Origin of the sequence: Carboxylicivirga taeanensis (assembly GCF_051851475.1) — a bacterium.
Classification (GTDB): domain Bacteria; phylum Bacteroidota; class Bacteroidia; order Bacteroidales; family Marinilabiliaceae; genus Carboxylicivirga; species Carboxylicivirga taeanensis.
This window is the reverse complement of the sequence record NZ_JBPUSJ010000008.1, coordinates 57,672-173,014: the sequence shown is the minus strand read 5'-3', so window position 1 is coordinate 173,014 and position 115,343 is coordinate 57,672. Positions and strand designations below refer to the sequence as shown.

Genomic DNA, 115,343 nt, shown 5'->3' with positions numbered 1-115,343 from the left:
GGGGTGTTACCCGGATGGTGTTGGTGGGCAGGCTGTACTGTTCGTTATCATAGCTGGCCTTCACATAAAAATTGTAGGATGTGCCATTATCCAGCCCGCTAATGATTATTGTTGTGTCTTGGGTCTGAGCGACGGGCACTTTATCTTTATAAATAATGTAGTTGTTGGGAGATGATGCGGCTGGCTCCCAAAAGAGTTGAGCGGCGGCATCATCAATTCGATAACTTAAGTTTTTAGGAGGATAAATAGTCGCATTGCTCATGCATTGATTGATAATCAGGCTGTAGGTTTGCTCGCTGCCTTCGGTGATTGATGTCGCATGTACTCTGATCAGATATTCACCCGGTGGAGGCGTGGGAATTTGTACCTGCTCCACATTATCTTTTACATTGACTCCTTTACCAGCTGCCAACGAGGGGCTGGTAGGGTTTAATACCCAGGGCAGATAGCTTGTGCCATTGCTAAGGTTTTCGATACTTAGGTCGATATCATTGATCAGATTACTTACTGATAATTGTGTGTGGTCCTGAATAGTTCCGGGAGGATCTGTCCAGCAAAGCGTCACTTTTAATTCATCCTGATTATCAGAAATGTTTATGAGAAATGACTGTGTTTCATTAGGTTGAATCGTGCTTTCTTTGATTAAGGCACCTCCTGATGCATAGTTGTTTTGCAGGCAAGTGGCAGCTGCATAGGCATTTATCAATCCCCAGCCAAACTGATAATCGGGTCCGGGTGAGGGTCCACATTCATTTGCTGTGTTGATAAGTAGGCCTTTTATGGTAGAGGCTAAAAGGGCTATGCCAGGGCTAAGTTGTTGTTGCAGTTGTAATAGCAAAGTAATGGTACCTGTTGCTGAAGCAGCAGCCATTGAAGTGCCAGAGTAGGCAGCGTAGGCTGCTGCATCATCGCTGACAGATGATAGTACTGTTTCCCCGTTGGCCACCAGATCTGGCTTTATTCGCCCGTCGTTGCAGGGTCCCCAGGCCGAGTAGGGAGCTAGCTGAACCTCATCCGGATGGGTATAACCATTGGGCAAATCGAGAACAGAACCTATTGCCAGGTTATTTTTGGATACTGCTTTTGGTCCCAGACAATCATAGCCTTCGGGAGCTCCATCGATGTTGTGGATGGTGTTGCATTCCTGCCAACCATCGTTCCAGTCAAAGTGAGTGATAGGCTGTTGCTCAGGCCCCTCATTGCGATCATTACCAGCTGACTTGACCATGAGGTAATAGGGAGCCAGGTAGGCAATGTAATCGATGTCCCAGGAGCTGGAGTCATACAAGCCGAAAGACTCATCTAAAACTTCATTGAGGCTGGCATTGCCATACCAATACCAATTTTCGGATTCTGAATTGAATTTCCAGCCACAAACAGTGCCATATGAGTGGTTAGATAGCGCCAGTCCTTCAGAGGCTGCCAGTGCCATTTCTGCCATATCGTTGCTAAAATCATAGGCCAATAGGGAAGCTTTACCGGCCATGCCGGTGCTCAATGGGTTAATGCCTGCCGCCCCAATTGTACCGGCAATATGGGTGGAGTGATCCAGCAGAAATGGGGGGGTGTCACGTTGCCATATTCTGCCCTGGCCAGCAAATTCCTGGTGTAAATCGTAAAGTTTTCCGCCGTCCCATATGCCAAGTTCTATGCCCAAGCCATCTAGTTGAAATGGGGAAGAGCTTGCGGTCCAAAGTAAATCGGTAGAAATTGTTTGAGCCGCATTAAGATTATGGGTCATCTGAAAGACAGGCCGGCCATCCACAATGCGCTCAAGCGACTGAATGCCACCACGGCCACTCTTTATATGGCGCTTAATTTTGTGGTATTTTAAGAAGTTATCGATTAACTGCTCCTGCTCCTGATAGGCGGCTTGCTTAACACGTGCGTACTCCCTCAACTTGCGAATTGAATCATCAGGGCTAAACTTTTGATTTTTCTGAGCATTCAGCGCAGTTATGAAAAACAAGAGGATGACTATGTTAGTGATGTATTTCATTATTAATGAAGAAGATAAAATGAATGGCCAATTGTATAAAACGATTGACCATTCGCTGATTAGTTAGGCGACCATTTGGTATTACCGAACCCAAACAATATTGCTGTCGTCATGTACATACTCTAATATTTGATTACAGTCGTCGGCAAACTGGGCAAAACCACCAATGTTATCAGTTTTAAACCAGTTGTGTTCGGAATGATAAGTAAAGCTAGGCTGTTGGCCATAACCAAAATCAGCTATTGATGTTTCGAATAAGTCGTATACACTAATTTCTTCAATTGGTTCGGTAGCGTAAAGACCGTTCCATACAAGGAATCCAAGTTTAACTTCTTTCCATCTGTTTCGGTCGTAACCATTGTAAAATGAAAAATTGAAATAGAGCTTTCCATTATCATCGGTGAGCTGGTTCAGACCAAGCAGGTTTTTAAAGCTATGTACGTACTGAATCTTATCAACACATACCGTTCCCGTTTTGTCGTTGGCAGCGGCAAAGCAGCCCGCGGCAACATGTGGCCATGGTTCCTGCCAGTTGTAAAAGAATTCATAGAGGTGCTCATAGCCAAGTTCGAGGCAGATGTCGCAAATGCCCTCGTACCCTTCGTTTTCAATTAAGCTTTGGTATAAAGCAATATTTTCGCGGGGTGAATCAACTGTTTTTTCGCTTAAGTCGGGCCTAATTCCAAAAAGGCGACCGCAAAAGTCCAGTTGCAAAGTGGTCACATCTACTTCTGATAAGCCGTTTAAAGCTTCTCTGATGGCCTGATCCAATACTCTTTGTGGAGCTCTGAAGATGCTTGTTCTGCCAAATTCTACTTCCAATGGCCCGGCGCCCTCGTAGGGTTTCCTCTCATTGCCATCCATAATGAAATTTAGTTCTACTTCGCCTTCTTCATTTACCGAGCAAACATACTGCACGCCTTCATCTGTACCATCATCGGTGAGTGGTACACCGTTAACAAATGCCAATGGTTGCACAAAACCATCAGAATTGTAAATAGGCAAACCGTTGGCATCTCGCAATATGTACAACAGATCACCGTAGACAGTTCCTTTATCGGTACTGCCTTTGTTGCCGCGTTTTCCGTATTCCGGACCAACATCTGTCGGACGGTCAGAGTCGGGGTTGTCTATCCGTCCGCCCCACCTTTCGCAACCAATGCAAAAGAGAGACATCATTAAAAGTCCTAAACCTACCTTCGTAACTGTTTTCATAGCATAAAATTTAAGTTTGCTAATATTGATTGTACTTACTGGTAATTACAGTTTTTAGGCGAACCAATGAGAAACGTTAGGAAATGTAAAGTTATTGGGAGTAGTGGCCGTTTTCAATACACAGAATTATGAAACTATCTGGCAATTATGAGAATAGTTGTATTCGAAAGTAGAATTTAATCTACCTAATTTGTGGAGATGCACTTTCTATTGGAGCAGCCTACGCAAAATTGTTCGTCAGGCGTTTGCAACAGGCCTTCCCGGCATGCGTAGCGTAACAGACCAATATAGTTTTTGGAGCCAAACTTGGACATGATGTTTTTACGGTGGGTGCGGACTGTTGCTTCACTTATATTAAGCTGTCTGGCAATGCAGGAGGTAGTTTTCAGGCATACTAAGCCCAAGAGTACTTCTTTTTCACGGGTGGTTAACCGCCGTTCATCGGTGTTGTTGTATAGACGTTTAGAAAGGCTTTCGGCAATTGGGGCACAGAAGTATTTATTGCCTTGTGATACATTATGAATGGCTTCAAATAAATTGGCTTGCCCGCATGTTTTTAAAACAAAGCCATCAAGCCCTTTCACAAGCAATAGTTCGATAAACTCGTTATCCAGGTGATAACCAATGACTATTACGGGAAAACCAGACTCTTTTAACTGGATGACCTGGTTAACCAGCTCAGCATTAGGGTAAGTGGCTTCCAATATAATAAGGTCGATGTGTTTACGGTTGAGGCCTGACAGTTTTGAAAAGTGGATTTTATGACTGATGTGAAGAGCCGATTCCGATCGAATTAGGGCGAGAAGAGAGTCCGCCCAAAGTAGGTGCTTGTATATAATACTGATATTAGTAGCCATGTCTGATTAAAGATACATTCAATATTTTTAAATATCCACAGCTGTATTGTCCTTCCGAATAGCTCTGATGGGAGGAACAGACTTAATAATTGTTCGGGCTGGATGCCACTAATTGAAGATTTGCCCGAAGTTTAGTAAAGTATAGGTCACCTGTTTGCTGGCGATTCGCGAGGGAAGTGGCTTGTAGAAGGCAAAAAAAGAGGAAGGTTCCAACGAACCTTCCTACCGTCCAAAAATGGTTCCCGATTAAAAATCGTCTTCCATTCCTCCACCATTATCACCTCCATTGCGACCTCTTTTCTGCACAAAATTGTTAAGGCGATAGCTTAAAGTGAAGGAAATCATTGGTGCTTTTCTTGTCTGTTTCTGGTAATTGTAAAAATCAACTCCTTCGGTTATTGATATACGCTGAGCAGTGGCTAAAACATCGCGGGCCTGCACAACGGCTGATAATTTACGGTCAAAAAAGTCCATGCGCACCGCGGCATTCATGTAATAGCTTTCTTTTGTTTCTCCCTGAGCTGTTACCGATGGGCTGTCGTAATTACCATCAATTTGTAGCTTTAGGTTCTTTTTAATTACAAAAGAGTTGTTCATACGCGAGCTCCAGTTAAATGATGAGCGGTCTTCTACACCGTCATAATTGCTCTCAATACGGTAATCGTAAAGGTTCCCCATCAGATTCATTTCCCACCACTTGGCAATGGGCAGGTTAAGCATGGCTTCAACGCCTAATGAATAATCGGTGCCAATGTTATCGTAGGTACGCAAAAACACTTCAGTACTGCCTTCGTAAGGCATCACAATGCCTTGAATTTTGTCATGCGTAATGCGGTAATAGGCTTCCAGCGACAGCTGTGTTTTATTCCACTGTTTCAGGTATCCCACATCAATCGCATCAATGTATTCGGGTGATAAAGCCGGGTTACCACTTCGTACGTTGTACTGATCAACCCATGTGATAAAGGGCTCCAGGTACCAGCCCCGCGGGCGGTCAATGCGTCGTGAGTAGCTGGCCATAATCTGATTATCGGCCGGAAGCTGATAGGACAGGTGCAGTGTTGGGAATAAGTCCCAGCGATCGATGGTATAGGTTTCATTAACACCACTGGAGCTTATAGAGCGATCGGTATATTCACCGCGCAGTCCCAGCTGATAACCGAAGTCATTAAGGTTACCTTTATAAACAGAGTACAAGGCATAAATATTGCGGTCTAAAGTTGTGGTGTTTCTATTTTGTACGTCTTCTACAAATTCGCCTTGAGCAATATCCCAGTTAAACAGTTCTGTTTCATCATCACCAACGCCAGAGCGTCCCTGAAACCCTGCTTCAAATTTATTGTTTTCGCCAATTGGTTTGGTGTAATCCAGCCGCAGCTCCCACCGGTTGCTAGGGCCTGTTTCTGTTGTTCGTGTTCCGTCAGTTATCTGCCCTTCCTGCAAACGGAAGTTTTCTGAGTATTCATCACCATCATAGCCGCGATAATTGATCTGGGCAGCCAGTTCATGTCCTTTTTGGGCAAATTTATGAGTGTAGTTGGTTGTTAAGGAAAAATAGTTACCGCTTCGTTTTGATTCGTTAATGCTGTAATATTCAGCAATTGAATTGGCCGGTTGACGGGTTTCGGTGTAGTCTAACTGTGAGTCGCCACCCATATTAAATTTGCCCACGCGGGCACTGAACCCCAGAAAGTCCCGCTCACTGATATCCCAGTCGAGACCACCACGAACGCCCCCGCCATAAAAGGCGCGTTCATTCTCACCTTCGGCCTCTATGATTGTTTGTGAATCGCCTTGGTCGGTTTCACGACGGGTATAAGTGTTGCCCGGGAACGGGCGATCGTTATAATCGGCTCCTATATTAAAGTTCACCTTGTTTTTACGCCAGTTGAGTAAAAAATCACCACCATACATTCCATAGGTACCTGCTTTGGCGTTAATGAGGCCTTGCACCCCTTGTGTTCGGTTCTTTTTGGTGATGATGTTGATGATTCCACCTGTTCCGTCGGGCTCATATTTGGCTGATGGGTTGGTGATGATTTCGATGTTTTCGATGGTTGAGGCCGGTGTTTGACGCAACACGTCACTTGGTTCCAAAACGGTGGGCTTCCCATCAATCAAAACAGTAAAACCAGTACTTCCGCGCAGGGACACATTTCCTTCGATATCTACCCGCACAGACGGCACATTTTCCAGAACTTCAACAGCTGATAGAGAGGCTGAAGTCATCTGCTTACCAACTGATACTACTTTCTTATCTATATGAAATTCGACGGATTGCCGTTCGGCCACCACTTCTATTTCGTCGAGCGACTCGCTGGTTGAGCCAAGCGTGATGGTGCCAAGGTCTATCATATCACGACCTCCGTCAACCACAATATCGTCGTAGCGCTTATTTTCAAAGCCTAGAAATGACACCACGATGTAAAACTCGCCTTTTTGCAGGCCTTTGATCTTGAAGTTTCCTTCCTGATCGCTTACAGTACCTGTTACAACACTATTGTCGGATGATTTATAAATCGCCACCGTGGCATATTCCACCGGAACTTTTGATTTTCCATCATAGACCTTTCCTTTAACAATTCCTTCTTTCTCGGGCGAATTGGCCAACAACGAAAGGGAAACAAATAATCCAAATAAGAGGGTTAAAATCTTCACGTTTACTGTAATGTTAGTTTTTATAAAGTTTACTTATGTCAGACGCCATTTAGCTTCTATTCCTGCGCACAAGAGAAACAATAATCTTTCGAAAAAGATTAAATGTGTTTGCTAATGAGACTTAATTTGCAGGTGATGAGTTGCTTAAATCCTATTGAAAAAGTATGAACTTTTTTCTATTGTCGCGGCGCAAAGTGCAGCCGTAACAAAGGATTTACAAGCGTGCTTATTGTATCGTCTAAAGTAATTATCTTCACCTCCAAATTGAGAATATTTAACATGTTATTAACAGCACACGAGTTAGAACGCTATAGGCGCCACATCATTTTACCTGAGCTGGGCCATGAAGGACAGCTAAAACTCAAACAGGCTTCGGTGCTTATTATTGGAACAGGCGGATTGGGCTCTCCGGTGGCGATGTATTTGGCTGCGTCGGGGGTAGGGCATATTGGTCTGGTTGATTTTGATGTGGTGGATTTGTCTAATTTACAAAGGCAAATTATTCATCGTACCAGTTTTGTGGGGCAACAAAAAACATGGTCGGCCAGTGAGGCTCTTCGAGAAATTAATCCTCACGTTCGATTATCCGTTTTTGATCACCCGCTCAACAGAAACAATGCCCTGGAGATTATTCAGCAGTTCGACATTATTTGCGATGGCACCGATAATTTTGCAACTCGATATCTGATTAATGACGCTTGTGTTCTGGCTGGTAAGTTCAATGTTTTTGGGTCTATCCGTCAGTTCGAAGGGCAGGTAAGTGTCTTTGGTAGCCCAGATGGACCATGTTACCGCTGTTTGTTCCCCGAGCCCCCCGAGCCTGGTACTGTACCATCATGTGCCGAGGCTGGCGTTTTGGGCGTTCTTCCCGGTGTTATTGGTACGCTTCAGGCCACCGAAGTGATCAAACAAATTACGGGTATTGGAGCCCCTTTGGTAGGACGCTTGCTCAAGTATGATGCCCTGGCAATGCATTTTGGTGAAGTAAAGTTCAGGAAAGATCCCGACTGTGCCTGTTGTGGAGATAGCCCCAGTATAACAGAGTTGGTGGATTATGAAGCGTTTTGTGGTGCTCAGCAACAATGGGGGCATGCTGAGGAAGTAAGTGCTGCTGAATTATTGCAACTAATAAGTGATTCAACCAATCAATTGACTCTCATTGATGTGCGTGCGCCTTTTGAGCTGTTGGAAGGCGAAATTGAAGGAGCCATTAATATTCCGATGGATGATATCCCTGACCGGATGAATGATATTCCAAAAGAAGGGCCGGTGGTGGTGTTTTGTCATTTGGGTATGCGCAGCCGTCATGTTATTAATTTTCTGAAGAAGGAGGGGTTCAGTAACCTGATAAACCTGACGGGAGGCATTGCTGCGTGGCAAGCACTTACTGATAACCCATAAACATGGAAAGACTCAATGCGAAGAAGAATTTGATGGAAATTTCTTTTTGAATCTCTCCATGTATTATTAGGTTATGTATTTGGCTATGTCTTGAATAACGAAAATAATATTTGAAGAGTTGTTTATCGTAAAATCAATGTTAAATCAATCTGAAGTTTACATCTGTTTCTCTGCGATTTGCAAGTTCATAACATTACCTGCCAAGCAGGAGAGTGAAAATAGAGTGGCTTTTGTGGCCTATTTTGTAATGCTTAACATCGAAGCAGGAAAGTTGGTCGCACTCCCATTATAGCAGTAATTGCGGCTTTCTTTCGAATTTTTAATTGGCACTTTCCAGGTTGTGAAAGGCGAAAAATGTTGTTTGATTTTTTTGGATGTTGAAGGTAAACGGGACTTTATTGGTCAGGCGACCACTTGTACTTAGTTCAACCTGCTGCATCCCTTCGTCAAGGGGCACTCTGCAGTATGAAATGCTATAGGGCAGGGACTGCCAGTTACGTGTATCTGCCTTTTCCGTCATGGCATTAACGATGCTGACCAGGGCGCCCAGGTTCTCGTTCTCACTGCGCGCTAGCTCTTCAGTGGCTTTTTTTGTGGCTAAGCGGGCTATGCCAGATGCTATTTCTCTCACCATTCGATCTTTAAGGCATTGGAAAGCAATTGCATTCACATCTTCACCCAGCTCAAGCGGATACTCTTGTCCATTGGCATTAATGGTGGCTGCGGTGAAAACCGGTTTGCGTTCGCGGTATTTAGGAAATGCGACTCTTAAAAAAGACAGGTTCTTAAAGGCATTCTGCTGATCTCGCGATCGATTACCGATATAAATAGGGAAATTGAGGTTATATTCCTCATTGACCAGCGTTATCCAGCCATCGTTATAGCCCGTATTGGTAAAGTTGATACTCCACTCATCTTTTACCGGGCCAAAACCATTTAACCAGAAAAATACCAGATGGCCCTTTTCCGGGTCTTCTGGTACATATTCGTAACCAAATTTGTTCTCGTAAAAATCCAGTTCAGTGCCAAAGCCCAGTTGATAAGCTGAGCGCATCAGGTCATTCTTTAATTGCTCCGGCACCGCCATGCCAAACAGCTGCTTGTAATCCTCTTCATATATTTCAAGGGCATTACGGTACGCAATAAAGGCATCATTGGTGTTGCCTGCTGCTTCATAAATAAGGCCCATGAGGCAATGCGCAAAAGCATCGCGAGCATACTTATTTTTATTTTTCTTGTACTTGTCGTTTATCTGTTGAAGAACAATGTTTACACGGCGGCACTCAATAAGTGCTCCTTCGTAGTTCTTGAGGTAAATAAAGTTCAGTGCTTTGTAAAAATGTACCAATACGGCCTCAAAATCTTCGGGGCGGTAGGGTTTAATCATGGGGTTGGTAATGAGTGCCAGTGCTTCATTACCAAACGATTTGCTATAATCTTCGGCATAATAGTCGGCCTGATTAAAATAATCGATACTCTTTTGATAATGACCCGTCATAAAGCTTACAACACCCCGGTTACAGTAATACAGGTAGCGGTTTTTCCCTTCGGCAGCCTTTGAGTCTTTGGCCAGCTCTTTATCTGCCGCTTCAAATTGGCCTGAAGTGATAAGTGATTGTAGCTTTATGCTTTGTTCGAAGTAAGTTGCGCATCCTGCCAGGAGGATAATGAGGAGTAGGGGAGCAAAGCGTGTAAATTTCATCATTAGATAGGGCTGTTGGAAAAGAGATTAGATTAATGCCTGACACAAACTGTCGGGCATTAATCGTGTATACTAAGTTCTAATTGTTGATATACTTTTTAATTTCTTTATCACCAATCCATACAATTTCATTGGTTTCCAGGTTAGATAACTCCATATTTACCTTATAAAAGTTAACCCGCTCTTTTTTATAGGTATCAACAATCGAATTAATGTCTCCGTTAAGCATAAAGTCTGCTCCTAACTCTTTTCCCCAGGCTTTTGCCGTTTCCATGCTGGCAAATTCTTGTTGGGCGGCACGTTCGCGACGCAGTTCTTCCCGCTTATCGCCCGCCTGAACCAGGCGAACACGGCCACTGTTGATGAAGGCGCGCTCAACATCTTTCACAAACGTTTCGGAATTGATATGCTCGTGCGACTTATTGTAAATCAAGCCTACCACAACCACCGGCTTTTTGCCATTATTGTCGCTTTGGTGATTGCTTATCCAGGCACCACCTAATACCTGGTTAACCATTTCTTCGGCTACCAGACGTGAGTCAGTATCATTCCAACGACCACTTAGGTCAATTGTTTCTTTGGTATCAACGCGCTCCACTGTATGGGCACAGCTGCTGAGTATGCTGAGAACTAATCCGAATGCCAGTACGAATAAAAAATTTCGTTTCATAAGTAATAAGTTTAGATTTATGGATATTGAATAGTATTTCCAAAGTTGGGTAATCAAAAAGCATTCCAAAACTCAGACTGGAAGGCTCTAAATTGTGCTTTTAAAATAGTATAGGTTGTATCGGTGAGAGGAACCAATGGTAAACGTAGCTGGTTGTCAATGATCTCGCGCATTTCCAACACGGCTTTAATGCCTGCTGGGTTTCCTTCAGTAAAAACGCTGTGCATAATGTCTGATAAGCCATAATGCAGGCGGCGTGCTTTAATGTAGTCATTGTTTTGTGCAGCCTGCACCATTTGGCTGAATGCCTTCGGATAACCGTTGGCAATGACTGAAATTACCCCATTACCACCCAGGCTTAGGATGGGCAAGGTGGTGGCATCATCACCAGACAGGACCAGAAAACCCTCTGGTTTATGCTTGATGATATCCATTACCTGCATAAGGTCGCCCGATGCTTCTTTAACGGCGATGATACTCTCAAACTCATTAGCCAGCCTGATACATGTATCTGCCTCAAGGTTGCTGCCTGTGCGGGAGGGAACGTTGTATAGGATAATGGGCAGAGGCGATATTTTTGCGATGGTTTTGTAATGTTGGTACAGCCCTTCTTGCGTAGGTTTGTTATAGAAAGGGGTGACCGATAAAATGGCATCTATGCCATCGAAATCTGTTTTGTGAATGATATCAGCCAGCTGACTGGTGTTATTACCTCCCAACCCCATAACAATAGGCACCCGTCTGTTGTTGGCTTTTTTAATTGTTTTAATCACCTCAGCCCTTTCTTTATCGCTAAGAGTTGGGGTTTCGGCTGTTGTACCAAGAGCCACCAAAAAGTTGACGCCGCCATCTATAACAAAATCGACTAAACTGCCTAATGCCTGATGGTCAATCTGATTTTGTTGGTTAAATGGCGTTACGAGCGCTACTCCGGTACCGCTGAGTTGCTGTGGAGATATCATACAGGCTGGTTTAGTTGTTGTTTAATAAATTCAGATAGAAGGTAATTTGTTTCTTCAGTTCAGCTACATCTGCATTGGCGTTTAGTTCAATCATTAAGTCGTATAGCTCGTTATCGAGCCCGGCCTTACCAACTTTAAATTCGGCTTTCGATAGTTGTCCCAGGTAATCAATTGCAAAAGGCTGTTCAGTAACAAGTACAATTAACAAGTTAAAGGGTTTATCAACAAAAGCCTGAATGGCTTCTTTTTTAATGTTATAAAAGAAGCTGAAGTCTTTTCGGCAGGCGAAACTATAGGTGCTGTCGCCGATATAGTTGTCGTCTCTTTTCGCTTTATTAATGAATCCGAGGGCTTCAGGTTTAATGTCATTATCTTTTAACTCCCGAATTAGCTCCTTAACAATGAGGAAATTACTTTCCTGTGTTGCATCGTAAAGAATGCCTGCAGTCTGCGCTGTTTTCAGGTTGTGCACCTTTTTGTTGCGCGGTGATTTTTTTAACTGTTTTTCCAGCTTATACAGGGCTGCTTTTTCTCGTATCGTGTCAATAAAATTGCTCATTTGTCGGGTTGTTTCTAATGAATTTATTTTTGGTTACAGGTTGATCATTTGTTTAAACTCATCTTCAGAGATGATGGAGACATTCAGCTTCTCGGCTTTTGCCAACTTACTTGGCCCTATTTTATCGCCGGCTACCAGGTAGTTGGTTTTTGATGAAACGCCGCTTAGGTTTTTACCACCGTTTTTTTCGATGAGTGCTTTCAGTTCATCGCGCGAGAAGCTGCTGAAGCTGCCGCTAACAACAAAAGACAAGCCCTCAAGTGCTGTTGAGTGCTGGGCCTGTTCTTCATCTGAAAGTTCTAACTGAAGACCTATGTGCTTTAGTTGTTTAATCAGTTCCCGGTTTTCTTCATTGGCAAAATAGGCCATAACACTTTGAGCAATGCGTTCCCCAATCTCATCCACTTCGGTGAGTTGCTCCATGTCGGCATTCATTAAATTTTCAATGGTTTTAAAAGCCGATGCCAGTTTTTTCGCCACCGTTTCGCCTACATAGCGAATGCCTAAAGCAAAAAGAACCCGTGCAAAGTTAACTTGTTTAGAGGCTTCCAAGCCGGCTACAATGTTATTCGCCGATTTATCGCCCATGCGCTGCAAACCGGTTAGCTGCTGAGGTGTTAGGGCGTATAAGTCAGCGATGTTCTTTATGTATTCATGTCTGTAAAGCAAATCAATGGTTTCGTTGCCAATGCCATCAATATTCATTGCTTTTCGCGAAATAAAGTGCTCGATGCGTCCTTTAACCTGTGGCGGACATGTTGCGGCATTCGGGCAATAGTGAGCCGCCTCGCCATCGATGCGGATAAGCGGGGTGCTGCACTCCGGACAGTCAGCAATAAACTGCACTTTTAAAGCACCCGGCTGTCGGGCAGTTTCATCTACACCTACAATTTTTGGAATAATTTCCCCACCTTTTTCCACATACACCATATCATTTTCGTGCAGGTCTAGGGTATTGATGATATCCGCATTGTGAAGCGACGCGCGCTGAACCGTAGTACCCGCTAAAAATACAGGGTTCAGATTGGCCACTGGAGTTACGGCACCGGTTCGTCCCACCTGAAAAGTTACTGCTTTAAGTTGCGTGTAGCCTTGCTCGGCTTTAAACTTATATGAAATTGCCCATCGCGGCGATTTCGCCGTGAAACCTAGTCGGCGTTGCTGTTCGAGGCTGTTCACCTTCAGTACAATGCCATCAATGTCGTAAGGCAGGTTTTTACGCTCAGTATCCCAGTAGTTGATAAATTCAAACACTTCATCAATGGTTTTACACACTTTCATGTGTGGCGGTATTTTAAAGCCCCATTGGCTTGCTTTTTTCAGGTTTTCTGCGTGTAGGTTACTTGGGAGTTGATCGCCCAGCATGTAATACAGGAAACAATCGAGCGGGCGTTTGGCGACCAGTGAACTGTTTTGCATTTTTAAGGAACCGGCAGCCGCGTTACGCGGGTTCGCAAATGGTGCTTCGCCGGCTTCGTTTCGTGCTTGGTTAAGTGTTTCAAAACCTTTATGAGGTAAAAATATTTCGCCTCGTATTTCAAAGCTGGAGGGGTAATCTCCATTGAGTATCAAAGGGATGCTCCTGATGGTTTTAACGTTGGCCGTTACATCATCGCCCTGCACACCATCTCCGCGCGTAACAGCTCTTATCAGTTGTCCGTTTTCATAACTAAGGCCAATGGCTGTCCCATCGTACTTAAGCTCACAAACAATTTCAAATGGCTCATCTATCAATTGTTTGCTTATCCGGTTGTAAAAATCAGCAATCTCTCCTTCGTTGTAGGTGTTGCCAAGAGATAGCATGGGGTAGCGATGCTTTACCTGCTCAAACTCTTTATTGATATCGCTTCCTACCCGCTGACTGGGACTATTGGGATCAGCAAATTCAGGATGTTGTTGCTCCAGTTCAATCAGCTGCTGCATGAGCTGGTCAAATTCGTAGTCGGATATTTGGGGTTCATTCAGTACGTAATACTGATGATTATGGTGGTTAAGTAATGCTCTTAATTCTTGTATCTCTTTCCCGATATGCGGCATTCTTCTCTTTTTTACGTAAGGTTAACAAACAAAAATACAATAATATTTTATTCAGGATGCCTGTATCAGAGGTGATAATTACAGGTATTTGCAAAGAATAATTTTCCTGTGTGGCTAATGCCCTGATGTAGATGCCAAAAAATACTTCTGCACTCAGCTAAGAGCGCCTGACCGTTGTTAGGGAGTTGGTGTAACGGTGCCGGAGCTATTGGTAAATGTAAAATAGCTGTAAATGTGCTCGAACTTGCTTTATGCTTAGGTGGATAATTCTATCTTTGCGGCGCAAAAATAATGGTTTATGATTTCGGTAGATGGTTTAACGGTAGAGTTTGGAGCTACCACACTTTTTAAAAATATTTCTTTTGTCATTAATGAAAAAGACCGTATTGCCCTGATGGGTAAAAACGGAGCTGGAAAGTCCACTTTGCTAAAAATACTGGCAGGCGAGCGTGAAGCCAATAGAGGGCACGTGTCGGTTCCAAAAGATAAGGTAGTGGCATACTTGCCACAGCATTTGATGACCGAGGATAATCGCACTGTATTTGAAGAGGCCTCGCAAGCATTTGCACATATCTTTGCCATGGAGCAAGAGATAGCAGCCATTAATAAGGAGCTTGAAACCCGCACTGATTATGAGTCGGACAGCTATTATGAGCTCATCGAGAAAGTATCTACCTTGAGCGAAAAGTTTTATTCGATTGAAGAAATAAACTTTGATGCCGAAGTGGAAAAAGTGCTGCTCGGATTAGGTTTTCTTCGTGAGGAACTCCACCGGTCAACCAGTGAGTTCAGTGGCGGCTGGCGCATGCGCATAGAGCTGGCAAAAATACTGCTGCAAAAACCCGACCTGATTTTGTTGGATGAGCCCACCAACCATTTGGATATTGAATCGATCCAGTGGCTGGAAGAATTTCTGATTAATTGTGGCAAGGCAGTAATTGTAATTTCCCACGACCGCGCTTTTGTTGATAATATCACCACGCGCACCATTGAAGTGACTATGGGGCGTATCTACGATTATAAAGTAAACTATTCAAAGTATCTGGTGCTGCGTCAGGAGCGTCGCGAGCAGCAGTTGAAAGCTTTCGAAGAACAGCAAAAAATGATTGCTGAAAATGAAGCTTTTATTGAGCGCTTCAAAGGCACCTACTCGAAAACATTGCAGGTGCAAAGCCGGGTGAAAATGCTGGAAAAGCTGGACCGCGTGGAGGTCGATGAGGAAGATCGCTCGTCCTTGCGTTTAAAGTTTCCACCAGCGCCGCGCTCAGGTTCTTATCCGCTTATTGCCACTGAGGTGACCAAGCATTATGATGAGCATTTGGTGTTTAAAGATGCCTCCTTAACGCTGGAAAGGGGCGAGAAAATTGCATTTGTTGGCAGAAACGGGGAAGGTAAGTCTACCCTGGTAAAAGCCATTATGGGCGAAATAAACTATGATGGGCAGTTACAGTTGGGGCACAATACTCAAATTGGGTATTTTGCACAAAACCAGGCGTCTATGCTGGATGATGAGCTAACCGTTTTTCAAACCATCGATGACATAGCGGTTGGTGATATTCGCACTAAAATTAAAGACATGCTGGGGGCGTTTATGTTTGGTGGTGAGGATATTGATAAAAAAGTGAGGGTGTTATCGGGCGGTGAGCGAACAAGGCTGGCAATGATAAAACTATTGCTCGAGCCGGTTAACTTGCTGATACTCGATGAGCCGACCAACCATTTGGATATGAAAACTAAGGATGTGCTGAAGGATGCTTTGAAAGCCTTTGATGGCACCCTTATTTTGGTCTCTCACGACCGTGATTTTCTGGATGGTTTAGTGGACAAAGTTTATGAATTCGGCAATAAGCGCGTCAAAGAGCATTTAGGTGGTATCAAAAGCTTCCTGGAGATGAAGAAGATGTCACACCTTAACGAGCTGGAGATAAAGAACTAACCAGACAATTGATTGCCTTTAATTCGACGAATGAAAGCGCCTTGTAAGTTATTCGACCAGGTAATCGTGTCATATTAAAGAACCAAATATAATCCGGTGCTATCCAATAGTGTCGGATTTTTTGTGATTTCATAAACAGAAGCAGCGGGTAGCTTGTTAAAAGAAAGTAAGTGCCTGTTATTTCGTGATAAATATTGATCCATTATGAAACAAATTGACCGAACAAAGCCTGTGCTGGTGACCGGAGCAACTGGATATGTAGCCGGCTGGCTGGTAAAAAAGTTACTCGAAGAAGGACTGACTGTTCATGCAGCTGTCAGGGAGCCCGAGAATAAAGAAAAGCTTAAGTTTCTGGATGAAATAGCTCAGCAGACTGATGGAACAATCAAATACTTTCAAAGTGACTTGCTGAAGCATGGTTCATATGCTGCGGCTATGGAAGGGTGTGAGTTGGTGTTTCATACTGCATCACCTTTTATTTTAGGTGTAAACGATCCTCAGCGGGAACTGATTGATCCGGCACTCATTGGGACACGTAATGTTTTGGAGCAGGCTTGTCAAACAGTGTCGGTTAAACGGGTGGTGTTAACCAGTAGTGTTGCAGCTATCTATGGCGATAATGTAGACTTAAAGCTGACGCCGGACGGGATGTTTACTGAGGAATTATGGAATTCCACCTCATCGTTAGAGCATGGCGCATATATGTATTCTAAAACATTGGCCGAAAAGGAAGCCTGGAAGATCAGTCTGGACCAATCGCAATGGGACTTGGTGGTGATCAATCCTTCATTGGTAATGGGGCCGGCTATTAATCCTCATGGGGTAACTTCCGAAAGCTTTTCAATAATAAAACAACTGGCAGATGGAACACTGAAAGCAGGTGTGCCTGATATGGGTTGGGGCGTTGTTGATGTGCGCGATGTGGCCGAGGCGCATTACCAGGCAGGTTTTGTGCCCCATGCCAATGGACGCTATTTGGTATCGGGCCACAATACTTCGTTTTTGGGAATGGCCCAAGTTCTTTTGCCAAATTATGGAGAGAAATACCCTATTCCCCGGAAAATTATGCCCAAATGGCTGCTATGGCTTTTAGGGCCCATACTTAATAAAGCCCTTACACGTAAATTTATTGCGCGCAATGTGGGTTACCCCTGGAAAGGCGATAATTCAAAGAGTAAGCGCGAGCTGGGAGTCAATTACCGGCCACTGAATGCAACTATTAATGAGATGTTTCAGCAGTTGGTTGATGAGGGTATTATATAAAATTAAAAAGCCTTTGACGCTAGCTGATGACTAGCGTCAAAGGCTTAAATAGGTATTATTTTCTTTGTTCAAGGCCTAATTCCTTGCTTGATATTTCCCGCATTTCCACCTTGCGTACCTTCCCGGTGACGGTGGTTGGAAATTGAGATACAAACTTCCAGTATTTCGGAATTTTATAGGTGGCTATTTGCCCCTTGCAGTAGTTATGCAAGGCCTCTTCGGTAATTTCAGCTCCTTCTTTTACAATGACCCATGCCATTACTTCTTCCCCATATCTGGCAGAAGGTACACCAATCACCTGAACGTCCTTAATGGCATCGTGCTTGTGCAGGTATTCTTCAATTTCAAAGGGTGAGATGTTTTCACCACCCCTGATTATTAAGTCTTTAATGCGGCCAACGATTCTGACATACCCGTCATCATCCATTTCTGCCAGATCGCCCGTATGCATCCAGCGCCCAGCGTCGATTACCGATGCGGTAGCCTCCGGGTTGTTCCAATAACCCAGCATCACAGAATAGCCGCGGGTACAAAATTCGCCTTGCTGGCCGCGTGGAACTATTTGTCCGGTTTCAGGGTCAATAATTTTGATCTCGAGATGAGGGTGTACTTTTCCGACTGTGGCACAGCGTCTGTATTCGTTATCATCCACAAAAGTTTGGGTGCTAACAGGTGATGTTTCTGTCATGCCGTAACAAATACCCACTTCGCGCATATTCATTTTTTCACGCACAGCTCTCATGGTCGACTCGGGGCATGAGGCGCCTGCCATGATCCCGGTTCGCAAGCTTGAATAATCATACTTATCAAAATTAGGGTCGTTCAACTCAGCAATAAACATCAGTGGGACGCCATAAAGAGACGTGCATTTTTCCTGCTCAACAGTTTGAAGAACTGTTTCCGGCACAAAGGCTTCACCGGTTAATACCATGCAAGCTCCATGTGTAATGCAGGCCAGGTTAGCTAATACCATGCCAAAACAGTGGTATAACGGCACAGGTATACACACCCGATCGTCGGGGGTGTATTGCAGACGTCGGCCAATAAAATAGCCGTTGTTTAATATGTTGTGATGAGATAAGGTCGCTCCTTTTGGAAACCCTGTTGTACCCGAAGTGTACTGAATATTGATTGGGTCGTCAAACTGAAGGGTCTCTTCCTGTTTGATTAATTCTTCATGGCTGATGGTTTGGCCGGCATCCACCAACTTACTCCAGTCGTGTTCCATTACAATAATGTGCTTAAGGCGGATGCATGCCGCTCTCACATCATCAAGTATGGACATATAGTTAGTTTGTCGGAACCCTTTGGACATGATGAGTAAACTAACTTCCGATTGCTTGAGCGCATATTTTAATTCTGCCGCCTTGTAGGCCGGGTTTATATTAACCAGGATGGCACCAACACGTGCTGTGGCAAACTGTACCAGTACCCATTCGAAGCGATTTGGCGACCAAATACCCACTCTGTCGCCTTTCTTCACACCGTAAGCCAGTAGTCCTTTGGCAACATCTTCTACTTGCTGCCAAAACTCCTTGTAGGTGGCTCTATAATTTTGGTACGGAACCACTAAGGCTTCGTTGTCCGGATATTTTTCTGCAGTTAGTTTTAATTGTTCACTAATGGTCATACCCAACAGGGCTACCTCAGATATTCCATTATCATACGATAATACTTTGTTCACAATGTATGGTTTTATAGTTAATTTTAATTTGTAATGATTTGATGTACTTGAGGTTTTGAATAGACACCAAACAAACTTCAAAAGTATAAATTATCAACTAAAATTTGGGTATTGAAAACGATCTAATTTTAGAGACTCTGGCTTAAATAGCCTATAATTAATTGGAATTGAGGAGAATAATCAGTGGCGGGATGTAGCGTAAACGTGCAGAAATAGGCAATGAGAAGGTCGCTTCAGTGCTGTCAAATTGAAACCAAAAGAGGCTGACTCTAATCAAATATTAAGTCAGCCTCCATGTAAATGTTTTGTGGTTTTTAATGGCCAAATACGTTGTTCAGCTTAAGGCCAGCATAAACAGTACGAGGATTTGTTGGGCCATAAATATAAGCAGGATCCCGATCTTTACCCGAGTCAAAATCATCCTGGTACGCATTAAAGATGTTTTTAACACCCGCAAAGGCTGTTAGTGGTAGGCCAGCCACTTTCAGGTCATACTCAGCTTTCAGACCTAAATCAAAAAAGGTTGGCGTAGTGCGGATGCTGCCTCTGATGATATCTGCTCCTTCGCCTTCCTCAATAATGCTCTCATCAGGCTTGAATTCACTGCCATAGTAAGCAATCTTCATTTTGCCTGTATAAGTGGCCGAGGCAAGCAGACACCAACGAGGGGTTACATCGAAGTCAACAGATAGAAAACCATAGTCGTTTGGTGTTCTTAAAAAATCCTTCTCACCCAACTCTTGGGCATCACCAAAGTAGCTTTGTTGTATGGTATAGCCTGCTTTCAGGAAAATGTGCTTGCCTGGTGAAGCATTGGCTTCAAAATTTACGCCTTTGACAGTAGCACCGTTGTCGGCATTGGTGCGGATGTAGGTCGTAACTCCGGTCGTTTCATCATATTCCGGGTTCTGGGCAAATGCATCGTTGAGGTGTGTATAAAACCCTTCGGTTAGCAGGCCGATATTCCATCTGCCAAATTTCCTGTTAAAATCGATGGATGTCATATAGCTATGGCTGGTTTCCTGCTTTAATCCTGGCGCATTGGCATGAACTACTTTTCGTGAGCCTGAGGTTTCGATGTGCAGGTCCTCATCAAAAACCTGTGGGGCCCGGTAGCCTTGCGAATAGCTCACACGCCATTGCAGCGAGGGTATTAGGTCCCATAAAATGTTCAGACGCGGACTGAATACGTTGCCGGAGTTATTCCCTTCCTTATGATCCAGATCGGTGATTTCATAGCGATCAAAACGGGCACCAAGCGACGCTTTTACCGGGCCAAAGCGATGATCGTATTGTGCGAAAATACCGTACACGTTTTTGTTCTGATCGGTGATAGTGGTATTGGGCACATGTCCGTTCGAGCCTACTACATGGCCATCCTCATCAATAATCAGGTCGAGATAACCCAATTTCTGATCGAACATATCGTCATGAACGAGCTCAAAACCTGTTACCAGACTGTTTTTTCCGAAATCAGCTTTGAACTGTGTGCCCACGTTAAAGGTTAGGCCGTCTGTTTGACCATAATCAGCCAGACTTTGATTGGCTCCGTAATACGAAGCTCTATCTACATTCTGTGCCGACCCGTACACCGAAAGGAGGCTTCCTGTGCCGATAAAGCGTTCGTAAGTCAGTGCCGTTGTAGTAATTTTGTGATCCACCGACTCTGATACATCTGCTTCGTGGTGCGGCTTATCAAAGGCATTTCCGCCCCTTCGTTCCTCATTCACTCTAATAAAATCGAGGGTTATTTTATTGCGGTAATCAATGCGGTGATACAGGCGACCACCAAAGGTCAGGTTCTCAATTTTTGAGGACTCGGAGTAGCCATCGCCATTGGCATCAAAAGGGTCCTTATCGCGGTAGAACCCGAATAAGGCAAAGCCGGTTTTCTTATTATCGCTAACAATGGTGGTATTCATATTCAGAGAATAGTCGCCGGCTACATCACCACCAGAGCCAGCTCCAATGGAATTAAATTGTGTAGAGATGTCGTAGGAGTTATTCATTGGGTCGCGGGTAATCAGGTTAATGGTGCCAGCCACTGCATTGCTTCCGTATAGAGCAGAACCGCCACCTCTTACAACCTCAATACGTTCTATCATGCTCGATGGAATTAATTCGAGCCCGTAAACGCCGGCCAGATTGCTGAATATGGCCCGGTTATTAATTAATACCTGCGAATGGGCCCCGTCCATACCATTCATCCGCACCTGTGTGAACCCACAGTTTTGGCAGTTGTTTTCCAGGCGTAATCCGGGAATGTAATTCAACCCTTCGGCAATGGAGACGGACTGGGTGTTTTCCAGTAAGCGAGGCGTCAGCGTATTGACAATTACTGAGGCTGTTGTTCGCTTTTGCTCGTTTCGGTCGGCTGTTACTACTACCTGTTCTAAGCCTAATACATCTGTTTCTAAGGCAAAGTTTAAAACAGCCGGATGGCCCTTTGTAAAGTGATATGTTTGTTCTGCAGATTTGTACCCGATGGCCTGCGCTTTAACGGTAAATGTGCCTTCGGGGATATAGCTTAGTTCAAACACTCCATTTATGTCAGAGGCCGCACCCAATGTAGTGTTGCTAACGGTGATAGTGGCAAAGGGAAGCGGTTCGCCTTCGGCTATTACTTTTCCTGTTAAGCGGCACAGGGATTCGGGTGGTGGTGTTTGAGCTGTAATTAATGATGCGATATAAGTTAAGACTACACATGCTAGAGCAATTCTTTTATTCATCTTGTTAGTGTTTTAACCAATTGGTTGACTGTGAGTTAATATTAGGTTAGTGAAAATAATAGGCCACTATCAGGCATAACAAGCCATTCAGATAGGAATGATTGTATGCTTTCTGTTGTTGTATGGGATTACATATCAGGCTAAAGGGGGTGCTCGGCCAGCGTTTGAGCGAGTATGAAAAAAGTGGTAGCGGGCATAGGTCTCAGCAGGGGTGCTGTCCACAGTCAGCGGTACAACATCACTTAACAGGTGAGGACTATCTTCAGCTTTTATGGTTTGCAATTGTTGATAGAACGTAAGCTCAGCACCACTATGGGAGTGTCCGTCGCAACCCGGGTGGGCGTGACTGTATGACTTTCCATTTATTTGGTGTGTGTGAAAAAAAAGTGCATAGCTCGCAATCTGAATGCTGTAAACCATAATCAGCAGCAGTGCGAATGTATTTAAGACTTTTTGGTATTTTATATGCTTATTTATCACAAGACAAAAGTGGTAAAAAACTTCATTGAAGCCAATACCAATATTTGGGGATTTTAAATTCAGCTTGTACTTAGTAGTAGAGGGTTTGCTGAATTATTTTTTTAGAACAATAGGCAATTAAATAAGGATAAGATCCGTTTTGGCCTCTGGAGCAGGAATGATGAAAAAAAGGGGGAGAGTAACCAATAAGCTAAGCCATAGGATGTAAGCGCATGCTGCCTTAGGTGGTTTGCAGTTTAAACACATTGGTTCTCATCAATCATCGTTATTTACAAATGATTTAAACCCGCTGAAACTCTGCCATTGTATGGTGAAGAGTCGCAAGGAGTATTAGTTTTGCGCTGCTAATAGGCATAGGCGTACCCTATAACCTTATAAAATTAGAGATTAATAATTAATTGAAATATGAAACACATTAAACATCTACTGGTAGTTGCAGTAGCATTTTTGGGGTCAGTAGGAGCGCTGGCTCAAACGGGGGTCATTAAGGGGCGCGTTATTGCTGCCGGGAGCAAGGAGTCTATACCGTTTGCGAGCATCGCATTATTCGAAAATGAGCAGCTCATAAATGGTGCCGTAAGCAATGAAAAAGGAGATTTTAAAATTGATAAAGTAAAGCCGGGTACCTATCAGCTGTCGGTTTCGTTTTTAGGCTTTGAAACAAGGGAGATTTTATCTATTGAGCTGTCTAAAGATAATCGAATTGTAGATGTTAATCAGGTTTCCCTGAAAGCATCAAATGTGAGTTTGCAGGGAGTCGAAGTTACAGCCAACGCTCAAACTGTAAAGACTGGCATCGACCGAAAAACTTATAATGCCGCTGATTTTGCAACAGCAAAAGGGGGCAGTGCGACCGATGTGCTGAATAAGCTGCCGGCAGTATCGGTTGGTCCGGATGGCGCAGTGTCGGTAAGAGGAACCACAGACTTTATGGTTTACTTAAACGGGAAACCGACACAAATGGAAGCATCGGTTTTATTAGGCCAAATTCAAAGTGAGTCCATTGCGTCGATTGATGTTATTACAGTACCCACGGCCAAATACGATGCGCAGGGAAAAGGTGGTATCATTATTATATCCACAAAAAAGCAAGCGTTAAATGGCTTATCGGTAGCCGCTAATGGTTTGATTGGAGGAGCGGCGTATAATAATTTAACCGATCCCATCAGTGGCTTCGAAAATAATGACAATCGCTATGGAGGAGGCCTGTCTCTGATGTATCATAAAAATGCGCTCACTGTTTATGGCGGAGGCAGTTATAATCGACGAAATGTAAATGGTATGCGTACCGGTGATGCCCGAATTTTACAGGAAGATGGCACGTTTTATCACATGGTAGCAGCTGGTGAGCGCCCGGAGTGGTACATTAACTACTCGGCCAATGCGGGCATTGATTATCGATTGTCTAATAAGTCAATGGTTTCGGCTTCATATTACTATGGGGATCGTCAGGAGGGACGCTCAGCCTTTTATGTGTACAACAATTTTTATGGAGATGCCCATAAACAGCCAGTTGCCGGCATTGATCCGCAGAATGAATACGTTTATAATCCAAATACTGATGATCGATACGGAGAGTTTCACACATCCAACATTGATTATTCAACACAGTTTGATGATAACAGCAGCCTAAAGCTTTCGTTGTTATACGAATACTCAAAACTTAGTCGAGCACTGGATAACGAAGACTATGATTTTGATAATGGCACGCAGACCATTGGGCGTGTACGGCGCCACTTCCGCCAAACCGATGAAGCGCCGTTACATGGCTACCGCTTCTCTGTTGATTATGAGAAAGTGCTGGATAATGGTCATACTTTAAGCTTGGGGCTTCAGCCACAGTATATTACCCATGACGATGCATTTAACTACGACACTTTAAATGTGACTAAGGGCGAGTGGGCTTCTTTTGAATCTCTGGAGAACAATATTGAGCTGACTCGCGGTGTTTATGCTGCATACATCGATTATTTGGCTAAATGGAATAAACTGACCATGATAGCAGGTGTGCGCGTTGAGTATACCGATCAGGCCATGGAAATTGCTAATCCTGATTATTTCAATATGTTTGACCGGGAGATGGCGGCAGACTATCAAACACAGCAAATGGATTGGTTCCCAACACTGCACATGAACTATGCCTTAAATGAAACCAATGGGGTGACATTGGCTGCAAGTCGTCGTATTAATCGTCCGGCAACAAAAAATATGGCACCATTTCTATACCGTCGCCACTACGAGGTGTATTTGATTGGTGATCCTTCGCTGGAGCCAGAATATTTAAGTAACCTGGAGGTGAGCCTTGATAAGCGCATTGGCCAGCAAAAGTTCACCTTAACGGGTTTCTATCGTGGAACCGATAATGCCGTGTTCAGAGTTAATACTATCTATAATAACCCAGATTTCCCCGAAGATGTAGACAACAATAAAGTGTTGATTCGAAGCTACACCAATGCCGGAAATACTTCTGCTTTGGGAGCAGAACTAAATGCTAATCTTGAAGCAGGCAAACAGCTGAAAATGTTTGTGGGTGGTTCGATTTACCATTATAATGTGAATGGCGATGTGTTTGGCTATCAGGAAGACAATAGCTCAACCAATTGGAACCTAAAAGGCAATGTCAACTGGCACATCAATAAGGCATGGCGCTTAACAACCGATTTTGATGTGAAGTCAGCAACAGTAACTGCTCAGGGGCGCGATGAATTATTCTACCTGGCTAATGCGGCAATCAATTATCAGCCCCAAAAACTTGCTGGCTGGGATTTTTCACTGCGGGTGCTTGATGTTTTAGCTTCTAATGATAAGGCCTTAAGCACGCGTGCCTATGATGCCAATGCGGTAGAAATATTTTATCAGGCTACAGAATATCGCCGACAAGGACCAATTGTTGAATTTAGTGTTAACTACTCGCTCAATTTGAAAGGAAACAAGAAAAAAACCGGGAGTACATTCGGAAAAGAGCAGTTTTAAACTGCTTGTGTCTGACTGCCAGTGATGTATGTAGTTGGTGGGTATGTAGTTTGTAGGTTATACATCAAATTAGCTGAAGCTTAAGGTGTAAATCGAATAGAGAATAAAAGGGCTGTTTCACATATGGGACAGCTTTTTTTACATATGTAGACAGATATAAGTGTTAACCTTTCTATAATTGCATTTTTTGGTAAATTGCGCTATACACTAATCAAATAACATACGTGGATGAAAAAAATGGCACTACATTGGAAGATTATTATTGGTTTATTTTTGGGGATACTATGGGCGGTTCTGTCTGGGTTTTTTGGCTGGAGTGAGTTTACCTCTGGCTGGATTGCACCCTGGGGACGCATTTTTATCAACCTGCTTAAACTAATAGCTATTCCGCTGGTGCTCTTTTCAATCGTGGGAGGTATTGTCGGACTGGGCGATCCAAAACAACTGGGACGCATGGGTGTGCGCACCTTGCTTTTGTATTTATCCACCACCGTTGTGGCTGTATCGCTGGGTTTATTAATAGTGAATGTGGTGCAGCCTGGCACCTGGATGGATGATTCGGTGCGAAAGGAAAACAGAATTGCCTATGAACTATGGGCGCAACAAGAGGGACAGCAGGTACATGATGATATCAGTTTATTAAGTGATCCGGCCAATAGTACATTAGTTGCCGAAGTGGCTAAACGACGTGGTTTTGATGAAGATGAAAGTGTGCAATCGCGTTTGAAACAGGCACAAAGTCAAAAGGAGAGTGGTCCACTTACCTTTTTAGAAGACATGGTGCCGGCCAATGTATTTAAGGCAATGACCGATAATGGCAGTATGCTCAAGGTTATCTTTTTTGCTTTATTCTTTGGTATTGCGCTTCTTTTTATACCCGATGCCACTGCCAAGCCAGTGGTCGATTTGGTGAATGGCCTAAGCGAGGTGTTTCTGAAAATGGTGGATCTAATCATGATGGCGGCACCTTTTTTTGTATTTGCGCTGATGGCGGGTATTGTTTCGGAGATAGCCGGTGATAATCCCGCAAAAATATTTGAACTGTTTAAAGGCTTAACCTGGTATTCGCTTTCGGTGCTGGGCGGATTGTTGTTGATGGCTTTTGTTATTTACCCAACCATCATGAAGTTCTTTGTTAAGCGATTGAGCTTTAAAGGGTTTTTAAAAGGGATAAGTCCGGCTCAAATGCTGGCTTTTTCGACCAGCTCCAGTGCTGCCACCTTGCCTGTTACACTTGAGTGTGTTGAAGAAAACCTGGAAGTAGATCCGAAGGTTTCGAGCTTTGTGTTACCAATTGGCGCTACCGTTAACATGGATGGGACTAGTCTGTATCAGGCTGTTGCAGTAATATTTCTGGCGCAAATGCATATGATCGATCTGAATTTGGCCCAACAACTTACAATTATACTTACTGCCACCTTGGCGAGTATTGGTTCGGCCGCCATTCCCAGCGCTGGCCTGGTTATGCTGATGATTGTGCTGAGCTCTGTTGGACTTAATCCGGCCTGGATTGGGATTATCTTACCCGTTGATCGCATTCTGGACATGGTACGCACAGTGGTGAACGTAACAGGTGATGCTACAGTGGCCACAGTTATAGGCGAATTGAAATCAGAGGAGTAGCCTTGTAATCATGCCCTATAAATGAGTTGGTGCGAACCTTTTAAATTCGCAGCCATCATTAATGCCCGACAGGACGCAGCGTGTTCTGTTGGGTTGTATCAATGGTTGAAAAGTGTTTATCAGGTTTTGAATAGTCCAGAGAATCGTTGGCTGTGAGTTGTACCTGGTTGCCATTGGAAAGGACCAGCACGGCCTGACGCTTACCTGGTTGGATACTGTTTTTTTTCTCCTTTTTTTCCTCTTGCGAAAAAGCCTGATAGCAAATGCTCAAAAGGGCAATTGTAAAGAAGACGAGGTATTTTCGGCTGTTAAACGCAGAAGCGGGCTTCCCATAGAGTTTGAGATCTTGCTTATGGTGTCTAAAATTGGATTTCTTCATTTGCTGTGCTTTAAATGGTTTAGCTGAAGTTGGGGGTTTCGATTGATTGTATTTACTAAGACACGCAAAACCAAAATGGAGGTGACAGCAGAAAAGTTATTTTGTGTTAAACAATATTTATGCTTGTCAACCCCTTGGATAACTGTTAGATTATGATGAGTATGAGGTGTTAATGGTTTTGGAATTTATCAAAAATAAAACCCCCACACTTAAATAAGTAAATGTGGGGGGAGATGATTCTGGTGAACTTAATAGCGTTTTTTCGTGTTCTTTTTCTTCATGTCGCGAACCAGCTTCGAGAGGTCTTTTCCTTTTCGCTTTTTATCTTGTTGCGATGCGGCATAATGTTCAGCCTCTTTTTTGAGTTTTAAGTAACTCTCATAAGTTTCTGCCGAGATTAATCCATCCTCGAGGGCTGAAATAACCGCACACGAAGGTTCATCGGTGTGTGTGCAGTCTTTAAATTTGCATTGCTGGGCCAAATGGTGGATATCCGTAAATGTTCGGCCAACAGCCTCGATATCATTAAGAGCCAGCCCAAATTCGCGGATGCCTGCTGTGTCAATCATCAAGCTGCCATTGGGCAAAACAAACAATTCTCGATTAGTGGTAGTGTGCTTTCCTTTACCTACAGCCTCACTCACAGAGTTGGTGACTTGGATTTCCTTCTCAAGCAAAGTATTTAAAAGGGTGCTTTTACCGGCACCAGATGTGCCAATCATAATATGTGTTTGCTGTGGGTGCATGAGGCTTTTAACTTCTTCAATGCCCTCACTTGTTAACGCACTGAGCGAAAGAACCGGAATGGCCGGTAAATAAGCTTCGATTTGCTGCACATGCTCTGTGGCATCTTTTAAGAGGTCAGCCTTGTTAAGCAGGATAATTGTTTTTATTTCTGCATCGTTGAGGGCCGAGGCAATCCTTTCAAGCCTTCGTGGATTAAAATCACGGTCGAGTCCTTGTACAATAAATGCCAGGTCGATATTGGCTGCAAACAGCTGCTTTTCGGCTGAACGCCCGGCTTGTTTACGCCCTAATTCACTATAGCGCGGTAATACCTCAGTGATGATGCACTGGTCGTCATAAATCATTATACTCACCCAATCGCCCGTTTGGGGTAATTCCCATTTGGCGGATGAATAAAGTAACTGACCGCTTAATTCACCAATGATTACGCCACTGTTTGACAGTACTTCATAGTTGGTTTTATTGACACATTTAATGCGTCCAATGGTGGTTTCGTCTTGTGTATAACCGGTTTTTTGGCAGTAGTACTGCCAGCCATATTGTTGTAATAAAGTTTTCATTGATAATCTGATAAGTACGTGAAGTTTTAACAACTAGATAATTATTCAATCAAATAGAAGCATTGGGAGACAGGCAGGCTTTTAGCCTAAAAGAGTTTTGTAATGAGTTGCCTGTCTTTACTTTACCAGATATGTACTTGCTTTTGTCATCCGGTATAAAGATAAGCTATTTTTATTAAGCTGCCTAAAATCCCTAAAAATGGTGATTGCATTGAATTGATACGCCGGCTATTTTTGCATTGGTTATTAAACAAAGTCATGTTATTACAAGCTATTTAAGATTATTGGTTATTAAGAAATCCCAATTATTGCATCAGCCAGGCAGTAATTGGGATTTTTAATCGAATACTTAGTTTTATTACGAATGTGGTAGTCGCCTTTTTGTTTATAACCAATTACTATTGATGGTCAAGTAAGTTATTTAAACTGCCGCTTTTGAAACCAGTTTTCACTAAATGATAAGTTAAGGCGAATGGTGTTGAGCTGTTCCTTTACCAGGCCGGCCTGATTGGTTCCCGTAAGTTTATATTCGTAGGCAATGTCTATTGCTGAATTGCCTCGTATGGGTAAGGTGAGGCCAGCCGTCAAACCCTTCGAATCAATAGCCTGACCTTTAATTGATAAATATTCCTGGTTGTAAAAGGCTCCCGCACGGTACTGAATGTTCTTGAAATATGAGGGGTACAAACGTGTTGGACGATGCTCAATGCCCAAGCTTCCGGCATAGGTGTCGCGAGTTGATCCATCTGCAATTGTTAACTCCGACTGGCTCCAGTTATCGTAGCTAAAGTCACCTGCAAAAGTCCACCCCTTAAAGGTTTGAATAGCCAATCCGGCCCGGTAGCCTAGAGGTATAAAGGTGTTATCCATGTTTTTTTGCACCGAACTCAGGTCTGTGGTATGGCTGTTGTAAATGCGCTGGGTATAATGGCTGTTGAGTTCTGTTGGCATGTTTATGGAGATACCTGCTGAAAGGACGCTCGTTTTTACCTTTTGATGCCATTGTACTCCATACTGCAAGAGCAGGGTAGATACATGATAGTTACGTTCGTTAAAAGTGGTTTCCCCAATCAGGGAAGGATAATACGATACTTCAATAATATCTTTTGATCCCCAAAGGTAAGAGGCCGTTAGCCCCAATGAGAGTCCCTTGGTAATTTCAAAGCCGTTATACCAGGAAAGTTGCGACAGACCTCCCTCGCCAAGATAGGCCACCGGATATTTATCTTGCGTTCCGAGGATATACTTTTCGCCGCTGATGGTATAGCCAACACTCGAGTATGGGGACACGCTAAAACCCATTCCCCATTTGTTTCCGGCTCTGAATCCAATACCGATGGATTCGATATTTGCGTCTATATTTTTTTGAGATGCAGATGGAGTGGCGTAGTTAGCAAAGCTTATTTTACCTTGCAGGTTAAAGATGAAACGGGCACTGTCTAAAGCACTGTAAGATGCCGGGTTTAAGAAGTTCAGATAATCGGATGAGCTAATGGCAACGCCGGTATGTCCCATGCCTGCTGATGTGGTATTTGTTTTTGATTCTATAAGGCCAAGCCCAAAACGGGAGTAGGTCGATGAGGTACTGTTTTGAGCATAGTTAGCGAGAGATACTAAACTCAGCAGTATAGAAAAAAGGTATCTATTTAATGTCATAGTAGTAATAGTATAGAAGAAGTTGTGAAGCATTGGTTGAGGCGGATTGTCCATTGATGGCTAACCAGGAATAAGTGTTTCCAAGTACATCATCGTGCAGGCTGACCACTAGTCCCAGGTCCGTATCTATCACTTCTTCGTTTAACCTGTTGCTTAAATAACTGGTTAGGTCAACCGTATAATAGGTGTTTTCACCGTACATTTTATCAATAGTTAGCTGGGCGCCCAACGGGTTGCCTTCGCTATCACTTAGATAGCCCCATATTTCGTTGGCACGGTAGATGTCACCAAAGTAAATCTTTGTGGGTAGATCGCTGGTTTTCATAAGGTGCATGTTGGGTTTTAAACGCATTTCGGCCTTAATGATGTACCCGTGCTGTTTGAGTTCCTGTAAGTTATTTAATGAAGGAAAGTCAATTCGCAGTTTTAAACCCGAACCAGCCTGCAGGAGTGCGACGTGGCCACTTTCCTGTGCGTTGACGACGTGTTTTTTGGAAGAGAGCTGGTTAAATATCACCGATGTGTTATGGGAAGTGAGCTGGTTAAACTGATTGCTGGAATGGCTCAGGCTAAAATTGTTAATGATGTTGGTTGGCTCCAAACCTGTTAGGTGTGAATACATGCGCAGGTAGCACGCGGTATCATTAACCTCATACCCTGCTACCGCACGGCTGATATTAGTATCAGATTGAAGCACCAGTCCCTTAAACTGTTCATTAAATAGCTTATCCTTCTCGCTGTGTTGACTGTTGGCATTCAAAAAATCAATCAACTCGTTAGCAAAGGTGTCATTAATGCGCATACGCAGATACTTGTCCTCATGAGGGAAGAGGCGGAAGCTTGTTTGAGCTATGGGCTCAGGCTCATAACCAAACTGGCTCGTGTTATAGAGTGCTTCGTCTGAACTGGCGCTTATAGTTTGAGTAAGCCGATGAGCACTGTAGCTTACATTAGTGGAGGTGTCGCCAATGGAATAGGTATTAACCCTTAAAACCATTACCAAACTATCATATATCTGTTTGTTGTTGTCCCAGTTAAAGTCTGGGGGAGCATTCAGTGCAAAATACGATTTAGCTTCTTGTCCGCCCAAAATAGGATGTTGGTAATAGCCCACCAGTGCTGCTCCAGTGCCCGATGTAATCACCGAATCTTCTTTAAAGGTTGATAGTTGAATGGTCACGGTATCAACCAAAGCGGTGTAGCTTGGAAAGCTGATGAAGTCATCGCTGAGATCAAGTTCGCCTTCCTGGCAAGCATTTAGCCCGAATAGCAAAAGTAAAACAAGTGGTAGGTAAAGCAAGTTTGTTTGCGGATGTCGATGCATATCATAAACTGTTTAAATGTTGTTTTCGCTTGCAAATAAAATCTTCAAAGCCCAGTTCTTTAAATCTTATCAATATCTGCACTGTGCATTTAAACGAATGCAACCAGGAAGTCAACAAACAGCAATAAGCGGCGAATTGGCCAGAGATAAGGCGTTGGTTTAAGAAAATGGGATGAAAGAAGAGAATAATCCGGAATTAATCGAAATGATTTATTCAGGCTTTATCTGCCGAGTAGTTTTGAGCAAATTTAAAACGAACAGCAATGATTTTTAACAAACAATTTAAACTGTCAATTTTTAGCTTAGTACTTCTTTTACTGGCGGCCTGCTCGTCCACTACTGATGAAGTCGAATTAATGGGTAACTGGATTGAGTTGGGCGCTTTTGAAGGAGTGCCGCGTAGTGATGCCGTAGCTTTTGTTATAGGAGAGTTTGCGTATGTCGGCACGGGCTATAATGGCGTGGAAGACGAGCGTTTGCAAGATTTTTGGCGATATGATGCCAGCAAAGATTTCTGGACTCAGGTGGCCCCATTCGAAGGGCCTGCGCGTAATGGGGCGGTGGCATTCAGTGCAGGAGGTAAAGGTTACGTCACTACCGGTTACGATGGAAAAGATAAATTAAACGATCACTGGGAGTACGATGCTGGCAGCAATAGTTGGACAAAAAGAGCTGACTTTCCTGCCACGGCGCGTTATGGTGCTGTTGCTTTTACCTTAAATGGTCAAGGATTTGTTGGCACGGGCTACGATGGAAATATGCTGAAAGACTTTTGGGCCTATTCGCCAGAGACAGATGCATGGGTGCAAAAAACAAGTATTGGCGGTAAGAAGCGACGTAACGCCGTGGCTTTTGTTATAGATGATAAGGCTTATGTGTGCACGGGCGCCGATAATGGTCAGTATTTGGATGACTTATGGGTGTACAATGCCACGGAGGATGTTTGGACCTCAAAACGGTCAATTGGTAACGATACCAATGAGGACGAAAGTTATGACGATGAGTATCAAATTGAAGGCATCAATGGTGTGGCCTTTACAGTTAATGGTTTAGCCTACGTATCAACGGGTGGAGCAGGTGCTCCGGGGCAGTCCACCTGGGAGTATAATCCGGATAGTGATATTTGGAAGCAACGAAGTGATTTGGAAGGTTCACCGCGCTACTCAGCAGTTGCTTTTGTCATCAATAGTCAACCTTTTGTTGCAACCGGTAACAGTTCGGGTTATTATTTCGACGATGTGTGGACTTTTAATCCAACCCAAGATAAGGATGAAAATGATTAACAGGAACAAGGTGAGAACCGGCTTGCAGGGCCGTGTTAAGTGGAGCGTTGCCATTTTAGCCCTCATCACAATTTTGGTCTACTACGTGGAGTCCGCTTCAGTTTATACCTATACAGTTTATGAAGTTAATGCGGGCTATGGCTATCAAATACAGAAGGGTGAAAAGGTATTGATAGTGCAGGGCTTTATCCCAACCTTGCCAGATTATCAACCTTTTAAACATAAAAAACATGCTTCACAGGCTGCTCAATTAGTGGTTGAGAAGCTGAACAATAAGCAAGTACCTGCTTTAAGCAAACGTGAGATAGCTAATATACTTAGCAGCTAAAGTTCATTGCTAACTGGCAACTCCTTTGGATAATTATTGCTGGTTACGGTGCCTTTGAATCCCTTTTTAATGGGTCTTTTTCTGTTTCGAACCAAACAGAAAAAGACTTTTTTATTTAACCAGCTTATGGTTTAATTGGAATCTCAAATTAGATGTGCAAAACAAGCTTATCTTTGAACTAAATTGAAAATCTTTTCGCATCTTTATGCGCAATTTAAAAGTTAAGTGAGTCGGATGACAAAAATGGAAGCACAATATTTTAAACTCATCGGTGTAACACTGCTGATGACGGCTGCGTGTGTTTCTGATTCTGGCACCAAAAAACCCCTGTTCTTTAACGATGGTGATGTTCGTGAAATTATCCTCGAACAGTTTCATATCTTATCATCAAGTCATTGGAGTCAGGTACTCGATTGGGAAAATGCGGTTAAAGAAATTGATGAACTGTCAACAGCTAACCGTGTACCTTCTTTTCAGCGGGTGTTTTATGTGCTAAAAACCAGTCAGTCGTTACCTGATCTGCAGGAGACTGAGTACGGTTTGCCGCAACATATTTCCGCTAAACTTCTATCCTTTCAGTCGCTGGTTAACTTTCACAATACGCAAACACTCGTGTTAGTCAACCCCAATAAGTATTCGTTGGCGGTAAGAGCCGGTCCTGTTGCATAAACATCTATATGTTATGCTGTAATAATTTACAGCATGAGTTGTGTTTATATTCTATTTAAAAATTCTAATAAAACAATTATATGGCAATTAGTAGTTTGATTTCCAAGTTATTTGGAAACAAGTACGACAGAGATATGAAAGAGGTGGCACCTTTTGTTAAGAAAGTAAAAGAGGCGTACCCACAGATCGAGAAGCTTTCGCACGATGAGTTGAGGCAAAAATCCAATGAGTTGCGTGAGCGGATTCAAGGATCAGTTAAAGCTGAACAGGACAAAATTCAAGAGTTGCGTGCGCAAACAGAAGGTAATGACGTCTCTGTGTCTGAAAAAGAAAAGATCTATAATGAGATCGATAAAATTGAGAAAGAGATAACAGAAAAGCTCGAGCAAGCCTTAACCGATGCTTTGCCAGAGGCTTTTGCTGTTGTAAAAGATACAGCTCGTCGTTTTACAGAAAACCAGTCGATAGTGGTAAAAGCCACACAGTTTGATCGCGACTTGTCTGCCAGTAAAGATTTTGTTGAAATTGATGGTGATAACGCCGTTTATCGCAACTCGTGGTCTGCCGGGGGTAATGAAATTACCTGGGACATGATTCATTACGATGTGCAGCTGATTGGTGGAGTTGTGCTTCACAGTGGTAAAATTGCCGAGATGGCAACGGGTGAAGGTAAAACCTTAGTGGCCACCTTACCTGTGTTCCTCAATGCATTGGCAGGGCGCGGGGTTCATTTGGTAACTGTAAACGATTACCTGGCAAAGCGTGACTCCGAATGGATGGGGCCTTTGTATCAGTTCCACGGTTTGTCGGTTGATTGTATCGATAAACACCGCCCTAACTCACCAGAGCGCCGTGCTGCGTATAAAGCCGATATCACATTTGGTACCAACAATGAGTTTGGTTTTGACTACCTGCGCGATAACATGGCCATCTCACCAGATGATTTAGTGCAACGCAAACACAATTATGCCATTGTCGATGAGGTCGATTCGGTATTAATTGATGATGCCCGTACACCATTGATTATCTCTGGTCCTGTTCCAAAAGGCGACGATCAGTTGTTTGGCGATTTGAAGCCAAAAATTGAAAAAATTGTAGAGGCTCAAAGAAAGCTGGTAACGGGTATACTGGCTGAGGCGAAACAAAAAATGAAATCGGCCGATAAAAAAGAGCAGGAAGAAGGAGCTCTATTGCTATTGAGAGCCTTTAAAGGATTGCCTAAAAATAAGGCCATCATCAAATTTCTTAGTGAGGTGGGAGTTAAAGCGAGCATGTTGAAAACCGAGAATTTCTACATGCAGGAGAATAGCAAGAACATGCACATTGTGACTGATCCGCTTTACTTTGTTATTGATGAGAAGAATAATTCAATTGAGTTAACCGATAAAGGGCTTGACCTGATTACCGGCTCGTCGGAAGACCCTGAGTTCTTTGTGCTTCCCGATGTAGGTTCTGAAATTGCCATTCTGGAAAAAGAAAACATCTCGGAAGAGGATCGAACCAAGAAAAAAGATGAGATTCTACAGAATTTCTCCATCAAGTCGGAGCGCGTGCATACCATTAACCAGCTGCTTAAAGCCTACACTTTGTTCGAAAAAGATGTAGAGTATGTGGTAATGGACAATAAGGTGAAAATTGTAGATGAGCAAACGGGCCGTATCATGGAAGGGCGTCGTTACTCAGATGGATTACACCAGGCCATTGAAGCCAAAGAGCGTGTGACTGTTGAGGCGGCTACGCAAACCTATGCCACCATTACTTTGCAGAACTATTTCCGTATGTACAACAAACTGTCGGGTATGACTGGTACAGCCGAAACGGAAGCAGGCGAACTTTGGGATATCTACGAACTGGATGTAGTGGTAATTCCAACGAATCGTCCGATTCAGCGCAAGGACATGGAGGATATCGTGTACAAAACCAAGCGCGAAAAATACAATGCGGTAAGCGAAGAAATTATCCGTTTGGTAGAGAAAGGACGTCCGGTCCTTGTGGGTACTACTTCGGTAGAAGTTTCGGAGCTATTAAGCCGTACCCTGAAGATGCGAGGCATCAAGCACAATGTTCTGAACGCCAAGCTGCACCAGCGTGAGGCTGAGATTGTGGCTGATGCGGGTCAGCCGGGTATTGTTACCATTGCCACCAACATGGCGGGTCGTGGTACCGATATTAAGTTAACACCCGAGGTGAAGAAAGCTGGCGGTTTGGCCATTATTGGTACGGAGCGTCACGAATCACGTCGTGTCGACCGTCAGTTACGTGGTCGTGCCGGGCGTCAGGGAGATCCGGGTTCTTCGCAGTTCTTCGTGTCTCTGGAAGATGATTTGATGCGTCTGTTCGGTTCCGATCGTATCGTGAAATACATGGACCGCCTGGGCTTGGAAGATGGTGAGATGATTCAGCACAGCATGATTACCAAGTCCATTGAGCGTGCCCAGAAGAAGGTGGAAGAGAACAACTTTGGGATTCGTAAGCGCCTGTTGGAATACGATGATGTAATGAACTCACAGCGTGAAGTGATCTACACCAAGCGCCGTCATGCTTTGTATGGGGAGCGTATTCAGGTAGATATTTCTAACATGATGATGGATACCTGTAGTGATATTGTAGCAGAATATCAGGCTTCAGGTGATTTTGAAGGCTTCAAGTTAGAGATGATTCGCGTCTTCTCGGCTCAGTCGCCATTCACCGAAGAGGAGTTCCTGAAAGGGCGTGCAGAAGAGTTGAGCGAGCAGTTGTTTGCAAAAATGTGGGAAGCCTACAAACGCAAGGGTGAAATGATTGCAAAGCAGGCCAATCCGGTGATTAAAGATGTATACGAGACCAAGTCTGAGATGTACAAGAACATTGTGGTGCCTATCAGTGATGGACAAAAAGTATATCAGATTACCACCAACCTGAAAAAAGCCTACGAAACAGAATCAGTAGAACTGGTGCGCTCCTTCGAGAAAGCATCGATGCTGGTAACCATCGACGAAGCATGGAAGGAGCATTTACGTGAGTTGGATGATTTGCGTCAGGCGGTACAAAATGCAACCTATGAGCAGAAAGACCCGCTATTGATTTATAAGTTTGAGTCATTCAACCTGTTTAAGTCGATGATTGGAGAGAATAACAAGGCGGTGGTCTCCTTGCTTGCTAAAGGACATATTCCAATTCAGAATGCGGATGGTGTTCAGGAAGCACAGGAGCGCAAGCGTCAGGACTATAGTAAGATGCAGGCTCGTAAGGATGAGTTTAGCAGAGGCGGCGGTAATACTCAGGGAGGTGCACCAAAAAGGCCTGAGCGAGTTGAGCCGGTACGTGTGGAGAAGAAAGTAGGACGTAATGAGCCTTGTCCCTGTGGTAGCGGTAAGAAATACAAGCAATGCCACGGTAAAGATCAGTAGGCTTTAGATATAAGACATAAGTGTCAAGGCATAAGAGCTTAAAGGTTCTTTGTCTTGATACTTGATACTAAAATCTTGATACTAAAATTATGATACTCAATTCAATCAACTGGAACGTAGACCCGGAAATATTCTCCTTAGGACCAATTCATGTACGCTACTACGGCTTACTGTTTGCCATGGGCTTTATGTTAGGCTATTACATCATAGAGCGCATGTTTAAATCGGAAGGTATTCAGCAGGAGTGGCTCGATAAATTGTTTATGTACGTGGTAATTGCCACCATCATTGGGGCACGTCTAGGGCACGTTATATTTTACGGTTGGGACCATTATGCACAGAATCCTGGCGACATTATTAAGATCTGGGAAGGAGGGTTGGCCAGTCATGGAGGAGCCATTGGTATCTTAATTGCCCTGTATTACTATTCAAAGAAAGTGACCAGACGTAGCATGATTTGGACGCTAGATCGTCTGGTAGTGCCGGTAGCCCTCGCCGCTGTTTTCATTCGTTTAGGAAACCTTATGAATTCAGAGATATACGGTCACGCAACAGATTTACCCTGGGGATTTGTGTTTGAACGCCGAGGAGAAGAAGTTGCCAAGCATCCGACACAGCTTTATGAAGCGCTGTGTTATCTGTTAACCTTTGTGGTGGTGTTCTTCACCTATTGGAAAACTAAAGCCAAAGAAAAGCAAGGCCTAATATTCGGAATCTTTCTGATTGGTATTTTTGGTTCACGTTTCTTTATTGAATATGTAAAGGAGGTGCAGGAAGCCTGGGAGATGGATATGACGCTGAAAATGGGGCAGTGGCTAAGTGTACCTTTCGTTATTGCTGGCGTTTATTACATTTATAAAGCATTGAAGAAATAATTGAATTTATTCATTTTGTAAGGCCGGAATCGCATTTGTGATTCCGGCTTTTTTATGCGCTATTTTCTGTTTCAAAATTGAAGTGATAATGAATTTCAATTCAAATGTATGGTGAGTTAGTCACCTTTTATTGACTTTGGTCAAAAATATAGACGAAAAGCATCTAAAAGTATTTAAAACGTATATATTTGTATGGATTGTAAATTGGATATGAAGGACTTTACCAAGAGCAAAAAATACCAGGCGCTTACAACTACAGGGAAAGAGTTGTTTTGGAAATACGGCTTGAAACGGGTAAGTATTGAGGAAATCTGCAAGGAGGCTTCAGCAAGTAAAATGACCTTTTATAAATACTTTCCGAATAAGATTGAACTGGCTAAATCCATCCTCAAGAGCCTTATGGAGCTATCCATCGACCAGTTTGAAGCGCTTATTAACTCTGATTTGACTTTTGAGCAGAAGGTGGAGCAGATGATGCACATGAAGATGGAAGGCACGCGTAACATGAGTGTGGAGTTTCTCAAAGATATTTATGCAAATACCGAAAACGGACTGCTTGCATTTATCCAGAAATACAACGATCAGAGCGTGGCTATTTTTACTGATTTTCTCCAACAGGCGCAGGTCAACGGTGAAATTAGACAAGATGTACGCATCGATTTTATTCTCTACCAAATGAACCTGATGATTCAAACGGTAAATGATGATGCGCTATTGGGAGCATACAATTCGCCAGGTGAATTGATAATGGAGAATATGCGCTTTCTGTTTTATGGAATGATGCCCGCAAAATAAAAATGATGAAAAATGCACTGCTCATAAGTTTGCTTGTTGGATGGGTTTCATTAGAGGCCCAGGTAGTTGCCGATTCTGCTGTGATTGATTTTCAGGGGCAGCTTGTTGGGTGGATGCATTACAATCCAGACAATACATATCCTTTATACCTGGGAGGACGTTTTATACCGCAGGCGACTTATACAATTGGTCTGAATGCCAATCGGGCCTTAGATTTTAAAGCTTCTGCAGATCTAGTTGGAGAGCTAGGCTTTCATATCCCCAATTCTCATAAATGGCATGGGAATTTTAGTCCTTATCGGATGTGGGCACGGTACACTACCAGGCAGATGGAGTTGCGGCTGGGACTCCAGAAAATTAATTTTGGATCAGCCACCTTGTTGCGCCCTCTAATGTGGTTCGATCAGGTGGACCCGCGCGATCCGCTACAGTTAACCGATGGTGTATGGGGTGGATTAATGCGCTATTACTTCATGAATAATGCCAACTTATGGGTATGGGTTCTCTATGGCAATAATAAAGAAAAAGGCTGGGAGTGGGCGCAGAGTCATTCACAAATCCCGGAGTTAGGAGGGCGGTTTCAGGTACCGATTCCATTGGGGGAGGCAGCCATTTCGTACCACCATCGCACTGCCGATAGTCGCCAAATGAATGGTTCGATTCCTGCTTTTGAGCGAATTCCGGAACATCGCCTGGGCTTAGATGCGCGTTTCGATAAGCTGCTTGGCTTTTGGTTAGAAGGAGCCTGGGTGCATATGAACAGGGACTTAGGTGAGCTGAGTAATCAGCTAACTATGAATCTTGGCCTGGATTATACCTTTGGTTGGGGAAATGGCTTGGGCATAATTGCCGAACATTTAGTAACTTCTTTTGATGAAAAGGCCTTTGGTTTGACGAATGCTATAAATATATCAGCACTATCCATGAATTATCCTTTTGGCATATTCGATACCGTTAATACCATTATATTTTACAGTTGGGACGACCAAAAGTGGTACAATTTTATCAATTGGACTAAGCAATACAATACACTTGCTTTAAATATGATGGCGTATTGGAATCCGGATGACTATAACATGCCATTGCAAGGGCGTGCCGAAAACTTGTTTGCTGGCAAAGGCATTCAGCTAATGTTGGTATATAATTTCTAATAACCAGAGTTCTAAAATTTAACTCAGTGCCCTATGCGCATTAGAGCAATATTCAATGACCTAATGGATTTCCCCCCTTGGCGAAGGGGGACGGTTTGAGTAGGTTTGTAACAGTTTAATAATTAGTGGTATTGCCTTTTAGTTTGATAGTGGGTTAATAGTAAAGCTAATTGTTGTTGATGATATAATATTTCTAGATATGAATAACCAAATCATACAATTGGAGCATTTGACAAAGCGATTTCCTGTTGGGAAGGGCACATTTACAGCACTTACCAATATCAACCTTAGTTTTGGCAAAGGTGAGTTTGCCGGACTGGTCGGACCAAGCGGTTCTGGCAAGACCACCCTGCTCAATATAATTGGGTCTTTAGATGTTCCGAGCGAAGGAAATGCCACCGTATTGGGACAGTCTATCGCCAATTTGTCTCAAAAACAGGCGGCCAAGCTACGCAATCATCACATAGGTTTTATCTTTCAAACCTACAACCTGTTGCCGGTTTATACCGTTTATGAGAACGTGGAGTTTGCACTGTTATTGCAAAATTACACGGCTCAGGAGCGACGTAAGGCGGTAATGCAGGCCCTTGAATGGGTTGGGCTCACCGATAAGGAGAAATCAAAACCATCGATGCTGTCGGGTGGCGAGTGTCAGCGCGTCGCTATTGCACGCTCAATGGTGAAACGGCCCGAGATTGTGCTGGCCGATGAACCAACGGCTAATCTGGATTCTAAAAATTCACACCATATATTGCAAACCATGCAGAAGCTAAATGAAGAGCTCGGTGTAACATTTATTTTTTCGACGCATGATGAAAAGGTGATGCAGTATTTGCATCGAAAAATATCCTTGGCCGATGGGAAAGTGGTAGCCGATGAGCAAGTGGAATTAGCCAGTAGTCAGTAGTTACAAGGCAGAAGGCAGAAGAAAAGGAATGAAGCTCCATTAGAATCGCTAGTCTCTGTCAGCTATTAAAAGACACAAGACATAAGATAAAAGACGGATGGCACAGTTTATTGAACAGACCCACAATCATTCAACTTTTCAACTCTATACACTGAAAAAAAGACACAAGATAAAAGACGGATGACGGAAAAGGCTGAAATGCCATGGTAATAGCTATCAGCTTTCACTCAAACTCTAAACTCATAACTCTCAACTAAAACATGGTCGCATTTAAATTGGCATATCGAAACCTGATTGGAGCAGGCACGCGCACGTGGTTAAATGTGAGTGTTTTGTCCTTTGCCTTTGTGCTCATCATCTTCTATAACGGGATGATTGATGGCTGGAACCGGCAGGGACGTAAGGATACGCAGCAGTGGGAAGTGGCCAACGGGCAATACTGGCATCCTCACTACGATAAGCTGGATGTGTATAGCATTAAAGATGCACACCAGCCATTGGATGCACAAACCTCCAGCAGGGTACAGGACGGAAGCCTGGTACCGGTGTTGATTCAGCAAGCGACCATTTATCCGCAAGGACGCATGCAGACCGTACTGCTCAAAGGCATACCACATAACCAGCAGCTGCTTAAACTACCTACCCATGACCTGAAAAGCGGGGCTGATGGTTTATCAGCTGTCATTGGTAAGCGAATGGCTACGGCCGCCAAACTGGCCGAAGGAGATAAGGTGTTGCTGCGCTGGCGTGATAAAAATGGCACCTTTGATGCTACAGAGCTGACCATTGTATCGGTTTTTAATGCAGATGTGCCTTCGATAGATAACGGGCAGATATACGTCGATTTTGAAGCCATGCAAGCCATGATGGGCTTAAAAGGCGATGCCACGCTGCTGGTGACCGGAGAGGAGGAACCAGCCACGATGGCTGGTTGGGAGTTTAAGGATTTAAAGTTTTTATTGGCAGAGCTCGACCAGCTGATTGAATCGAAAAAAGGAGGTGGTATGGTGCTGCAAGCCGTGCTGTTGCTCATTGCTTTGCTGGCCATCTTTGATACACAGGTGCTGTCCATTTTTCGTCGGCAGAAGGAGATAGGCACTTTTATCGCCTTGGGGCTTACTCGCTCGCAGGTGGTCGGTGTCTTCACCATCGAAGGGGCAGTGCACAGCATACTGGCCATAGTATTAGGAGCAGCCTATGGCATTCCATTTTTTATTTGGCTCAATGCCATCGGGCTTAATTTTGGCGATGTGGACGTGGGTATCACCATGGCTGCCACCATCTATCCCTATTACAGCGTGCGCCTCATCCTGTCTACCATCGTGCTGGTCGTCATCACATCAACCATCGTGAGCTATCTGCCGGCTCGAAAGATTACCAGGATGAATCCAACGGAAGCACTGAAAGGGAAAATACAGTAATAAAGACATAAGATGCAAGAAATAAGACACAAGATAAAAGGCGGAGGACAGAAGACAAAAAAAGAGTGAAGTACAATGGGAATAGCTATCAGCCATCAGCTTTTTAACGGCAGTAGTTTGAAGGCAGAATGAAAAAGATAATTAAGCGTAATGAAAATCGCTATTTTCTAGCAGCTAGCTCTTGAGGCTTTTAAACCATGAACTACTAAACTATCACCTCTAAACTTAAAAAATGGTCGCATTTAAACTGGCTTATAAAAATATTTTGGGAGCAGGCTTACGCACCTGGCTCAATGTAAGTGTGCTGTCGCTGGCCTTTGTGCTCATTATTTTTTACAATGGTATGATTGATGGCTGGAACCGCCAAAGTCGCAATGATACGCAGGACTGGGAGATAGGACAAGGGCAATACTGGCATCCTGACTACGATAAGTATGATGTATATACCATCAACGATGCTCATCAGCCTGTTGGCACAAAAGCGCAGAGGTGGATTCAGCGTGGTCAGATGGTGCCAGAGCTGCTTCAGCAGGCAACTATCTATCCGCAGGGAAGGATGCAGAGTATACTGCTGAGAGGCATACCACCAGGTCAATCTATTTTAAAACTACCGACCACTGCATTGGAAGGGAACGGGGGCATCACAAAGGTGATAATTGGTAAACGAATGGCGAAAGCCACCCAGCTGAAAGTGGGCGATGATGTGCTGTTGCGTTGGCGCGACAAGCACGGTACTTTTGATGCCACCAAGGTACGAATCACTCATATCTTTCACTGTGACGTGGCCGAGGCCGACCAGGGACAGGTGTATATCGATTATGAAGTGATGCAGCAGATGATGAATTTTAACAACGAGGCGACGCTGCTGGTGAGTGGCCTGATGGAGGTTCCCCAACTAGTCAACTGGCAATATCAATCGGCAGACGAATTACTTAAGGAGCTGGATGCCCTAATTAACTCGGAGCGCATCAGCGGCCGTATTATTCAGCTGATATTATTGATGATTGCTTTGCTGGCCATCTTTGATACGCAGATACTGGCCATCTTCAGACGCAAGAAGGAGATTGGTACCTACATCGCTTTGGGCTTAACCCGCCAGCAGGTGGTGGGCATCTTTACCATTGAAGGCGGTGTGCACAGTATTCTGGCGGCCTTATTGGGGGCGGTTTATGGCATTCCGCTGTTTGTGTGGATTAACACCATCGGTATCAACTTTGGCAGTGCCGATATGGGCATTACCATTGCCGATCGCGTGTATCCTTATTACAGCTGGCAGCTGGTGTTGGGCTCGTTGCTCATTGTGCTGGTGTCCTCCACCATCGTCAGTTTTATACCGGCACGTAAAATAGCGTATATGAGCCCAACGGATGCACTGAAAGGAAAATAGAGAAGAGAAATATGGATAGAGCATAGAAAAAGAACAGGTATGGTTGATACGCAATCTACTGACCAATAAATACTAAAGTTGATTTTAGAAAAAGAGGTTAGCTGTTTGATATGTAAGGACTGAATTATAATATTTTGACATCATCTCAATGAGTCTCATTACTCATATCTCACTACTAAGTCTTTTTAACTACTGACTAATTAACGAATCATGATACAATTTTTAATTAAAGGTATACTACGCGATAAGAGCCGAAGCCTGCTGCCGGTAATTGTGGTCTCGTTAGGCGTGTTTCTAACCGTATTTATGAGTGGTTGGATGAAAGGAGTGTTTGGCGATATGATTGACATGAATGCCAACTACACCATGGGTCATGTGAAGGTGATGACCCGGGCCTATGCCGAAAATGAAGCGCAGATCCCCAATGATCTGGCCTTACTGGAGGTAAGTGAACTCATTCGCCAGTTGCAGACTGACTACCCGGAGATGGAGTGGGTGCGGCGCATCCAGTTTGGTGGCCTTTTGGATGTGCCCGATGCGAATGGCGAAACCAGGGCGCAGGGACCGGCGGCTGGCCGGGCAGTTGACTTGCTATCACCCGGTTCTAAGGAGGCCGAACGGCTCAATATACCCAAATCCATTGTGCAGGGACGCATGCCACAGCAGACAGGAGAAGTATTGATTAGTAATGAATTTGCTGAGCGCTTTAATGTGCGCATTGGTGATGCAATTTCCATATTGGGTACTACCATGTATGGCAGCATGGTGGTCCCAACCTTCGAGGTGTGTGGCACCATTAATTTTGGAATGGCCATGCTCGACCGGGGAGCTATTATTATGGACATAACCGATGCTGAACAAGCCTTTGATATGGAGGATGCTGCCGGCGAGGTATTGGGCTACTTCAAATCGGGGCTGTACGATGATGAGAAGGCATTGGCTGTGCGCGAACACTTCAATAAGCTATATACAGCGGACACTGACGAGTTTGCACCAGTGATGGTCCGATTACGCGATGAGCCATCATTGAAACAATACCTGGATATGGCTGATAACATGAGTGCCATGATGGTGATGATATTTGTAATTGCCATGTCTATTGTTTTATGGAACACGGGTTTGTTAGGTGGTTTACGTCGTTACACCGAATATGGTGTGCGATTGGCACTGGGTGAAGAAAAAGCGCATATTTTTCGAACCATTGTATATGAAGCCATTATTATCGGATCTATCGGTTCAGTGTTGGGATCTGCCTTGGGCATTACTATATGCTATTATTTGCAGGAGAATGGTATTGATTTCAGTGCCATGATGGAGAATGTTACCATGATGATGCCCACCGTTTATCGAGCCAAGGTATCGCCCGAACTGTTTTACATCGGCTTTATCCCGGGTCTGCTGGCCATGACACTGGGGAACGCCCTGGCCGGATACGCCATCTACAAGCGCAAAACAGCGCAGCTGTTTAAAGAGCTGGAGGTGTAAACTGTTAGGTTTTGGATTGAGGAACCCAGGAACAGAGCTGTAGGAACCCAGGAATCGGGTGTAGGAATGTATCAATCACGGTTAGGAGTTAGTTTTTATCTGTATCACATCTACTAATGCCTACCAACTAACAATTGACAACTAAAATAAATTATATATGACACGATTAATAACTCTACTGCTGATAGCTACTCTGACCTTATCAGTTAATGGACAAACAGCCGATGAAATCATCAAAAAGATAGACGATAATATGTCGGCCGAAAGCCGGATCATTGAATCGAGCATGACCATTCATGGGCGTCGTAACAGTCGCACCATTACTTCGGTTAGCTACACAATAGGTACCGAAAAATCGTTTACCGAATACCTGTCGCCAGCCAGAGAGAAAGGCACGAAGATGTTAAAGCTCGATGAGCAGTTATGGACTTACTACCCGGCTAACGATCGCATTGTCCAGATATCAGGGCATATGCTGCGGCAGTCGGTGATGGGCTCTGATTTATCATACGAAGACATGATGGATGATCGACGATTACAGGATAATTATGAGGCAGAATTGGAGACGACCGATACCGTTGATGGCCGTAAAGTATTTGTGCTAAAGCTGACGGCCAAGGTGGATAATATCGCCTATTATTCGCGTAAGCTATGGGTTGATGAGGCCTATTTTCTGCCTGTTAAAGAGGAGCTGTATGCAAAGAGCGGGCAGTTGTTGAAACGCACTGTTCTAAGTGATTTTAAACAGATAAAAGGGCGTTGGTACCCAATGAAGTTTAATTTTAAGGATGTGCTTAAACAAGGAGAGGGCACCGACTGGGAAATAACCAGCATCCAATTTGATGAGAAAATACCCGATTACCTGCTGACCAAAGCAGCCCTGAGGCAGTGATAAAGAAGGTATGTTTAAGCAAGAGTTCGATGCTCAACTGACGTGTTTATATTGTAGATAACTAAATGATTGGAGTCGGTAGGTTCCATATTGTTGTGGGCTCTTCAAAGGAGAGATTGAAGGAGTGAGTGTAAGTTTATTCAATGAATTATGTATGAATAAAAACTATCGTGGCAGTAATGGTTCTAAATAACAAGTTATAGTTGCTATTTAGTTTTAATTAGTAAATATGTCAATTTTTTATATATTTGTGAGCAATTGGTTCTGTTCAGAGTCAATATTCCTTCAGACTTATAGTAAATAATCTATAATAATTCCAAATCTATGAAGCGAAAATCCCTTGCCCAAGCGGGTAAGGGATTTTTTTATATCCTTATTTCAGTGGTTGGTGTTGAGGTCGCAGTAGATCCATTACTGTTTTAACCGGATTAAATGTACTCACAGGCACTTCCACAAAAAATGTGAGCCAATGCGCCATGGCTCCATTCCACAAGCCTGGTAATTCAAGGGCTTTAAGTGCCTTGCCATTTTGTGTTTTTTGCGAAATAAATCCGGTTTCCGGATCAACGAATTGCAGCAGATCAAATTTTTGACCTTTATAATCCTTTGTATAGCACACCAGGTCAACCGGATTAAAATGTGTACTCGATTTGAGGATTTGCTGTTGCTGCTCATCGTTGGGATCAATCTGAGCTCCTTCAACAATCTGTAGACTGGCACTTCCATCTTTTTGCTTAACCCAGAATGGTCCTCCACCTGGTTCGCCTTCGTTTTTAACCATGCCGCAAACCCGCATTGGGCGGTTCAACCTATCCATTATCAGTTCCTTTTGAGCCTGTGGCGAAAGCGTTTTGATGGCAGATATATCAACTTGTAGTTCTTTATTTAAAAAATCAAGACCTTGATGAATCGCATCCTCAGACAATCCCTTGTCAAGCTCATTTAAAATGCTGAATACTTGGTCTTTTTTTGAAAGCAGAACCCCGGCAAGCAACTGCTTGTTGTAAACCGTGTCATTTTGAAGATGCTCGGGCACCACGTTATCAATGTTCTTAATGAAAATAAGTTCTTCTTCCAGTTCATTCAAATTTTCGATGAGGGCGCCATGACCGGCCGGTCGGAATAGCAAAGTGCCATCTTCTTTTCTAAATGGTTCATTATCGGGGGTGACGGCAATTGTATCGGTTGATTGCTTTTGAAACGAAAAACTAACCTGAAGATTGGTTTGGTAATGTTGCTCAATATCTCGCTGTGACTTTTGCAGTTGCTTATTAAATAAGTCGTAATGCTCAGGGCTCACTGTAAAATGTACTTTACCAATGCCACTGATGGTGGCGTAGAGTGCCGTTTCTTTCAAGTGTTCCTCAAGTGGAGTAGCGCTTGTATTTTCTGCTTTATGAAATTGAAGCAGCCCCTTTGGTAAGCTGCCGTAGTTGAGTCCTTTACTCAGTAGTAGGTGCTCTATAATCTGAGTGGCCAGTGCCGCATCAATAGCACTCGGTTCAATGGAGCATTTCATGCTTTTTTCGAGATCGCTGATAAAAGCAAAGTTTCTTATTTGCGCAAAGAATTCAGCATATGGAGCTTGTTTTAATAAATCAGCCTTAGTGGTTTCATCGGCATGTAAAAACTCAAAAAGTGCTTTAAACATGCGGGTGGCTGCTCCCGACGCCGGTACAAATTTGATGGCAGAAATTCCGTTTTCTTGTGCGTGTTTGTAGTAGTCTATATAGTTAGTCTCAAGTGCTTTATCCGTGCGAATAATCCCATCACCAACAGTTGCCGCCTTAAGCAGCAAAGCATACTCAAACCCATTAATGAAGTGGTTGATTTGCTGGTTGATGGCCGTTGAATCTATCGCCTTTTGTTGAATTTGATTTAGGTCGCTTTTTGTTAACATATTGTAGGATTTTAGATATGTAATATTAATCTTTTTAGGTTTTTCTTCCAAGTTTAAAGGTTGTAAACTCTAAATGCGCTCTGTTTTTCAGATAATTATTGAAGTATAGTACCTGGGCGTTATTTAATTACTTAAGCTAAAACTGAATTATTGGCCGTTCGAACAAATGACTCAAACATTCAAAAGGATTGATAATCAATTATTTAAATGGTTCGATATTTGGAAAAATGTAATATCTTCGGCAATTAAATTTCTTAAATAAATATTCACTAATCATTCTTTTATGAAGAGAATAGGACTATTCTGTGGGTTACTTATGATTGGTTTTCAGCTATTTGCTGAAGGTTATCAGGTTAATCTGCAAGGAAATAGACAGGTGGGCATGGGACATACCGGTGCCGGCCTGGTTTTGGGTGCTACAAGTATGCACTTTAACCCAGGTGCCTTAAGTTTAATGGATAAACAATATGATTTTTCGCTTGGAGGTAGCTTCATTTTTTCAAAAAACACCTTTCAAAAGCAATCTCCATCAGTATATGAGGCAAAATCAGACAACCCAATGGGCACGCCATTTTATTTTTATGGGGCAACTAAAGTAAATGATAAGTTAGCTTTGGGTTTATCAGTCACAACGCCTTACGGTAATTCGTTAAAATGGGGCGATGACTGGGACGGCAATTTCCTGATTCAGGACATTTCGTTGCAAGCTATTTTTGTTCAACCAACTGTATCGTATCAAATTACCGATAAATTAGGGGTAGGTGTTGGGTTTATGGCTGTAAACGGAAGTGTGGATTTAAATAAAGCCCTGCCTTTGCAATCAAGCAATGGCACTTCATCTGCTAATTTATCAGGTAATACCTGGGCCTACGGGTTTAACGCTGGTATCTCATTTTTGGCGAATGAAAAGCTGTCCTTCGGCTTGAGCTATCGTTCAAAAGTATTGGTGGAACTGGAAGAAGGTGAGGCCACGTTTAGCGTACCTTCATCGTTATACAACGATGAGACCGGTTTTCCACGCAGCACCAACTTTAAGGGTGAGCTGCCTTTGCCTGCTAATATTACTTTTGGCGTTGGCTATCAGGTGAACGATAAGCTTTTACTGGCTGCCGATTTACAATATGTGGAGTGGTCGGCTTATCAGAGTTTAAATTTCGATTTCGAAAACAATACCCCTATGTTGCAGGATTCACACAATGTGCGTGACTTTGAAAACACAATGATTTACCGTTTGGGTGCTGAGTACACTTTAAACGAGAAAATTCAGTTCAGAGGTGGTATATATTACGACAGCACGCCTATTGCCGAAGATTTGTTAACACCCGAAACTCCAGGAACCAATAAAATTGGAATGTCCTTAGGTTGTGGTTACCAAATTAATGATAAACTGTCATTGGACGCTTCTCTGCTGTACATACACGGCGAGAAAAGGGAAGATGGTTATGCACCGTCAAATTTCTACGGAACTTACTACACCAACGCTGTAATTCCGGGTATTGGAGTAAATTATTCATTCTAAAACGGACAGGATAATGATAAAAAGAACAATATATCAGTACATGCTGTTAATGGCGGTAGCTCTTTTTGCCGCCTGCGAGCCCAGCGTAGATGAGTTTAAGCCATCGAGCGGAACAGCAGATTTTTCAAAATTCATTGCCATTGGCGATTCATATACGGCTGGTTATACCGATGGTGCGCTGGGACGCCGTGGACAAGAGGAAAGCTTTAGCTATATTCTCGGCCAGCAGTTGATGTATGCTGGCAGCGAATCGTTTAATCAGCCATTGGTTCAATCCGAAGGCAGTGTAGGAACAACTGTTTTGGCTGAAAACCAAAACAATAGTTATTTTGAACTGAAAGTGGTAAATGGCGCATTCAAACCAGTGCCAGGTTTAGGAGATATGGGCATTTTTGCAGAAGATGCGTATAGTGCCGATAACCAAAACTTTGGCATTCCAGGTGCGAAAGTGATACACATGGGCGAGCTACCCGAACCGTATCCTGCCTATCCTCATTTGAATAAGTTCTTTGCCCGTTTTGCAAGTTCTATGGAAGCTACCGTGTTGGGCGATGCACTGGCTACAAAGCCTACTTTTGTATCGCTGTGGCTGGGTAATAATGATTTGTTGACTTATGCACTGGCAGGTGGCGAAAGCGATGAAATTACCAATCCGCTGGTTTATGCCGGGGCTCTTTCTAACATTATTGACGCCATTCAGGCTGGAGGTGCCGATATTGTGATTGCTAATATTCCTGCTATTGAGGCAATACCCTTTTTTAATACAGTGCCTTATAATGCCTTACCACTGGATCAGGCCACAGCTGGTGTATTGAATGGGGCCTATGCCACTTACAATGCTGCGGCCGATGCAAACGGTCTGCCGCGTATTGAGTTTAAAGAGGGAGCCAATGCATTGGTAATTGAGGATGATGACTTTCTGTTAAACGGCATTCGTCAAATAAAAGAAGGTGAAAAGTTTTTGTTGAATTTACCAACTGACAAGATCAAAACAGAAGGATGGGGCACGCAGGTGCCGATTCCTGATGAGTATGTTTTGGACGCCACCGAACTGAAGGCCATTGAGGACGCCCGTTTGGCTTACAATGCTTCCATTGCAGCTTTGGCCAAAGAAAAGAACTTAGCTTTAGCTGATTTGGCAACGCTGATGGATGCAGCCAGCACAACCGGACTTCTTATTGATGGAAATCGTTACACCTCTGGATTTGTAAGTGGTGGCTTATTTTCGCTGGATGGAATTCATGCAACAGGGCGTGGCTCTGCCATTATCGCCAACGCGTTTATCGATGCCATCAACAAGCAGTTTGAGGCAGCTGTGCCGCGTGCCAACATCAATGATTATAATTTGGTTGAACTCCCTTAATGGGATTAGTTGATATGAGTGGTAAAGGAGGGGCAACCCTCCTTTTTTGCATCCATCCAGTAGGTTTAGGTCAGTTGTGCAGCAATGTGTTGGTTGAGGGCGTCTCTTAGTTGTGCGAAAACAGGATTGTTTACTGTTAAGGGATGAGGGCCAATTTGATTGATGGCAAGCATGCGTGGGGAAGTACCACTGATAAATCCGGCATCTACCTGCTCAATTTCTTCAATTGGCAAGCATTTATATATGACAGCGATATTTAATTTTTGAGCAATGTTGATTATCTGCTGTCGCATGATACCAGGCAGTACAAGCGAATCATCGGCAGTAATCAGTTGGTTATGCTGGATAAAAAACAGATTGGAGCGACTTCCCTCGGTGAGGCAGTTGTCTTTATTCACCAACAAGGTTTCGTAGACATGTTGCTGTTCAATAATTGTGTTAGCTGTTTCTCTTACCTTGGCATTGTAAATTTTCGCCCTTGGGTGATGGCGTTCGGCAAACTGAAGGCTACACTGAATACCTTTTTCCAGCTGTTCTGCTGTTGGATAATTGGTGGGGATAAAATAGGCCATAAACACCTGTTCTCCGCTATCCATAAAGCGCAGGTCCAGCTTTACATTGCCATTGGTAATGGTGTTGGCAGCGAATAATGTTTTTAGCCTTCTGGATAAATATTCAATTTTAATATTGGCTTGTTTATTGGCAATCTGCAGGCTGTTTTTAAGTCGGCTAATATGCTCTTTCAGAAAAAGCGGTTTCCCGTTTTCTACCCGAAACACCTCATAAATGCAGAGCTCGTTGGCATTGACCGAACTATTGAAGAAGTTCACTGACTTTAATGTTCTGTCCATCAGGAAGTATTGTCCTTGTATAACAGATTGCATTGATAACGAGGTATGGTTAATATTTTTCGATACGATGAAGATAGAAATAATTTTTATACTTAGAAGGCCACGAATTTAATTATTAATGATATCTGGATAATATTCACAACAAGCAAAATTTGTTCTGCTTTCATATTGTGGCTGCTACTGGCGGTTGCTGTAGGTTCCCTGATACTCAATCCCTTTATTTAAGGATGGTGTATCGCTCTGATAAATTTTATTTGCGCCTCTTTATTTTTAAAAAAGCAGATTGTTGATATTTTGCTAGTTTTGTCCCTTTAAATGCCGAAAAGCTACGTTTAATGCTCATTAGCGATCAACATATTAAAGAAATTGCACAGGGAAGCATGTCATCCTTTAAATTGTTTTTTGATGCTTTTTACCCGGCGTTAAGTAATTTCTGTGATGAATTTGTCCGTGCTGAGGATGTGGCTTCAGATATTGCTCAGGATGCGATGATTGAATTTTGGCGAAACCGGCATTCGCAGGCGTCGCTCAAGCAGGCCAAGGTCTATCTTTATTCCATTTGCCGAAATAAAAGCCTCAACTACTTACGCCATCAAAAGGTTCAACAAAAATTCCGTGATGAACCCGCTGAGGGGTATGAGCTTATCGATTTAGCTTACATTGAGGAGGAAGTATTCAATGTGCTGCATCAGGCAGTTGGTCAACTACCGGAAAGAAGTCAGCATATTATTAAATTAAGCTTAAGGGGTTATGCGAATAATGAAATTGCCCAAAGCTTAAACATCTCCATCAATACCGTTAAAACACTGAAAAAAAATGCTTATACCAAGCTGAGGGAGCTGTTAAAAGATCACGTGTTTGAGTTGGCGATACTCAGCACTCAGCTATTTGGCTAAGTGCATTGCTACAAGCCTTTAACTGGGTCGCCTATTTGACCCGATGCCTTCAGTAGGCGTCTTCTGTTGGGTGGCAATTTTTTCGATAATCACATTTTTTTTTCACCCGGTTCACCCACCTACGTCCTTAAAGTGTATTAAGTCAACAATGTCATTAAAAATGAATAGTTCAAATATAGATAGTCAACGCATTATTCAATTGATCACCAAAGAGATGAGTTGGGGGTTGAATGAAGATGAGCAAATGCAGTTGAATGACTGGCTGAATCAGTCGCCCGCTAACACACAGCTTTACAGAAAGATCAAAGCCGAAGAGTTTGTGGAGACCAGAAAGGAGGCCATGGCGCGTTTTAGTGCCGAACAGGCCTGGGAGAAGGTGCAAGCAAAAGTAATACTGCACAAGTCGGTGTTCCCGCTTAAAAAGGTACTTTGGCAAGCTGGTAGTGTGGCGGCATCTCTCCTAGTAATTTTTGGTGTTTACTGGCTTTTGAATACCAATGCCCCGATGAAAAAGACAGTTCCTACCCAAACGAGCGAAGCGATTCAGCCGGGTTCCAACAGAGCTGTTTTAACATTGGCCAGTGGCCAATCGGTTGAGCTGGGAGAGAATGATACCACAATCATATTAAGTAATACAGAGCTAACAATTGATGCCAGCAGGCTTAGCTACAGTCAAAATGCAGGAGAATCGAGTGAAATAAAATACAACATCTTACAGACACCTCGTGGGGGTGAATACCAGTTGAGCTTAGCCGATGGAACCAGCGTTTGGCTCAATGCTGAGTCGGAGCTACGTTATCCCGAGCACTTTGCAGGCGATAGCCGCAGTGTATACATAAAAGGGGAGGCCTATTTTGAGGTGGCACCAAATAGTGAAAAACCGTTTTACGTGTATTCGGGAACCAACCGGATAAGGGTATTAGGAACCGCTTTTAACATCAGAGCCTATGGCGCTGATAAGGCCAATTATGTGACCCTTTGTGAGGGAAGCATTGCTTTATGTTCTAATGGGAGCAGCGATATTTTAAAGCCTAACCAGCAAGCAGTAATTACTTCCGATGAAACAGTGATACATGAGGTGGACGCAGCGCAGTATACCGCCTGGAAAGACGGGATGTTTATGTATCGCCGGGCTACTTTGGAGGTTATCTTAGATGACTTGTCACGCTGGTATAATACCAACGTTTTTTATACCAATCAACAAATAAAGTATAGTGAATATTCCCTGTACCTAAAGCGCTATGAGAGTATTACCAGTATTCTTGAGATGCTTGAGGCAACGGAAGAAATAGTATTTAAAATTGATAACAACAATATAGTGGTGAGTCCCACTCAAAAAAACTAGGGAGTGTTACCAGCACTCCCCAGTGAGTTAATTAAAGCCAATAACGAGTTGGCTCAATGTCAAATGCAATAACAAAAGTATGAAAAAAATGTTACACCTCTTGATGCCTTTGGGCAAAAGAGAGGAGAAATGGATGAGAGTTATGAAACTTACGTCAGTTTTTTTGCTGGCTGCTTTTATGCAGGTGAGTGCCAGTGTGTTCTCGCAAGGCCAAATGGTCACAATTAATGAAAAAGGCATCAGCCTCGAGCAACTTCTTTGGAAAATTCAAAGTGAAACCAAGTTTGTGTTTGTGTTCAACCAGGAACATGTGAGTAATTTTGACAATCTGGAGGTAAATGTGAGTGGTAATTTGGAAGAAATTCTGAATGAGATACTCGTTGATAAAGGGCTGACCTACGAAAAAAAGAATGATGCCTTTATTATCAAAAAAGCATCACCTGCAGTGAATCAGGTAACGCAACAGCCCGAAAAGAAAGTTACCATTACCGGTAAAGTGACGGATCAGAACGGCGAGCCTTTGCCCGGAGTTGCTGTTATGTTGGAGAACACCACTATTGGAACAGCTACCGATATAAATGGGGAGTTTGCATTACAATACCCACGCGTTCAGGAAGCACCTGTTCTGTTTATAAGCATGTTGGGATTTGATACTGTAACTGAACTTATTGGAGATAAATCTCAATTCAACATCATCCTAACCGAAACCATTGCCGGCTTAAATGAAGTGGTTGTTACCGGTTATCAAACAATTTCTAAAGAACGCTCAACCGGCTCTTACTCTATTGTTGACGAAAAAGACCTGGAAACACAGATTGTATCGGACATTACAACCGCTTTAGAAGGAAAGGTGGCCGGTCTTAACTCTTACAATGGGGAGTTGGTTATCAGGGGGAAAGGAACATTCAGTTCTCAGAACAGTCCCATAGTTGTTGTGGATGGGATACCCACAACGAGTGGTTTCTCGGCCATTAATGTGCATGATATTGAATCGGTAACCGTATTAAAAGATGCGGCGGCGGCATCAATTTATGGCGCCAGTTCTTCAAATGGTGTTGTGGTGGTGACCACCAAAAAGGCCAAAAAGGGAACTACACAGGTTGACTTTAGTGCCGATTGGACGGTGACGGATAAACCGGATCTTGATTACTTTAACTATGCTTCTTCAAGCGATGTGATTGATTATGAGTTGCATTACCTGGAAAATAATCCAAATTACCAGGCTGATCCTGTTGGTTACTTTAATACATTGGATAGTGAACAGCGGGTTTATTCAAAGGTGGTGAACTATTACAAAATGCTGGCCAATGGGGAGTTGACACAAAACGAGGTTGATGGCAAAATCAGCACGCTAAGAGGCATCAACTATCGTAGCAAGTACCGCGATGAAGTTTATCAAAACCCGCTGAGGCAGCAATATAATCTGACATTCAGAAATGCCAGTGAAAAATCGAACCTGGTGCTTTCGGCCAATGCCACTACTAATAAACTGTTGGTTCAAAATGAGAATGATAAGGCTTATAACTTCTACCTCAAAAATCAACTTCAACTAAGAGAATGGTTTTCATTGAGCTATGGCGGTAATTTATCTTTTAAAAGCTCAAAAAATCATGCAGGACTTAGAGGGATGACTGATGCCATGCCTTACGAGCAAATGATGGACGAAGACGGCAATCCACTTCGATATTATAAGTACAATCTCAAACGACTAGCTGAAATACAGCAGATTGAAGGGATGCATGATATTGGTTATAATGTGATGGAGGAGCTGGACAAGGATTTCAGAAAATCACAAAATCAGAACCTCCGTCTGTTTGTTGACGCGAATTTACAACTATTCGATGGGCTAAGTTATACCACCAAATTCCAGTACGAAAGTATTAGAAATAAAGAAAACAGGTATTCTGAGAAAGAGAGCTTTAAAATGCGTGAGATGATCAATCGCTATGCGGTTCTGGATGGTCAGTCATTAAACTACTATGTACCGAATAATGGCGCATTGCAAAGTGCTTTTACTGGTTACGATAACTATACCTTTCGGAATCAGCTAAACTTTGATCGTAACTTTTTAGACGAGCATAATATAACGGCTATTGCGGGAACCGAAATCATGGAAGCATCACGTAATTTTCAACGCACTACCGTTTATGGTTACGATGATAAGATTCTATCGACCGAATACATGGACTGGGAGGCTCTTGTGAATGGAGTGCCAGGTGAGTTATACAACCTGAATGCTCAACGTTTGGAGCCTGACGATTATCTTAACGAGGTAACACACCGTTTCTTTTCTTTGTATGCCAATGCAGGCTATACCTTGCGCCATAAATATAATTTTACTGCGAGTGTAAGGGTTGACCAGACCGATTTGTTTGGTTCTGATCCAAAATACCGCTACCGTCCTTTGTGGTCATTTGGCGCCGGCTGGAACCTGTCTGAAGAAGATTTTCTGGTGGATAGAGATTGGCTGAACATGTTGAAGCTTAGAGGATCGTATGGCATTAATGGTCATGCTGATCAATCAACAAGCCCATACTTGTTGGCATCTCTTATGAATAACTATAAAACGGGTAACATGGCAGCTATTATACTTTCACCGCCCAATCCTTTATTGCGATGGGAAAAAACCAGTACCTATAATGTTGGGGTGGATTTTGCCATGTTTAATAACCGCTTGGTTGGAGCAATCGATACCTACTACAGGAAAAGTACGGATCTTTTGGCCAATAAAAAACTGGATCCGGCAACAGGTTTTCCAAGCGCCAAGGTCAATAATGGAGCCATGTCGAACAGGGGCTTCGAGCTGTCAATTGCCTACGATTGGTTCAGAAACAATGATTTTAGCTGGAATACCTCACTGGTGTATTCTTATAATAAAAATGAAATTGACAAGGTTAATTTCGAAGTTACTGATGGAAACAACCTTTTGACTTCACCAAAAGATTACTATTTGGAAGGAGAAGCATTTAATTCGATTTACGCTTTCCGTTATGCAGGACTTACGGAAGAAGGTGACCCTTCGGTTTATGATGCTGATGGCAATATTGTAGCTAATGATCAATTGAATGATCCGGATGCAATGGTTCGCATGGGGCAAATCGATCCGGTATTTAATGGGTCCGTTAGTAACCGCTTAAGATATAAAAATATAGAACTGTCGGCCCTGGTCATTTTTTATGGTGGGCATAAGTTACGCCAGGATGTGACCCCGCTGTATGATCGTATTTCTGACGGAAATATCCATAAAGATGTTGCAAACGCGTGGACACCTGACAATACAGACACAAACATTCCGCGTATGGCTACTTACAGCTATAATAGCTACCGCGAAGCCCACTGGAAGTATGCCGATATACACGTGAAAGATGCTGATTTCATCAAATTGCGAAACGTTACACTGGCGTATAGCTTACCAGAGAACATTGCGAAAAAATTCCACGCTCGCTACCTGCAAATCAAAGGTCAGGTAACAAATCCAATATATTGGAGTGCGGCTGGCAATAACATAGATCCGGAAGCTTATATGGCCAATCGTGGCTACAGACTTTCCCCTCAAATGCCGTCCTGGTCGGTGGGTGTAAAGTTTGGATTTTAATCGATAATACAAATCTTATGGCCTAAGTGCTTAGGTACTGAAGCCAATAAGAAGCTTAAGAGCTATAATTGTAAAATGAAACGAAAATGAAAAAAATAAATATCATATATATCGCCTTTTTTAGTGTTCTGTTAATGGCATGTGATGACTATCTGGACATAGAACCTAAAAAACGTAAACTGTTGGAAACGGCCGAGGAGTTCTCAGCCTTATTAGAGAATGATGTCTACTTTGATTTTCCGCACAATGATATTGGTTATTTAACTGGTGAACGCTTTGTGATGAGGGAGAGTTGGTTAACCGAAGATCAGTATCCGGTAATTAAAGCCAATGTTACATTTGATGAGAGTGCCGATCGTGCCAAGTTTATCGAGACCGATAGGTTGTACAATAACTGTTACAAGCGGATTTCGAACTATAATATTATTATCGAAAATATTGATGAATCAGAGGGCGATGCCGATTTTAAACAACAGGTAAAAGCACAGGCATGTATTTTGCGCGCTTACAATTATTTTTTCCTGGTTAATTTTTATGCCAAGCATTATCAGGCTAATTCTGCGGCTACGGATAATGGTATAATTCTGACCTATCAATTGGATTTGGAGTCTGTGCTTAAACAATACAGCGTGCAGGTGGTATACGACGCCATTGAGCAGGATATAGATGCAGCCATTGAGTGGTTACCTGAAACACCAGATAATACATTTCGTCCGGGCAAAGCCTTTGGTTATGCACTAAAAGCGAAGGTGCATTTATTTAAAAAGGAATTTGACAAGGCTCTCGTTGCAGCTGATCAGTCGCTGAGCTATAACGACTATATTTTTGATATGGTTGACTATGCCAACCAAACAGCTGGTAACCCATTTGCTGTTCGTGTTGGATATGAAATGGCTGAAAACAATCTGTTTAGATATGGACATAACTTTATGGGCTTATACTTTTCGGTGGTGAGTCCTGAATTTGTTCAAAACTTCGAAACTGGAGACTTGCGTCTGGAATTATTTTTTGGATACAACCCTAACCTTATCGAAGGCTGTATGTATTATAAATTAATGACCTTTGCTTTTGAGGCGAATCCCGGTGGCTTAAGGTCAGTTGAAGCTTTGCTAATGAAAGCCGAATGTATGGCCAGACAAGGCGAAGTTGATGCTGCGATGGACTTAGTGAATCAATTGCGTGCGAAACGAATCAGACCTGAAAATTACGTGCCGCTTACTGCTGCCAACACGCAGGAAGCCATGGCTGTTATCATTGATGAAAGAGCTCGTGAGCTTAACCTGACACCAAATAGGTATTGGGATTTAAGGCGCTTAAATACTGAGCCGGAGTATGCGGTAACTTTAACGCGTACATACAATGGACAAACCTACACTTTAGAGCCAGAGTCGCACCTTTATATTCATCCGTTTTCTGTTGAAGCATTGTCAAGAAATGTGAATTTAAAGCAAAACTCAAAATAGAAATCTAATTAAGGGCCGGGTGAAGTAAAGGTAATAGTTAGCATGAAGGGGATGTTAGTGTTACCTGCTTTGCCCGGCTTTTTCCATTTGACCCGTTGTATTTTATACATTACTACCAACAATGCCGGTCAGTTCCCTTTCTTTCTCATTCACAAAAATCATACTTAATGAAAACGATATTTAAAGCAGCGCTAGTGTGCTTTATGGGCGCTATTTGCCTATTCTCATGTAAAGAAGACACCAGAAATTACGCCCAGATAACAGGCGTTTTTAAAGGGGAAGCAAAAGACAGAGAGATACACTTGTGCAAGGTGGAGCACGGAACCATCCATGCAATTTCAACGACTAGGCTAAATGAAAACGGCGAATTTGGCTTTGCCTGTCCTGTTGATGAGCCTGGATTGTACGTGGTTAATGTGTTGTGGAGCAGTGTTCAACGACCAGTGAAGCAAGAGCATAATCTTAAACGTTTTTACCTTGATAAAGGCGTTAACGTAAATATACTTTTAAGTGATGGAGATTATCAGCTTATTGAAAGTAATTGCGTGAAGAACCGGGTGTTGAGTGAGTGGAATTCAATAGCTGATTCTATGTTTACTTATTCCCATGGGTTTCAATATAATCTATTGTCTTACGAAGATTTTTTCCCGGTTTTGCCTCAGTTTGTAGAACAGGCTGATGATTTTAAAAAACTGATTCGAACCAATGATGCCTCTTTCGATGAATTATTGGGTTTAATGGTGGATTTGGATCTCAAGGTTGCGGCAGTCAACTTTCTGTTTACCCCGCAGCAAAAGCATCCATCCAAGGATATGTATCCAGACTTTTACGAGCAGATACTGAACGAAAAAGCAGCTGATACTGAACGCTTGCTCGAACTGGCCAATACGCGCGAATTCATGCGTTCATACTCCATGTATAAAGTGATGAATGCCGGAATTGATATGTCAAACGCTCAGCAGCGACTTGAAGCCCAGCTTGCAACGGTGGAAAACGAACTGCTGAAAGGCTACTTTGCGGTTGATAACATCCAGCGCTATAAAACTTACGATGATAACTATCTGAATTATAAACAACTTGTTTCGCCCTACCTGTCAACTCCCTACCTTCAGGAGCAGGCAGAAGCGCATGAGATTAGTATTCGTAATTTTACCGAAGGCACGTCAGGATTCAACTTTAAGGCACAAGACGTTAATGGCAAATTTCATGAGTTTGCTGATTTTAAAGGGACTTTGGTATATATTGATTTGTGGGCAACCTGGTGCGGGCCTTGTAAAGCTGAAATTCCTGCTTTGCAAGCACTGGAGAAAAAATTTCATGGACAACCCGTTACTTTCGTAAGTTTGTCGCTGGATAAAGCTAAAGATATTGAAAAGTGGCGTGAGTTTGTTAAGGATAACAACCTGACCGGTGTTCAACTGATGGCCGATGATGACTTTGATTCACCAGTCGCAACCGCCTATAACATCAATCGCATTCCACGTTTCATGTTATTCGATAAAGAAGGAGTCATTATCTCAGCAGATGCTCCTCGTCCCTCAGATAAAGCATTGGAGATCTTACTGGTAAAACATCTGAATTAAACCAGTTGCCACAAGCTCAGTCGATTAAATTTTATCAATCAACAGGTATCCTCCAAGTCTAAGCCGATTAGCTAAATACCTTGGTAGAGTACCTGTTATAAAAATATCAAGAATGAAATTATTACTATTATCCGCAATTATGCTGTTGAGTACCTATCAGCTGGACGCACAAAAAAAAGAGCAGATCGAATTTCAAAGTATTGGTTTCGAAGAAGCACTATCTCTAGCAAAGAAAGAAGGTAAAGGTGTTTTTGTGAATTATTCAACCAAAGGATGCGTTCCTTGCAAGCAAATGGAGGCAAATGTATATACCAATGCATCTTTGGCCAGCTATGTAAGCAAGCATTTTATTTGCTTAAAGCTCGATCCGGTAAAAGACAGTCAGTTAAGACAGGTGGCCAGAGAACAGCATCAGGTAAAAGGGTTTCCTACGCTCATCTTTTTAAATGCCGATGGGAAGATATTAACCAGAAATACCGGCTTGATGGATGTTGAAACCATGCAAAAGCTTGCCAGTGTGGCTCTAAAGAGTATTAATAATCAATAATTGGTGATCGAATAGCCCTTTTGACAGCCAAAAGACTGAGAAAGAGTAATTAGAATAATGTTTGGATTGAGTGTGGGTTTGTTACTATAAACTGGATATAAAGCATTTTAGTTAGTAACTGTTTTGTACACATGCTATTGCAGGGGAGAAGGCAATGATTCAAAGATTAGTATGGCTGGTGAGGAATCGATACTCACCAGCCTTTTTACTTTATTTATCAGACCAACAACTATTTTATACCGGTGTTTTTTTACTCATCAAATGCAATATTGAAGCACCATATTGCTAAAGATGGAAGGTATTAATTTGGTCGGTTTGTATGATGGCTACATGGAAAAATCTGGTTTACTTTTTGTGTTGCCAGCAATGAGTTGTGCCTGCCGCGGCTTGTCGCTTACAGCGTGTTCCTTTTGCTGTTTTGGCTGTGCATTGAGTGTCCGTGGCAGCAGACTGTGTGGTTGAAGGAGAGGAAGCAGGCGCTTCAAATGACCATTGTTCCGGCTTGGATTGCGCCTCTAAGCGGTTCTCCAGCTTATCATCCAACTGAGGGAAGAAATCTAAACCGGTGCGCTGTTCTACTTCATCCACCGATACCACATATGACTGGAGAGGTTTGTTGCTGCCTTCATTGGGCAAAATAAAAGCGATCATCATCTGTGTTGCCGGGGCATAAATAACCTTATAAAAGTATAACGGCACAGCCACCTGATTTGGACCAATACAGGCGCAGTTAGCGCTCAAAATACCTGCCGTTGCTATATGAATAGGTCCTTGCGACAGCGCCCAAGACCTTACTGTTGCTTCAAGCTTTTTCCAGATACCACGATTAAACGAAGGGTCTTGGGGGGACATGTTGCTCATCAAAAAGGTTTCATGCATAGCCTTATTGTTTATCTTCATATCGGCCGCCGGGCACAAATGACCTCTGTCGTATCCCGACGATTTATAATCGGCTAACGAAGCAGAGCCGGTAGAAACTTTCGAATCTGGCCGAAAATTGTCTGTTCGGTTTTGCTGTCCGCTAACCAGCGCCGGTGTTAATTGATAATATACCCACTCGGCTTGCTCATGGCTTTCCTTGTAGGATAATGAAAAGTAAGTATGCTCTACAACTTCTCCGCGCGCAGATGGTTGATATTGAGCAGTTGCAAACAGGTATATACCCCATAATAACAGGGTAGATAACATTTTGTACATAATGTTAGATTATTAAGTGTGAATAGTGTTGTTTCCCGCCATTATAACCCACTTGAGAGTGGATTATTGTATAAGCGAAAAATATTTTTGCTTACTAGTAATGGAGGGCAGAAGCAAGTGCCTGAATGGAAGTGTAATGTGTGATATCAGCAAATGTAATGACGGAATGTTTTTATATATCTTGTTAAATTGAAAGGTGTTTTTATACCAATAGGGAGTAAATAAGGGGGCAAGTGCTTGGCGGTATTCTATTCTAACCTTTTTTGTATCTCTTCTCAATTATAATACTTTTGAGCAGAAATAGATCTTAAGGGAATGGCAGTTGTTTATGTTTCATTAGCCTCATTGGGCATTAATCTGATATTGGGAAAATACAGAGCTAATTACAAAAAGATGAGTTGGCCCTGGTGGTTGCTTATACACGCTTCTATTCCTATACTAGTTCCTCTTCGGATAGGGTTGGATATTCCAGTCATTTTTATTCCATTGTTTATCGTGATTGCAATTATTGGACAATTCCTTGGTGCCCGTTATTTCAGTAAAGCAAAAACTAAGCACACCGAGCGTGACACAGAAGCTTGAAAGCAGCATCGCGAAAAGTGCTATTACTGATTGTGAGGAATATTTTGGAGAACGGATGGCCGGGTACTGATAGGGTTTAATTACAGCTAGTGGCGGCGTCTATATTAAGTAGCTACTCCTATGATTGACTTTGTTTATAATTCGTCTTCCTGCTTTTTAGGCTTGCGGGCAATAAAGTAGGCCGGCAAGCCAATTATTAACATAAGGAAAACAAAAGCCCCCCAACCCCAAGGATTCATTCCTCTCTTTTCGGCGTCTTTAGCGACGAATAAAGCAACGGTTAAAGCTACTAGGGCTCCAATTAACTGTGGTGTTTCCATGGCTATCAAACTTTTTATAGAATTTCGAGATTCAAGTATACAACTATTTTTGTCTTAATAGGGCTGAAAGCAGTACTTTTTCGAAATACATTTTTAGTTGATAGCTTATTTATGGCTGTTTGAATTCGTCTAAATTTATTAGGGAGAGGACAAACGAAACTTGGTAGAAGCTAAGTGTTGAAGCTTCTAATCAATGAGGTACCGCTTAATTAGTTCTTCTTTGCTGCTATTCAGCATACGCCTGCTTATTTTTTCACTTTTCCCGGTGATGCGTTGCACATCTTTTGGGTAGATGCATAGCCTTGTTAATGGTTTAGTCATTGTTCATAAATATCTCTTGGTATTGGGTTTCTAAATCTTTTACTTCAGCATTGGTGAGGGCTTTGAACTCTTTGGAACGTGCTCTTTTGGATAGTTGACCATTGTTTTGTTCCAGAAAGCGGACCAATGTGGCTATTAACTTGTCCGGCATTTCCAGCTGATTGTCAATATAGCGCTTGAACTCATCGTAGTGCTTCAGGTAGTTGACTTCTTCCGGAATGACAATATTGATAGTATCAAGGACACAATCGTATAAAAACTCTGCCTGAGCAGTTGCATCAAAGTAGCGGTAGTAATCAATGGTTTGGTTCGTTACTTTCACGCTATTATCCTCTGTGGTTTCCCACTCAATAAAGTCAAGAATTGGATGTGAGTAGGACTCTAACACCACCCGGTAATCATCGATATGGTTAAGGATGGATGCGGATACCGGAAAGATAATGCCTTGTTGTGAGAACCTCATCTTGGCCAGGATGTGGTGAATGAGGTAACGGTGAAGGCGCCCATTACCATCCACAAAAGGGTGGATAAAGACAAAGCCAAAAGCAATGCATGTGGCGGCCAGCACTGCATCAAAGTCAGTTGCTTCTAATTGCTTATATGTGGCAATAAGACCATTCATCAATTGCTCTAAATCTTCATGTCTGGCGGATATGTGGTCTGGTAGTGGTTCTCCTGTTGAACGCTCATGCTCACCAACAAAACCACCTTGCTGACGCAGTCCCATCTGGGTAAAGCGCTTGCTTTCGATAACGAGCTGCTGCAGGCGAATTAGTTCCCGGAGGCTGAGGGCTTTGGAGCCAGCCTGTCCAATCGCCTTCCCCCATCTGAGGGCACGATTGTTACCGGGGTTTTCACCTTCGATGGTAAAGGATGCTTTAGAGTCTTTTAAAAGGAGGAAAGATGAAGCACGCTGCAGGACATCTTTGTGAATGGACTGCAAATAGGTATGCTGACTATTGGCCAGATTGGCTTCAATGTGTGCTTGCAGCTTTGGTGTTTTATAAATAAGCGGACAGAACCCAGGAGTGCCCGGCAGGTTATTGATGATGCGGTGACGTGATGAGCGTTGGCCTTCAATGGTAAACTGCAGCTTATCATCAAGTAAGGGCACAAAGTTCTTTACACCAAGGTTAGGGATGTCGAGTGTGGTGCCTGTCAGCCACTCGTAAAGGAACCATATTTTACGACTGTACTGGCCGGTTGGCTCAATGGCCAGTAGTTCTTTCACCTCATCTGCTGTTAAGGTATTGAACAAGAACTTAAAAAACAACAGGTTGATGCCTTCATATTTGAGGGCGAATATCAGCTGTTTATAAAGTGAGTCTTCGGGCTGGTGCCTGGGGGTGAAAACCTGCCAACCATCCGTCTCATAGCGCCTGTTTTTGGTACTTATCAATGCAATTTTGGCGGGTAGAGGGACAGGTAATTCCAAGGTGTGGATGATGGCTCCATAACCTACAATGTTGCCTTGTTCGGGAGCTGTACGACCGTGAAAAACGGTTATTGTTTGAGAAAAACAGGTTGAATGAACTGAAGTTCATCTATTTAAATATAGTTACTGAGGCAATAGCAGGCTAATACTTTATCATTACTTCATCTATACTTAAGGAGTATGAAAATAATACATTGCAAGGAGTTACAATGTGGGGAAGTATATGGCCAAAAGTGCCCTTGTGAGACAAGTCGGACAGCGTTATTTGAATTGCTACAGATGGGATTGTACTTTGAGCTTATTAACCTATAAAACTAAATGCAATGACAAGGCTTAAGCACCTTCAGAGGTGAGATTTTTAGCAATGAGAAGTGAGATGATGTGCAGCTTGGAGCCAATTATTCATGGAGGTCTAATTTAAAAGGAATTAATGGTTTTCTAGAAAAATTCTTTCTATCCTCCGCTTCATCAATAGGGTGCCCAGCTGCGTTGCTGAGAGAGGGAATATCCATTATCTTTAAACATCAGATCTTAACCGTTAATTCCGCTCGCACCTCTTTAATCAAGCGAGGATAAAGTACTGACAGCTCCTTAAGTAATCGTTGGATTGGCTTCCCTGAAAAATCATGCTTGCTAAAATCTTCAATGGCTTGTTTGAGTTTTGACTTAAAGACTACTTCCGTAATTTTCCCTTCACTGAATTGGGCCAAAAGTAAGTAGGCCAATATTTTTGGTGCATAACGTCCCGTTTTTAAATATTGTTTCTCCTTTGGCAGTAAATTGAATTTTCTTTCCAGGCTTATAATCCGCCGAAAGCTTTCCAGCTTTAGCAATACCTTAAAATAGGAAGAAAAGAATACATGCCAGCGATGTTCAAAGATTTCTTTTTGATAACTTTCCAGGTAACTTTCGGCCATGTTGGCAGCCGCCTTAAAACTGTTATTTTCCCCAAGGGTTTTAATGTATAATCCAATGAACCCAATGTAATTAAATCGAGAAGCCCTCTCTTTTGTTCGCTTATTCACGCCTTCCATTAGCCTTAATGCTTCCTCATTTTTGCCTTGTCTCAACAGGATTGAACACAGGTTGTTTACATACAACATGTAGTCTGCATTCTCCTTTCGAATGGCATAGTAGCCAAATTCAGCGGCCTTATCGTAGACTTGCATCTTGGCATACATCATGGAGACATTGTTATAATAATTGGTCAGAATGCGGTTGGAATAAAACAAGCTCGATTGCAGTTCAAGATTAAACTGCTCTAAGAGCTCTTTCAATTTATTATAGGCCTTATAATTATAATAGAGATAGCTAAGGCGTACCATTGCTTTATAACGCGTGAAACCATCAAGTTCTTTATCCTGAGCGGTTTTTATTAAGAAGCTTTCCCAGTGAATGGACGCAATATTCTGGGATTTGCTTTGTTCAATAATATCTACGGTGGCATTATTTAGTCGTTCGTTGATTTTTTTACCGTATCGATAAGCTGCTTCATACTTGTCCAAAAAGTGCTTCACACGCTCATAATTTACTGTGATACTTCGAATAAGGATGTAATCACGGTAACTGATGAGCAATTCATAAAATCGCATGAAATAATAGGAGGTGGATGTAATACTATCCACATAATTCATTAGGCGTTTACTTTCTTCGCGCGAAAAAGTATCGGTGTGTATCCATTTGTCCACTTCCAGTATCCAATGAAAAAAGACATCCACATCGATTTTGTCCAGCTGTCCCTGCATCCATTTCATCATGGCCGAATATTTGCGCTTATCAATGTTTTTATCAAATGTTTGTTGCCTCCCATTCTGATGTCTGTTCAGAATCACCTGAAAGATTGCCAGACGCTCCTCATCCTGAAACTGCTGAGCCTCATTGAGCATATTAATTTCGTGTGGGAAAAGAGAATCGACGTAGGCAATGAATTTATTTAGCATCATGGTATCAAAAATAGAAAACTGCCGGCATATTAACAGGCCGACAGTTCATGCACTATTGATATTTTATTATTGGACGAATGATTCTATCGCGTCCGAAACTTCTTCTGCTTTCTCAAATCCCACAAAGTGACCGGCTTTTGGTATCATTATCAATTGACTATTTGGAATCTGCTGATGACCGTACTGGGCAATTTTAAGTGTGGTACCTGGATTTAGATATCTGTTTGGTATCAGGTTATCGTTCTCTCCAAAGATGATTAAGGTTGGCACGGAAATATCCTTTAACTTTTTGCGAATCGGTTCTGTTACCATCCCTCTTACGGAACGACTCACGGCGAGGCAATAGTTTGGAAAGTCCTCAGCACTGCGCATAGCCAGTCGATCTTCTGTCATGAAACGGGCGTCATCTGGTAGCTCATAGAAGTTAAAGGCCAGGTTGCTTTCGATAGCATCGGCGGTTGTTAACCGGACTAGTTTAGGAGTCATAACTTCCTCGAACCAATCGCGCTGTCCATCGGTAAACTTTTCAAATCCAGCTGGAGCTACCAATACCAGTTTTTCAGCTTTATCCGGATACATTAAGCTATAGGTCATGCTTATCTGACCTCCCATCGAGTGGCCTATCAATGTATAATTACTTAGGCCAAGCTCGTTTATAAACGCATGTACTGTACGTGCATAATAGGACATTAAGCCTGAATGGGGCGGTTTATCCGATTTTCCATAACCGGGCAAATCCAAGGCTATGCATCTGTAAGTTCCAGATAATTTCTCTATTTCATGTCGCCAGGCCGGAATGTAACTACCCAGACCATGGATAAATATCAACGTTTTCTCACCTTTTCCTTCATCTACATAGGCAATATTCAAATCGTCTGGTAATTGTGCATACTTTACCGGAAACTTATATTGAAGGTCTTTTGTCATGGATTCCATTTGCGCAATGTGCTTATAGGGGTTACAGGCTGATAGCGCTAGCCCTGTGATGATCATCAATAATATCTTTCTCATAATCATTAGAATAACAACCATTTGTAAACAATAAAAGCAGTCCATGGGTCTGTCGGCCGTCCTTCAGTGACGGCAGTCCCATTGACATCAAAGCTGTAGCTGTCGTCGTTACTTTCATAAAAATTGCCCAGTTTCATATAGGCGCCATGCAACTCCACACTCATAAAAGGTCCAAGGTTGTATGATAAGGATGCATTTACTTCAGAACCAATAACTTTGCCACCGCCAGCAGGTGCTACATTGCTGTTTGCATGTCCGAACCCTAGTTTTGCGTTCAAGCGATGAGGCACAATGTCTTTGGAGGCTTTAATACTAAAACCTGTCAAGCCATATCCCATATTTGATAGGTCAGCTACCACCGGTGTAAACCGATTGACTACATTGGCATGTGGAAACAGCAGATAGGTGCCCGTACCTACAAAAATTCCAGCAGGAGCTCCCCAGGTATTCCCTGTTATTACCCCCGAATACTTTTTATCTTCCAAGGCATTGTCATCTCCAGAGGCATATATACCATCGATGGAAATGTAATCGTTAATGGTTTGACCATGGCGATAAGCTAGCCTTGCATTGGCTGAAAAACCACCTATATCCGCACCTTTTACCCATGCGCCTTCGCTTGCTACTTTAGCTTGACCGAGGTTGTAATTAAAAAAGCCCGTCATCTGCCAACGATCCATTATAAAATCTTCATTGCGACTGAAATATCCACCTAACCAGGTGATATCTGCTTTATAGGGGCTTGTACCAAAGTCCTTAAACCTGAAAGTCCCATTATAACCATTCAACTTACTATTTAGGCCCTGTGCATAGATGCTTACTCCACCTTCTCCATTGGCTCTATCCTGCAGATGATAAATTGACCCTCCGATTTTCCAAAGAGGGGTTATTTTTCTCTGATAATGTCCTTCCAACAGGAACACATCATCCAATTCTTCTATATTGTTTTCGTAAAACTGATAGAAACCCACTTTAAGATTACTGATGTCATCATCGCGGCGGGCAGTAATGCCAACGGCATCAGTCCCCCAGTAACTCAAACGGTAACCTGTTTGTAACATCTTATCTACATAAACCCGATAAGGGTTATAAGGGGTATCAAACATACGCATTAATCCCAGGTTAACTTTCCAATATTTATTAGGTATTAGCTCTAATTCCACGTTTTGAGTTTGAAGATTGACAAAATCTCCAGAGATGGCACCACCTAGGTTACCACCGGCCCCATAAGAAGCATCTCCCCAGGTAAAATCAATCTCAAAAGATGCTCTTAATAAGGCTTTCCCATCAAATAATTTTGGTTGATAGATAAAAAAAGGAATGAGGCGTTGCTCGACATAACGTGTTGTTTTATTCTTTGAAGTTTGGGTTGTATTATCTCCAAATAAACGCCCGATGACCTGTCCCTTCATAAATACATTTTCAGGATAAAAATTAGATGTCACCCCTTGGCTGATAAAAAAGGCAAAAAATTGCAGTTCTTTATTTTCCTCTTTGGGTAAATCGTCTTTGAAAATGTCTTTACCTTCATCTTGAGCGTGGAGCTTTCCCAAGCAAAGTATCAAACTCAATATCCATAAAATTTTTTTCATACTTCTTTGTTTTTAGTCCTTAAGAGAACAGCTTCCAAGCATAAAGCAAGAGTATAAAAATGAGGCACCCTTTTTACTGAATGCCTCATTTATCAGTTTAGCCTCGCTTTATTCTGTTGTTTTCACATATTTCTGAATATTGGTCTCTCCCCAGGCACCACCGCTTGTACTGCCAAAGCCTGCCTCCGCGGTTGGAGGAAAAACACCTGAAATTTCCGGATTAGTTTGCGCCACTTCGTACCACAATGAAACAGGGGTGGTCTTTTTAATCTCAAAAATTCCTTTAGATGTAATCTCACTTGGTGCTCCATTCATACTCGTCTGGTTTAAGGTAATCTCCCAAAGGCCTGTTGCAGCATCTTTCTTTTGAGTAAATGTACCTACCAGTTTGTACTCCACACCTGCGATGTAAGATTTTACTTCGTAAGTCTGATCTTCCTTGAAGTTTGCATACAACATATCGTCGTAGCCCAGATTCGTTAATATGGCAGAAATATCGGTCGCTTCCCAGTTACCAATAATTCCTTTTTCATCCACTGCAATTTCTTCTACTGGATCGTCTTCAGAACAAGCAGTGAAACCTACTGCAAAAACCATTAATAACATCCAAATACTGATTCCTTTTTTCATATGAATTTAATTTAGTTGATTTGTTATATGGAACACAAGAAATTTTAACCTATGCCTATTGTTGAGACTAAAGGATTAGCAACTCTTGTTTGTTTCCTACTTAAAAAAAGCTTTGTTACTTACCTATCTCAAAAATAATTCTACCCACGAATTGTTAAAATTAGTTTTACAAGGTATTAACCTTGACTTTTGATCATATATAATCCTTTGTGGTTGATATATAGGTCTTTTAGTTGCTAATTGTGACCATTGACTTTTATCTTGCCCCAACGAATTACGTTGGCATTCCAGGCATATCCGATTCCGGCCGCAATCATTGATATTATGCTGCCTTCACGTAATTTCCCCTGTCGGTTGGCCAGGTGAATTGATAAGATCTGGTCGACCTGCCCGATGTGACCATAGTCTGAAAGGTAGATACTCTGTTCTTGAGATAACCCCAATTCCTCTAATAAAAAATCGTGCATCGACTTTTTAAAGTGAAGGCTCGCCAAGAAGCTGAGGTCTTTTTTGGAAACACCTGATTTTTCAAAAGCTTGATTGATACAATGCATCCAGTTAGCTATGGATACTTCATTGAGGCGGTCTTTCATGTGTTTTTCATCGAATACACGTAGTGATTTTGCGGCTTTTCTGCAATTTGTTTCATTAATGGGATTCACTGTGCCACCATACTCTACTGCTACATCGCGTGCCAGGGAACCGTCGGTCATGATATGGGTTCCTAATAATTCGTTTGCTTCATGGTTTTTCTTCAAAATAATGGCTCCTGCGCCCGCACCCAGGTTAAACATAAAGGATAGGCTTGGGTCGCGATAATCTATCAAATCTCCATTACGATATCCCCCGACAATCATTACGGTATTTACTTCCTCATCGGCGATAAGCATATCCTTGGCCATTTTCATGCAGGAGATTGTTGTTCCACAACGCTGTTGTACGTCAATGCCCCAAGCATTCGTTGCCCCTATCTTTTCCTGTATGTAGATGGCTGATGTTGTTAATGGATATTCCTTGTACTCTTCACCCATGCACATTATAAGGTCAATCTCCCTGGGATCTATGCCAGTATTTGTCAGCGCGTCCTTTGCTGCTTTAACACCCATCTCCTGGGTGCCATCATCTGGACCAGGAATCGGTTTCTGATTTATGCCTAATTTATTAATTACCGCGTTTTCACTCCAAACACCTCCGGTTTGTTCGGCTATTTTAGAAGCACTTATATAGTAGGCTGGAATGTAAATTCCAGTGCCAACGATGCCTACTTTCACTTGCTTATTGTCCATAACTAATACACCAATAAATTACTACTAACTGCCAGTCCAGCTCCAGATGCCATCATTAAAACCTTGTGGCCTTTTTTAATTCGTCCATCTTGAATAGCATGGTGCATGGCCATTGGAATACAGGCTGATCCGGTGTAGGCATAACGATCCATGATCATAGTGGTTTTTTCAATTGACTGCCCGAGGATTTCCATGACTTGTTTTATCACGTCTGCATTAATTTGGGTAAAGAGGAAATGATCCACTTTATCAATATCAAGATCAGCCTTTTCAAGTAATTTACGGGTGAGTGTCGGCCAAAGCTCCACATTGCGATCTCCAGGCAAGGGTTTCAGGCTTTCCAGGCCATATTCTTTGGTTTCGATATTCTGGGCTGTGGGTTGGTGCTTTGCCCCACCTTTGTATATCCCAATAAAATCAAACTGCGTGCCGTCTGTCAACATCTGGCTTGCCAGATGCTCCCCATTGCCTTGATTCTTTATCACTAAGGCTCCGGCTCCGTCGGAAAACACTGGTAATGTATATTTACTGTTGTCATGAATAAAAGCCGGCATGTTGTATACCCCCACTACTACAGCATGACGGATAGAATGATCGGTAGCCATAATGCGCACGGCATTATCGTAGGCCATGCCGAAACTGGCACAACCAGCTGATACATCGTAACAGTAGGATAGAGTCTGCCCTTTTTGCAAGCGTCCCTGCACAACTACCGAAGTGGCGGGTGAGATGTATTCTGGAGTATCCGTTCCAATAATTATTAAATCGATGTCGGCATTTGTCAGCCCAGCATTGTTAATAGCGGCTTGAGCTGCTCTGATGGCAAAGTCAGCGGTTGACTCTTTCAGTCCTTGGTACTTAGCAATGTGGCGGCTTTTAATGCCCAGCTTGCTTTCAAACTTTTCGACATCAAATTGGACCCCGCTCATTTCTATCAACTCCTGGTTGCTGATTGGCTTGCCTGGTGCATAAATACCAGTTCCTATAATTTCTGTCTGTATCTTCATATTAGTCGATGTATCCTATTTCACGGGCCTGTTGGCTTAATTGTTCTCTAAACTTTGGATGTGCAATGCTAATCAGTGCCTGCGTCCGTTCTTTAATGGTTCTGCCTTTCAGACGCACAGCCCCATATTCGGTTACCACATAATCAGTATGGCTTCTGTGCAAGGTCACAGCGGTCCCAGCAGGTAAAATCGGAGTAATCGTTGATACTGTTCCTTGTTTGGCTGTTGACCGACAGGCGATAATTGATTTACCCAATCCATCGAGTCCTTCTCTTGCTCCAACTGCCGTATCCGTTTGTCCACCTGTTCCAGAATATTGATTAATGCCTATGGCTTCGCTGGCCACCTGTCCCTGAAAGTCCACCATCAGGCAGGTATTAATCGATACCATGCGTGCATTTTGTCTCACCACACAGGGATCATTCACGTAAGAACCACGCAAAAACTCCACTGCCATGTTGTTGTTTAACCACTTGTACATTTTCTCCGATCCCATAGCAAAGGTGCAGATGAACTTGCCTTTGTGCAGAGACTTTTCCTTATTGGTGATGACCCCCAATTCATATAGTTCTAACATGGAGTCCACCATCATTTCGGTGTGCACACCCAAGTTCTTTTTATCCCTTAACGACAGGGCTGCCGCATTTGGTATTTCCCCAATGCCAAGCTGAATTGTTGAGCCATCCTCCACCAAGCCTGCAATGTGATTACCAATCTGCATCGCCACTTCATCCGGCTCTGTTGAAGGTAAAGTTGGTGGCTTTTGGTGATGTTCCACAAAATAATCCACCTCCTTAATATGGACGTGAGTATCTCCCATGGTGCGGGGCAAATATTTGTTTACCTCTAGCACGATCACTTCTGCCTGTTCGAGAATATCTTTTTCGTAAGTTACACCCAAAGACAATGATACATACCCCTTGTCGTCAGGTGGGGTGCAGGTTCCAAAGAAGATATGTGGCCGTCGAACGGCAATACGGTCCAGTCCGGCTGTGTGCAGCATATTGGGAACGTAAGTCACTGTACCTGTCTTGTTCTTAATGGCCTGACGACTTCCATCGGCATGAAACCAGGAGCACAATTCAAAATGTCCTTTCATTTCCGGCTTCATATAGAAGTCATAAGGTTTTAATGTTAATACCGAGAATACCTTTACGTCTTTGACTCGGTCTTTCGCCTTGTGAAACTGCGACATGCATCCCTGTGGCTCAGAAGCGCACTGGGCGACAATCACATCGGTGTCACTTTTAAGCAGATCTGCTATCTTCTCAAGAGGGAGCAGCTTGTTTGTATAGAGCTGATTAACTGAATTCATTGCTTAGCTGATATTTTTTTATTTTCCTCGCTTCTCTTAAATACAGCACCAAGCCTACCAGAGATGACAGGCTAATTGCCATCGAAGAAGCAATAGCTGGATTTCGTACTTCACCTTGCAGATAGGGTGTAGCCCAACCCAAATATAAACCAGAAGTTTTAATGAGCCAAGGTAAGATGTAGTATATCCCAAAGTGAGTTATTAAGGCTACCATCGATGCTGAAAATGGTAACTTCCAGTTATTCACATTTGTAAAAATACCCATAATAACTGGCACAAAGGCTACTGAAAAATAGGCGTAAACCCCATTCTGTGCGAGAATGGCCACGCTTAGTTTGGGATTTATCAACTGATTCCATGCCATTAAAAAGGAGACGAATGCCAGTAGTACTACCATCCCTTTATTAATGCGGAAATAGCTTTGTTCATTGGGAATGAAGCGACCAAAAATCGGTTTGATAATATCAGTCGTCCATGAAGTTGATAAGGATTGGATTAATCCTTCAAGCGTTGAAAAGCCGGCACTTAAAAGACCAAGTATGACAACCAGGCCAACAATCACCGAAAACCATCCTTGATTAAATATCTGAATTACATAACTAGGTATAATATCGTCGGTATTAAGAGCGACGCCATCGACCTGTAATTCGGGAAAAGTTAGTCGTGCATATAAGCCCACAATGACTACTGAGAAGAATAGTATTTCGGCAAGGATGGCAGTTAGTAAAAAGCGATTCACATCATTTTCTTTTTTCAGAAATAAAGATTTTGTAATGATGTGTGGTTGAATCACAACTGCTATGCCCACAACGGTTTGGGTAAAGGCTATTTCGAAAAAGTCTCTGAAAAGCGGACTTTCTGCATTCACATTCTTAGTCAGTAGAGGGTTAATAGAAGCCAGGCTCTTCCAGAATTCGTCTACACCATCCTTAAGGTGTTCATAACCAGATCCTAATAAGATAACAGCCACTAAAAGCATTACTATGGCCTGAATAGAGTTTGTGTAAACCAAAGAATTGGCCCCTCCAAACATCATATAGCCAAATACAAATACCACTACAGCTGCCAACACCCAGATCTCATCTGCAGCAATCCCCTTGGATAGAACTTTAGTAATCGCTACCAATATTAAAACAATGAAGGTGATGAGCAAGATTGATAGTAGGCCCATAAAAAGAAGATAAACCTTGCTATTGTATCTTGTTCCAATCCACTGGGCCAAGGATATGGCTTTGACTGATTGGCCGTATTTGCGAAAGCTTTTAGTAAGAACTACCAAGGACACCAATGTTGCCAGAGGAAAGAATAAGCCAAACGACAAGACTCCACTCCAGCCATACATGGCAATTAATCCCGGATTAATTACAAAAGTGGCTGCACTTGTCATTGACACGGCCAGGGAAAGGCCGACGAAAGCGGGTGAGAAGTTAACACTTCCGACCGCGTAATCTTTCATGGATTTGGTTTTCAGGGCACCTTTGATTACAAAATACAGTATAAAAGCTATGTATATAAAAATCAGTATCCAAGTACCCAATATCTGTTCGCTTGAAGCCATACTTTTTAAATTACAATTCCACCATCCACACTTAGTACGGTCCCGTTGATGTACTCTGCTTCTTCACTGGCAAGATAAGCATAAGCTGATGCAATATGGTCGGGTTTCCCAAGTTTCCCAACTGGAATTTTGGCTTCCATCATGTCAATCACATTTTGAGGCATTTTCTTCACCATTTCCGTTGCAATAAAGCCTGGTGCTACCGCATTAACTGTCACACCTTTTCGAGCCAACTCTTTACCCATTGTTTTGGTCATACCAATTACTCCTGATTTGGTGGCTGCATAGTTTGTCTGGCCAAAGTTTCCGTATAGCCCAACTACTGAAGATGTGTTAATGATGCGTCCATAGCCCTCGGCTACCATGTGCTGAGAAATTACTTGTGAGCAATTAAAAACCCCAGACAAGTTTACATCTATTACTTGTTGCCATTGGTCGGGTGTCATTTTCTTCAAGGTCGCATCGCGGGTAATCCCAGCGTTATTAATCAGCACGTCGACTTTTCCATATTTTTCTATCACCTCACGGCTTGCTGCCACCACTTCATCATAATTAGCCGTGTTAACTTTGCGAAACATCGCATCACTGCCAATTCCTTTCAATTCCGCCAGTGTTTCTCTGCCTTTTTCTTCGTTTAAATCCCAAATGACTACTGAAGCTCCTTCATCCGCCATTTTCAAAGCTCCGGCTTTTCCGAGGCCATCGGCCCCTCCGGTAATAATTACTACACGGTTTGTAAATCTTTCCATTTTATCTGTTTTATTAGTTATCTAATCGTTCAATAAGTAAAGAACTACCCATTCCACCGCCCACGCATAAGGTAGCCAGTCCCTTTTTAGCTTTGCGTCTCTTCATTTCATAAAGCAGAGTAGTCAGTATTCTGGCTCCAGAGGCGCCAATGGGGTGTCCCATGGCAATGGCTCCACCATTCACATTAATTTTTTCGTGTGGTATATTCAGGTCGCGTTGCACAGCGATTGCTTGTGCTGCAAAAGCTTCATTCGCTTCCACCAGATCAATATCTTCCATTGTCCACCCTGCCTTTTCAAGGGCCACTTGAGAAGATTTTACCGGTCCGTAACCCATAATTGCCGGGTCAAGTCCGCTATTGCCATAGCTTACAATCTCAGCTAAAGGCTTCAATTCAAGTTCCTGTGCTTTTTCTTTAGCCATTACTATTAACATGGCTGCTCCATCATTAATGCCCGATGCATTGGCGGCTGTAACGGTTCCATCTTTTTTGAAGGCCGGGCGTAATTTTGCTAACTTTTCGGCACTCACACCTGCTTTGGGGTATTCATCAGAATCAAAAATTATTGGTTCCCCTTTCCGCTGAGGTATTACTATTGGTGCAATTTCTTCTTTAAATCGTCCTTCCTTTATTGCTACTTCAGCTTTATTTTGGCTACTCGCTGCAAAAGCATCCTGCTCTTCGCGTGTGATGTTCCAGAGCTTAGCAATGTTCTCGGCTGTAATTCCCATGTGGTAGTTGTTGAATGCATCCATCAAGCCGTCGTTAATCATGGAATCTAACATGGTACCTTCGCCCATTCGGTATCCGAAGCGCGCTTTTGGCAATAAGTATGGTGCATTTGACATGCTTTCAGCTCCACCTGCCAATATCACATCAGCATCGCCTAAAGCTATAAACTGGGCCGCCATGATCACTGCACGTAATCCTGATGCACAGAGCTTATTAATGCACAGAGCTGGCACCGTGTCAGGGCAGCCGGCATGCAAGGCAATTTGACGAGCCATATTTTGTCCGGCACCGGCTGAAAGAATGTTTCCTACCAATACTTCGTCAATTATATCAGGTGATATATTGGCGCGTTTAATGGCCTCCTTTGCGGCTGTTACTCCCAGTTCTACAGCGGTTAAGCCAGCTATTGTGCCTCCGAAGCTGCCTATAGCTGTGCGAGCGGCAGAAACAATAACAACTTCTCGTATCTTGTTCATAGTGTTTAAGTTTTATTTGCTATGCACACAAATAAAATTCACATAGAAAGAAGATGAAATGCCAGGTTAAAGATTAGAGCGGCTGACTTTTTATAATATTGAACGATATATTAATCCTTACTAATTAATCACCAGTGGATTACTACTAACGATTCGAAGTGTTGACCCGTAGAGTTAACTGGTGCTATTTTATCGACTATTTGGCTTAAAAGGGAAGGTAATGATACGCTCTAATATCTGTATAGGTGATTTTCTTCATAGAACATAGAAAAACCTTTGCCTGCAGCAAGCACAGATGGTGAAGCGATGGCGAGCTGGTATCCAATTCAAACTTTGACAAATATGTACGTACTTATAGGACAGGGGATAGGCTTTGAATGGATAGTGCTTTATCCACCCCAGCTTAATGGCCAGATTAATATATGTCCGTAAACGGGCAAGGTGTTTCATAATGGAGTTGTGTGAAAGCTTTTTTACTCCGGGACTGAGCGGCTGATGCCCCTTTAGAAAGGCCTCAAAATCTCAAATAAATTGATTATCAATTTATTTGAGGTAAATATCATCTACTTTCTTCTTTTCGTGTAAAAACATTCTCAGATATTTGGCACTGGTCTTGTAATGGGCCAGTGTATACTTGTTGAGGCTGTCCTTTTGGGTGGTGTAGTGATAATTGATTTATGCCTAGACCCAGAAATTGTACGTGGTCCGATTTATTCCCAAATAGGCAAAAACAACAAAAGCCTACAAATCAAATGATTTGCAGGCTTTTGTATTGTTTTGATATTGTTAAAAGTGATCCCGACAGGGTTCGAACCTGTGACCCACAGCTTAGAAGGCTGTTGCTCTATCCAACTGAGCTACGGGACCATCCTTAGTGCTTTTTCTCAAAAGCGTTGCAAAGATAGTTATTCCCCGGTTTTAATCAAATAAAAAAGTATCTTTTTACGGCTGGAAAAACGTGTGAATCCCTTTAGGTGTGCCTAAGTTGCATTGATTCAGCTTACAGGGAATGAATATTTTTTTCGCAAGTTTTTCAGAAAATTGGCGTCTTATTATCTAGCGCAAGTATCTTTTCAGTAGGTGGTCGATTTCGGACGCAAAAATCAGCGTGGAGTAGGTGGGAAAGGTATTTTGGCAAATATTTTAAAGTTTTATTGTACGAAATCGAACGTTTTGTATCGTAAACGAACAGTTTATCCATTGCACCGAAATGTATAACTTGTTAGGGTATAAGTTAATGGATGAAGTGGTATAGTATTAGATGGACATGAAGTAACCTAAACATATCTATTTTGAATATTCATATTAAAGACCTGAGTCAGGTATATAATAATGACTTTAGGGCGCTACACAAAGTCAACCTCAACATTGAAGCAGGCATGTTTGGCTTGTTGGGGCCCAATGGCGCAGGCAAGTCAACTTTAATGCGTATTTTGGTGACTCTGCTTAAGCCTACTCATGGCGAAGTGTATGTTAACGACATGAAGCTCTCCAAAAACAGGGCTGAAGTTCGCTCACTTCTTGGTTATTTGCCACAGGATTTTCGTTTCTTTTCTAAGCTCCGAACCTGGGAATTTCTGGATTATGCGGCCTCCTTGGCAGGGCTAAGAAATAAAAAGGACCGACTGGCAGCTGTTGATGATTTATTAGAGCAGGTGGGTTTATTTGATGTGCGTAACCGCTATGCCAATAAACTCTCAGGAGGAATGAAGCGTCGCCTCGGTATTGCTCAGGCTTTGATAGGCGATCCTAAAATCATTATTGTTGATGAGCCCACAACGGGCTTGGACCCGGAAGAGCGGATTCGTTTCAGAAATATACTTTCCAATTTAAGCCAAAAAGAGATCATTATTATTCTCTCAACACATATTGTTGGTGATATCTCATCTACTTGCAGGCAGATGGCTCTCCTTAACCACGGCGAAGTCCATTTTCAGGGCTCACCAGAAGCCTTTGTTAAGCAGTCCGCTGGGCATGTCTTCAAAACCAGTGTGTCGTTCGAACAAATGAAACTCATTAGTGAGCAATACCCGGTTATCACATCCGTTCCTGGAGCCGCAGGGTATGAAATTGAATTTGTTGCCGATGAAGTGAAGAACTGGGACACATCATTGGTCGAACCCAACCTGGAGCATGCTTATGTCTATTTTATGGAATATGTTGCTAATGAAAAATTTCGCTACCAATGATGTCGCTTTTTAATATTAACACTGTGGCCCGCTTTGAATCGAAAACACTTTTTCGGAGCTGGTTTTTCAGAATATTTGCATTCCTCATATTAGGATTTATACTAATGTTTAACCTGTTTGGTCTGACTGGCATCGCCGATGGCGGATGGCCTGGCCGTTTGCTGCCATCAGGAGCGCCCTATTTTAATATGTGGTTGTTAAATATTGCTCAGTCGGTCATCGCAGTTTTTTTATCAGCTGACTTTTTAGGTCGCGATAAGAAGCTGGATACAACAGAGGCTTTTTACGTTCGAAGCATGTCTAACTCCGACTATGTCATCGGAAAAACCTTGGGGGTACTGAAAGTATTTCTGCTACTGAATGCCTTGGTCATGTTAAGTGCCTTTCTTTTTTCGACCGTTGCCAATGAGGTGGCCATCCCCTGGACCTCTTATCTGTTTTATCCCTTATTAATGTCCTTGCCCACATTGATCTTTATCTTGGGGCTATCGTTTTTCACAATGACACTGATTCGTAATCAGGCAGTTACTTTTGTGCTATTGTTGGGTTTTATAGCTCTATCCCTGTTTTATTTGGGCAATAAATATTCTGGTTTGTTTGATGTATTGGGGTTTTATACGCCTTTTATGCGTTCCGATTTTACAGGTTTTCAGAACCTAACGCTATTAATCGGGCACCGACTTATCTACTTTGCACTGGGACTAATGCTAATTTTGGCCACCATATGGCGATTACCACGTTTGGAGCAACAGCGATTTAACCGTGTGTTTTTACTTTTGGGTATGGCTCTTTTATTGCTGGTGGCAGTCGGTAGCACCTGGCAGGTGCTTAATTCTTCATGGGAATCAAGCAGGCTGTTAACGCGTATTCAGGAACTGAATTCTCAGCTTAAACCATCGAGTTATCAAATTGACAGCTATGAGCTGGAATTGAAGCATCAGGGCAGTACCATTGCTTGCAATGTGCAACTAGTAATTACTAAGCATGCTGATAAGCCAATGGATTTGGTTTTGGCCTTGAACCCAGGATTACAGGTAAGAGATTGCAGGATGGGGCAGGAATCATTGCATTTTGAGCAGGATAACCACCTGCTGCGTGTTGAGTTGCCAGATGATTTCAAGCAAAAAGGAACGATTGAACTGGCTTATGAAGGTGTTGTTTTGGATGCCGCCATGTATGCCGATATTAATGCCGAAACCAGGCTTGGAGAGAATCGAACAGATCCGCTGCTGGCCGGCAAGCAATACAGTTTTATCCAACCTGATTACTTGCTCTTAACACGCGAGTCAAATTGGTACCCGGTTGTGGCCACCAAACAGTATTGGACACAGTATCCATTTACATCAATGCTTCTTAAAGTGAGTACACAAGGCCATTTAAAAGTGATTTCACAAGGCCAGTGTGATAGCCTGTCTGCAGGGAACTACCAGTTTACACCAGAACAGCCACAAAATGCCTACAGTGTAATTGTTGGTGATTTTGAAAAGCACAGTATTGTAATCGATAGCGTAGAATTCAATCTCTTTCACCATCGCGCACATGATTTTTATAAGGAGCATTTTACTGAGATTGGGGATACTCTGCCACAGGTTATCAAAACCATAAAAGGAGATTTTGAACGCAAACTTGGTTTGAGGTATCCTTATAAGCGCTTCTCAGTGGTAGAAGTCCCAATTAATATGTATTCCTATCTGCGTAACTGGAACCTGGCAACAGAAAACTGCATGCCGGAAATGGTTCTTTTTCCCGAAAATGGAGGAGGAACCTGGCAAAATGATTTAGCTAATAATCGCCATCGTGTTAACCGCAGAACGGAACGCTCCAATGAAGAACGCTCAGAGAAAGAGTTGCAGGTTGAAGTGCTGAAGAACTATCTGGGAGATAACTTCATTGCCCCATCCCGATTCTTTTTCGGAAGAAGGGAGGAGGGAGAACGCCATGTGGAGAACTGGGGACGCTATCAGGTGTTTCCTTTGTACTTTACCTATACCAACCGGATAATAGAAACGGGTTATTCTTTGCTGACAATTGCCTTGGAAAATTACCTGCATCAACGTTTGGGCGAAGTGCAACGACGCGACTTAGGTGGCTTGTCGAGCAATGATGAAGTGATTTTAAAATTGCGTGATAACAGTTTACAAACTCTAATTGATAAGGAGGATGTTAATACACTGGGAAATGTGTTTGCCTCGAAAGGCAGTCAACTGTTCTCCAATCTTAAAGTGAACATGACACAAAGCAATTTTGATAGGCAACTGGATGATTTGCTGATGAAAAAACGCTTTGTTAATGAAGAGTTGACAAATTTCACTAGAGCTATCAATGCCATCACAAGTACCGATTTTAAAACCGTTTATCACAACTGGCTCAATGAGAGCTATAGTCCGGCTTTTTTGTTCAGCACTGTGGATGTGGCAGAGGTGAAGGATGGGAATTGGATGCGTTATTTCTTGAAAACAAGTATTGCGAATAAAGGCAATGCAGATGGCATTGTTGCTTTCACAATTCGGGAAGGTATGCAACGGGGAGGACGCGGGCGTTTTCGGGGGCGTGCTCAAACAGATGCCGCGCAAGATAATGAGCAGAGCTTTGTGATTAAAGCAGGACAGACGTATGAACTTGGCTTTTTGTTAGATGCCGAGCCGCGCGAAGTTGTTGTTAATACTTTTCTGGCAGCTAATATTCCATCTAACCAAACACTTACCATTAATGAAACAGGCCAAACGAATTACAAAATGGATTTTTTTGAGGGTATTAGAGAATCGGCCCGAACACTGAGTTATACCAATCAGCGAGAAATAATAGTTGACAATGAGGACGAGGGGTTTTCGATGGTCAACACAGGTGAAAGTCGCACATTAAAGGATTGGTGGGCGAGCCGGCAAAATGAAGAACAGGAAAGCAGCACGTATGGCATGGTGCGTTTTTGGAATCCTCCGGTAAAGTGGGAGCCCGTAGCCGGCGATAAGTTTTTTGGCGAATACGTAAAATCGGCTGTTTATAAGCGAAAAGGAAGCGGAGAAGGTTATGTGGCATGGAAAGTTCATCTGGCAGAGCCGGGCTCTTACGCTGTATATGCTTTTGTCCCCAATGTTGGAATGCGCTTTGGTCGACGAAGAGATCATAATCGGGAAGCCAACTATCAGTTTACGGTCCATCATGATGATGGCGAAGATGATGTGAAGGTGACTGTGAGCCAGGATAATGACGGCTGGCTCTACCTCGGCGAATACTATTTCTCGAAGGGGAGCGCAAAAGTGCAGCTGACTGATGAAACCGATAGCGAGTTTGTGATTGCAGATGCCGTAAAATGGGAAAAAAAATAAACCGATAACAGATGTTTTCGATCCACCAATCACTAAAATTTAGTAACTCCTTTAGTACACAGGAACATTGTGATATTGATGCAACTATGCAGCAAGGATACCCGCTTGTTCCATCCTGCCTGATGGCTCGTGTAATGACTAATGAAAACAAACATAATCAGATGAAAAAAATCCTACTTGTAGCGTTGGGTCTGGCATTTATATGCATTTGCCAAGGTAAGGCACAGCGCTTAATGACCTTACAGCAGTCGGTTGATGAAGCCCTTAAAAACAGCCCGCAGATTGTGAGAATGCGATTAAGCCTGATAGAAACGCGAGAACTGTTAAATGCCCAAAGGGCCTCATTACGCTCCAATTTTCGGCTGAATCTTAACCCTTTTTCCTATAGAAACAATCGAAACTATAGTGATGAACAGCAGAAATGGTATAATTCAGAAAGCACCCAAATTGGCGGGTCATTCGGCATTAGTCAGCCCATTATCTGGACAGATGGATTGCTGTCGCTAAAGAACGACTTTGCCTGGCAGAGTAATAGCGGCGGACTTTTTGGTGAATCATTTAAAGGTTATAGAAACGATTTATATCTAACACTTGATCAGCCACTTTTTACATACAACCGAACAAAAATGGCATTGAAGGAGCTGGAGTTTAATCATGAAAATGCCAAATTAAATTATGCGCTCGAGGCCCTCAATGTCGAACAGCAGATTACGCAGTTCTTTTATCAGATATACCAAAAGCAGATGGAGCTCATGACCTCCCGCGAAGAGTATGCCAATCGCAAAAGGAGTTACGAGATCATCAGTAATAAGGTTGAAGCCGGCCTGACCGCCAAAGAAGAGATGCTGCAAGCTGAGTTGGACATGATGTCCAGCCAGTCAACCGTACAAAACATTGAGGTGGATCTTGAAAATACGAAGGATAACTTCAAGCAGGTACTAGGCCTGCCTCTTTCTGAAGAAATCATGGTCATAGCCGAAGTCTCAGTCTTGCCCGTTGATGTAGATTTAGATATGGCAACCAATTTTGCTTTGGCCAATCGTATGGAAATTCGTCAGCGTCAAATTAATATCGAAACCGGCAAGTTTGAGTTGATAAAAACCAATGCAACCAACGAATTTAAGGGTAACCTTAATGTGTCAGTTGGTATAAATGGAATTAATGAAAAGGCCAGTGAGGTTTTTAATAAGCCGGAAGATAACCAGGATATCAATTTTAGTCTTGAGATACCGCTGTTTGATTGGGGCGAGAAGAAAGCGCGTATGCGAGCTGCCAACGCCGCCTTAGAGCAGAGCGAATATAACTTGCACGATGAGCAGAAATCAATCCGCCTTAACATACGTAAAATCGAACGGAGCATACGAAATGCACTTATTCAAATCGATATTGCACGTAAAAATGAGGAGAATGCGCAGCTCACGTATGAAATTAATCTGGAAAAATACCGCAATGGCGATTTAACCAGTATGGATCTGAATCTGTTTCAAAATCAGCTGACTCAAAAGAAAAATGCACTGATAAATGCACTGATTGATTATAAGCTGGAGTTGCTCAATATGAAACTGCAAAGCTTATATGACTTTGAAATGAAACGCAGCATCATTGATGATGTTATGAAATACGAAATGATTCAATAAGCCAAATACTAACCTCAGAAATAAAGAAAATATCATGATAGCGACCAACCATCAAAATGTATTAGCTTTTGGAAAAAGGCTTATTCTGGCAGCCCTGCCGTTGTTACTTATTACAGCTTGCAAAAATGAGTCAACCAATTTCACAACGGATGTAGCCGTGAATGTGTCGGTTCAGGAAGTGCAGAAAAAGCCAATTCAACAAACCCTAATCACAACGGGTTCTATTCGGCCCGAGTTGGAGATTGAGCTTAAAAACGAACTGGCGGCCAACTACTATCTGCAAGCTAACCCAAAAACGGGTAAGCCCTTTAAAATGGGCGACTGGGTTAATAAAGGTCAGGTTATTATTCGCCTGGAAGACAAAGAGTACAGCAACAATACCAATCTGGAAGGGGCAGAACTGGATATGGATATTTCGCAAATGGAGTACCAGAAACAACTGGCTTTGTACGAAAAAGGGGGAGTGACCAAGCGTGAATTGGTTAACGCTGAAAAAACCTTGCTCACTGCCAAACAGACCTACGAAAATGCGGTGATAAATATGGCCAAATTATCCATCAGGGCACCCTTTAGTGGAGTCATTACCGATTTGCCATATTATTCGCCAGGCATTAGGCTTGAAAGCGGACAAGCAGTTTTGAGTATGATGAATTACTCGTCGATGTTAATGGATTTAAGTATGCCTGAGAACCTGATGGGACAGGTGCAAATTAACCAGGTGGCGAATATCATGAATTATGCCTTGCCCGATGATACCCTCAAAGGGCGCATTACCGAGTTATCACCGGCCATCGATATGGAGGCCCGCACATTTAAAGGACGTATAAGTGTTGATAACCAAAGCGAATTACTAAAGCCCGGCATGTTTGTAAAAGCCGAAATTGTGGTGGATCAGCGCGATAGTGCTCTGGTAGTGCCCAAAGATGTGATACTAACCGAAGGAAATCGGAAAATGGTGTTCATTGCCACTAACTCGGCGGCCGAAAAACGCTACATACGAACCGGGATAGAAGCACTTACCGAGGTAGAGGTACTTGAGGGGCTGAAGGAGAATGAGAGGCTAATCATCAAAGGCTTCGAAACACTTAAGAACCGCTCTAAAGTGAAAGTTGTAAAATAGTTATCGCACTGGACTTATAAGCGTATAGATACCTTTCATCAAGAAGTGTGCGGTATTAACAGCTTCATAAATCCCAAATCTAAAATCTATGAGATCAATTTCTCGTTTTTCAGTGAACTATCCCGTAACCGTCCTGATGATTGTTTTAGGCATTATTTTGCTGGGCCTTATATCACTTAGTCGGCTGGGCACTGATTTATTTCCTGATTTACAAAACCCAAAAATATATGCCGAAATCGTGGCGGGCGAACGTTCGCCGGAAGAGATAGAAAAACGCTTTGTAGAACAGGTGGAAGCATTGGCTATCCGGCAAAATGGTGTTATTAATGTATCATCGGTGAGTCGTGTCGGAACAGCTGTGGTTACTGTGGAGTATGATTGGGGCAAGGACATTGATGAGGCTTTTCTCGATCTGCAAAAGGCACTGACGCAGGTTGGTCAGGACGACGATGTGGAGGAACTCAATATTTCCCGTTTCGACCCAAATGCTTCACCGGTCATAAAAGCGGCATTTAGAGGTGAGCATAGCCAGGATATGAATACCCTGCGTAAAGTGGCTGAAAACTATATACGGAATGAATTAATACGCATCGAAGGAATAGCGGATATTCGTATTTCAGGCGAAGAAGAAGCCGAAGTGATGGTAATAGTCGACCCACAACTGCTGCGAGCCAATGGTCTGACAATGTCATCGGTACTCAATACCATCAATAATTTCAACCAAAATGTGTCGGGTGGTTCCATCGAAGAGATGGGACAGCGTTACATTATTAAAGGACTAAGTGCATTAACCGCTTTGGGAGATGTGGAGAACCTGGTGGTTAAATTAAATCAGCCAACTGCTGCAGGTAATGCTCAGGAGCAAGCGGTATCAACAGGACAAGCATCGCCTGTGTTGTTAAAGAGTGTGGCGCTTGTTAAATTACAAAATCGCGAACCGGAAAGCATCGTCCGTTTAAATGGCCAGCGATGTTTGGGTATTTCCATATACAAAGAAACGCGCTACAATACTGTTGACGCAGTGGAGAAGCTTGAAGAGGCTTTTGCTGGTATTCATCAACGATTACCAGGCTACCATTTAGAAGTGATTAATAATCAGGGCACATTTATTCAGAGTGCCATTGGTGAGGTGCAGGAGAGTGCCCTCATTGGTATTATCCTGGCAGTGTTTATTTTGTTTGTTTTCCTACGCCGGTTTGGTGTAACGCTGATCGTTAGTATTGCTATCCCTATTTCAATCATTGCCACTTTTAACCTGATGTATTTTAATGGCCTAACGCTGAATATCATGACCCTGGGAGGTCTCGCGCTTGGTGCCGGTATGTTGGTGGACAATGCCATTGTGGTAGTTGAAAATATCGTGCGGAAAATGGAAGAAGGTCTTACCGTTCGGCAGGCGGCCATTGATGGAACGTCGGAAGTGGGTGGGGCACTCGCTGCCTCTACCTTAACCACCATTGTGGTGTTTCTTCCCATTGTGTACCTGCACGGCGCATCGGGCGAACTTTTTAAGGATCAGGCCTGGACGGTTGCCTTCTCCTTGCTATCGTCATTGGTGGTTGCTCTGTTGGTCATTCCGGTTTTGAGTGTATTCATATTTAAGACTAACTCCGACAGAAAAAGGCCTGTTCGTGCAGAGAAGAAGGGCTTTAGAGCTTATCAGGCTTTTTTGGAGAAGACATTGGAACACAGAACTGTTGTTTTGGCTGCCGCCTTTACTTTATTAATAGGAACTGCACTGATAGTGCCATTGGTAGGAAGTGAATTTATGCCTGAAACCGAATCCAATGAGGTGGTGGTTGAAACGGTTTTTCCGGTTGGAACATCACTGGAAAAAACGGATGCCACCTTAAGGCAGATGGAGCAGATGGTACTGGATGCTTTTGGTGAGCAATTACTGTGGGTTTATACCCATGCGGGTCCGGAAACAGCCAGTGAAATTGCATCAACCAACGAACAAGGGGAGAACACCGGGTACATCAAGTTGGTACTGAAGGATGAATTGCAGGCCTCATTTGCTGATTTGGTGACAGCTTTAAATCGTTTGTTTGATGGTGTTCAAGGGCTCGAGATGCGGTTTGTGCAGGAACAGTCAGCTATTCAAACCCTGTTGGGAACCAATGAAGCCCCCTTGGTGATTGAGGTAGAAGATAACAATAAGGAGCAGCTCGAAGCAGCAGCACAACTGTTGACTGATTTTATGCGACGGCAGCCCGATATTTATAATGTCAAAAGTTCTTTTGAGGATGGCGCCCCCGAGGTGAATGTTGTGATTGACCGCATGCGTGCGGGTATTTTTAATCTTGATGTGTCGGGCATTATGAGCAGCCTTTCTGACTATCTGACACAAAAAGAAGCGGGCAGCATGGAGGTGAAAGGCGATTTAACGAAAATAAGTCTGGAAACTCCCGACGTCAGACTGGAAGAGTTGGGGCACTTAAAAATCTCTCAGGGAGATAAAGAGGTACTCCTATCTGAAGTGGCTTCAATTGAGGTGGGAAGAGCCCCGCGTGAAGTACTTCGGAATAATCAAAAACGGATAATTTGCCTGAGTGCCATGGTGAGTGACCAGCGTCCGTTCGATCACTTTGTGGCTGACCTGGAAAAAGAGATTCAGCAACTGCCATTAGAAGCGTCATCAACGGTTACAGTCCTTGGTGAAGAGGAGAAGCGAAAAGATGCCTTTGGAAACCTGCAGTTTGCCCTGATCCTCTCCATTATATTGGTGTACATGGTGATGGCGTCCCAATTTGAGTCACTTCTGCATCCTTTTACAATATTACTAACCGTACCGTTGGCTGGTGTTGGCGCCGTGTGGGCCTTTTTTATACTGGGTCACACCTTCAACATCATGGCCTACATTGGGATAGTGATGCTGGCTGGTATTGCCGTCAACGACTCCATTATTTTAGTTGATGCCATCAATCAGTATAAGCGCTCGGGCTATGCACTTAAAGATGCGGTAGTGGCCGCCGGACAGCAACGCGTTCGTCCTATTTTAATGACCAGTTTAACAACGATACTGGCCTTACTGCCATTAACAATTGGATTTGGCGACAGTGCGGCACTTAGGGCACCAATGGCTATTGCCGTTATTGGTGGTCTCGTAACATCCACTTTGCTTACGCTGGTTGTCATTCCCTGTGTGTATTTCGTATTTGATAAATGGTTTAATCGCACCAACTAGAGCAGCGCAGATATGAGAGAATTAATTAACAGGAAAGTACTGGTCAGCATGCTGTTTATTGCGCTTACGATGTTAGGGGTGATATCATACCGGCAGCTGTCGTTCGAACTGATTCCTAACACGGAGTACCCGCTACTTTTTGTGCGAGTGAATGCAAGCTCCGAAATGGACCCCAGATACATGGAGCAGGAAGGAGTGATTCCGGTTGAAGGCATTATAGGAACACTCGAAGGCATCGAAAAAATTGAGTCCCGTGTTGGCCCGGGGCAAGCCATGATTTTTGTTTATCTCACCCGCGATGCTGACATTAAGTACAGCTACCTCAAGCTGGTGGAGAAGATGGAAGGAGCAAGTAAGCTGCTGCCCGATAACATGATGGCACAAGTATTTAAGGCCGATGTTGAGCAGATGAACAGTCAATTCATGACCGTGGAGGTACGAGGAGAAGGCGGCGTGGACCGGGTGCGTAATGTAGTGGAACAAGCTATTAAAGTTAAGTTGGAGAGCATTGATGGCATCTCATCCGTGCAGGTGTCCGGCGGACGACAAAAGTCGGTGGAGATTATCTGCCGCCAGGATGTGCTTGACAGTTATGGTTTGACACCTGGGCGTATCCGCCAACTGATTACTACAGGGCAAAACGAAAAGATGTATGCCGGAACAGTGCTTAAGGACCAGATGCAGTTTTACGTAACAGCCGAGGCCGACTATAAGCACATTAGCGATATCGAAAACATTGTGGTAAAGGCCGACGGACCCGTTCTGTTGAAAGATGTGGCAGAAATTAATTTCAGCGTAAAGGAGGAGGATTCTTACAGTCGGGTAAATGGCATGGAGTCGGTATCTCTGGCCTTAGCCAAAGATGCACAGGTAAACATGATTGAGCTCTCGAATAGTACTTTGAGGGCAATAGAAAAAATCAATGCCGATTATAAGGAACAGGGGATCGAACTGGTGGTAGTGCTCAATGAAGCCGAGACCATGGAGAGCAACCTGGACTCCATCATCGAGCTGGCTTTTATTGGAGGTATTCTTGCCATTTTTATCCTATGGATTTTCCTGAATAACATTCCCTTGGTGGGCATGGTTATGCTATCGGTGCCACTTTCGGTTTATGGGGCTTTCAATTTCTTTTTTGCCGCAGGCATATCTATTAACATGCTAACTTTGGTTGGTTTGGCACTAGCCATTGGTATGTTGCTTGATAACAGTGTGGTGGTGATGGAAAACATTTACCGGGTTGCGTCCTTAGGGCGTGATAAGGGGGAGGCGAGTGTGGTAAAGGGGACGAAAGAGGTGTGGCGGTCTGTCACAGCTGCAACGCTCACCACCATATCGGTATTTCTTCCCTTTGTTTTTTCTGAACAAATGTTCTTCAGAGAAGTGGCCAAGCACATCAGTGTATCTATTATTTCAACACTCATTGTATCCCTGCTGGTTGCGCTGATTCTTATTCCCATGCTGTCTCACCTCTTTTTGTCAGGTATCATTCGTTACCGCATTGAGGCACTCGAGAAGCTCGATTTGCACAATAAGCTGGTGCAATACTATATTTTGCTATTGAAGGCGACTTTAAGAAAGCCAGCTGCAACCATTGTTGGTATTTTACTGGTGTTTTTTGTGGTACTCATAGTCAGCTTAGGGCTAAGTATTACTGGGCAACAAGAGGCTGAAACCACGGAATTTAATATTAGCCTGGACATGCCGTCAGGCTCCATGCTATCTAATACCGATAAGGTGGTGCGCGAAATTGAAAATCGACTGGAGTCGCTTGAGGAAAAGAAAGATGTCGTGAGTCAGGTGTATGAAGATGAAGCGACGCTTTCAATCATTCTGCATAAAGACTATAAGCGTATTGCCAGGCGTACAATTCCTGAGATAAAAGCGGATATTCAAAACCGCATCAATGAGATAGAAGGCGGAGATATCACACTCTCGCAAAGCTCAACGCTTGCTATGGGTGGCTTTGGCGGGTTTGGCTCCAATCCGGGTTTGGGCCTGCTTATGTTTTTGGGCTTGGGAGAGCAGCAGGAAAAAGTGGTTATTAAGGGGGAGGATTATGATCAGATGCAGGCCGTAGCTAACGACATTAAATACAACCTCGAGAATAACATTGAAAATTTGCAGTCGGCCTGGGTATCAACGGCCAGTAAGCGGCCCGAAATTCATTTGGGCATGGATGCTTACCGGATGGGCTTATTTAATGTTTCACCGTCCAACGTTGTATCTGAGTTATTTACTTTTCGGTCAGAGGTGAGCTCAGGAGGTGAGTTGAAGGTAGATAATGAAAGTTACGACATCATTATGAAGACCATTGATGGTGAGTATCAGGAGGAAGTTGTACCAAAAACAATGAGTGACCTGCAGCAGCTAAACATCACCAATAGCGATGGGGTGGTGGTTCCACTGCACGATTTTTCAGATATTAATTATGCCTCCGGGCGAACCGAGATTTTAAGGGTGAATCAGGAAAAGCAAATAGAAGTAGTCTATCGGTTTAGCAATGAGGTGAACGATTCCAAAACTTTATTGGAGGCAACGCGCTTGCAGGTTGATGAACTGGTTGCATCGGTCCCTGTTTCATCAAAAGTATCACTTAAAGTGGTGCATGAGGAGGAAATGTTTGCTGAGTTTAAGTTTCTGGGATTAATAGGTCTGCTGCTGGTTTTTATGATTCTGGCCTCTGTTTTTGAATCTTTGACTGCCCCGGTAGTGATGTTGTTTTCAGTGCCCCTGGCAGCCATTGGTTCACTTCTGGCACTGGTGCTAACAGGCAATTCTATTTTGAATCCTAATACGTTTATCGGCTTTCTTATTTTACTTGGAGTAGTTGTTAATAATGGGATTCTACTCATTGATTACTCACGGCAATTAAGGCGGGAAGGCTATACGCATGCCCGCGCGCTTATGCAGGCAGGTATATCGCGCATTAGGCCCATTCTTATTACCGCCATCACCACAATTATTGCCATGCTGCCCTTAGCGATGGGTAAATCGGAATATGTAGGTGTACTGGGCGCCCCCTTTGCAATTACAGTGGTGGGAGGTTTAAGTTTTAGTACTATACTCACCCTCGTGTTTATGCCCACTTTCGCCTTTGGTATGGACAGTGCCCTGAATTGGTTGCGAAGCTTGTCGTGGTGGTTAAAGGGACTGATCTATGCAAGCTGGACAATTGGATTTGTGCTCGTGTATTTCGTTTCGGAAGCCAGTTTTGCCTGGCAGTTGCTTTATGGTGTCTTGATCATTAGTGGTGTACCTACTATTGTCTATTTTGTCAAATCATCGTTGCGCATGGCCAATGCTCAATTGGTTAGGCACGATGAAGCTGTTTCCATCTCAATTCGCAATCTGGTGAAGGTTTATGATCGGGATAATCGGTTCATTCGTGAATACAAGGCTCGTGTCAATAAGCAAAAAGTAATTGACTTTGGTAAAACAAGCTCTACATCATTTGCCATGAAGCAAATGGTGTGGCAACTTCCCTTACTTGGTTTTGCGATTTATTTCACTTGGTGGTACCTCGATTCTGCAGTTTGGGGAGCTTTATTTACTATTATCAACTATTTTGTTTTGATGGCCTTGTACAGTGCCTGGGCACCCTATTGGCGGAGCAGAGCGGCATCAGCGCAGTTTGAAAAGCGCAACCGGTTTTTTCATAAACTCTTGAAGCTGCTTTATCCGCTTATTGGCGTGTTGCTGATTGTTATAAGGTGGGAGGCGCTCACGTTGGCCATAGTGGTGGGTGTATTGTGGTATGCTTTACTCTTACTAGCAGCTTCCGGCAAAAGACTCAAAGCCGATCAAACAAATATTGAGCGAATAAAAGGTCGGTTTGCAAGTTTACGTCGTACCTACTACCGCATGGTGCGATCGATTCCAGTAATTGGTAAAGAAAAGGAACCTTTTAAAGCCCTTAAAGGCATCTCGCTGGAGTTTAAAACAGGTATGATTGGTTTGCTCGGTCCAAATGGAGCTGGTAAAACCACCCTGATGCGTATTATTTGCGGTATTTTGGAGCAGAGCTATGGGAAAGTGTACATCAATGGTTTTGATACCGCAGAGCACCGCGAAGAGTTGCAGGGAATTATCGGCTATTTACCGCAGGAGTTTGGAACCTATGAAAATATGACGGCCTTTGAGTTTTTGGACTATCAGGCCATTGTTAGAGGAATTACAGACGATGATGTACGCAACAATCGCTTAGAGTACGTGCTGAAGTCGGTGCATATGTGGGAACGGAAAGATGATAAAATCAGTGCCTTTTCGGGCGGTATGAAGCAGCGAATTGGTATTGCCATGATACTGCTGCATCTGCCAAAAATATTAGTGGTAGATGAGCCGACTGCCGGGTTGGACCCACGCGAGCGAATTCGTTTCCGTAACTTATTGGTGGAACTTAGCCGTGAACGCATTGTGCTCTTTTCAACACACATTATTGAGGATATTTCCAGCTCGTGCAACCAGGTGGCGGTAATGAGCAAAGGGGAGCTGAAATACTGGGGCGAGCCGGGCGAAATGGTTAAGATTGCCAGCCAACGGGTGTGGCAGTTTGATGTTAAACCTGAGGATTTTGACGCTATCAACGAGCAACAATTAATTGTGCATCACATGCGCGATGGGGATCGAATAAGAGTCCGTTGCCTGTCTGATGCAAAACCAGCAGACGATGCTGTTAGTGTAGGGGCAGTGCTTGAAGACGCCTACATTTGGTTATTAAAAAATAAGCGAGCTAATGATGAATAAAACGATTTTTATCAACCCACCGCGGATACGCTTATTAATAAAGTTTATCCGCTATAACCTGAAAATTGTATTTGGGAACAAGTTTGTGTATTTCTTGGGGGCTGCACTCATCTTTTACTTACTCATCACATCCATCAGTTTGTTTGCTTCTGATTCCGTAAGTGTGAAAGGCGTGTATTTTCAATTAATGTTCCCGGCTTTTCTATTGATATTTTTTCCAACGGCCTACGGCATTCAAAACGATGAGGATGCCCGTATTCTTGAGATACTGTTTGGTATCCCCAATTACCGTTATAAAATATGGTTAGTCAGGCTGTGTATGGCTTTTTTTATGGTCTTTTGGTTTATATTCGTTATGGCTAATTTAAGCAGTGTATTGCTCATTAATGTGCCTGTTTGGGAGATGACACTCAGGTTAATGGTGCCTGTAGGGCTGTTCGGTATGTTAGGCTTCTTTTTTAGTACTGTGGTGAAAAATGGTAATGGTACAGCTGTTGTAGTTGTTATTATTGGACTTTTGGTTTGGTTTTTAAGTGCTATTATTGAATCCAGTTCCTGGAATGTATTTTTGAATCCCTTTGAGCTGCCTTCGAATATGAGTGAAGCAGTTTGGGAAAGTGTGGTCAGAAAGCATATGAGAACCTGGCTGATTGTTGCCTTTATAGCTGCTCTTTGGGGCTTATTAAACCTACAGCGACGCGAGCAGTTCATTAAATAATACAAACGAAAAAAAGCGCCTTAGGGCGCTTTTTCTTATAGAGAATTTTAAAAATTAACTTTGTACTGTTGGCTTATCGCCTTTTAAAATTTTGCGGGCCATTTCAAGGATTGTTGTGTCATCAAGTTCTACAATGCCGCCATCCGGGCCTTGTTCAAGATGTATCCCTACGCTTTTACCCCGATCGTAGTTGGCACCGCCAAAATAATTTCTTACTGTTTCTACGTCGAGGTTCAACTTTTCAGCAATAGTTCGAATGCTTCCGTCAGGCAGACTATCCTTAATCTTCCTGAGTTGATTAAATGTAATGGTTGTTGTACTCATATTGAAAAGGTTTAATAGTAAATATAAGTCTGTTTTAAAAGTAAAAAAATTAATCGAATATTAAAACTAAGTTGATGTTAATTTACCCTCCAAAAGGCCATAGAAATACCATGATTTAGTGCAGACAGTAAGGGATGCCTGAGATTATTATTTTTGTGTATTTTATTGAATCAGAATGATCTAATGCGATGAGGTCACTTGGTGAATGTATTCTGAGAACGAAGGATCTTTTGAGTAATAGCAAGAGTGGTGCCGGGCGCAGGGCCCGTTTTGCTTTGCTTTTTAAGTGGCAGACAGCACAGAATACGACGACCTTGTCAGCGCTTTATTTGTTGTAAGAGAAGGGGTAATGTGCAAGAAAGTGGGAAAATAATTTGGCAATCAGTCTTAAACATTCTGGTACACTCATTCTACTGACAAATATGGAGCTTTGTAAATCTCAGGGCTGTGCATTTTCAAATTTGCGAAGTTTATGAGTCGGTTTCGTGGCTATTTTGAGTATTTAAATGACCTTTTATGAACTTAGTATGCGTTTTATCGATAAACAATTTATTTTTGCATAAATTAAAATGTTAAGGTTTTGAATTTTTCAGATTTAAATATTAATACCGTTCTTCTCAATGCGCTGAACGATTTAGGTTTTACAGAGGCGACCCCGATACAGCAAGAAGCTTTTCCGGTGGTTATGTCAGGAAGAGATGTGGTTGGCATTGCGCAAACAGGAACAGGTAAAACGTTAGCTTATATTCTACCAATTTTGCGGCAGCTAAAATTTTCGGAGCAACGTCACCCTCGAATTTTGGTGCTGGTACCAACCCGTGAATTGGTTGAACAGGTGGTTGGCGAATTTAAAAAGCTGACCGAATATATGAGTGTGCGGATTGGTGGCGTCTACGGAGGAACCAATATAAATACTCAAAAAGAATTGGTTTACGGTGGTTTGGATGTGTTAGTGGCTACGCCGGGACGTTTAATTGATTTGAGTCTGACTGGGGTGCTGCGTCTAAAAAATATCCAAAAGCTGGTTATTGATGAGGTGGATGAGATGCTGAATCTTGGATTTCGGTCCCAGCTGGAACAGATACAGGAATTGTTGCCCGATAAGCGGCAAAATTTGATGTTCTCGGCGACGGTTACAGAAAGTGTGGAGGAACTGATTAATCAGTGGTTCTATAACCCTTTAAGAGTTGAGGTGGCAGCAACAGGTACACCCCTGGAGCAAATATTTCAAACAGGCTATGTTGTTCCGAATTTTTACACAAAGCGCAATTTACTGCTTCATCTTTTGCAAGCCAATGAGGAGATGGAAAAAGTGCTGGTATTTGTAAAGAGTAAAAGCATGGCTGACCTGCTCTTTAATGAGCTGGAAAAGGAGTTCCCGGAGCAGATTGGTGTTATCCACTCCAATAAGTCACAGAACTTTCGTTTTAGAATGGTGGATGAGTTTCTAAAAGGGGAACGAAGGATTCTATTGGCAACAGATTTAATTGCCAGGGGAATGGATATTAATCAGGTTAGTCACGTAATCAATTTCGATCTGCCAGAAACGGCCGAATCGTATATCCACCGGATAGGACGAACAGGTAGGGCAGATGCCGAAGGAGTAGCAATTGCGTTCGTCGAAGAGCAGGATGAGGAAATTTGGCAGTCAATTCAGCGCCTAATGAAGAAGGAGGTGCGTTTAGAGCCAATGCCATCAGCCGTTGAAGTAAGCGAACGCCTGCTGGAATCGGAAAAAGAGGTGTTGCCGGGCATGGCGCTCAACAAGGCTCCTAAGCCTGTTGCTGCTAAAGGAGCAGCATTTCATGAGAAAAAAGATAAAAATAAAAAAACCAATCAGGGAGGTTCTTACCGTCGTAAGCTGGCGGCTAAATACAAGAAACCAAAAACTAAAGGTCAGAAGCGTAAATAATAATTATTTCTAGCAGCTATTATTGCGTATGAAAAAGCACCGTGTTTTATTTCTGATTAACCCTATTTCAGGCATTGGTAAGCAACGTACAGTTGAAAAAGCTGTTGAGGATGAGATCGATCGCAAAAGCATCGAGTTTGATATTGCCTATACGGAGTATGCTGGCCATGCTCGTGAATTGGCCAAAAAAGCCGTGGGAAACTATGATGTAGTGGTGGCGGTAGGTGGGGATGGAACCGTTAATGAAGTAGGATCTTCGTTGATTAATACCACAACGGCTCTGGCAATCATCCCAACGGGTTCCGGCAATGGTTTAGCCCGTTATCTGGATATTCCTTTGCGTGTTAGCAGAGCTTTGCAGGTGATTAACCATATGCAAAAAAAGGATATTGACACCTTAAAGGTTAATGGCCAGGTTTCGTTAAATGTAGCGGGTATTGGTTTTGACGGGCATATAAGTCATCAGTTTGCCAAGGAAAAAAACCGGGGGCCAGCAGGCTATGTAAAACTTATTACGAGAGAATATGCCCGTTACAAATCATCGGTGTATCGGATTTCTATTGATGGTAAAACCTACGAATTGCCGGCCTTCATGATCACTTTTGCCAACTCTTCGCAATGGGGCAATAATATACACATAGCGCCACAAGCGAAAATTGATGATGGACTGATTGATGTATGTATCATCAAGGAGTTTCCTATTTATGATGGCCCCTCCTTATTAATTAGTATACTGGATCAGAGTGTAGATCAGCGGCGCTATGACGTTGTAACGCGAGCCAAAAACATAACCATTGAGAGCGACTCGGAATTGGTTGGTCACCTCGATGGTGAGCCCGTTGATCTAGGTAGAAGGGCCGAAATAAATATTCAGCCGCTCTCGTTGCGGGTGGTAGTTCCGCCAAAAGATTTCCGAAAGAATCTGTTGGACCCATTCATGGAGTTAAAGGAGCTATTGCCTCCTATTCCCAATTTAACAACTCTTCCTAAAGGCTTCAGGCAAGGAAAAAAATAGCAGGCAATCTGCGTTAAGCAAGTAATGGAATAAAACAAAAGCCGTTCAGAATTAACTGAACGGCTTTTGTTTTATGTGTGTTTGAAGCAAGGCTTCTATTTCTTTTTGCCTTTTTTGGCACCTTGTGCCTGCTGACGTTGCATATCTTCCAAGCGCTGCTGAAACTTAGATTTCTTCACTGGTTTCTTTTTGTTAGCATTTAGCTTAGCCAATAAAGCATCTTCATCAACGAAACGACGAATTAAAAGAGTTTGACCAATGGTTATCAGGGTTGAGATAAAGTAATAGTAGCTCAAACCAGAGGCGTAGTTGTTAAAGAAGAACAGGAACATTACCGGCATCATGTACATCATGCCTTTCATGCCAGGCATTTGCTGACTGCTCTGTGTCATATCCTGATTAATTCTGGTATACACAATATTGGTAATCGCCATTAGCAGACAGAACAGACTTACGTGGTCGCCATAAAACGGAATTTCAAATGGTAACTGAAAGATGGAGTCATACGATGATAAATCATCGGCCCATAAGAATGCTTCGCCACGCAGCTCAATGGATGCCGGGAAAAACTGGAACATGGCAAACAGGATAGGCATTTGCAATAACATCGGCAAACAGCCACCCATTGGGTTAACCCCTGCTTTGCGGTACAATGCCATGGTAGCCTGCTGGCGCTCCATTGCTTTATCCTTAGGTATCTTGTTATTAATCTCTTCAATCTGTGGCTTTAACACTTTCATTTTGGCCGTTGACACATACGATTTGTAGGTGAGCGGGAAGAGGAGCAGCTTAATAAGAATGGTCAGTAATAAAATAATTAAACCATAGCTGCTGATAAAGCCTTCGAAAAAGTGGAAGACCTCAATTACACCAAGGTTGATATAGCGTAAGAATCCCCAGCCTAAGTAAACCAGTTCGCGCAGCTCATATTTTTCGTCGTATGGCTTGAGCGCCTTAAAATCGTTAGGTCCAAAGTAGAAGTGGAAACCCAGGTTATCGTTGCCTGTAAAGGGAACATTCACCAAAGCACTGGCATTCATTATCAGACGCTCCGACGTTTCTTCCGGTGCTTCTGTGGCTACTTCACCGCTTAAGAAGCTGTCTTTCGCGATAAATACCGAAGAAAAGAACTGATCTTTAAATGCCACCCACTGTACTTTTGTGCTCAGGTTTTCAGATTTAGAACTGGTGGCAACTATGTGATCAACATCTTCTTTATCAAATTTGAAATAAATACCTGCCCGTTGACGCTCAAAATCAGCTGCTTTCTCCTGAGCATCCATGCGCATGTTCCACTCAATGCCCAGCGAACCATTGCTAGTCGATATAATATTGTCCATGTTGGCAGTGGCAATATTAAAATCGGCCAAGTAGCTGTTAGCTGGCAGGTTGTAGGTAAATTTCATTTGCCCCTCAGCTGCTTTAACCACAAGATCGACGTGATTATCTGTGGTTGAAGCTATATCAAAGTATAAGTCGTTGGTATGAAAATTACGGTTGTTGTGTGTGAAATAAAAACCAAACTTATTCTGGTCTCCATTCATTAAAACCACCGGCTCGCCATCATGTGCTTTATAGTTTTTTAATTCAACCGAGAAGATGCGGGCCCCTTTGGTTGATATTTTCATCTTAATCAACTCATTCTCCAGTGTGACGAATGATTGCTGGCCTTCTGCTGCATTGGCAAAGAGGCCGTAGCGATTTGCTTTTTCCTGCTCAATTAAGGATGAATCTTTTTCAATCTCTGTTTCTTGACTTTGCTGGGCCTGAACCGCTGCTGCCTGAGCTTCAGCTTGGGCGCGCAATTGCTCAACCATGGCGATTGAGTCTCTGCGGCGCTGCTGCTCAGCTAGCTGCTCCTCCGATGGTTTATTCATCCACCAGAAAAAGCCCAGAATAATGGTAATTAATATAATTCCGGTTATTGAATTTTTATCCATTTTATTACGTTATGTGTTAAGTTTACTTTTTGATTGCCGCTTTAATGAAGGCCATGAAAATAGGGTGCGGCTTTAACACCGTACTGCTGTACTCGGGGTGAAATTGCACACCTACAAACCATTTGTGAGCGGGTATTTCCATGATTTCAACAAGTCCGGTATCGGGATTACATCCTGCAGCTTTCATGCCTGCATCTTCAAAAGCCTCCAGATATTCATTATTAAACTCATAACGGTGACGGTGGCGCTCTTTAACATCGGGCGTGCCATAGGCCTCATATGAATTTGAACCTTCCTTTAAATGACAGTCGTATGCTCCCAAACGCATGGTTCCACCCATGTCAGTCACATTTTTCTGGTCTTCCATAAGGTCAATAACGGCATCAGGTGTCCGGTTATTCATTTCCCGGGAGTTAGCCTCTTTCAAATTAAGTACATTGCGTGCATACTCAATAACAGCACATTGCATACCCAGGCAAATACCTAAAAACGGAATGTTGTTTTCACGTACATATTTGATGGCAGACAGTTTGCCTTCGATACCTCTGTGTCCAAAGCCTGGTGCCACTAAAACACCATCCAATCCTTGCAGCATTTCGCCGGCATTGTCATCATTCAGGTCTTCAGAATGAATCAGCTCAATCTTTGCTTTCCGGTCGTTATACGTAGCAGCGTGAATCAGTGCTTCAATAATTGATTTGTAAGCATCGGCCAGTTCGACATACTTGCCAACTAAACCTATCTTCACCGTTTCTTCAGCAGCATGCAGTTTATTAAGAAACCCTTTCCAATCTTTTAGAGCTGGCTGCTCTTCAATAGGAAGCCCCAGTTTTTTCATCACGATCTCATCCAGGCCTTCTTCCTGCATCTTAACCGGAACTTCGTAAATGGTGCTGACATCGATTGATTGAATCACGGCCTTACTATCTACATTACAGAATAAAGCCACTTTTCTTCGGATATCCTGAGAAAGTTCTTTTTCAGTTCGTAGTACCAGTACATCTGGTTGAATTCCGTTTTCAAGCAGTTGCTTAACAGAGTGTTGAGTTGGCTTGGTCTTTAATTCGCCAGATGCACTCAGGTAGGGTACCAAAGTTAGGTGCACAACCGCTGCATGATCGCCTAATTCCCATTTGAGCTGACGAACAGCTTCCACATAAGGGAGCGACTCAATGTCACCAACGGTTCCGCCAATCTCGGTTATCACGAAATCGTACTTATGCTTGGTACCTAATAGCTTGATGTTACGCTTAATTTCATCAGTGATATGTGGAATAATCTGAACAGTTTTTCCTAAATAATCACCTTTGCGCTCTTTATTGATTACATTTTGGTAAATACGACCAGTAGTAACATTATTAGCCTGCGATGTTGGAACATTCAGGAAGCGTTCATAATGCCCTAAATCCAAGTCTGTTTCAGCACCATCTTCAGTGACGTAACACTCACCGTGCTCATAAGGGTTAAGCGTTCCAGGATCGACATTTAAATAGGGATCAAGCTTTTGAATGGTTACTCTATAGCCTCTTGCTTGCAATAACTTTGCTAATGAGGCTGATATAATTCCTTTTCCCAACGAGGAGGCAACTCCTCCGGTTACAAATACATATCTTGTTTCCGGCACAACTATAGTTTTATAAGTTTTCGAAATACTCTTACGAGTGAAAATTACAAGCTACAAAGGTAGAAAAATACCTATAATATCAGGTAACTTCCTTTTAAATAATGCGTCGTTGTTTATAGACAGTGGCTCACTTTGCTGGTAAATTGAGTGGCCACTATTCTATAACGCTTGAGGCGCGGTACTGGTTTTTATGGAATGGTAATGAGGTATTATGGTTTAGATAATCAATAAGATAGGGCTTTTATGATTAAAAATATATGGTCTGTAATAGTATTACTCACATAAAAACACCTTATCTTTGCATTTGTTATTTATTGCAAGCATTTGCTTCCAAATAGTAGGTGCATTTCTGTAAATAACTTCAATACACCAAATAAGAAGTCGAATGAATCAAATTGAGAAGTCGTATCGTGAGCTAGTAGAATTGAAGTATCAGCTATACAATAGTCTATTCCTTACTTTGCCTTTACATGCTGTTCAACAAACAGGATTATTGTTGCCTTTGCTAAAAGAGGCTTGTGTGAAAGGGTTTGATAATGGGGAATCGCCAGAGGATATTATCAATAACTTTTTTAAGGAGCATAAGCCGGAGCTGAAAGAGAGAGAGCGTATATCGTTTCTTTTTAAAATAATTCAGTATGTTGAAAGACAGATAGTACTGATCGATGCGCTCGAAGAGGCCGCTTACAACAAAATACACCGCATTAACGATTCAGATTCATGGGGCCGTATTAAGCAGGAAGTTGAGAACCGAAAGCTTGAAGCCCAGATGGATGAACTGTTGGACACCTTTGGTATTCGGGTGGTTTTAACTGCACACCCTACCCAGTTCTACCCCGGAAGAGTGCTGGCTATTTCAACGGATTTAACCAACGCCATCACCAATGACGAAGTAGGGTACACGCGCGATTTGTTGCAGCAACTTGGCAAAACACCGTTTTACCGAAAGCAAAAACCAACGGCGTACGACGAAGCCATTGCATTAACCTGGTATCTGGGTAATATTTTTTATCCCGCTGTAGGACAGTTACTCGACCGTATTGATGAGTTTTTCCCTGGAAAAATTGATCACAACAAGGAGTTGATAACCATGGGCTTCTGGCCTGGAGGCGACCGTGATGGCAATCCATATGTAAATGTTGAAACAACATTAAAAGTGGCGCGTAAACTGCGGTTTACCTTGTCTACCTGTTACCATAATGAGCTGAAGGCTATCAAGCGTCGCATGAGTTTTCCGGGTGTTTATGAAATCATTCATGAGCTGGACGAGTTATTTGCCAAAGAGCTAACTAACGCATCGGGAGCGGATAACATTGATGTCAATTATTTGCTATCACAACTCAATAAAGTCGAAAAGTACCTCGAGGACGAGCACGAGGGACTGTTTATCGATAAAATAAAGTCGTTCAGAAGAAAAATAAAGCAGTTTGGCTTTTTCTTTGCCAGTATTGATGTCCGTCAGGATAGCCGTATTATTGGGAAAACTTTTGATGAAGTAATGAAGGTGAACCCGGGCGTATTTCCGGAGAACTTATGGGAACTGAGCGAAAAGGAACAGTTGGATGCGCTGCTTAAAGTAAGAGGTCGCATCGACACCAGCGTTTTTGAAGATTCTTTGGTACGGGATACTCTGGAGTCGCTTAAAGCCATAAAAACAATCCAAAGCGAGAATGGCGAACGTGCGGCTCATCGTTACATTATCAGTAACTGTCGTGGGTCCATTGATATTGCCAAAGTAGTGGCACTGGCTCGCCTATGCAGCTGGGGTGATGAACCACTTTGTTTAGATGTTGTTCCTTTGTTCGAAACAGTTGATGACCTTAAGGGTGCGGGGCAAGCAATGAAAACGCTTTATAAGCATCCGAAATATAAGACGCATCTGGTCAATCGAAAAGGCAGACAAACCGTTATGTTAGGCTTTTCCGACGGAACCAAGGATGGAGGTTACCTGATGGCTAACTGGGGTATTTACCGGGCTAAGGAGGATATCACCAAGATTTCCAGAGAATGCGATGTAGAGGTCGTATTTTTTGACGGACGAGGAGGACCTCCGGCACGTGGAGGTGGTAATACGCACCTCTTCTATTCTGCTCTTGGTAAAACCATTGATAGTCACCAGATTCAGCTAACCATTCAGGGGCAAACCATCAGTTCACATTATGGCATTAAGGAGGCTGCAGCGCATAACCTGGGTCACCTACTAACGGCAGGGTTTGAAAATAATCTGTTTAATCGTACTGAGTCGGATTTAAGTGCTGAACATCGCGATTTAATTGAGCAAATGTCGGTGAGTGGATACAATAAATATGCTGATTTAAAAGCGCATCCACTATTTATGCCATTCCTGGAGGAACGGAGTACCATTAAATACTATGGCATGGCAAACATTGGCAGCCGACCTTCGAAGCGCGGTTCCAGTGAAAAGTTGGAGTTTGACGATTTAAGAGCTATTCCGTTTGTTGGAGCCTGGAGTCAGTTGAAACAAAATGTACCGGGTTTTTATGGGTTAGGAACGGCTTTAAAAGAGCAGGAAGAGGCCGGTAAGCTGGAAGCTTGTAAGGAGTTGTATAATTCATCAATCTTCTTTAAGGCTCTGATATCAAATAGTATGCAGAGCATGAGCAAGACCAACTTTGCCCTGACAAAATACATGGAGCAGGATGAGAAATTTGGTGACTTCTGGAAAATAATCTATCAGGAATACTTATTAACTTATGAGATGGTGCTAAAAGTTTCAGGTGATTCTGTTTTATTAGAAGATAATGCCCGAAGCCGCAATAGCATCCGTTTGCGCGAAAGTGTGGTTCTGCCATTACTGGCTATTCAGCAATATGCACTTATTAATATTCAAAAGCTGCAGAAAGAACCAGAAAATGAACACCTGGCGCTTTATGAACGGATGGTGATGCGCTCGCTGTTTGGAAATATTAATGCCAGTCGAAATTCTGTTTGATCCAATCCATAATATATAAAAAAAGGCTCTATCATTGCGATGGAGCCTTTTCTATTAAATAACTCGTCTTATTTCGATTCAAATAAGGTTGGTTTAAAGGTGAGCATCACCCACGCCCAGTTGTGAGTAGCACTTTTGCTTCCTCCACGCAAGGCAACCATGGTATCGGTGGTAAACATGTGGGAGTACCCAAAGTCTAATTGTACCTGCCCTTTGTGCGAGTAGCCGCACCATAAATCCAGTTCGGTTCCTAAACCTTTGTCGGGTATATCGGCGGCGGCACTAAAAAAGTGAAGCGCCCCATTAAACTTAACTTTTCCTGGCTTGATGTCTCCCTTCAGGTAAATATCATTTAGTCCAACGGAATTGAAATGATTACCTACAAAAAAGTAGTCCATAAAACCATTGAACTTGTGGTTGGTTCCATAAAGCGGGGCGAAGGAGTTGTTCTTATCAGCATCGTTATCAGTTCCAGTTAGCAATTCATAGCCCACACCAACATTGGCTTTATCACCAACTGCCATAGAGGCATCAATCGAGAAATTAAGAGCAGAGATATCGGTTCCCGACGGATCTTTTCCAAATTGGTAGTAGAGATTACCGGCTAAACTAACTTCCGAGAGTTTTGTGGTTACATGTGTTCCCAAAGTGTTGCTGTAGCGAATGCCCTGGTCCGTTTGTCCTGCATCTTTCCAATACTGAACGCCATTGCGTAACAGCAGTACACTCGCTGTATAGCTTTCCCCTTTTCGGTTGAGCCATAAAAATTGCATGGCTTTATAGGCATCGGGTCCCAAATATATATTATTAGTCAAATTTTGGTTGTGATACGCCAGTCCCAGATGCAGGTTGATGTCTCCACTGTACTTGAAAAGAGCTACATCGTGTGAACGAGCTTGCTGTGCCCAACCCACGTTACCCAGAATTCGATGATCGTCGTAGGCCAGTTCCTGACGTCCTGCTTTTAGGGAAAATTGCTCGTCGATGAACCACTCTGCCCAGGCCTGGTGCAGATAAGTCACGTTGTTGCCATTGCTGGTAAGTTGTGCTTCGCTTCCCCATGTTCTCACATCCTGCATCACTACGCCAACGGCGAATACTTCATTTTTAAAATCCAGATTGAGGCGTGTACGCTGGCTGGTGATTACCGACGGATCCTGATCCTTAACGGCCGGATTTTTTACCCCATGATTATACTCGGTTCGGGGCCTAAGTTCGGCAGATATCTTAACCTGCGCATAGGCACTGCTTCCTGCTAAAACGAAGAGAGCAAGAGCTAATATATTTTTCAATTTCATACCTTTTGATTTAGATGATACTGCTTAGCTCTTTCTGAAAGGGGTTAGCTTCCAGAAAGAGCATAATTCAGTTATTTCATGGAAACGTCGTATCCTGCTTCACGTTTTTTAGCTTCTTCTTGCCATTTCGGAACAACTGTTTTCATAAAATGGTCTTTCTCAGCTTGTAGTTTTTGAACCGGAAGCCCAATAAATTCCTGAGCTTTAGCTTTAGTAGTGATGTCGGGATAAGGTACTTCCTTATTATGGCCAAGGTCGGCCAATAGACGGGCCAGTTTAATGCGGCCTTCTTGTGCAATAGTGATACCGGTTGAAATAACGCGTCCGGTTTCAACGGGTGAGTGGAAGGAAGCACCATGACTGGCTGCTGCATAGTCCCAGCGCCACTGAGCATGACGTATATCCATTAAAATCGCCTTCATCTGCTCTTCAGATGCACCCAAATCCCAAGCCGTTTTGGCTTCAACATGCATGCGCACGATTAGCTCTTCCAGTTTATCGCGGTTTTGAAGAATACGATCCTGTCGTTCATACACATCTTCTACCAGTCGGGCTGTTTCTTCACGGTGACATACCTGACAAGAGTTGGCCACATTATTTAATGGACTTTGAATGTGGTGGTCGGTAAATTTCATGCCACCTTCACTTTTATAGGGCATGTGACAATCCGCACAAGAAACGCCTCTTTTTGCATGGATACCTGTTAGGTAGGTTTCGTAGCCAGGGTGTTGGGCTTTTAGCATGGGCGCCCGACTGAGTTTATGGGTCCAGTCAGAAAACTCCATTTCATCATAATATTCTTCCATCGCTTCGACACTCATGCCTTTATCCCACGGAAACGTTAAATAAGCGGAACCCGGATGTGTCTTTTTATTAAAGTAATATTCAACGTGACACTGGGCACATACTAAGGAGCGCATCTCCTGATGGCTGGCCTCGTTGATGTCTTTGCCCATTCGCTCAAAGGCTTCGACTAATGCAGGGCGCGTGATTTTCAAATTCATGGTCTCTGAGTCATGACAATCAGCACAGCCGATGGCATTCATCACTTCGGGGCCTTTTTCTTCCCATGTTCCCTTATAGAATTCAGCGGGGCCCATTTCAGCCATTAGGCGCGGAACGTCCGGACTTTTACAGGTCCAGCAGGTATTGGGCATGGGGCTTTTTTCATCGCCAGTTGGCGCCCCTGTACGCAATGTTTTTTGTATATCTTCGATGGCATAAATATGTCCGCGGCCCTGATTATAGTCTTTAGAAAAACCGTAGCCCGCCCAAAGAACCACTAAGCGCGGATCAACTTCCAGCATATCAATCATGGCAGCGCCATTGTGTTTACTGGCAAAGGTTGTGTCTTTGGTTTTCATGTAGGATTGGTACTCTTTTGGAAAATTCTGGCCCCAAATTTCGTTGCGTGGTTCTGTAGGCGCGTGCTTAACTTGTGGGGTGTAGGCAAAAACAGCTTCAGCCCGTCGTTCCATAACCGAGGAAGCCAGCAGGCCCAGTAAAAATACGGTAATGATAGTAAGTAAAAAAATGCTCCAACCCAGCCAGGGTTTATCTTTAATTTGTTCACGTATAGGTTTCATATTGTTTTCTTGATTTGGTTACTATTTAATTTGTAGTTCTTTTAGCCAGTCAGGCAGCGGACTCTCGGGAACCGGCACTCTGGCATTGGGCACACTCGACAGGCTGTTGACGCGCCCATGTGGCGTTTCGCGGTGACACTCCCAGCAAAAACGATCGTTGATATTTTGATGGATGTCAGGCTGATAAGTGGTCAGCTTGCTATCGGTAATAAGATGCTCATGGCATCTGACACAATTCTGCTGCACCACATGCTGCCCTTCTTCTTTAATAAAAATCACTTGAGGTTCGGCCCGCATGGTGAATATGGAGGCATGGCGCATGCCATCCTTGGCCTTGAAGTAATAGGAGTTTAACACATTATCATGGGGTACATGACAATCGTTGCAGGTGGCGACTTCCCGATGTGCACTGTGACTCCAGGTAGCATATTGAGGTCCCATAATGTGGCAATTGACACATGTTTTCGGATCATCCGAGAGGTAGGAGTGGGCCCTGGAAACGTAAAACACATAGAAGCCTAAACCAACAAAAATACCTGCAGCCAGTATAACCGGCACCTTCCAGTATTCTGGCGGTTTAAGAAAATCGATTAATTTTTTTGGCATACATTTTAGATTTAGATTGTAGATTTCATAATAATATTAACTGAATTAATTTTTTAAAACAAACGAAACGAGGGGCTAAATACTAATTGATATTGCTTCTAAATAATTGTGTGGTAGATTTATAGCAAGAAAGCCTATGTCCCTCTGAGGGACATAGGCTTCTGTTATATTAGATACTAACTAACATGTGAATAAATATACTAGTTAATCCAGTTTTCAATATCTTGTTCCACAGTACTAATGGTTCCAATACCAAAATTCTCTACAAGTATTTTTGCTACATTGGGTGATAAGAAGGCCGGTAGAGTAGGGCCTAAGTTAATGTTTTTAACCCCTAAGTGAAGGAGCGCAAGTAGCACTATAACAGCTTTTTGTTCGTACCAGGCAATGTTATACACAATTGGCAAATCATTAATATCGTCCAGGCCAAACACCTCTTTAAGCTTAAGTGCCGTAACAGCCAAGCTGTAAGAATCGTTGCACTGACCTGCATCAAGTACACGCGGAATACCACCAATATCGCCCAGTGGGAGTTTGTTGTAGCGGTATTTTGCACATCCGGCCGTTAAAATTACGGTATCTTGTGGAAGTTCACTGGCAAATTCGGTGTAGTAGTTACGGTCTTTCATGCGTCCGTCACAACCTGCCATTACAACAAACTTCTTAATGGCACCACCTTTAACTGCTTCAACCACCTTATCTGCCAGTTGAAGTACCTGGTTGTGTGCAAAACCTCCAACAATCTCACCGGTTTCAATCTCGGTTGGCGGGGCACATTTTTTAGCGTGCTCAATGATTACAGAAAAGTCTTTTGGTTGGCCATTTTGCCTGTCAGGAATATGAGTACACCCGTCGAAACCAGAAGCCCCAGTGGTGTAAACCCGCTCTTTGTATGACGCTTTGGGAGGAACGATACAGTTAGTGGTGAACAGAATTGGGCCGTTAAAGCTTATAAATTCTTCAGTTTGCTTCCACCAGGCACTGCCATAGTTGCCGACAAAATTGTCGTATTTCTTAAACTTAGGATAGTAGTGAGCTGGTAGCATTTCGCTGTGAGTATAAACATCTACACCTGTGCCTTTTGTTTGCTCCAGCAGTTCTTCTAAATCTTTCAGGTCGTGTCCGCTAATCAGGATGCCTGGTTTGTTACTTACACCAATGTTGACTGAAGTAATTTCGGGATTTCCAAACGACTCTGTGTTCGCTTTATCAAGCAGTGCCATTACATCCACACCAAATTTACCACACTCCAGAACCATCGCCACTAATTCATCAGCAGAGATACTGTCTGATAGCGTAGCCACTAATGCTTTCTTGGCAAAAGTATAAATTTCTTCGTTTTCGTAGCCCAGGTTCCAGGCATGTTCGCCATAGGCGGCCATTCCTTTTAAGCCATAGGTTATCAGTTCTTTTAGCGATCGGATATCTTCATTTTCGATTGATAGAATGCCAATTAGTAGAGCTTTTGACTCCATGGCGGCTTCATCGCTCGCTCTGTAGCTTGCGCAGTCGTGTAAATCGCCTGGCAGGTCGATTTGAGCCTTGATTTCATCCTGAATAGCATAACCTTCTTTGATTTTTGCAACAATTTTGTTGCGATCAAAGTTGGCGTTGGTAATTGTTATAAATAATGAATCGATAATGTATTTATTGGCCTTCGCTCCGTCAATACCTTTTTCATCGCCCAGCTGGCATAATAAAGCTACGCCTTTGGTAGTGTATAATAGTAAATCCTGAAGATTTGCTACGTCGGAAGTTTTTCCACAAACCCCTTTGATTTCGCAACCGGTTCCTTTGGCTGCCTCTTGACATTGGTAACAAAACATGCTCATGACTATTTGTATTTTAGTTGTTTGATAAATTAATCTTTCCTTTCAAATAAAAGCGGGAGTTGCATATAGCCAAATGGCTATCCTTAACAGTAAGGGCAAATACTCCCGCTTTTGCTACCTAACCCAATATTTTATGGTGTCAGCATTGTGCTAAAAGCAGAAGCTACTGGTCTCCTGCTTTTTCCCCTTTGCCCGATTACACCCACTCCTCTTTTAAGATGTCTCCTTCGATAGAAACGATTGCCAGTTTTAATGGTATTTTACGGCTGGCACGTTCCACCGCAATTTTTGCCTGTTGCAGCAATCCGCCACAGCAAGGTACTTGCATAATGGCAACTGTTAAAGTGTTAATTTTAGCTTGATCAATCATTTGAACCAGCTTATCAACATATATCTCCTGGTCGCTGTCCAGCTTAGGGCAAGCAATGCCTAGGCTTCTGCCTTTTAAAAATTTACTGTGGAAGTTCCCCATGGCAAAGGCCACACAGTCGGCTGCCAGAACCATATCAGCATCTCTGAAGTAAGGTGCCATTGGATTGACCAAGTGCATTTGAACCGGCCACTGGCGCAGCTCTGATGCTGCTTCACCTGATGGGTTTGATGGAGCTGATGTTGCTGCTGGGCGCTCTATTGAACGGGCTGCAGCTCCAGGGCAACCGCCTCCCGAATGTGCGTGTTGCATCACCGAAACCTGAGGTTTGTGCACTTGGCGGATTACATCGTCAACTTTAAACTTTAGTCCGTCTTCATTTTCCTTCAGCCAGTTAACAGCCTGTTTTAAGAAGGTTATCTCGTTGTGTTCCTTCAGGTGTTTAAGGTGGGCTACAACTGTATTTTGACCTTTTTCCACCATAATTTCTATCACCTTAATTTCATCATATGGCTCAGCTTCCCGCTTTTCAATGGTCATGGCATCCTGTGGACAATGATTCAAGCAAGCTCCCAAACCATCGCACATCAGGTCGCTAATTAAACGAGCTTTACCATCAATTATCTGCAAAGCACCTTCGTGACATGATGGAATGCAAACGCCGCATCCGTTACACTTATCTTCGTCAATTTTAACTACGTCTCTTATCATTGCTTGGTGTTTTTTTATCTTTTTACATGAGCAAAAGTAAGGTGATAGGAGCAGCGAGGCTGTAACAAATGTTACAAAAATGAAAATATTTTATAATTTGGTACAAAATTACTTAAACATGGAGCTACTTACTAAATGCCCTTTATTTAAAGGTATTGATTACGAGACGATATGTCAATTGCTTGATAAAATCCCCTATCAGCTAAAAACCTATGAAAAAGACCATATGATTGCTCAAAGTGGGGATGAATGTCGCTCGTTGATGATTGTTTTAAAAGGTAGTGTGAAAGGTGAGATGATTGATTATTCGGGGAAAGCCATAAAAATTGAGGACATTGAACCCCCCAAACCCTTAGCTATTGCCTTTTTGTTTGGGGAGAACAATACTTGTCCGGTTAATATTGTTGCCAATAATTCAGTTGAAATTCTGCATCTGCCTAAAAAATCGGTCGTTGCATTAATGCAGCTCAATACGACTGTGCTTAATAACTTTATGAATATTATTTCAAGCAAAACCCAATTCTTATCGGATAAAATTCGATTTTTATCATTCCAAACAATTCGTGGTAAGATAGCTCATTACCTGCTTCAATTATCGGGGCCGGTGGATGGTGAAATCATCCTCTCAAAAAGCCAGGAAGAATTGGCCAATATGTTTGGTGTGACAAGGCCATCGTTGGGAAGAGCCTTGCGCGAATTGCATAACGAAGGGATTATTGAGGCCAAAGGAAAAAGTGTTAAAATAAAAAAGCGGGAGGCTTTGATTAAGCAATTAAAGAAGTAATGAAAAGTATAAAGAAGGTGGTCGTTGTTAGTTGCGAGCATGGCGGCTATGACATACCTGAGCACTACAGTTATTTGTTTCAAAAGGCGGCTAAAAACCTGAAATCTCACCGGGGATATGATATTGGCGCCCTCGATTTGTTTCATTCAATTAAAAACGACCATGTCGTTTATAAGCAATATGCTACGACGAGTCGTTTGCTTGTGGATATTAACCGTTCGCTGTATCGACGAACGCTGTTTTCTGAATATACCAAAAACCTTACTAAAACAGAAAAGGCCCGTATTTTGGATGAGTACTATTATGCCTTTAGGCAACCTTTTGAAAGGAAGTTGGCAGCGCTTTGGCAGCAGGGCCAGATAGTTTTACACCTGTCGGTGCATTCATTTACACCCGCACTCAACGGGGAGGTTCGTCAAACTGATTTTGGTATTTTGTACAATCCGGAACGCGAGAGCGAAAAAGCTTTTGCAAAGCTATGGAAAGCTGAACTTAATCGCTTATTACCAAATTACCGGGTGCGCTTTAATTATCCGTTTAGAGGCAAGCCAGATGGACATGTGCGATATTTCAGAGATCGAGAGGAAAAAATGTATCTGGGCATTGAATTCGAGATGAATCAGAAATATGCCGGCAATCAGAACGTTTATGAGCAAGTTGCCTCTTCTTTTAATGCGGCTTTGGATGCCTGGAGTAAGTGATGTATTGGGAAGAACAGCAAAATCGGTTTGAAAAGAATGCCATTGCAATGGTAACCACCCTGTTACTGCAAGCTGTTGAAGTTGTGTATTTTGCTAAGGATATGGAGCGTAATAATTTGCACGTTGTTTAAAAATTCAACACTGTTGAATTTTTAAACAACGAATGTAATCAACTGACTATTAGGTGTCTGTATTGCATTTTGATTAGGAGTGTTGAGAAATTCTACAACTAGGCACTGTTAACTTGTTTGGTGGGCATTGTTAAGTGTTTGTCATCATGCATGTTATGTACTTTGGGCATTATTATTGGTTAGGCTTATAATAATGAGGATTCATTTTATAATAATGCTAAACCCTAATATCATGAACTACAGATTTTACCTAATCGGCGTTGTACTGTGCTTTTTTAGCTTTACGACCATATGTGCGACCAGTCCGGTTTCTGGAATGGCCCAGGAAGAAGAGGCTCTGAATATCCGTTACTCACCTGAATTACAGCCCTTAGTTACCAACTGGATAGTTGAATACCAATCGTTCACACCTGCTGTTACTATCAAGGCAAATGAATTAACTGATGCTTCCACTCGTGATAAAGAGTACGTTAGTTTTGTATCTGACGAGACCGTAAGTTCCCTTGCACAAAGCTCGCACTGGAAAGTTGTAGTGGGCCACGATGCCATTGTGCCGATTATTAACACCAATAACCCATTGCTTCAGGAGATTATTGTACAGGGAATAACTGCTGAAAAACTGGCTTTGCTGTTTAAGCAATCAGCCGAGCTAAATTGGGCAACATTACTGGATGAAGTTCCTAATCAGCCCCTGCATTTTTACCTTTACGATGATGAATCAGTTCTCAAACGTCTTGCTAATTTTATTCACTCAGAATCGACACTGATAAATGTCAGGAGGGTTTCAAGTTCAGAAGAGCTGATTGCCGCTGTGCAATCAGATAAGTATGCAATCGGGTTCTGTCGATTGAACGAAATCCGCCAACTTGATTCAAACGAATGGATTGAAAACATCACATTGGCACCCATTGATAAGAATGGCAACCGGCGTATTGATAATTTTGAGGATATTTACACTACTCCATCTGCTTTGGCCAGAGGGGTGTGGATTGGAAAATATCCATCAGCTCTAAGCGGAAACATCTATGCCATTTCGGCCCAAAAGCCGGTTGATGAGCACACCGTTCAGTTTCTTACCTGGGTTCTTTCAGAGGGAGGACAATTATTGAATAAGTATGGATATAGCCACTTAGCCTCTGCAGAAAAGCGCGCGTATATTGATTTTGTAATGCAAACAGAAAATGTGTTGGCTCAAACAGATGCGCAAGAGACAGCAAATAACTGGTGGGTTGTATTGCTTGGATTGCTTGTTGGTGGCATCGTACTGGTTTATTTCCTGGCTCAGCTTGTTATGCCACGCTCTGCTTCTGCTGCCGCTTATATTCATAGTTCGTCTGTTTTAAACGAAAACACTATAAAGGCTCCTAAAGGATTGTATTTTGATAAAACGCATACCTGGTCTTTTATTGAGAAAGATGGGTTGGTTAGAATTGGTATCGATGATTTCATGCAGCATATCACTGGAGAAATCACCCGTGTAATACTGAAGCGTCCTGGTGAAAAAGTGAAAAAGGGCGAAAAATTGCTCACCATAAGTTGTGTGGGTAAGCAACTAACCATTTATTCACCAATTACAGGAGTTATCCAACAGCAGAATAAACAGCTTATGACCAATTCGGCTTTGATTAATAGTTCGCCCTACAGCGAAGGATGGGTGTACCTAATTGAGCCTTTAAACTGGTTTAGAGAGATACAGTTTATGTTGATGGCGGATAGCTATAAGGCTTGGTTGAAATCAGAGTTTATGCGTCTAAAAACATTTTTATCCTATGCGGTTCGATCAAATACTGCAGCCTATCAACACATAATTTTGCAAGATGGTGGTGAGTTACACGATCGTGTTTTGGCCGATTTAGACCCTGAAGTATGGGAGGAATTTCAAACCAGATTTATTGATAATGCCTGATGATTGCTAAGAAAAAATAGTGGACAGATGCGAAGTGAATTTAAGTAACTGTTTTATAACATATAATTGCCGCATGTAACTTTGGTTTTTTATCAGCATTTTACAATGATGTAAATAACCATTGTATAATCAACCACTCTAAACAGGGCATGAAAAGGCTCAAAAATATTTTATTTAACAGAAAATCTGTCAAGCGGGTTTTAAAGCCGCATGTAAAGTTCCATTCTTCCATTTATGGAAGAGTGGTCTTTTTTATTTTTATTTCCGTAGTCTTTTTATTTGTCTCTTTTTGGGTCATATTCAGGTCTTTAAACGAACAGTACTTTGAGTCCGTGCTGCACGATAAGGGGATGAATATCGGTTCTTTAGTAGAGGGTGCCTTGTACCGTTCGATGCTCGAAAATGATCGTCAATCACTTCAGAACACCCTCGATATTATTGATACCATGTCGGGCATTGACGATGTTAACATGTACGATACCAATAACAACCTTGTTTACACGTCTATTTCTATCGATTCGTTAAATCATAGCGATCCGGATTGTAAAAGCTGCCACTTGAATTTCGCATCCATGTTTGAGGAGAAAGAAAAATCTTACCGAATCATTGATGTAGAGACGGAATGTAGCATGAACCAGAACCCCAATAACAGCCGGCATTTGTTAATCAAGTCACCGATTTTAAATTCTCCCAGTTGCTCAACCACTGAGTGTCATGCCCATTCGGAAGAGGAGGAGGTGCTAGGTTCCCTGCTGATTAAATTACCGATGAAAGATCTGGATAATGCCCTGTCTGCTTCCACAAAAGATTACATCATTTTGGCGGCTATCATGTCTTCGTTGCTGTTTATTTTTCTCATTCTGTTTACCTATAAACAAATCGAAAACCCATTAAATGCCATCATCAGAGCCAGCCAGGCTGTAACGAAAGGGGATAAGAGCACCCGACTGGAGATTAAGACCCGGCAACTGTCAGATATCAGAACTGTTTCCCTTGCATTTAATAACATGTTAGATAATTTGCAGGCCGCCAATAAGGAATTGCAAAACTGGTCGAAACAGCTGGAGTATAAGGTGCAAAAAAAGAGCGAGGAGTTGGGCCAGGTTCAAAATGAACTTATTAATATAGAGCGCATTGCTTCGCTGGGTAAATTATCTCTTTCCGTAGCTCATGAAATAAATAATCCTTTATCTGGCATTTTGGTTTATGCCAAGTTAATTCAAAAACAGTTGCAAAAGGTTTTAGCAGATGAGGATAAAAAAGAACCCATGCTAAAAAACCTCAAACTCATCGAAAGTGAAACTAAGCGTTGTGGTGATATTGTTAAAGGCTTACTGGATTTCTCCCGCAAAGATCAGAATGATTTTGAAGCCAAGCATATACACGATGTGCTTCACGAAACCTATGAATTGATGGCCCATTCGATGAAAGTAGCAGGGATTAATTTTGTGGCCGATTTTGGCGCGGTAAATGATTTAATTCACTGCAGTCCTAATCAAATCAAACAGATTTG

80 protein-coding genes, 1 tRNA gene and 1 pseudogene (2 of these 82 cut by a window edge) are annotated in these 115,343 nt (G+C 42.8%); 40 read left to right on the top strand and 42 right to left on the bottom strand.

Going from position 1 to position 115,343, the window contains the following annotated elements:
• The 4 genes from ACSX1H_RS13265 to ACSX1H_RS13250 all read right to left on the bottom strand — a co-directional run.
• On the bottom strand, window positions 1–1,999 hold the 5' portion of the coding sequence (locus ACSX1H_RS13265) for a S8 family serine peptidase (protein WP_439184609.1). The gene continues 764 nt to the left of window position 1, outside the view; 1,999 of the gene's 2,763 nt are visible here — the first part of the coding sequence; the start codon lies at window positions 1,997–1,999; the stop codon falls past the left edge of the window.
• 81 nt (window positions 2,000–2,080) lie between these two features.
• Window positions 2,081–3,214, bottom strand: a complete 1,134-nt coding sequence (locus ACSX1H_RS13260) for a hypothetical protein (RefSeq protein ID WP_439184607.1) — start codon at window positions 3,212–3,214, stop codon at window positions 2,081–2,083.
• Between the two features lie 185 nt (window positions 3,215–3,399).
• Entirely contained in the window at window positions 3,400–4,071 is a 672-nt protein-coding gene (locus tag ACSX1H_RS13255) for a response regulator transcription factor (RefSeq protein ID WP_439184605.1), read from the bottom strand.
• A gap of 246 nt (window positions 4,072–4,317) precedes the next feature.
• The gene (locus tag ACSX1H_RS13250) at window positions 4,318–6,729 is read right to left on the bottom strand and encodes a TonB-dependent receptor (protein WP_439184603.1); all 2,412 of its coding nucleotides are present in this window, start codon (window positions 6,727–6,729) and stop codon (window positions 4,318–4,320) included.
• A 279-nt stretch (window positions 6,730–7,008) separates the two neighbouring features.
• On the opposite strand from ACSX1H_RS13250, the gene moeB reads away from it, so the two are divergent.
• A complete protein-coding gene (gene moeB, locus ACSX1H_RS13245) occupies window positions 7,009–8,130 on the top strand; it encodes a molybdopterin-synthase adenylyltransferase MoeB (RefSeq protein ID WP_439184602.1) in 1,122 nt (373 codons plus the stop codon).
• A gap of 319 nt (window positions 8,131–8,449) precedes the next feature.
• Here moeB and ACSX1H_RS13240 read toward each other — a convergent pair whose 3' ends face one another.
• The 5 genes from ACSX1H_RS13240 to ligA form a co-directional block, all read right to left on the bottom strand.
• The gene (locus tag ACSX1H_RS13240; protein ID WP_439184599.1) at window positions 8,450–9,835 is read right to left on the bottom strand and encodes a COG3014 family protein; all 1,386 of its coding nucleotides are present in this window, start codon (window positions 9,833–9,835) and stop codon (window positions 8,450–8,452) included.
• 76 nt (window positions 9,836–9,911) lie between these two features.
• A complete protein-coding gene (locus tag ACSX1H_RS13235; protein ID WP_439184597.1) occupies window positions 9,912–10,502 on the bottom strand; it encodes a penicillin-binding protein activator LpoB in 591 nt (196 codons plus the stop codon).
• Between the two features lie 53 nt (window positions 10,503–10,555).
• Complete coding sequence (gene dapA / locus ACSX1H_RS13230) at window positions 10,556–11,464, bottom strand: 4-hydroxy-tetrahydrodipicolinate synthase (protein WP_439184595.1); 909 nt, start codon at window positions 11,462–11,464, stop codon at window positions 10,556–10,558.
• A gap of 10 nt (window positions 11,465–11,474) precedes the next feature.
• A complete protein-coding gene (locus ACSX1H_RS13225) occupies window positions 11,475–12,023 on the bottom strand; it encodes a DUF6913 domain-containing protein (RefSeq protein WP_439184593.1) in 549 nt (182 codons plus the stop codon).
• 33 nt (window positions 12,024–12,056) lie between these two features.
• The gene (gene ligA, locus ACSX1H_RS13220; protein ID WP_439184591.1) at window positions 12,057–14,060 is read right to left on the bottom strand and encodes an NAD-dependent DNA ligase LigA; all 2,004 of its coding nucleotides are present in this window, start codon (window positions 14,058–14,060) and stop codon (window positions 12,057–12,059) included.
• Window positions 14,061–14,358: 298 nt separating this feature from the next.
• On the opposite strand from ligA, the gene ACSX1H_RS13215 reads away from it, so the two are divergent.
• A complete protein-coding gene (locus tag ACSX1H_RS13215; protein ID WP_439184589.1) occupies window positions 14,359–15,996 on the top strand; it encodes an ABC-F family ATP-binding cassette domain-containing protein in 1,638 nt (545 codons plus the stop codon).
• Between the two features lie 204 nt (window positions 15,997–16,200).
• Window positions 16,201–17,259 carry an NAD-dependent epimerase/dehydratase family protein gene (locus ACSX1H_RS13210; protein ID WP_439184587.1) on the top strand — a complete coding sequence of 353 codons (1,059 nt, stop codon included), beginning with the start codon at window positions 16,201–16,203 and terminating at the stop codon, window positions 17,257–17,259.
• Window positions 17,260–17,314: 55 nt separating this feature from the next.
• On the opposite strand, the gene ACSX1H_RS13205 is transcribed toward ACSX1H_RS13210, so the two are convergent.
• From ACSX1H_RS13205 to ACSX1H_RS19530, 3 genes are all read right to left on the bottom strand, one after another.
• The gene (locus ACSX1H_RS13205; RefSeq protein WP_439184585.1) at window positions 17,315–18,943 is read right to left on the bottom strand and encodes an AMP-binding protein; all 1,629 of its coding nucleotides are present in this window, start codon (window positions 18,941–18,943) and stop codon (window positions 17,315–17,317) included.
• A 314-nt stretch (window positions 18,944–19,257) separates the two neighbouring features.
• Window positions 19,258–21,672: a TonB-dependent receptor gene (locus tag ACSX1H_RS13200; RefSeq protein WP_439184583.1), complete on the bottom strand. Its 2,415-nt coding sequence runs from the start codon at window positions 21,670–21,672 to the stop codon at window positions 19,258–19,260.
• 135 nt (window positions 21,673–21,807) lie between these two features.
• Window positions 21,808–22,152, bottom strand: a complete 345-nt coding sequence (locus ACSX1H_RS19530; protein ID WP_500681254.1) for a DUF8478 family putative metalloprotein — start codon at window positions 22,150–22,152, stop codon at window positions 21,808–21,810.
• 405 nt (window positions 22,153–22,557) lie between these two features.
• On the opposite strand from ACSX1H_RS19530, the gene ACSX1H_RS13195 reads away from it, so the two are divergent.
• A complete protein-coding gene (locus tag ACSX1H_RS13195; RefSeq protein WP_439184581.1) occupies window positions 22,558–25,125 on the top strand; it encodes a TonB-dependent receptor in 2,568 nt (855 codons plus the stop codon).
• 228 nt (window positions 25,126–25,353) lie between these two features.
• On the top strand, window positions 25,354–26,748 hold the full coding sequence (locus ACSX1H_RS13190; protein WP_439184579.1) for a dicarboxylate/amino acid:cation symporter: 1,395 nt from the start codon (window positions 25,354–25,356) through the stop codon (window positions 26,746–26,748).
• A 58-nt stretch (window positions 26,749–26,806) separates the two neighbouring features.
• On the opposite strand, the gene ACSX1H_RS13185 is transcribed toward ACSX1H_RS13190, so the two are convergent.
• The 4 genes from ACSX1H_RS13185 to ACSX1H_RS13170 form a co-directional block, all read right to left on the bottom strand.
• The gene (locus ACSX1H_RS13185; protein ID WP_439184577.1) at window positions 26,807–27,127 is read right to left on the bottom strand and encodes a hypothetical protein; all 321 of its coding nucleotides are present in this window, start codon (window positions 27,125–27,127) and stop codon (window positions 26,807–26,809) included.
• 248 nt (window positions 27,128–27,375) lie between these two features.
• Window positions 27,376–28,434: a ribosome small subunit-dependent GTPase A gene (rsgA, locus tag ACSX1H_RS13180; protein ID WP_439184575.1), complete on the bottom strand. Its 1,059-nt coding sequence runs from the start codon at window positions 28,432–28,434 to the stop codon at window positions 27,376–27,378.
• A gap of 417 nt (window positions 28,435–28,851) precedes the next feature.
• Window positions 28,852–30,090, bottom strand: coding sequence for a BamG family beta-barrel-assembly machinery protein (gene bamG / locus ACSX1H_RS13175; protein WP_439184573.1), 1,239 nt, complete (start codon window positions 30,088–30,090; stop codon window positions 28,852–28,854).
• The gene (locus tag ACSX1H_RS13170; RefSeq protein WP_439184572.1) at window positions 30,077–31,414 is read right to left on the bottom strand and encodes a DUF4270 family protein; all 1,338 of its coding nucleotides are present in this window, start codon (window positions 31,412–31,414) and stop codon (window positions 30,077–30,079) included. Before ACSX1H_RS13170 ends, bamG begins: the two co-directional genes overlap by 14 nt.
• Window positions 31,415–31,677: 263 nt before the next feature.
• Here ACSX1H_RS13170 and ACSX1H_RS13165 point away from each other — a divergent pair, with 263 nt between their 5' ends.
• From ACSX1H_RS13165 to ACSX1H_RS13110, 12 genes are all read left to right on the top strand, one after another.
• Window positions 31,678–32,697 carry a Kelch repeat-containing protein gene (locus tag ACSX1H_RS13165; RefSeq protein WP_439184570.1) on the top strand — a complete coding sequence of 340 codons (1,020 nt, stop codon included), beginning with the start codon at window positions 31,678–31,680 and terminating at the stop codon, window positions 32,695–32,697.
• Window positions 32,690–33,025 carry a DUF4907 domain-containing protein gene (locus tag ACSX1H_RS13160; protein WP_439184567.1) on the top strand — a complete coding sequence of 112 codons (336 nt, stop codon included), beginning with the start codon at window positions 32,690–32,692 and terminating at the stop codon, window positions 33,023–33,025. The genes ACSX1H_RS13165 and ACSX1H_RS13160 overlap by 8 nt, the downstream gene beginning before the upstream one ends.
• A 234-nt stretch (window positions 33,026–33,259) precedes the next feature.
• Window positions 33,260–33,694 carry a hypothetical protein gene (locus ACSX1H_RS13155; protein WP_439184565.1) on the top strand — a complete coding sequence of 145 codons (435 nt, stop codon included), beginning with the start codon at window positions 33,260–33,262 and terminating at the stop codon, window positions 33,692–33,694.
• A gap of 80 nt (window positions 33,695–33,774) precedes the next feature.
• Entirely contained in the window at window positions 33,775–37,083 is a 3,309-nt protein-coding gene (secA, locus tag ACSX1H_RS13150; RefSeq protein ID WP_439184564.1) for a preprotein translocase subunit SecA, read from the top strand.
• Between the two features lie 89 nt (window positions 37,084–37,172).
• A complete protein-coding gene (lgt, locus tag ACSX1H_RS13145) occupies window positions 37,173–37,958 on the top strand; it encodes a prolipoprotein diacylglyceryl transferase (RefSeq protein WP_439184562.1) in 786 nt (261 codons plus the stop codon).
• Between the two features lie 192 nt (window positions 37,959–38,150).
• Window positions 38,151–38,753: a TetR/AcrR family transcriptional regulator gene (locus ACSX1H_RS13140; RefSeq protein ID WP_439184560.1), complete on the top strand. Its 603-nt coding sequence runs from the start codon at window positions 38,151–38,153 to the stop codon at window positions 38,751–38,753.
• 2 nt (window positions 38,754–38,755) lie between these two features.
• Window positions 38,756–39,904 carry a hypothetical protein gene (locus ACSX1H_RS13135; RefSeq protein WP_439184559.1) on the top strand — a complete coding sequence of 383 codons (1,149 nt, stop codon included), beginning with the start codon at window positions 38,756–38,758 and terminating at the stop codon, window positions 39,902–39,904.
• A gap of 199 nt (window positions 39,905–40,103) precedes the next feature.
• Window positions 40,104–40,811 carry an ABC transporter ATP-binding protein gene (locus tag ACSX1H_RS13130; protein WP_439184557.1) on the top strand — a complete coding sequence of 236 codons (708 nt, stop codon included), beginning with the start codon at window positions 40,104–40,106 and terminating at the stop codon, window positions 40,809–40,811.
• Window positions 40,812–41,071: 260 nt separating this feature from the next.
• A complete protein-coding gene (locus ACSX1H_RS13125; RefSeq protein ID WP_439184555.1) occupies window positions 41,072–42,232 on the top strand; it encodes an ABC transporter permease in 1,161 nt (386 codons plus the stop codon).
• A 232-nt stretch (window positions 42,233–42,464) separates the two neighbouring features.
• Window positions 42,465–43,619 (top strand): ABC transporter permease, encoded by a 1,155-nt coding sequence (locus ACSX1H_RS13120; protein ID WP_439184554.1) that lies wholly within the window; start codon window positions 42,465–42,467, stop codon window positions 43,617–43,619.
• Window positions 43,620–43,829: 210 nt separating this feature from the next.
• Complete coding sequence (locus ACSX1H_RS13115) at window positions 43,830–45,104, top strand: ABC transporter permease (RefSeq protein WP_439184552.1); 1,275 nt, start codon at window positions 43,830–43,832, stop codon at window positions 45,102–45,104.
• A 157-nt stretch (window positions 45,105–45,261) separates the two neighbouring features.
• Window positions 45,262–45,996 carry an outer membrane lipoprotein-sorting protein gene (locus ACSX1H_RS13110; protein WP_439184549.1) on the top strand — a complete coding sequence of 245 codons (735 nt, stop codon included), beginning with the start codon at window positions 45,262–45,264 and terminating at the stop codon, window positions 45,994–45,996.
• Between the two features lie 373 nt (window positions 45,997–46,369).
• Here ACSX1H_RS13110 and ACSX1H_RS13105 read toward each other — a convergent pair whose 3' ends face one another.
• A complete protein-coding gene (locus tag ACSX1H_RS13105) occupies window positions 46,370–47,896 on the bottom strand; it encodes a DUF4301 family protein (protein WP_439184546.1) in 1,527 nt (508 codons plus the stop codon).
• A gap of 283 nt (window positions 47,897–48,179) precedes the next feature.
• Here ACSX1H_RS13105 and ACSX1H_RS13100 point away from each other — a divergent pair, with 283 nt between their 5' ends.
• A complete protein-coding gene (locus ACSX1H_RS13100; protein WP_439184545.1) occupies window positions 48,180–49,415 on the top strand; it encodes an OmpP1/FadL family transporter in 1,236 nt (411 codons plus the stop codon).
• 13 nt (window positions 49,416–49,428) lie between these two features.
• Window positions 49,429–50,778, top strand: a complete 1,350-nt coding sequence (locus tag ACSX1H_RS13095) for an SGNH/GDSL hydrolase family protein (protein ID WP_439184543.1) — start codon at window positions 49,429–49,431, stop codon at window positions 50,776–50,778.
• Between the two features lie 65 nt (window positions 50,779–50,843).
• On the opposite strand, the gene ACSX1H_RS13090 is transcribed toward ACSX1H_RS13095, so the two are convergent.
• Entirely contained in the window at window positions 50,844–51,662 is an 819-nt protein-coding gene (locus ACSX1H_RS13090) for an aminotransferase class IV (protein ID WP_439184542.1), read from the bottom strand.
• A 302-nt stretch (window positions 51,663–51,964) separates the two neighbouring features.
• Here ACSX1H_RS13090 and ACSX1H_RS13085 point away from each other — a divergent pair, with 302 nt between their 5' ends.
• The 6 genes from ACSX1H_RS13085 to ACSX1H_RS13060 all read left to right on the top strand — a co-directional run bounded on the left by ACSX1H_RS13085 (window position 51,965) and on the right by ACSX1H_RS13060 (window position 61,058).
• Window positions 51,965–52,525: an RNA polymerase sigma-70 factor gene (locus ACSX1H_RS13085; RefSeq protein WP_439184541.1), complete on the top strand. Its 561-nt coding sequence runs from the start codon at window positions 51,965–51,967 to the stop codon at window positions 52,523–52,525.
• Window positions 52,526–52,685: 160 nt separating this feature from the next.
• Window positions 52,686–53,870, top strand: a complete 1,185-nt coding sequence (locus ACSX1H_RS13080) for a FecR family protein (RefSeq protein ID WP_439184540.1) — start codon at window positions 52,686–52,688, stop codon at window positions 53,868–53,870.
• Between the two features lie 79 nt (window positions 53,871–53,949).
• The gene (locus tag ACSX1H_RS13075) at window positions 53,950–57,465 is read left to right on the top strand and encodes a SusC/RagA family TonB-linked outer membrane protein (protein ID WP_439184538.1); all 3,516 of its coding nucleotides are present in this window, start codon (window positions 53,950–53,952) and stop codon (window positions 57,463–57,465) included.
• An 86-nt stretch (window positions 57,466–57,551) separates the two neighbouring features.
• Complete coding sequence (locus ACSX1H_RS13070) at window positions 57,552–58,928, top strand: RagB/SusD family nutrient uptake outer membrane protein (protein WP_439184537.1); 1,377 nt, start codon at window positions 57,552–57,554, stop codon at window positions 58,926–58,928.
• Between the two features lie 167 nt (window positions 58,929–59,095).
• Complete coding sequence (locus ACSX1H_RS13065; RefSeq protein WP_439184536.1) at window positions 59,096–60,511, top strand: TlpA family protein disulfide reductase; 1,416 nt, start codon at window positions 59,096–59,098, stop codon at window positions 60,509–60,511.
• A 112-nt stretch (window positions 60,512–60,623) separates the two neighbouring features.
• Window positions 60,624–61,058: a thioredoxin family protein gene (locus ACSX1H_RS13060; protein WP_439184535.1), complete on the top strand. Its 435-nt coding sequence runs from the start codon at window positions 60,624–60,626 to the stop codon at window positions 61,056–61,058.
• A gap of 345 nt (window positions 61,059–61,403) precedes the next feature.
• Here ACSX1H_RS13060 and ACSX1H_RS13055 read toward each other — a convergent pair whose 3' ends face one another.
• Complete coding sequence (locus ACSX1H_RS13055) at window positions 61,404–62,255, bottom strand: DNA/RNA non-specific endonuclease (protein WP_439184534.1); 852 nt, start codon at window positions 62,253–62,255, stop codon at window positions 61,404–61,406.
• Window positions 62,256–62,570: 315 nt separating this feature from the next.
• On the opposite strand from ACSX1H_RS13055, the gene ACSX1H_RS13050 reads away from it, so the two are divergent.
• Window positions 62,571–62,837, top strand: a complete 267-nt coding sequence (locus ACSX1H_RS13050; RefSeq protein ID WP_439184533.1) for a hypothetical protein — start codon at window positions 62,571–62,573, stop codon at window positions 62,835–62,837.
• A gap of 134 nt (window positions 62,838–62,971) precedes the next feature.
• Here ACSX1H_RS13050 and ACSX1H_RS13045 read toward each other — a convergent pair whose 3' ends face one another.
• From ACSX1H_RS13045 to ACSX1H_RS12975, 15 genes and pseudogenes are all read right to left on the bottom strand, one after another.
• A complete protein-coding gene (locus tag ACSX1H_RS13045) occupies window positions 62,972–63,157 on the bottom strand; it encodes a hypothetical protein (RefSeq protein WP_439184532.1) in 186 nt (61 codons plus the stop codon).
• Window positions 63,158–63,343: 186 nt separating this feature from the next.
• Window positions 63,344–63,478, bottom strand: a complete 135-nt coding sequence (locus ACSX1H_RS13040) for a hypothetical protein (RefSeq protein WP_439184530.1) — start codon at window positions 63,476–63,478, stop codon at window positions 63,344–63,346.
• Window positions 63,471–64,913: a Fic family protein gene (locus tag ACSX1H_RS13035; RefSeq protein WP_439184529.1), complete on the bottom strand. Its 1,443-nt coding sequence runs from the start codon at window positions 64,911–64,913 to the stop codon at window positions 63,471–63,473. Before ACSX1H_RS13035 ends, ACSX1H_RS13040 begins: the two co-directional genes overlap by 8 nt.
• A 524-nt stretch (window positions 64,914–65,437) precedes the next feature.
• Window positions 65,438–66,856 carry a hypothetical protein gene (locus tag ACSX1H_RS13030; protein WP_439184528.1) on the bottom strand — a complete coding sequence of 473 codons (1,419 nt, stop codon included), beginning with the start codon at window positions 66,854–66,856 and terminating at the stop codon, window positions 65,438–65,440.
• A 66-nt stretch (window positions 66,857–66,922) separates the two neighbouring features.
• Complete coding sequence (locus tag ACSX1H_RS13025; protein ID WP_439184527.1) at window positions 66,923–67,867, bottom strand: alpha/beta fold hydrolase; 945 nt, start codon at window positions 67,865–67,867, stop codon at window positions 66,923–66,925.
• A gap of 5 nt (window positions 67,868–67,872) precedes the next feature.
• Entirely contained in the window at window positions 67,873–69,459 is a 1,587-nt protein-coding gene (locus ACSX1H_RS13020) for a hypothetical protein (protein WP_439184526.1), read from the bottom strand.
• A gap of 108 nt (window positions 69,460–69,567) precedes the next feature.
• Window positions 69,568–70,089 carry a hypothetical protein gene (locus tag ACSX1H_RS13015; protein ID WP_439184524.1) on the bottom strand — a complete coding sequence of 174 codons (522 nt, stop codon included), beginning with the start codon at window positions 70,087–70,089 and terminating at the stop codon, window positions 69,568–69,570.
• A 236-nt stretch (window positions 70,090–70,325) separates the two neighbouring features.
• Window positions 70,326–71,375 (bottom strand): 3-oxoacyl-ACP synthase, encoded by a 1,050-nt coding sequence (locus tag ACSX1H_RS13010; protein ID WP_439184522.1) that lies wholly within the window; start codon window positions 71,373–71,375, stop codon window positions 70,326–70,328.
• A gap of 2 nt (window positions 71,376–71,377) precedes the next feature.
• Complete coding sequence (locus ACSX1H_RS13005; RefSeq protein WP_439184521.1) at window positions 71,378–72,382, bottom strand: 3-oxoacyl-ACP synthase III family protein; 1,005 nt, start codon at window positions 72,380–72,382, stop codon at window positions 71,378–71,380.
• A gap of 1 nt (window position 72,383) precedes the next feature.
• Window positions 72,384–73,697, bottom strand: coding sequence for an acetyl-CoA hydrolase/transferase family protein (locus ACSX1H_RS13000; RefSeq protein WP_439184520.1), 1,314 nt, complete (start codon window positions 73,695–73,697; stop codon window positions 72,384–72,386).
• Window positions 73,684–75,153 carry a sodium:solute symporter family transporter gene (locus tag ACSX1H_RS12995; protein WP_439184518.1) on the bottom strand — a complete coding sequence of 490 codons (1,470 nt, stop codon included), beginning with the start codon at window positions 75,151–75,153 and terminating at the stop codon, window positions 73,684–73,686. Before ACSX1H_RS12995 ends, ACSX1H_RS13000 begins: the two co-directional genes overlap by 14 nt.
• Window positions 75,154–75,260: 107 nt before the next feature.
• Window positions 75,261–76,004 (bottom strand): 3-oxoacyl-ACP reductase FabG, encoded by a 744-nt coding sequence (gene fabG, locus ACSX1H_RS12990; protein WP_439184517.1) that lies wholly within the window; start codon window positions 76,002–76,004, stop codon window positions 75,261–75,263.
• A 13-nt stretch (window positions 76,005–76,017) separates the two neighbouring features.
• Window positions 76,018–77,214 (bottom strand): acetyl-CoA C-acetyltransferase, encoded by a 1,197-nt coding sequence (locus ACSX1H_RS12985; protein WP_439184516.1) that lies wholly within the window; start codon window positions 77,212–77,214, stop codon window positions 76,018–76,020.
• 255 nt (window positions 77,215–77,469) lie between these two features.
• Window positions 77,470–77,724, bottom strand: a pseudogene (locus tag ACSX1H_RS12980) (phage integrase SAM-like domain-containing protein); the annotation flags it as partial.
• Window positions 77,725–78,007: 283 nt separating this feature from the next.
• A tRNA-Arg gene (locus ACSX1H_RS12975) sits at window positions 78,008–78,081 on the bottom strand.
• A 425-nt stretch (window positions 78,082–78,506) separates the two neighbouring features.
• Between ACSX1H_RS12975 and ACSX1H_RS12970 the strand changes: the two genes are divergently transcribed.
• From ACSX1H_RS12970 to ACSX1H_RS12940, 7 genes are all read left to right on the top strand, one after another.
• Window positions 78,507–79,403 carry an ABC transporter ATP-binding protein gene (locus ACSX1H_RS12970; protein WP_439184515.1) on the top strand — a complete coding sequence of 299 codons (897 nt, stop codon included), beginning with the start codon at window positions 78,507–78,509 and terminating at the stop codon, window positions 79,401–79,403.
• Window positions 79,400–82,729: a golvesin C-terminal-like domain-containing protein gene (locus ACSX1H_RS12965; RefSeq protein ID WP_439184513.1), complete on the top strand. Its 3,330-nt coding sequence runs from the start codon at window positions 79,400–79,402 to the stop codon at window positions 82,727–82,729. Before ACSX1H_RS12970 ends, ACSX1H_RS12965 begins: the two co-directional genes overlap by 4 nt.
• Window positions 82,730–82,890: 161 nt before the next feature.
• Window positions 82,891–84,366, top strand: a complete 1,476-nt coding sequence (locus ACSX1H_RS12960) for a TolC family protein (protein WP_439184511.1) — start codon at window positions 82,891–82,893, stop codon at window positions 84,364–84,366.
• A gap of 34 nt (window positions 84,367–84,400) precedes the next feature.
• Window positions 84,401–85,486 (top strand): efflux RND transporter periplasmic adaptor subunit, encoded by a 1,086-nt coding sequence (locus ACSX1H_RS12955; protein WP_439184509.1) that lies wholly within the window; start codon window positions 84,401–84,403, stop codon window positions 85,484–85,486.
• An 88-nt stretch (window positions 85,487–85,574) separates the two neighbouring features.
• Entirely contained in the window at window positions 85,575–88,673 is a 3,099-nt protein-coding gene (locus ACSX1H_RS12950) for an efflux RND transporter permease subunit (protein ID WP_439184508.1), read from the top strand.
• 12 nt (window positions 88,674–88,685) lie between these two features.
• Window positions 88,686–93,419, top strand: coding sequence for an efflux RND transporter permease subunit (locus ACSX1H_RS12945; protein WP_439184506.1), 4,734 nt, complete (start codon window positions 88,686–88,688; stop codon window positions 93,417–93,419).
• Window positions 93,409–94,137 (top strand): hypothetical protein, encoded by a 729-nt coding sequence (locus tag ACSX1H_RS12940; RefSeq protein ID WP_439184504.1) that lies wholly within the window; start codon window positions 93,409–93,411, stop codon window positions 94,135–94,137. Before ACSX1H_RS12945 ends, ACSX1H_RS12940 begins: the two co-directional genes overlap by 11 nt.
• A gap of 54 nt (window positions 94,138–94,191) precedes the next feature.
• Here ACSX1H_RS12940 and ACSX1H_RS12935 read toward each other — a convergent pair whose 3' ends face one another.
• Window positions 94,192–94,461: a DNA-binding protein gene (locus ACSX1H_RS12935; RefSeq protein WP_439184503.1), complete on the bottom strand. Its 270-nt coding sequence runs from the start codon at window positions 94,459–94,461 to the stop codon at window positions 94,192–94,194.
• Window positions 94,462–95,041: 580 nt separating this feature from the next.
• Between ACSX1H_RS12935 and ACSX1H_RS12930 the strand changes: the two genes are divergently transcribed.
• Complete coding sequence (locus ACSX1H_RS12930; RefSeq protein ID WP_439184501.1) at window positions 95,042–96,373, top strand: DEAD/DEAH box helicase; 1,332 nt, start codon at window positions 95,042–95,044, stop codon at window positions 96,371–96,373.
• 28 nt (window positions 96,374–96,401) lie between these two features.
• Window positions 96,402–97,388, top strand: coding sequence for a diacylglycerol/lipid kinase family protein (locus ACSX1H_RS12925; protein WP_439184499.1), 987 nt, complete (start codon window positions 96,402–96,404; stop codon window positions 97,386–97,388).
• Window positions 97,389–97,483: 95 nt separating this feature from the next.
• Here the strand turns inward: ACSX1H_RS12925 and yidC are convergent, their stop codons facing one another.
• Window positions 97,484–99,328 (bottom strand): membrane protein insertase YidC, encoded by a 1,845-nt coding sequence (gene yidC, locus ACSX1H_RS12920; RefSeq protein ID WP_439184497.1) that lies wholly within the window; start codon window positions 99,326–99,328, stop codon window positions 97,484–97,486.
• Between the two features lie 22 nt (window positions 99,329–99,350).
• Complete coding sequence (gene pyrG, locus ACSX1H_RS12915) at window positions 99,351–100,952, bottom strand: CTP synthase (protein WP_439184496.1); 1,602 nt, start codon at window positions 100,950–100,952, stop codon at window positions 99,351–99,353.
• Window positions 100,953–101,337: 385 nt separating this feature from the next.
• Between pyrG and ACSX1H_RS12910 the strand changes: the two genes are divergently transcribed.
• The gene (locus ACSX1H_RS12910) at window positions 101,338–103,905 is read left to right on the top strand and encodes a phosphoenolpyruvate carboxylase (protein ID WP_439184494.1); all 2,568 of its coding nucleotides are present in this window, start codon (window positions 101,338–101,340) and stop codon (window positions 103,903–103,905) included.
• Window positions 103,906–103,973: 68 nt separating this feature from the next.
• Here ACSX1H_RS12910 and ACSX1H_RS12905 read toward each other — a convergent pair whose 3' ends face one another.
• The 5 genes from ACSX1H_RS12905 to ACSX1H_RS12885 all read right to left on the bottom strand — a co-directional run bounded on the left by ACSX1H_RS12905 (window position 103,974) and on the right by ACSX1H_RS12885 (window position 110,308).
• Window positions 103,974–105,203, bottom strand: coding sequence for an alginate export family protein (locus ACSX1H_RS12905; RefSeq protein WP_439184492.1), 1,230 nt, complete (start codon window positions 105,201–105,203; stop codon window positions 103,974–103,976).
• 71 nt (window positions 105,204–105,274) lie between these two features.
• Window positions 105,275–106,789, bottom strand: coding sequence for an ammonia-forming cytochrome c nitrite reductase (gene nrfA, locus ACSX1H_RS12900; RefSeq protein ID WP_439184491.1), 1,515 nt, complete (start codon window positions 106,787–106,789; stop codon window positions 105,275–105,277).
• 21 nt (window positions 106,790–106,810) lie between these two features.
• Window positions 106,811–107,395, bottom strand: a complete 585-nt coding sequence (nrfH, locus tag ACSX1H_RS12895) for a cytochrome c nitrite reductase small subunit (protein ID WP_439184489.1) — start codon at window positions 107,393–107,395, stop codon at window positions 106,811–106,813.
• Window positions 107,396–107,595: 200 nt separating this feature from the next.
• Complete coding sequence (gene hcp / locus ACSX1H_RS12890) at window positions 107,596–109,227, bottom strand: hydroxylamine reductase (protein WP_439184488.1); 1,632 nt, start codon at window positions 109,225–109,227, stop codon at window positions 107,596–107,598.
• Window positions 109,228–109,423: 196 nt separating this feature from the next.
• Window positions 109,424–110,308, bottom strand: a complete 885-nt coding sequence (locus ACSX1H_RS12885; RefSeq protein WP_439184487.1) for an ATP-binding protein — start codon at window positions 110,306–110,308, stop codon at window positions 109,424–109,426.
• A 118-nt stretch (window positions 110,309–110,426) separates the two neighbouring features.
• Here ACSX1H_RS12885 and ACSX1H_RS12880 point away from each other — a divergent pair, with 118 nt between their 5' ends.
• The 4 genes from ACSX1H_RS12880 to ACSX1H_RS12865 all read left to right on the top strand — a co-directional run.
• The gene (locus ACSX1H_RS12880) at window positions 110,427–111,092 is read left to right on the top strand and encodes a Crp/Fnr family transcriptional regulator (RefSeq protein ID WP_439184485.1); all 666 of its coding nucleotides are present in this window, start codon (window positions 110,427–110,429) and stop codon (window positions 111,090–111,092) included.
• Window positions 111,092–111,793: an N-formylglutamate amidohydrolase gene (locus ACSX1H_RS12875; RefSeq protein WP_439184483.1), complete on the top strand. Its 702-nt coding sequence runs from the start codon at window positions 111,092–111,094 to the stop codon at window positions 111,791–111,793. Before ACSX1H_RS12880 ends, ACSX1H_RS12875 begins: the two co-directional genes overlap by 1 nt.
• A gap of 363 nt (window positions 111,794–112,156) precedes the next feature.
• On the top strand, window positions 112,157–113,830 hold the full coding sequence (locus ACSX1H_RS12870) for a hypothetical protein (RefSeq protein WP_439184482.1): 1,674 nt from the start codon (window positions 112,157–112,159) through the stop codon (window positions 113,828–113,830).
• Window positions 113,831–113,979: 149 nt separating this feature from the next.
• Window positions 113,980–115,343, top strand: the 5' portion of a protein-coding gene (locus tag ACSX1H_RS12865; RefSeq protein WP_439184480.1) for a sensor histidine kinase. Its footprint extends 307 nt past the window's final position; only the first 1,364 of its 1,671 coding nucleotides appear in the window; it begins with the start codon at window positions 113,980–113,982; its stop codon lies off the right edge, out of view.

Excerpts from the sequence above, each read along its gene's own strand:
- ACSX1H_RS13260 (WP_439184607.1), bottom strand. The coding sequence starts at position 3,214 with ATGAAAACAGTTACGAAGGTAGGTTTAGGACTTTTAATGATGTCTCTC.
- ACSX1H_RS13255 (WP_439184605.1), bottom strand. The coding sequence starts at position 4,071 with ATGGCTACTAATATCAGTATTATATACAAGCACCTACTTTGGGCGGAC.
- moeB (WP_439184602.1), top strand. The coding sequence starts at position 7,009 with ATGTTATTAACAGCACACGAGTTAGAACGCTATAGGCGCCACATCATT.
- ACSX1H_RS13240 (WP_439184599.1), bottom strand. The coding sequence starts at position 9,835 with ATGATGAAATTTACACGCTTTGCTCCCCTACTCCTCATTATCCTCCTG.
- ACSX1H_RS13235 (WP_439184597.1), bottom strand. The coding sequence starts at position 10,502 with ATGAAACGAAATTTTTTATTCGTACTGGCATTCGGATTAGTTCTCAGC.
- dapA (WP_439184595.1), bottom strand. The coding sequence starts at position 11,464 with ATGATATCTCCACAGCAACTCAGCGGTACCGGAGTAGCGCTCGTAACG.
- ACSX1H_RS13225 (WP_439184593.1), bottom strand. The coding sequence starts at position 12,023 with ATGAGCAATTTTATTGACACGATACGAGAAAAAGCAGCCCTGTATAAG.
- ligA (WP_439184591.1), bottom strand. The coding sequence starts at position 14,060 with ATGCCGCATATCGGGAAAGAGATACAAGAATTAAGAGCATTACTTAAC.
- ACSX1H_RS13215 (WP_439184589.1), top strand. The coding sequence starts at position 14,359 with ATGATTTCGGTAGATGGTTTAACGGTAGAGTTTGGAGCTACCACACTT.
- ACSX1H_RS13210 (WP_439184587.1), top strand. The coding sequence starts at position 16,201 with ATGAAACAAATTGACCGAACAAAGCCTGTGCTGGTGACCGGAGCAACT.
- ACSX1H_RS13200 (WP_439184583.1), bottom strand. The coding sequence starts at position 21,672 with ATGAATAAAAGAATTGCTCTAGCATGTGTAGTCTTAACTTATATCGCA.
- ACSX1H_RS13195 (WP_439184581.1), top strand. The coding sequence starts at position 22,558 with ATGAAACACATTAAACATCTACTGGTAGTTGCAGTAGCATTTTTGGGG.
- ACSX1H_RS13190 (WP_439184579.1), top strand. The coding sequence starts at position 25,354 with ATGAAAAAAATGGCACTACATTGGAAGATTATTATTGGTTTATTTTTG.
- ACSX1H_RS13185 (WP_439184577.1), bottom strand. The coding sequence starts at position 27,127 with ATGAAGAAATCCAATTTTAGACACCATAAGCAAGATCTCAAACTCTAT.
- rsgA (WP_439184575.1), bottom strand. The coding sequence starts at position 28,434 with ATGAAAACTTTATTACAACAATATGGCTGGCAGTACTACTGCCAAAAA.
- bamG (WP_439184573.1), bottom strand. The coding sequence starts at position 30,090 with ATGACATTAAATAGATACCTTTTTTCTATACTGCTGAGTTTAGTATCT.
- ACSX1H_RS13170 (WP_439184572.1), bottom strand. The coding sequence starts at position 31,414 with ATGCATCGACATCCGCAAACAAACTTGCTTTACCTACCACTTGTTTTA.
- ACSX1H_RS13165 (WP_439184570.1), top strand. The coding sequence starts at position 31,678 with ATGATTTTTAACAAACAATTTAAACTGTCAATTTTTAGCTTAGTACTT.
- ACSX1H_RS13160 (WP_439184567.1), top strand. The coding sequence starts at position 32,690 with ATGATTAACAGGAACAAGGTGAGAACCGGCTTGCAGGGCCGTGTTAAG.
- ACSX1H_RS13155 (WP_439184565.1), top strand. The coding sequence starts at position 33,260 with ATGACAAAAATGGAAGCACAATATTTTAAACTCATCGGTGTAACACTG.
- secA (WP_439184564.1), top strand. The coding sequence starts at position 33,775 with ATGGCAATTAGTAGTTTGATTTCCAAGTTATTTGGAAACAAGTACGAC.
- lgt (WP_439184562.1), top strand. The coding sequence starts at position 37,173 with ATGATACTCAATTCAATCAACTGGAACGTAGACCCGGAAATATTCTCC.
- ACSX1H_RS13140 (WP_439184560.1), top strand. The coding sequence starts at position 38,151 with ATGGATTGTAAATTGGATATGAAGGACTTTACCAAGAGCAAAAAATAC.
- ACSX1H_RS13135 (WP_439184559.1), top strand. The coding sequence starts at position 38,756 with ATGATGAAAAATGCACTGCTCATAAGTTTGCTTGTTGGATGGGTTTCA.
- ACSX1H_RS13130 (WP_439184557.1), top strand. The coding sequence starts at position 40,104 with ATGAATAACCAAATCATACAATTGGAGCATTTGACAAAGCGATTTCCT.
- ACSX1H_RS13125 (WP_439184555.1), top strand. The coding sequence starts at position 41,072 with ATGGTCGCATTTAAATTGGCATATCGAAACCTGATTGGAGCAGGCACG.
- ACSX1H_RS13120 (WP_439184554.1), top strand. The coding sequence starts at position 42,465 with ATGGTCGCATTTAAACTGGCTTATAAAAATATTTTGGGAGCAGGCTTA.
- ACSX1H_RS13115 (WP_439184552.1), top strand. The coding sequence starts at position 43,830 with ATGATACAATTTTTAATTAAAGGTATACTACGCGATAAGAGCCGAAGC.
- ACSX1H_RS13110 (WP_439184549.1), top strand. The coding sequence starts at position 45,262 with ATGACACGATTAATAACTCTACTGCTGATAGCTACTCTGACCTTATCA.
- ACSX1H_RS13105 (WP_439184546.1), bottom strand. The coding sequence starts at position 47,896 with ATGTTAACAAAAAGCGACCTAAATCAAATTCAACAAAAGGCGATAGAT.
- ACSX1H_RS13100 (WP_439184545.1), top strand. The coding sequence starts at position 48,180 with ATGAAGAGAATAGGACTATTCTGTGGGTTACTTATGATTGGTTTTCAG.
- ACSX1H_RS13095 (WP_439184543.1), top strand. The coding sequence starts at position 49,429 with ATGATAAAAAGAACAATATATCAGTACATGCTGTTAATGGCGGTAGCT.
- ACSX1H_RS13090 (WP_439184542.1), bottom strand. The coding sequence starts at position 51,662 with ATGCAATCTGTTATACAAGGACAATACTTCCTGATGGACAGAACATTA.
- ACSX1H_RS13085 (WP_439184541.1), top strand. The coding sequence starts at position 51,965 with ATGCTCATTAGCGATCAACATATTAAAGAAATTGCACAGGGAAGCATG.
- ACSX1H_RS13080 (WP_439184540.1), top strand. The coding sequence starts at position 52,686 with ATGAATAGTTCAAATATAGATAGTCAACGCATTATTCAATTGATCACC.
- ACSX1H_RS13075 (WP_439184538.1), top strand. The coding sequence starts at position 53,950 with ATGAAAAAAATGTTACACCTCTTGATGCCTTTGGGCAAAAGAGAGGAG.
- ACSX1H_RS13070 (WP_439184537.1), top strand. The coding sequence starts at position 57,552 with ATGAAAAAAATAAATATCATATATATCGCCTTTTTTAGTGTTCTGTTA.
- ACSX1H_RS13065 (WP_439184536.1), top strand. The coding sequence starts at position 59,096 with ATGAAAACGATATTTAAAGCAGCGCTAGTGTGCTTTATGGGCGCTATT.
- ACSX1H_RS13060 (WP_439184535.1), top strand. The coding sequence starts at position 60,624 with ATGAAATTATTACTATTATCCGCAATTATGCTGTTGAGTACCTATCAG.
- ACSX1H_RS13055 (WP_439184534.1), bottom strand. The coding sequence starts at position 62,255 with ATGTACAAAATGTTATCTACCCTGTTATTATGGGGTATATACCTGTTT.
- ACSX1H_RS13050 (WP_439184533.1), top strand. The coding sequence starts at position 62,571 with ATGGCAGTTGTTTATGTTTCATTAGCCTCATTGGGCATTAATCTGATA.
- ACSX1H_RS13045 (WP_439184532.1), bottom strand. The coding sequence starts at position 63,157 with ATGGAAACACCACAGTTAATTGGAGCCCTAGTAGCTTTAACCGTTGCT.
- ACSX1H_RS13040 (WP_439184530.1), bottom strand. The coding sequence starts at position 63,478 with ATGACTAAACCATTAACAAGGCTATGCATCTACCCAAAAGATGTGCAA.
- ACSX1H_RS13030 (WP_439184528.1), bottom strand. The coding sequence starts at position 66,856 with ATGATGCTAAATAAATTCATTGCCTACGTCGATTCTCTTTTCCCACAC.
- ACSX1H_RS13025 (WP_439184527.1), bottom strand. The coding sequence starts at position 67,867 with ATGAGAAAGATATTATTGATGATCATCACAGGGCTAGCGCTATCAGCC.
- ACSX1H_RS13020 (WP_439184526.1), bottom strand. The coding sequence starts at position 69,459 with ATGAAAAAAATTTTATGGATATTGAGTTTGATACTTTGCTTGGGAAAG.
- ACSX1H_RS13015 (WP_439184524.1), bottom strand. The coding sequence starts at position 70,089 with ATGAAAAAAGGAATCAGTATTTGGATGTTATTAATGGTTTTTGCAGTA.
- ACSX1H_RS13010 (WP_439184522.1), bottom strand. The coding sequence starts at position 71,375 with ATGGACAATAAGCAAGTGAAAGTAGGCATCGTTGGCACTGGAATTTAC.
- ACSX1H_RS13005 (WP_439184521.1), bottom strand. The coding sequence starts at position 72,382 with ATGAAGATACAGACAGAAATTATAGGAACTGGTATTTATGCACCAGGC.
- ACSX1H_RS13000 (WP_439184520.1), bottom strand. The coding sequence starts at position 73,697 with ATGAATTCAGTTAATCAGCTCTATACAAACAAGCTGCTCCCTCTTGAG.
- ACSX1H_RS12995 (WP_439184518.1), bottom strand. The coding sequence starts at position 75,153 with ATGAAAGATTACGCGGTCGGAAGTGTTAACTTCTCACCCGCTTTCGTC.
- fabG (WP_439184517.1), bottom strand. The coding sequence starts at position 76,004 with ATGGAAAGATTTACAAACCGTGTAGTAATTATTACCGGAGGGGCCGAT.
- ACSX1H_RS12985 (WP_439184516.1), bottom strand. The coding sequence starts at position 77,214 with ATGAACAAGATACGAGAAGTTGTTATTGTTTCTGCCGCTCGCACAGCT.
- ACSX1H_RS12965 (WP_439184513.1), top strand. The coding sequence starts at position 79,400 with ATGATGTCGCTTTTTAATATTAACACTGTGGCCCGCTTTGAATCGAAA.
- ACSX1H_RS12960 (WP_439184511.1), top strand. The coding sequence starts at position 82,891 with ATGAAAAAAATCCTACTTGTAGCGTTGGGTCTGGCATTTATATGCATT.
- ACSX1H_RS12955 (WP_439184509.1), top strand. The coding sequence starts at position 84,401 with ATGATAGCGACCAACCATCAAAATGTATTAGCTTTTGGAAAAAGGCTT.
- ACSX1H_RS12950 (WP_439184508.1), top strand. The coding sequence starts at position 85,575 with ATGAGATCAATTTCTCGTTTTTCAGTGAACTATCCCGTAACCGTCCTG.
- ACSX1H_RS12945 (WP_439184506.1), top strand. The coding sequence starts at position 88,686 with ATGAGAGAATTAATTAACAGGAAAGTACTGGTCAGCATGCTGTTTATT.
- ACSX1H_RS12940 (WP_439184504.1), top strand. The coding sequence starts at position 93,409 with ATGATGAATAAAACGATTTTTATCAACCCACCGCGGATACGCTTATTA.
- ACSX1H_RS12935 (WP_439184503.1), bottom strand. The coding sequence starts at position 94,461 with ATGAGTACAACAACCATTACATTTAATCAACTCAGGAAGATTAAGGAT.
- ACSX1H_RS12925 (WP_439184499.1), top strand. The coding sequence starts at position 96,402 with ATGAAAAAGCACCGTGTTTTATTTCTGATTAACCCTATTTCAGGCATT.
- yidC (WP_439184497.1), bottom strand. The coding sequence starts at position 99,328 with ATGGATAAAAATTCAATAACCGGAATTATATTAATTACCATTATTCTG.
- ACSX1H_RS12910 (WP_439184494.1), top strand. The coding sequence starts at position 101,338 with ATGAATCAAATTGAGAAGTCGTATCGTGAGCTAGTAGAATTGAAGTAT.
- ACSX1H_RS12905 (WP_439184492.1), bottom strand. The coding sequence starts at position 105,203 with ATGAAATTGAAAAATATATTAGCTCTTGCTCTCTTCGTTTTAGCAGGA.
- nrfA (WP_439184491.1), bottom strand. The coding sequence starts at position 106,789 with ATGAAACCTATACGTGAACAAATTAAAGATAAACCCTGGCTGGGTTGG.
- nrfH (WP_439184489.1), bottom strand. The coding sequence starts at position 107,395 with ATGCCAAAAAAATTAATCGATTTTCTTAAACCGCCAGAATACTGGAAG.
- hcp (WP_439184488.1), bottom strand. The coding sequence starts at position 109,227 with ATGAGCATGTTTTGTTACCAATGTCAAGAGGCAGCCAAAGGAACCGGT.
- ACSX1H_RS12885 (WP_439184487.1), bottom strand. The coding sequence starts at position 110,308 with ATGATAAGAGACGTAGTTAAAATTGACGAAGATAAGTGTAACGGATGC.
- ACSX1H_RS12880 (WP_439184485.1), top strand. The coding sequence starts at position 110,427 with ATGGAGCTACTTACTAAATGCCCTTTATTTAAAGGTATTGATTACGAG.
- ACSX1H_RS12875 (WP_439184483.1), top strand. The coding sequence starts at position 111,092 with ATGAAAAGTATAAAGAAGGTGGTCGTTGTTAGTTGCGAGCATGGCGGC.
- ACSX1H_RS12870 (WP_439184482.1), top strand. The coding sequence starts at position 112,157 with ATGAACTACAGATTTTACCTAATCGGCGTTGTACTGTGCTTTTTTAGC.